Here is a 115,343-nt window from a genome sequence, read left to right on the forward strand (position 1 = left end):
CGCCGCTGCGGATAAAGCAGCAAATACTCGTCTTTTGTACTCGCGTTTGGCGGCTGAAAAATGGGTTCGAAAGAGGACATCGATCAGAGCAAAGATGGTGAGCGTGACAAAGTGAACACGTACGCCGCCGAATATGTTCGCATGTCTACCGAACATCAGAGGTATTCGACAGAAAACCAAGCCGAAGCAATCCGTCGTTATGCAAGCAAGCGCGGGCTTCAAATCGTTCGCACTTACGCCGACTCCGGACGAAGCGGTCTAAGCATCGAAGGCCGTACCGGACTCCGCCAGCTGATTTCGGATATCGAAAGCGGCAATGCAGATTTCTCGGTAATCCTTGTTTACGACATTAGCCGTTGGGGGCGGTTTCAAGACTCAGACGAGAGTGCGTTCTACGAATATCGGTGTCGTCGGGCTGGTGTTCAGGTGGAGTACTGCGCAGAGCAATTTGAAAATGACGGAAGTATCGGATCCGATGTCCAAAAAGTCGTCAAACGACGAATGGCAGCGGAGTACAGCCGAGAACTTTCCGTAAAGGTATTTGCTGGGCAATGTCGCCTAATCGAAATGGGTTATCGACAAGGTGGAATGGCTGGATTTGGTCTGCGCCGTGAGCTGAGAGACGAGCACGGCCGACCAAAAGGTCTCCTGACGCGCGGTGAAAGGAAGAGTATTCAAACCGACAGGGTCGTGCTCGTTCCAGGACCTTCTGAGGAGGTCGCAATTGTAAGGTGGATCTATCAACGGTTCGTGGAAGACGGTTTGGATGAAACAGCGATCGCACAAGAGCTAAACCAACGAGGTGTTTTCACAGACCTTGATCGCCCCTGGTCGAGGGGCACCGTGCACCAAATCCTTATCAACGAGAAATACGTCGGCAACAATGTTTGGAACCACGTTTCGTTCAAACTCAAGCAGCATCGACTGAAAAATGATGCGTCGATGCTGGTTCGCGCTGACGGTGCTTTCGAGGCAATCGTTGACCCTCGAGCCTTCGATGCTGCCCGGGCAATAATTGAAGCCCGTTCACATCATCTAACCAATGACGAGATGCTTGATCAGTTGAGGGACGTCTATGAACGCGCAGGTGTGCTGTCTGGATTGATAATCGACGAAACGCACGACTGTCCTTCGAGTAAAGCCTATAGCCATCGATTTGGCGGACTGCTGAAAGCGTACAGCCTGATCGGATACACTCCCGAAAGAGACTATCGCTACATTGAAGTAAACAGGGCTTTGCGGCGGCGGTACCCTGATACGGTCGATGAGACGATCTCAGGTATCGAGAAGGCAGGAGGGGCTGTCACCAGAGATGAGATTACTGATCTTCTGACGATAAATCAGGAATTTACGGCTTCGCTTACGATAAGTCGTTGCTTTCAAACGAATGCAGGTTCTTTGCGTTGGAAAGTGCGGCTTGATCGGAGCCTGCATCCGGACCTTACAATCGCGGTGCGGATGAATGCGGAAAACACCAGTGCAAAGGATTATCTCATCCTCCCAACGTACGATGTTGAAGCCGAGACTCTGAAGCTCTCCGAAGAAAACGGAATTTGGATCGACGCCTTTCGATTTGAAACGCTGAGGCCACTATTTGCTTTGGCGGAGCGCCTCTCAATTCAAGAGGCCGCATGATGCCAGATGCAGAAACTCTGCAAATTGAGCTCGTTCCCATTCACAAGATTTCCGTCCTGAACCCTCGGGTGCGTAGCAAAAAAGTATTCAGGGAAATCGTCTCGAGCATTCGAGATGTGGGTTTAAAGCGCCCCATCACCGTTTCTAAGACGGAAGAGGAAATAGAAGCGCGTTACCAACTGGTGTGCGGGCAGGGCAGGCTTGAGGCCTTCAAACAGTTAGGGCAGATGGAAATACCCGCGATCGTCATTCAGGCAGATACTCAAACAAGCTTGGTGAAGAGCTTGGTTGAAAACTGCGCGCGTAGGCAGCACCAAGCCATCGATTTGGTTCGCGACATAGAAGGCATGAAAGAAAGGGGCTACAGCGAGCCAGAAATCGCAAGAAAGACAGGGCTTTCAACTGAGTACGTGAAGGGTATCGGCAAGCTCATTCGTCAGGGTGAACAACGTTTGCTTCGTTCCGTTGAAGCCGGACACATTCCAATCAGCGTTGCAGTTGAGATTGTAGATGCCGATGATGACGGAGTTCAGGACGCGCTTCAAAATGCTTATGAAAACAACATTCTGAGAGGACGAAAACTCCTTATCGCTAAAAAGGTCGTCGAGAGCCGAAACCGCCGGGGCAAGGCTCTCCTAAGCGGCGCGAAGCGGAAGAGAAGAATTTCGTCCGAAGCGTTGGTCCGTGCCTATAGGGAAGATACGGATCGCAAAAAACTCCTCATACGAAAAGCAGATGCGACGCGGAATCGGCTGATTTTCATCGCGCACGCATTGAAGGAACTTCTGACGAATGAAGCGTTCCTCGATCTGTTGAAATCAGAAAATCTCGACACCATTCCCAGAAAACTTGTCGATCGCATGGAGCGTCAGGAGCTGACGCGATGAATCAAAGACAAGCTCCATTGATCAAACTCGCGTTTCACCGTGAACCGATCAGGCTGTCCATCTCCAGCATCACGCCTCTGAGGATCGTGTCGGACAGGATAAAGAAGTCCAAGAAGTACGGTCAGATACGCTCCTCGATCTTCTATTCCGGTTTAGCTGAGCCTCCAGTTGTCGTCCCCAATCGCGATGAAAAAGGGAAATATCTTCTGTTGGACGGACACATGAGAGTGTCGGTCTTGACGGAACTTGGACATAAGGAAGTCGACTGTTTGATCGCAACAGATGATGAAGCTTACACGTACAATAAGCGAGTCAATCGGCTTGCGACCATCCAGGAACATCAAATGATCCTGAAAGCAATTGAAAAAGGTGTCTCTGAAGAGGTTCTAGCACGAGTCCTGAACGTCAATATTCAGAACATCAAACGGAAACGCCGATTACTTGAGGGGATTTGCACGGAAGTGGCGGAACTCTTGAAAGATAAGCATGTCCCAATAAATACCTTCAAGGAGTTGCGGAAAATGAAGCCGCTGAGGCAAATCGAAGCTGCTCAGCTAATGATCGCGATGAACAAGTATTCTTATCCATACGCGCAGTCGCTCGTTGGAGCGACACCTGCCTCTCAGTTAATTGAGACTGCAAAACCGAAGAAAATAAACGGGCTCACCGACGAACAAATTGCGCGTATGGAGCAGGAGTCTGCCCAATTAGACCGTGAGTTTCATCTGCTTGAGGAAACCTATGGTCAGGATCATCTCGATTTGGTGATTGCAACTGGATACGTGAAGCGTTTGATCGAGAATGCGCGAGTGGTTCGCTATCTTGCCCAGAGTTTCCCGGAGTTGTTGACAGAGTTTCAAAAAATCTCCGAAATCGACGAAACTGCAAAATTTAATTCACCAAACTAGGCAACAGCCCACCTAAACGAATCTCGCGAGGCGCGCTATTTCGAGGCTTATGCATCATCGTTTGCCGCCGAAGTGACACGCAACTAGCACATTTTTCCCGTCATTTGGAGACCTTTATGATCGATACAGCCACACTGATTGCCTATGTCACCATTGTTCTTGGGTTCGTGTTTATACCCGGCCCGGCAACGCTGCTTACTGTGACGCGAGCGACGAGTTCGGGAACAAAAGCGGGGATTGCGACAGGGGCAGGGATCGCCGCTGGGGATGTTGTTCATACCTTCATGGCCATCATTGGCGTGTCGATCATTATCGCGAAGTCGGCTTTTTTGTTTAGCATCATCAAATACGCTGGTGCCGCCTATCTCGTATTTCTCGGCATTGTCGCCATCCTTGACAAGACATCTCTGGACCTTGCTCGCGGTAGCACACCTATAACGGCAAAAAAGGCGTTCAACCAGGCCATCATCGCAGAGGTTCTGAATCCAAAAGCGGCGTTGTTCTTCCTGGCTTTCCTGCCACAGTTCGTGAAACCGGAAAACGGTTCGGTCATGCTTCAGCTGACTGTGCTCGGTACGATCTTCGTGCTGCTTGGCCTATTCAGTACCGTGATCTTCGCTGTCGGGGCTGGCAAGCTCGGTAGTTTCCTTAAGAAGCACCCGGCCGTGGTGAAATGGCAAGGCAAAGTCGTTGGTGGAATTTATTGCGCGCTCGGTGCCCGCTTGGCATTGCAGGAGCGGTGACGGGTCAGATTGTTTGAATGACCACCGGTCGTGCGAAAGTCATCCTGTTCCGTCTCCCTCAGAGGGTATCCGTTGCTGTATCGAGAAGGATGTAGATCCCGGCGGCGATCATCACGAAAGGTGAGAGGTTTTCGAAAAACCGTTGGACTTTTCGGTTGCTCCCAAGGCTTTTGGTTAGCAGGGTGCCAGCGATGATAAGACCCGTTACTGCGATAAGAGCACCTATAAGGACGTGCCGGTCGAGCACCGCTGCTGTATCGGCGAAAAAAGCGGCGATTAAGATGAATGTGTCGGCGCTTAGCGCAAGGAAGATCACTGCGGCGCTGAAGATTGAGTGTGCTGGTTTTAATGTGTCCGAGTCGTCTCCGGAACGAGACATATTTCGCCAAACTTCCCAAACACCGAGGGCGAGCGGCACAATGCCGAGATAACCTAGAGCGTGCGGGGTTAAGAACGTCACGCCAGCGCCGGCGGCATATGCCCCCGTAACGACCAGCAGTTGCGCAAACAGGAAACCGATCAGCGCCTGTCTGTACCTTCCTGACGTCGCGATTGCGAAGAAAGCAAAGAGGCCGTCGATATTGGTTAGTGCGTAGGCGAGCGCGATAGAAAGAGCAAACAACATTGATGTCTGCTTTAGGACGAGACAAGACCAAAGACAATCTGAAACCCACAGGTTAATCGAGCAGGACGAGCACTTCCGGCATCATGCTCCAACGGGGTAAAAATCTCGGGCTGATGCAGGAGCTTTAGGTCGTTGGTTTCCAGTCTCTACCTTCGTTCGCATCACAGCGAATGTCCGCTTCCCGCGCATCCCGTAAATCTGCTGAGTCTCAAATGATTTTCTGCTTTCCGGCTCAGGCTTCAACGCGGCGGATAACCGAAATGGGGGTGCAAATCGGGAGTTCGTCAGCGGAAGGTTAAATGGCAGCATTGGACCGTTTTCGACTAAGTGCAATTTGGGCGGAGAGCGGTAGTCCGCTGCGCGTGCGCCCCGGTGAGCGGAATTTGAGTGAAGCCGGCATTCCACAACCTTACCGCTCGGCCTGAGGCCACTTCTGCGCTGCCACCTGCATCAACGGCAGCGATGCGCAGGGAGCGGTCTTTGCAAAGTCGCGCCCAAGCCGCCGACTGACCATGCACGCCGCATCTAAAGTGCTGCGGCGCATCCCACAGACCCGGACCTTCGAGGCAGGCGCATCCTATCGCCGCTCGCGACACCTCTTCATCTCATCTCAGCACTGCCAGGGTCTGCGCCTCAGCCTCAGTCAGGCTCTACCCCCTATCCTCGCAATGCGCTTCGTGCGCGCCACATTCTAGGCACATCATTCCACCTGCAGTCTCGACCTCTGTCCAACCGCATGCCCAACCACAGCACGGGCAGAATTCGTCCACTTCGAACTCGCCCCAATGCCAGGGCCTGGCGTAGATCGGGATGGCATCGCTATCGAGACGAATGACTTCGAACGGATCACCCTCGGTCGCAAGGAATGCTTTGCTGGAATAGCTATGCAGTGCGTCGAAGATTTGCTCTGGAGCCACACTGAACCATTCGCCACGCACCACATCGTCTATGAGGCGCTTATGCAGATCAGACTCAACCCGTCGATCCTCCGCAAGGTCGTGGGTACGAATGAATCCCATTACAGCGATCTCCCGAGAGTTAGCTGTCTGAAGAGTTCGTAGTCTTTTTGGGATATCATTCGAAAAACCAACCTTGACCCGATAACGCCAATGGCCGTCAGGGTCGAGCTCAGCGAAAAAATATACTGCCATCCTAGTTATCCGATAATGCGAAGAATTATTGGTTTCAAACAGTGGATGAAAGTGTGCGGCGATCAAGAGGGCTCAAGCATCTGCGTCCGCAATGGGCTGCTGCTGTCATCCGCCGAACCGCCTGCGATCGAATCAGGCGCTCCAGGGCAACGCTCCTGGCGCCGCGCGCTTCAAGGCAACTCGCAACCCTTAACTGCCGTTCGTGGATGGCGCAGCATCGATCGAGAGCTGCGCACTTTCAGGCGCAATCAACCGACCAGCAGCCGAAAGCATTTCCATTACCGCCTGAGCAATCTCGTCTGAGTTATTAGACGTCAGCATGAGGGCGTCGGGACGATTCCGCGCGATCACATCGCACACGGCTTCCGCTGCCGCAAGCCTAAACAGCTCGTCGTGATCACGACCAGGACCCACCGGTATAGTCGGATCAAGCGAGGTCACAACCATCACATCATAGTCGGACGAATGAACCTCAGCAATCCGCTCAAGCGCATCAAGCCTGCGGTGATCGATGCTGCGGCCGGACATGGAAAGCGCCGCTTTCAAGTAGCCGAGCGCGTCCGGCACCGGTCGATCCACCAGGACAACCTCAGCCGACAGCGACAATTCGGCTTCCTGCCGCATGCATTCCGCCATGATCCAGAGAGTGCTCTCGTAAGTGTGGTTGCGAAGGATCGGGAAGCCCAGCTCCAAGGCTCGGGTTGCGAGGTCATTGATCCTTGCGACGCGTAATCCGGTATCCTCAATCGCATTCCACATCTTCGCGACGAAGGTTGTTTTGCCGGTTGAATGGGAGCCAGCGACGCCGATTTTGAATGGATGGTTCACAGCAGAAATTTCCCTTGGGCGGAATTCATGATGTCACTGTCCTCAAGCGCCGATTGGTGACGGTCGACGGGAAGGCGGGGGATCAAATGGCAGAAGAGAAGTCCGGTCAGGACTGAGTCGAACAGAGCCGAGTGATGTGCTTTTCCGCTCTCGCGCGCAGCAATACTGTTCAATCTGAGATCGGTTCCCAGGTTTTTAAGACTGTATGACTCCCGGCCCGGTATCGCGAAACGCGCCAGTTTGAGCGTGTCGATTGCCATAGCCGGTCGCCAATCCGGGATAGCCCGTGAAATGGCGTCAAGCTCGACCTTCACGTTATGGCCGATGATCCGGCCCTCGTTAGTCCAGGTCATGATATCGTCTGCTATGTCCTCAATGTCAGGAGACTGCGCCACGTCTTCGTCGGTGATGCCGTGGATACGGGTAACCTGTGGCGTGATTGGTGCTTTTGGTTTTACAAGCCATTCCATGCGGCGGGACTGCAATGCGAGATCTCGCACTTCGACCATTGCGATTTCGACAATTTCCGGCGGGTTTGCGCCGTTGCCTTCGACATCGACCACCCAGAACGTCTTCCTGCTCAGCTCCATCCGATGTCAGCCTTCCCGTGTCGACCAAAATGGTGAGGCTGCTTGCAGTCGTGAACCTGGAAGTTCAAGGAGTGCTGCATGAAGTATCGTTGTTGCTCTTGGCTTCCGCTGACCTCGATCCGCCGATCGTCGCGGCTGATCCCCTCGGCATCAACTCCCGCCCGCCGGGCGAGTGCGTGGATATCGGCCATGTCCGGCACGTGATGTGCTTTTTGGCAGATGTCGAGTTGCGTGGCGGGGCAAATGTCGCAGATTTCACGGATTCCGTAATGGCCGTTGTAATCCGGGATGCCGTGTGCATACGCGATACCGCATGAGGTTTTCCGGAAGATTGGGGTATCGCCGAACGCAGCGATGATCCGAGCTTCGACATCCTGAGGGAGGATCTTGCGACGTGCGACGCCCGCATATAGATCCGGCGCACCTACGCTCTGAAAATAGGCACGGATCTCATTGCGATAGAAGAGGCCAGTGAAGACGGTCGCGTCAGCAAGCTTCGAAAGGTTTCTGGCCCTGAATATATGGGCATCACTGTCGTTCAGGCCTGCGACGATCGGCCTCCAATAAAGTAGGGAACGCAAACTTCCCTTCTCTCCGGCAAGAACTCGAAGGCTTTCTTCCGCAATATCGCAGGAAACAGGTTCGATTTTCTGATCCTCGATTCCGGACCAGGTAATCAGCACCGTAATTCGCAAGTTTTGCAGCCTGGCAAGGCGTTCGACGTCTTCCGGCAAGACGTGCCATCTTGTGATGATGAGAACCGGATTCTTCAACCCGCGACGGTCGAGGTCTTCGATGCAGCGGAACAGATGCTCCTTGACGATCGGCAAGAACGCGTCGGTTGCGCGATTGAAGATCTGGATTGGGGTGAGGTTCGGCTGAAATGCCCAGTGCCCAACCAGCTGCTCGACCGCTTCGTCATCGGGCATCACGAGATGCGGCTTCTTCATGTGAAAGTTGCCGAAAAAGTGGCGCACGCAATAGCCGCAATCCAGCGGGCATCCCACCACATGGTTCAGGCTCAGCCCCGACTTCCTGTAATCGACCACCTGCCTGAGTGGATCCGGAAGCTTCTCTCCGGTGACCTTAAGCTGTTTCATGCTTTTAATTCCAGTCGGGTAAGCTAAAAGTCAGTAGTTAACTTTCAATCTAAGATTGTCATTCATTGTTGGTGACATCAAGCAATAGTACTCGATCCGAAATCAGACCGAGGCGCGAGTTGCAGTTTTAATCGGCTCTCATCGCGAGGTTGGCGGCCTTCGTTGCAACATGTCACGTCCGCCCCGACCAAGGCTGGTGGCGACAGTCTGCTTCCTGCGCTCTGCCGTCAATCGCGCTTCGCGAATGTTGCACAATGCACGAATGACCGGCGTGCTGAAGCCGCGGCGCGGGGGCGGTCCGGGAACGGCAGGAGTGGGCCAGAATCGACAAAGGTCATTTGGGCGGAAAGAGTGAATTCACTGCGGTGTGGGTGGATTTAGTTAAAGGGCCGTTTTGCGATCAACGTTCATTTCGTTGTCCCAGCCGACACATGCTTTCAATAATGAGCGCATGCCGAAATCCGAAGCGCCTTCACCTGTCAACATCTCCGATTTACACTTGGCTGGTATGAGTCTCTCGATCGACTGCCTGATTTGCGGCCAGTCGGCAGCACGCGACAAGTAACCGGCATGAATTAGCATCGCCGTGACCAAAGCTCGCGCCCAAATTGAAGCCGATACACGATCATGGAGTATGATTGATAAGCGTGATGGCCGGTGGCCAACACTCAGCACCTGAAGCCGTGATCGGCGATAACCGCGGTGCGCGCCGGTGCCTGTAGATTGTTACTTCGGATCCGGCAAGAAACGGGATCTTGGCCGCATTGATACGGCTCCTTCGGCCGCGGCAGCCCCTTATCAAGCGAGACGGAATGACGTCAGCCTCGAACAAAACCATCCAAAGAAGCAGCCTCTCGGGGCTAGTTTTGGTACCGTTTGGATATGGCTTCCAGCGCGCCACGCTATCGGAAAGCGAAATAACCTTTTCGGGCAGAACCTCACGGCGTGTCGCCATCTCAGAAGTCGCCGCTTCGCCATTCTTGCGCAGGACGCTAGGTTTCGCGGTGCTGGTCCTGCCACTTGCGGGCGGAGACGAGATTAAGCTTGCCGGCGTAAGAGCCACCGAAGCAGCAGCCATGGTTTCGGCCATAAAGTCATCCTGGCGCCTTCACTTCGAGGAACTGGTCCTTAAGGTGCAGGATGAATTGAAGGTGCTGGCCGATGTTGTCCAGCGCCTGAAACAACCGAGGCGCTACCCGTCGGCCTGTCTTCTAGATCCATATCTTGAGCAGGCATTCCGCGTTCTAAAAACCCTGCCCGAGCATATTCCTGAAGGCACCCTGGACGCTGACCAACAAGCGCTTGTCGATGTGATCCGAGAGTTTCAGAGCGCGCCAGACGCGCTGCGTAAACGCGCGATCGATACGTTCATCGATACGGAATTGGCCGTGGCGAGCGTATTTCTGGATACGATTGAATCCAATCCCCTGACTCCCGAGCAACGACTTGCGGTGCTTTCCGACGAAGACGCAACGCTGATTCTGGCTGGCGCCGGATCGGGCAAGACAAGCGTAATCGTCGCTAAAGCGGCTAATCTTATTCGTCAGAAGATCCGGAAACCGGAGGAAATCCTTTTGTTGGCTTTCGGAAAGGCAGCCGCTGCTGAGATGGCAGAGAGAATTGAAGAACGCTCTGGCGCTTCCGTCATAGCGTCGACCTTTCATGCCCTCGGCTATGACATCATCAGGGAAGTCGAAAAAGGTGCGCCCGCCCTGGCACCGCACGCCAGCGACGATGCGCAATTCCGGGCACTATTGCGAGATATTCTGGTCAACGAGCTGGCCACGCAGCCGAAAATGGCTCTGCTCATTCTGAAGTGGTTTTCCGAGCTCTACACGCCCTTCAAAAGCGAATGGGATTTCAAGACAAAAGCGACTTACTACGAATATATCGAAGCCCACGAACTCCGAACCCTGCAGGGCGAATTGGTCAAAAGTTTTGAAGAACTTGAGATCGCAAATTGGCTGTATCTGAACGGTGTGGCCTATGAATATGAACCGGATTACGAGCATGAGCTTCCAGAGAACACGCGCAAGGCCTATACGCCGGACTTCCGCCTCACCGAAAGTGGTCTCTACATTGAACATTTCGGTGTTCGCAAAGCCCGCGGCCCAGACGGAGAAACGAGGCTGATGACCGCGCCTCATGTCGATCGGCAAAGCTATCTTGACGGGATGACGTGGAAACGACGTGTACATGAAGAAAACGGCACTCAGCTCATAGAAACCTACAGCTATGAACGGGTGGAAAACAGGCTTCTGGACGCGCTCGAAGAGAAATTGAAGCCGCATGTCACCTTCAACCCGGTTCCGTCAGAGCGGGTGTTCAACCGGCTGGCCGAAATGGGGCAGATAGATGCCTTCACCCAGACCCTCGGGACGTTTTTGCGGCACTTCAAGAGTTCCGGTTCATCAATCAAAACATGCGAGGCGCGGGCCAAAATATCCAAGGACAAAGCCCGATCGCTGTCCTTTTTGAAGATCTTCGATGCTGTCTATCAGTCCTATCAGAAGCAGCTCGGCAACCGGATCGATTTCGAAGACATGATCGTGCGGGCAACCAAGTATGTTCGGACTGGAAATTATCAAAGCCCGTTCCGGCACCTTCTGGTCGATGAATTCCAGGATATTTCCGAAGGTCGGGCGCAACTTCTCTTGGCGCTAAAAGACCAACACAAGGATGCCCGCCTCTTTGCCGTCGGTGACGACTGGCAATCAATCTACCGGTTTACAGGATCGGACCTTCACCTGATGCGCAGCTTCGGGAAGGTTTTCGGCGGTAGGTTCGCCGGGGCCAGCGGAATCCACCGGGTCGTCGATCTGGGGCGGACCTTCCGAAGCGTCGACAGGATTGCATTGCCGGCGCGGGCGTTTGTTCTCAAGAACCCGTTGCAGATCAGAAAACAAGTAATTCCTGCCAAATCGGCGGACAAGCCGCGCATTTATGTTTCCTATTACCAGAAACGTAAGGAGGATCATGCTTTACGCTCGGCGCTTGATGACATTTCAAACCATTCAGAAGGTACCGAGATTTCCGTTCTCCTGCTGGGCCGGTATAATTTCCTGAGGCCCAAAAACTTCAGTCAGATTAATTCCGCTTACCCCAAGCTATTGCTCCGATACATGACCGTCCACGGGTCCAAGGGGCTGGAAGCAGACCATGTGGTAATCCTTCGCGCTGATACCGGTCGCATGGGATTTCCATCTGAGATCGTTGATGACCCGTTGTTGGATCTCGTCCTGCCTGAACCGGAGGCCTACGATCACGCAGAAGAGCGGAGGCTCTTTTATGTCGCCCTAACGCGTGCAAAGAAGACAGTCACAATCCTTGCAAGCCTTGAGGAACCCTCGGTTTTCGTGCGTGAAATGGTGGAGAGTACAGATGTTGAGGTGATTTCAAAGGAGGAAAAAGTTACCGCCCAGGCCAGATGCAGCGAATGCGGTGGGCGGATGCTACCGGGGACTTCGAAGAAGGGGAATGTTTATTTCTACTGCGAGCACCGACGGCTATGTGGCTATACAAGCCAGGCCTGTTCCAAGTGCGGTACAGACATACCCGTTAACAGCCTAACCAAACTGCACGTGTTCGAATGCAGTTGCGGTGCAGAGTTTCCGGCATGCCCCGAATGTAAAGATGGCTGGCTGGTTGAAAGGTCTGGCCGCTACGGCGCATTTCTGGGCTGTGTCAATTTCCCGAAGTGCAGCGGCAAAAAGAAGATAGGCAAGAACGGGAGCATCGACCCAACCCAATAATTTGTTGCGTCGTGTCAAACTTCTGGGTTCGTCTTCCAGACATTCAATACGGATTGAACGAGTGTCCGCAGAGCGGACAGGGTGTTCTTATCTGTGCCTCATGTCCGGTTAACCTGACGCAAGACAACTTCCTTGTCCCAGACCAAGCGCATACTCAGACCGAATCAGGTTTAAACAGCATTTAACTATTTTGTGGGTCTCCAATATCAGCAAAATTTTGCAGCTTTCCGATTCCCTTCAAACGCGAATCGTAGCTCATCTCTGTCATAGCTAGCTAAAATCATTGCATTTTTCATGAATTCGCATTCAAGCATTAGTCGGGCTCTCCAAATAAGCGGCGTCTTTTAGCACTTAACCCCCAATAGATTGCGCGAGAATCCGTGGGTGTCCGGGAGTGGTTCTGATTCGCTCCCATTGGTCGAAACGTCGCAAAAAAGAGGACAAGATGACTGACATTGACTGGATGAAGCGGAAGTATGCAATCGATCACCTCTGCAAACTGTTTGGTATCGTGCAGCCGGAATGCGAGGAGGTTCTGCGTAACGGGCTCGATTGGCAGAAAACCAGGATCTGGGTGCGCAACAAGCTTGGTGAGGAAGGGCCAGCGCATGAGCTTTTAATTGATGAACCTTCAGTTTGTCGCCTGGTTTTCGAAGAAGTTGAAGGCAAAGAGCCAATCATCCTTGAGGGCTTCGGGCGGCTTTCGGAAGATCTCAGTCAACTAGATGAATATGATCTGGAACTCAACGTGCGCCAGGCCGAAACCCATTTCGAAAAACACGGATATTCTCGCAGGTCGGGGCTGGCTTGTAGCGTGGTATCTTCCGCTGATCCTTTGCGCAAAACGGGTCGGCCCAGAAAAACTGACTATATCGCTCTTGAGGACGATGCGTTGAACGAACAAATCTCCGGCGACGGGTTCTTCAATCAAAAGGACTTCGACGACTGGGTGACCCAGCGCGCGATGGACAATGACATGTGTGTCCCAGGAAGAACGAGCCTTCAGGATATGTTTAAGAGCGTCCTGAAAAGAGCACGAGACTGGCAGCATCGGGAAGCAATAAGCCGCGAAGCCCAGGATCAATAGGGAGCCGGAAATGATTTCCGGCTCTTCCCGGCTGACACTCGGGGTAGAACAAGGTGAGCATGCCTCGTCGTAAAAACGCGAGGTATGCCATGAAATCGAGACTCTATGAAACGTCACCCAAGCTCACAACACGCGACGTCGCCGACTATTTGGGACTTGCTGTCTCCACTCTCAATAAAATGCGCCTTAGCGGGAATGGACCAACGTTCATAAAGCTTGGTCCGCGGCGTGTCGTGTACGACCTCCAGGATGTTGAGGCTTGGGTCGCGGCGCGCAGGCGTAAATCAACGTCCCACACCACTCCCGACAGCGCTTGAATTCGGTCATGCCCGACAAATCTGTTTCTGCAGCGCAACTCGCAAGACTGTCACTGCGTATCACGCTGTTGGTCTTTAATCGTGGCCTCACCCAACTTCCCAATGACACGTTGCCGCTTGAGCTGGTTGAGGAGCTAAAATCCGGAATTCGAGACGCACATGACTTTCTGATATCGGGGGCTCGAACAGACGTGGTTTCGACAGTCGTTGCGAGCAGGCTTTCCAGCCTCCTCGCATACGATTTCCATCCACTCGTGCTCTATTCCCATGCTTTTTCAGCCGACCGGCGGAGCAATCGACGGGGAAGCGATCGCATTCCAATCGAACAAGATGGCACTGTTATTGAGTTCCCGACGCCTGCCGGTGCTTTTATTCAAACTGAAAACCTTCTGCGAGCCGCGGCAGAAAGCCGGCGCCTCATATACCTCTCAGCAGTGGCCGAAGTAGAACGGCTTGCGTTCAACGCTCATCGGTTCGCAGGCAAGCCTCAAAGGCTCTTTCACCCTGCAATAGACTTTGCCCACAATGGTGAAATCTTTCTCAACAACGCGACTCTCGACAGCGGCGAGTTGCGGTGGACGAAAGGATTGCGGCCAAGGGAAGAAGAGACGCGCATCACCACCGAAGGCGAATTTGTCAGGCGGCTAGGCGAAGCCCTAGATCTGCTCGGAAACTACGGCATTCACCCGGGCTGCTTTATCCCTCCCTGTTCGGCTCCATCGAATTCGGCAGCATCCGGCCGCCACCCCAAAACACGCTCCAAACGAAAGTCATGAGACCATGGCTGGCGACAATCTGGTTGAGCTTAAGATACGAGTGCGCCTGTCGGACCACATCAGGCTGACGGTAAAACTCACCAGGCAGGGGTCGGAATGGATTGGCTGCTGTCCCTTTCATCAGGAAAAGACACCGAGTTTCACTGTCAATGACGCCAAGGGGTTCTTCCATTGCTTCGGCTGTCATGCACATGGGGACATTCTTGATTGGTGGCAAAAATCAGAGGGGCTGAATTTCAACGATGCCCGCGACCGCCTCCGCAGAGAAGCTGGGGACCTGACAACAAACGTGGTACGCCGCTCCAAGCCCTCATCACCATCCGTCGACAAAGACGCCCTTCGAAAGCAGATGGAAGCGCGATCCATATGGCGGGAGAGTGGACCATTGCGCGGCACAGTTGGCGAAGCGTATTTGCGGCGCGCTCGTTGCATTGGCATAGAAGCGCTTCCAGATTGCCTTCGCTTTCATCCCGGCCTGTTGCTGGGCCCGCGACAGTCCGAGCGGTGTCCTGCACTGATTACAGCCGTGACCGATTCAACTGTGAAGCTCGTTGCGATACAGCGCACTTTTCTAAAGAGCGACGGCAGCGGTAAAGCAGCGCTTTCGGCCCCGAAACGAAGTCTTGGTCCTGTTGGCCAGGGAGTCGTTCGCCTGGCGTCAGCACAAACAATCCTAGGCATAGCAGAAGGGGTCGAAACCGGCCTTTCCGCTATGGAACTTTTCAGCGTACCGGTCTGGTGCGTGCTTGGCTCCAATCTTTCCCGTGTCGAGCTACCCAACTCGGTGGGGCGTGTTGTTGTCTTTGCTGACAAGGGAAGAGCCGGCGAGGATGCGGCCGTCAAGGCAAGAAATGCGTTCCGGTCCCAGGGCAGGAAAGTGGTCGTCCGGTTTCCTGATGCCGGTGAGGACTTCAACGACGCATTAAAGGCGATGCGAAATGCATCATGACCCGCCGAACCAGGCGGGTGATGATTTTGCATTCGCCGCCCTGCGCATCGTCAATCCAGTTTCATTGCATGGCAAAGACGTTCCGGAACGGGAATGGTTGTGGCCGGACTGGATCCCAATGAACTCGACCACCGCGTTTTATGGCGATGGGGGTACAGGCAAGTCTCTCATGTCCCAGCAGCTGATGACGGCCTGCGCAACCGGCCTGCCGTTTTTGGGATATGATGTGCTTGAGTGTCCGGTGCTTGGAGTGTTCTGCGAGGATGATGAAACCGAGCTTCACCGACGGCAGGACCGGATTAATTCCAAGCTCAAACTGGAATTTCGAAGCCTCGGAAACATGCAGTGGGTTTCCCGCGTTGGCGATGAAAACCTTTTGATGACATTCAGCGGTGAAGGAAGAGGCGAACCTACCCCTTTCTTTCAGCAGATCGTGACGGCTGCGAAACGTGCCAGCGCCCGGCTTGTCGTTATCGACACAGCGGCCGATACGTTTGGTGGAAATGAAAATATCCGGTCTCAAGTCCGTCAATTTATCTCACTGCTCAACCGCCTGGCCATCGAGATCAACGGTGCGGTGGTGCTTCTGGCTCATCCTTCGCAGACTGGCAAAAGCAGCGGCTCCGGTGATGGTGGATCTACGGCGTGGAGCAACTCAGTCAGATCCCGCCTGTATCTTTCGCGGCCCGAGGAAAAGAATGGCGATCCGGAAGACCCGGACAAACGAATTCTTAGTCGGTTAAAAGCCAATTATGCGCGAACGGGAGATCGCCTCGATCTAAGCTGGGAAAGGGGTGCTTTCGAAAGTAACGGCACAAGCGCGGCGCAGACACTCGACAGTCCGGCGGATCGGATCGACGCCGCAAACCGCGCATTCTTGGCTGGCTTGGCGGAACTGACTGAAAAAGGTCAGCGTTGCAATGTTTATAAGGGTCAACCGAATTACGCTCCCAAGACAATCAGAGATTTGACTAACTTCGGCCAAGGATTTGAAGTCTCAGAACTTGACGCGGCAATGAAAAGGTTAATTCGCGAAGGCCGTCTTGAGAGTGTTGAAGACGGGCCACCGTCGCGTCGTCGTTCATGCCTGCGGGAAGTTGCCCCTGATATACCCGGTATTTGACTCTGTGCGCACCGTGGAGCGCGATGCCGCGTCCGTGCCTACCCAACTCCTCATCGTGCCATCAAGACGCTCTCCAGCGGCCATTTATGGACGAACTGGAAAGTCGTGCGCGGGCCGCAAAACCGGCTGCGGTCGTTCGGGTGGTTCCAAAGCATGTCGTGCGCGCTCGTACGGTGGACTTCCACCCCCTCCCCCTAAAGGGGGAGGGGGTGGAATCCTTCCGCACCTGGCCAACGTGGAAGGTCGAGAGGGAATTTGAAGCGCAGAAGTAAAAAATACAATGCTCTCAATACTTTAATTTCATTTCTAGGTGGGAGCGTGAGGCGAAGTGGACTACAATAAAGGGGATCTAATAAGCACACACACCGCGTCTTTCTATAATGATTTCATAGGCTTGCGCTTTTTGCATAGCTCTCTTCAATCTTCTGCGATCGTCTTAATCAGTTGTGATTGAGTATATTTTTCTACGCCCCTGGCGATTTGTATCGGAGATTGCGTGTTCTGCGCAGATTGGCTTCCGCAAGCGTTTTTGTCCTCAAAGCGTTGAACCTTTCCTACACTTACCTTGTAGGCCGTCGCGACCTTCCGGACACTGTCGCCGCTCACCAGAGCTGACCGGATTGCGTTTGTGGAGCTTTGTCCAGCTTCGGGCGACCGCGGGTCGCTCCTTCGGCGCGCACGTGCAAGGCCGTAATTTACTCTGTCTCGGATCATTGCTCTCTCAAACTCCGCGAACACACCCATCATCTGGAACGTCACTTTGCCCGCTGGCGTTGTGGCGTCGATACCGTACCGCCATCATTGACTTCAAGATCAGACAGTAGAAACTGAACTAGACAGGTGTCTCGAAAGCTAGATACACCTGACGGTTAAGTGGATGGGAAATCGCTTTGGCATTTGATCTGGTAAATGAAGTCTACAAGTTGTTGAGCGAGCATCCCTCAGACAAATTTGAAGCGCGTGAAATCGCTGAGCACATTTACCGCTCATTTCCTGATTATCTCGAAGAACGAACAAAGAAATCCGCGCACAGAAACAAAAGCCGCGACCTGAATACAAAAGACGGTTGGCTTTCACAACTCACGGCCGAGATTGGTGCAAAAAACCCGCAGCTTGTTCGTCACCCTCACATTGAAGTCCTCGAAACCCGCCCCAAAAAATACCTTTTTGCTACTGATAAGACCGGAACGTCGATCGACCAGCTTCCTATTGAGACGAGAGAATTTTCAGATAAGCTGAGCTTCTTTCTCGAAGCGTTTAGGGAGCGTCGTGAGGAACCTTTCTCTTACGATGAACTTTTAACCGAAGCGATGAATGAATTAAAACTCTGGCTTGAAAGGTCAAAGTCCGTTTCTTTGCGGCCAAACCTTAAGGTCACCATCAGTGTCGGGAAAGGTAACTGGACAAAGACACCTTGGATTGCAATCCTGGATCGCGAGGTGACGGAAACAACGCAAAAGGGAATCTATGTTGTGTTCCTTGTCGCAGAGGATCTGTCTGTCACTTATTTAACTCTGAACCAGGGGATGACACAGCTCAGCAGGTCTTTAGGGGACGCGGCCGCTACAAAGGAGATGAGGCGGGTTTCTGCGGTGGTGCGTCCGAAGATTGAAAAGATCACTGACGAAGGGTTTACGCTCGACGAAGGTATCGATCTGAAGTCTCAGGCAAGCGCAGCGCGAAAGTATGAAGCTGGTACGATTGCCCACCTAGCCCTGCCAAGCGATGACATTCCCGATGACGGCGCGATGGAACACCACCTAAACGTGGTGTTAGGTGCATACGAGCTTTCCAAGCATGTGGAGATCTCGCAAAGTGAAGATCAGTCTGAGCAATCAGATCTGAAAGAACTAAATCAAGTCATCGACAGCTACACGGTGGATGACGCTCTCGACGAGCTCTTTCTCGAGCGCCAGGATGTCGAGCGTTACCTCGATATTTGGCGCCACAAAAAGAACCTTATTCTTCAAGGTGCCCCGGGTGTCGGTAAATCCTTCATCGCAAAAAGACTTGCCTATGCGCTGATTGGCTTCAAAGACGACGGCAAAGTTCAAGCCGTCCAGTTTCACCAGTCTTACAGCTACGAAGACTTCGTGCAGGGCTACAGGCCCAACGGTAATCAGGGTTTTGAGCGGAAAAACGGGTCCTTTTATGAATTTCGAGATCGGGCGCTGGCAGATCCGAGCAGTACGTATGTCTTCATCATCGATGAAATCAACAGAGGCAATCTCTCAAAAATTTTCGGCGAGTTGATGCTTTTGATAGAGGCGGACAAACGCGGCCCAATGTGGAAAACTCGCTTGGCCTATGCGTCGGACAATGACCAGGATTTTTACGTTCCGGACAACCTGTTCATCCTCGGCATGATGAACACCGCAGACCGGTCGTTGTCTCTTGTCGACTATGCGCTGCGTCGACGCTTTGCCTTCGTAGCGATGGAGCCCCTTTACGGAGCGGCCAAGTTTCGCGCACAACTTGAACGTTATGGCATCCCAGAGGATACCATCAATCAAATTGTCAATAAGATGGGCGAACTTAACCAAGCCATTGAGAGCGATCGCACAAATCTCGGTCCTGGGTTTCGAATTGGGCATAGTTTCTTCACCCCGACCGAGGATGTGGATGACCCGGAAGCTTGGTATCGCCGCATCGTTGAGACGGAGATTTATCCCCTCCTAGAGGAATACTGGTTTGATGCCCCGGAGACGGCCGATCAGTGGCGCAATGAGTTGTTGAGGTGACTGGGTGACCATTCCCGTCCGCAACATCTACTACCTACTACTTTACGCCTGGGGACATTTTAAAAGCAGCGGTGTCATAGACGTTGGCGCCGATCAGAGCCCAGACCTCCCAAACCTACTCTCAAAGGTTCTGAACGACGGAACACACAGGCTCCTACGACGCGGGCTTGACCGCGGCTATGTCGAGGTCACCGAAGAGACGCGATCCCCACGAGGCAAACTTCGACTCGACGTGATGACCAAGCAACAGACAATGCTGCGTGGTTTTGCGGTCTGTGATCTTGATGAGCTGACAGCAGACGTTCTGCACAATCAGGTGCTCAAAGCGAGCTTGCTGTCCCTTGGCGCCTGTGCTGATGTCGAGAAGAGTCTTCGGCACGAGCTCATGACGTCTGCACGACGGATGGCGGGTGTTTCTTCAATTCGTCTTTCCAACGATTTGTTCCATCGCGTTCAGCTTTCAAGAAACACATCGCAGTACGGCCTCTTGATGCGCGTCTGTGAGCTGGTCTTCCACACACTCTTACCGGATGCGAAGGGTGGCGGCTCAAAATTCCGGAGCATTTTGGAAGACGAAACCCGGATGTCAGCGCTTTTCGAGGATTTCTTGCGGAACTTCTATCGCTCGGAGTTATCAGGGTATTCCGCAGCCTCGGAGATCATGCCTTGGTTCGCGCACGCCGACGACGAGGCTGATCTTGCGTATCTCCCGATCATGAAAACCGACATCAGTCTCCGGTCGGGCGCTCGCACGATCGTGGCCGATGCCAAATACTACAAAGAGGTTCTGGCCGGTGGACGCTATGACCTGAAGGTGAGATCTGATCACCTTTATCAGCTTTCGACCTATCTCGCGCATGTGAGAAAGAAGGAGCCTGGCCAGGAGGTATCCGGTCTCCTCATCTACCCAACAAAGGACCAATCTTTGCGTCTAAACTATCGACTTCTTGAGATGCCTGTGAAAATTGCAACCATTGATCTAGGTGCTGAGTGGCCGGAGATCCATGCTGAGCTGATCGAGTTAATTGAACCCGTTGCTGAGCCAACATCCGTTAAGTTTGACCACATGGCGTAAAGAAGTCAGCTGCGATACTCCTCGAGCTCTTTGATTTTGCTTCCGAATGATACGCGTATCGCACAACCATTTCTGCTCTCGCGGCTTTGTGAACGGCCGCATCCCTGTTTAAGCATCGAGAGTCACCATTCAAATCGCATTCGCACAATTTAATATATGATAATGTCCTTTATCAGATAAAGATTTCCATATAACATCTGGATCATGACCAAACTCACAATTCGAAGTGCCGAAGACGCCGACAGTTTATTGGAGCGAATCCGTCTTTCGGCGACGCGAGCCCGCGATCGCCTGGTTGCACACGCAGATGATCCTCTTCTCATGTTCAAATGTATGAAATTCGATGCGATTGGGTTCCATCCGATCGACGATCGTCCACTCAATCTTGTCGAGCAGATCAATCAAACCTGGACATATGCTGTGGCAATTGTTGCGGCACGAAAGCTTTTGTCATGGCACCCAGATGCTGGAGGTTTTCACTTGGCACCGGGAGCACACGCGTCGCTGGACCTTGATATCATGAGTGAAGCAGACGGGCTCGTTGGCGCGGAGACATTTGCGGCCGTCACGCCCAAGAACAATAGCAAACTAAACAACGATCTTGCAAAGCTGGCGAAGCGAGCCGAAATCCATCGTTACGTATTTTTCCAATCGCCACAATTCCCTGGCAGCGAGCGCCGTCAACAGTTTGAACATGACGGCATTCAGGTATGGTCCGTCGATGTGTAGCCAGATCATTCCAGCGTTCCCTGAAAAATTAACTGCTATTGTCGAGGCATCCGGTGAGCGGTCCTTTGCTCGCTATCTCGAATTCTTCACAGCCAATATCCGTAATCCCAACACGCGGCGCGCCTATGCGAGAGCGGCGATGGATTTCTTGATCTGGAGTGCCGATAGAGGTGTCACCTCGCTTCCGGCGATTCAGCCAATCCACGTCGCCGCCTGGGTCGAGGAACTTGGCAAGAGTCTTTCAGTGCCGACTGTGAAACAGCGGTTGGCTGCTGTGCGGCATTTATTCGACTGGTTCGTCACAGGCCAGGTGGTGCCGGTCAATCCGGCCGCGAGCGTCCGAGGTCCGAAGCATGTGGTCAAGCGAGGAAAGACGCCGGTCCTAGAGCCTCTTGAAACCCGGCAGTTGATTGAGCGGATCGACACAACCAAGGTCGTTGGCCGTCGAGATCGAGCGCTCATTGGAATGATGGTCTATTCGTTTGCTCGGATTGGGGCGGCGCTCAGTCTCAAGGTGGAAGATGTTTACACCCAGAACCGGCGGCTATGGGTGCGGCTGCACGAAAAGGGCGGCAAGCAGCACGAAATGCCTTGCCACCATAATCTCGATGCTTGGCTGCACGAGTACTTGGATGCAGCTGAGCTGTGGGAGGATCGCAAAGGCTATGTGTTCCGGACAATCGACCGGGACACTAAGGAACTGTCAGAGCGTCCTCTTCCCCAGGCAAACGCTTATGCGATGATTCGTCGCCGTGCCAAGCAGGCGGGCATTACAAAGCCGATTGGAAACCACACCTTCCGAGCGACGGGCATCACAGCCTACTTGAAAAACGAGGGTTCGCTGGAGATTGCGGCTCGAATGGCCAATCATGCCTCCATGCGGACAACGCAGCTTTACGACAGACGTGGTGATGAAGTGAGCTTGGACGAGGTCGAGCGTATTGTGATCTGACTTGGGCCTTGCTAGCCCTAAGTTACCTGCGTGTTTTTGTCTTGGCCGATTTTCAGCCGAAAAGAACTTGGCACATTTATACCCGATGGGGGTGCCCCAATTCGAGAGCATTGAGGACCAAACCTCGAGCTTTAAAAAATCGAAACAGACACCCCCACCAGGGGTATCCCGCCTCACACACACGAGTGTTTTGTAGATCAATATCACTTTATGCAAGGGTAGGTTTGCGTCGCAAAATCTGAGAAAGAACGAAATAGGGTGGCAAGGAGATCGACAGCTTGTAACGCTCACCACAGCAATAGCTGCCATTCAGTAACTTTGGATATCTCCTGTTCCATTAAACTTGCCGAACACTGCCGACTGCGATGCATTGTGGGGAAGAACGGCCCGGAGCTGCGGTTTAACTGATCCCATAATAGTGCGTTGCGAGGGTGAGACCGGACATTCAATGTTCTACTAGACTTTGGCAACCTTACCTTGCAGAAGACACCTCCAAGTACAATATGAAGTGCGTACGAAGATTGGTCGACTGTGGGCGGGGCAATGGACGGCGTTTTGGGCTTAATTAGGGATCACTTTTTTGACGGAGCTTCTCTGCTACTCGCAGCCTGCGCGCTCATTTACGCAGCGCTCGCACTTCGTGTCGCCAAAAAAGCACTCGTAACTGCCAAAATGTCCGACCTTGCAACACTAAAGTTGAAAGCACATGAGGGGCGTGAACGGGCCGAGCAGAGTTTTCTTTCTTTGCAATCTGCCTGTCACGATACGCGCAGCCAATGGAGCCTTCATCATGATCGCCACTTTCCCATGCTTGGGAGCCTACATTCTCCCCAAGACGATACGCGTCACATCTCGGAAATCGAAAAAGAAGGACGCGCGCTGCTAAGGCCCCTTGATCTCAGTTTGTCTGAACTGGGGACTAAGGATGCTGCCGAACTGGAAGACTACATTCAACGAACGCATCGTACGGCTACGAGGATCGAACAGCTTCGATTTGAGCTGTCCCCTCCAAAACAGCTGTTTGCCTGATCGGCCCAATGCCGACATCCGTGCTAACCAGTTTGTATGTCTGCTTTACGCCCCCATTTCGGACGTCAAGGCAGTCTGAGTGGCTTCACGAAAGCGGACTGAGTTTTTCCAATTCTAGGCTAGGAGGGATGCTTGGATTTATTAACGGAGGTTGACGACGTTTCAGTTTCAGCATGAAATCACATTCATCTTAGAGTTGAGATCATCTACACCAAAAAATATCAGCATCGAACCAGTAATGTTCGGTGGCAAAAGCATCGAATAGCATTCCAATTTGATCACTCATAAGGACAAACTAGAGGTACCCGCGTGCAAAAGAAGCACCACTTGGACGCGTCGCCCATACCTACCGGATTTCGGATCTACTTTGAGAGGCTTCCTGTCGTGGAGGTGGGTATGAACGGCCGAAAAGCCAATGCGACGGAATTCTGCAAGGCATCCGGTCAGTCATTGGCACTGGTGCCCGAACCAACCAACAAGCACGATGGGAACGCGATCATAGTTCTCGGCGAGTGGAAAGGATGGTTCAGGCGAAAGCGGAAAGTTCTCGGATATGTTCCAGCTGAGACGGCTGCGACTTTGGCAAAGTCCGGAAATGTTGCCTACGTTCAACCGCGACTTCTAAAGACTTATCTGGGAACGGATGGTTTTGTCGAAATCGAATTTCAGATCATCGGGCCCAAGGATCTCTACGAGAGCGTCTTTCCCAAAAAGCACACGCGAGCTGAAGAGAGCTCGAAGGCTACTGTAGACCAGCGGAATATTGACGCCACGGAACAGGTAAGGTCTGTCATTGAACTAATGGATTCCACTCCCGTGATGGCCCCGGAGAAGTCTCAGGCGCTCTCGAAAGCCCACTTTCGCAAGGCATGGGCGCGAATGTTGGAAACGGGCGAAACATATGGCCAGGCCGCTGGTGGGTTGGCGTTCCTGAACCGATCCCAAGACAAGGTGCGTGGCCATCTGAGATCCATCGACAACGATCTGGCGGCTCAAGCGGAAATCGTGGAGGACACGTTTCGGGATTATCTGAAAACGGGCGAAGTTCCTCCACCGTACTATGCGTGGCGGATAGCGGTCATCCTAAGCAAGGCCAAGCGGAAAGATCTCGAGCGGGAATTTCTCGCGTCTTGGTGCAAACATTTTCCGAAAGGAAACGGCAGTCGATATGACGACCTTGTCGTCAGGGCCAGGAAGCTAGGTGTCGAGGTCTGAGCTTCAAAACTCTCCGATTTCCCGTTGACGTCGGAATTCGTTCTGATGCCATTCAAGTTTCCTGTGTGCGTATTGCTCAGACTGTCCGGTCAGCGCCTTCATACAGGTCGTTCGCCCGTTCAAGACTCACCCCCTAAAGCTGCCGTTTGTCGCCCGAATCTGATTAATATTCGCGCAAACTAAGGAACGAAACTTCCGGGGTTCCTTACATCCGAAGTTTTTCAATATTTCGTTTGGACAAAATGAACCCCGCAACCTAACGTTTTACGAGCTGACTTCTTGAATAAATATTGTCCTATGGGAGAGAGTTGAACTTTATGCGTCTACTCGTTTCAGCTGACATTCATCTGGGTTCGCCTATCCGCTCGGCCGCTATGCGCAACCCGGAACTCGGTGATCGATTGAAACAAGCAAGCCGCGATGCGTTTATCCGCATTGTCGATCTGGCCATCTCGGAGGACGTCGACGCGCTGGTTCTTGCTGGCGACATCTTTGACAACGACCAGCCTGACCTTAAGACCCGGGCTTTTCTTATCTCGCAACTAGCAGAGGCTGCTGACGCGGATATCCCGACTTTACTGATCCGTGGCAACCATGATGCGCTTCTGGATCACCGTGCCCACGGCGACCTGGGCCCGAATATCCATCTGCTGCACAAGGATGCACCCAGCGTGGAAATCGCTGGCGTGTGGTTCCACGGTCTGTCGTTCGACACAGCGCACGTTTTAAGAAGTTTCCTGCCCGACTACCCCGGACCTGTACCAGGGCAGAAAAACGTAGGGCTGATACACACATCCCTAGATGGCGCGCCCGGGCATGACCCTTATGCTCCCTGTTCAGAACAGGATCTGATGGCTCACGGCTACGATCTCTGGTGCCTCGGACATATCCATGCTCCTTTCGAGCGGTCGTCTGGCCCGGTTCTCGCTGTGATGCCGGGTATTCCGCAGCCTCGCCATTTCGGAGAACGCACCGGCGGCACCGTCGCGATTGTCGAGCTAGGTGACGGCACACCTGAAATCGAGAGGCATCAGGTCGGTCGGCTGAGGTTCAAGAATTGCTCGCTTGATCTAACCGATTGTTCCGATGTTCAGGAAACCCTGAGAACACTTCGGGCCAAGCTTGAAGTCATGCGCGATCCCGAACACGACACTGCGGTGCGCCTGCTGGTGACTACAGGACACCATACGGCCGACATGCTGGCGGCCCTTACGAACGAAGTGCTCGAAAACATCGATCGCGTTTTTGTCGACAAGATAAAAGTGACTGCCCCGAAGCAGCAACTCGACTCGAAGACAGATGACCTGGTGCGCCTGATGCGGGAAGAGCTCTCGGAACCGGGCTTCCAGCATGCCGGCAAACAGGTTCTCGAAGATCTCCGAGGGGTCCTGCCCCGCGCAATCAGTGACGAATTGTCTGAAGACGTATTGGATGACCTCTTGGAGGAGGCCATCAACGAAGTCACACTGTCTTTGCACGCTGGAGCCGCGGAATGAGACTGAACCGGCTTGATCTCATTCGCTATGGCCGTTTTGACGGCGCACAAATCATGCTCCCCGAACCGGCTACGGGCCAACCCGACGTCACCGTTATTTACGGACCGAATGAATCGGGAAAATCCACCGCCTTCAACGGACTTCTGGAACTTCTTTTCGGCATGAAGGCTGGAGCTCACCCTTATGCTTACAAGTTCGAGCGCAATGACCTTCTTGTGGGTGCGGAGCTAAACATACCTGGGCGTGGAGCTACAGTCTTGCGTCGCAACGGCAAACGCACCCAGTCTTTGCTAGACTATCAGGGCCGGCCGGTCGAAGACGCAATTCTGTCGAGTGCACTCCACGGACTGAGATTGGATGATTATGTCGAACGCTTCTCGCTGAACGACAAAGGCCTCCGCGAAGGTGGTGAACGGATTGCAGGTGCAAAGGGAGACCTAGGACAGCTTTTGCATGCAGGTGTTTCAGGATTGACCAATATGGCAACCACACTGGAAGCCATGACCGCACGCTCCGATCTATTTCACAAAAAAGGAGGGCGAAATACCGCCCTCAAATCTGGCAAGGAACGTCTGAAGGAAATCGGTGATGTACTGAAAACGGCACGTTTGACACCGGAGCGTGAAAGGAACCTTCGCACAGACCGTGATGCCGCTCGAAAGGTGTTCGAAGAAGCTGACGCTGAACTCTCTCGAGCCAGAAAACGACAGGCAGCGGGAGCCGCCGCTCAGACCTGGTACGACCGGTCGGAGGAAATTCGCAAAATCGACGAGACCCTTGCCGGTTTTCCTAAAGGCCCGGATCTGAAGAAGGGTACGGTTGGACATGTTGCCACTTTTGTAACAACAATTTCGGAAAAAGCTGAAAGCATCGCGGAAGCAGACGGAAGGGTCGCGCGAAGCGAAAAGGTTATCGCGGAAAACGAAGCCGATCCCGTTGCAGCAGAACTCGCAGCTGAAATCACAAAGCTGGAACAAACAAGAGTTGAAGAAGCTTCCCTGATATCACGCGCCGACACAGCCAGGTCCGATCTGGAAAAACGCACTGGTGAACGCGATGAAATAGCTCGCCAGATAAAACAGATCCAGGCCACATTGCAGGTTCCTGATGTACCTGTGACATCATTGGTTTTGACGAGCGAAGAACTGGAGACCTTCGGAAACGCGGCTCAAGCTTGCCAGACCACTGAACGCGAGTTGAAAGCGGCTTTGGACGTTGTGAAGACGGCGCGCGAGCAACTGGGCGATGCGCCAGCCAAGCCACAGGATTTGTCGCAGCTGCAGGTCGCGTTTGACGCCTGGCAGGCTGTGGCAGATGTGTCCGGTCCAGAACAGGCCCTAGAAAGGGAAAATGCGCGACTTGTGAAAGTGGTATCCGGCCTGCCTGCGTCTTGGCAGAAGCTGGTCGAAAACGGTCTTCCCGCGCGCGAAACCCTCGATGATGTACTGCGGGAATGGAACACGCTGACTTCGAACTTAGACGCTGCCACAGAGGACTTTGAGGCTCGCGATACCTCATACAAAGTCGCGCGCGCGAAGCGGGAAGCTGATGAAGGCGAGCCAACTTCGATAGATGCGGCGGCGACCGAAGAAACGCGTCGCCTACGCGACGCCGCCTGGCATTCGCATCGAGGCACACTCTCCGCCGAAACGGCAGACTTTTTCGAGGAGGCCATGCGTGCCGATGATGGCGCGCATACAAATTATCTGATGGGTACGGAGGCGCGTAAGCAGATCGCCAACTCCCGGACATTGGAAGCCACAGCGAGGGCCGCACGTGACGCCGCAAAGGACAAACTCGATAGATTGACAGAGAGCCGCGACGACTTGTCGAAGCGTATTGCCTCGATCACGACAGCGCTTGGCCAGTCGCCCGATGTGGGACCGGAAGCATTCGCCGGAAGGCGTTCTGCACTTTCGACAGCCGCGGAAATCGCTGCAGACGTTGCTGTTGCCGAGGACGCGTTGGAAAAACATTCCAGGCATCGCAAGGCCGCCTTAGAGGGTCTTTCCGCCGCCGCCCAGCTGGTTGACATCAAAGGCGACGAAGGAAACCTCCCGGCACGGGTTGGTAAGGCCCTCGCCCTTCAGGACAGTGTGCGTGACGTTTGGGAAAAATGGCGCCGTGGTGAGCAAACCATAACTGAACACGAAAAAGCCGTCTCGCAAGCTGAGGACGAAAAGAAGGTAGCCTTTGCCCGACTGGAAACGCTGACCGCGGCTTTGCCTCTTCCGGACTGTTCGGCCGCCGGCATAAAGACGGCGTTGCCGCACCTGCGCACGCTGCAACAGCTTCACCGCGAACACGAAAATCTGGCAAGACGAGTTGACGCCCTTGAACGCGCCGTCGCGACCCTTGCCAGAAGCGTGTTGCGATTGGCAGAGTTGCTTGAAGAGCCCTTCGCCCCCAAAGACGATCCCCTCCCGATTATCGACCGCGCTCGGCTACGCGTCTCCAATGCTGAAAATGCGGATCGGCTCAGAAAGAGAGAAGAAGATCTTCTCGTTGAGGAAAACCAGAGCCGGATTCGTGCAATCGGCGCACGCGATGAAACCCAGGACAAGCTAGAAAAACTGTTTGAAGGGCAAGGTGGTGAAGACCTTCCACCAACGGAGCGAGCAGCTCGCTTGGCCGAACGCGACGAGTTGCGCCAAGAGCATGACAATTCGGATAAGCGTCGCACAGAAGCGCGTAACGGCGTGGACCGTACGCTCTTCGACGAAGAACTGGCGCATTTACCCGACGCAACGCGAGAAGCTGAAACGCAACAGGAACTCGACGATGCACAAACGGCTCGTGATGCCGCTCGCGACGCGGCCGTTGAAAAAGAGCGCCTTTACCGGGAAGCCTACAATGCCGCTGACAACAGTGAACTGGTCACGGAACAGGCCACGGTCTTCGAAGAGTTGCGAGGCGGTGCGCGCCAGGCGGCTGTTGCAAGGTTGGGCGTTTTGGCAGCAAGGGGGGCGCTGAGGCGCCTGGCTACCGAACGCCGCAGCACAATGCTCAAGGATGTGGAAGAGGCTTTTGTCACAATGACCTCCAATGAATGGGAGAAAGTCGTGGTCTGGACCGAAAACCAGGGCGAGAAGCTTGTTGGCATCAAGCCCGGTGGCGATCCTGTTCCGGTCGAAAACATGTCCACCGGGACCATGGGTCAGCTGTATTTTGCGCTGCGCCTTGCCGGTTATCGCAGCTTTGCGCGTGACCCGGGCCCCTTGCCGATGATCCTCGACGACATCTTGGAAACCTTCGATGACGCCCGAGCGTCTGCCGCGTTGAATCTCTGCGCGGAAATCGGACGAAGCGGACAGGCAATCATCTTCACGCACCACGCGCATTTGGTGGAATTGGCCCGCAAGAGCATTCCGGGTGTTTCCATTGTGAAGATGCCGGATTGAAAGAAAGCAGAGTTTCATCGAAAGCCGCACACGCTGTAAACTCGTAAGAGGCTTTGCTAATCTGCTCCTGGCCGGAGCACGCCCGAAGTCTGCGAAAATGCTTCCGGCTCGCAAAGATATGCCTCAGCGATGTGAAGGGCAGAAATATGCGATCCGTGCACTTCCGAGCTTCCGCAATCGCACTCGTCAGGATGGATTTCACGAACCCACAGCCCGTCCGGATTCCGACGATAAAACCAGCCTTTGTTGAACCCTGCTCCCGTCATGTCGAGCCCCGGATGTTCGACCACTAATTCACACACCTCGAATAGGTCTGGCCCATGAGGTAGCACGCCAATGCCTTTCTGATAGAACGTCGTGTGACCTAAATTTGCGTGCTGGATCAGTTCATCGATCTCAAACGTAATGCTGCCGTTCTCCCGCATAAGCGCTTCGACTTTTGGAAAGCGCATGGGTGTGCTGCTATCGGCTGTCCCAAACAGGACGACATTAGGAACGCTGACAACGATCCCGCCAAATTGGTCGCCATCTATTGACTCGAATTTCTCTGCAACCGTGTCTCCAGAGTAGAACGCCGTTCGGGGCCAAGCGATTTTGACGTAGCTTTCTTTATATTCTGGTAGGTCAAGTGCCCTCTTGAATGCCGGAATTGAGACTTCGGAATCTCCGCCCATCTCAATCTCTCGCCAAGGCAAGCCGAGCAATGCATCCAAGATTGGATCCTCGATTGGCGAAGGGAAAATCGCACTCATTTCCGTCGCACCGCGCTCGGCCGCAAAGTCACGTAAAACTGCTCGATCGGCGATGATATGGGCGCGGAAGCAATCACTGGGCACCGGATTGTTTCGCAAAGGCCCAATTAGCCAAGCCGACTGCGCCTCGGTTCGACAACGGTACCCCTCGATACTGAGCGCTGCGAGATCAACCGACCCAATTCGTGCTGCCGTCTCCTTATCTAAGATGTAGAGATGACCGTCGCCTTCCTCGAAAGAGTATTGCGCCATGCGTTTGCGAAGCAAGACCGGCCGTTCCTCGTAGTCTTCGCTCATCTCAATCATTGAGCTTTCGGAGTATTTATGGCTCGCAAACCAAGCGCCCACTGCGGCGTCAGAGGAGCAATCAATGTAGAATGATCGCCATCCGTAGTGCTGCAAGAGGGCCTGTGTGAATTCAAGAGAATCGCCGTGCCCCTTCAAAAAAACATCCAGTACGTTTTTGACGTACCGGCTCCATTTAAGCATTTCGCTTGGGATACAGCCTTGTCGATCGAACGAACTCAAAACGGAAGGAAGGCGAGGTTCTCCATAGTGGGAAGTTTGTCCTCGGAAGAGTGCGGTTTCGCCGTGTTCAGCGACAACAGTTTCAAGATCCAACGAAGTCTCCGCTCTGATCTGCTTCATCCTAGATCCTCATAGACGACACCATACTCATATCTGTCTGGGTTAGGGCTTGGGGCACGCATTACATGGTGGCCACCTGCTATGGTTATCAAGCTCGGAACGGCGTTGCATCGACTTGTTCGAGACCGGCAATTTGTTCAGCCAGAATCACCGCGTCGCAGTTAATCTGTTCCGTGTGGGCCATTCGTCCACGCCGCAGCGAATGCAGAACGCCGACAAAGCTGACAGGCTATTTGCCTTTCATGCCAGCGGCGCTCTTGATTAGTTCGATGTGGCCCACGGCATATCGTTCGACCACCACCAAGGTTTCTTTACAAGCGAGCTTCAAATCATCGGGTGGCGGTGCTTCGTCATAATAGGTGCCATGACAGAGCGAATTGATCAGCACACTCTTGATACTCATACCATCTTCGCTGGCAAGAAAGGCTATGAAATCTTGCACGGATTGCGATTTGTCAGGCCTGCAAAAACGACCGACAGCCTCTAGGACGGATCGAATTGCATTGCCAGTACCGTGGTCTGGATCATTCCCATTCGCGACCTGATAGACATGCTCCAATTGCCGCTCGAATGGAGCAACATACTTTCGCAAGTGTGTGAGCTTGTGCGTTGCACCTTCGTTGTGCAATGAAAACGTCGCTTCTGGCTTCACAACAGCATTTGTCCGAGAGATGTTGAAAAAATAGCTGCTGTGGGTCAGTACAAGCAGATTTGGCCTCAGGTTTTTGTTGCCATCGATCTTGCCGGGATTTGTAGAAACCTCGCCCTGGTCTGAAATATTCAAGTTCTTAAGCGTTTGCGCTATCGAAAACACAAAATCATAGGACATCGAAGTAACTGGGTCATCGAAGACAAGGAATAGCTTCCGGTAGTCGGATACTGCTTCCACTTTTCGGTGCACGCACGCGACAAAGTAGCAAAACGCAATTGCGGTCTTCTCTCCATCGCTTAGTGTTCGATGCGGCCCTCGTGCCATTTCCTGATCGCCCCGCTTCAACACGAAACTAGTTCGATCAAACAGGTACTTGTCGGCGAAGAATTCTTTCAGCAGTAACTCGAAAGTGTCCGCTACGCGATCTCGGGCTTTTGTCGAAGGGCTCGACTTTTCGAGTTCGTTCAGCTCCTGTTCCCTATTATGTGCCTCAACACTGAGAGTTCTCAGTGCCTCAATATCGGCCCAGTTTTCTATAGCGAACTCACGCTCAAATACGGAGCACGCCTTGCGCTGCAGAGCTTTGCGCTCGTCATCCGCCTTTTCAACCGCCTGGGATAGCTCAGATGCTCTATCGTTATTCCTTTCTATGACTTTGTTGACTTGGGCGATGCTCTCAGCCAGATCTTCTGAAGGCAAGGCAAGTGCTGCCATAAGCGCTCCTGCCTTCCGCTCTATCGCCGTCTTTATTGATGAAATCGCAGTTCGTGCTTGGACAAATGCAACTTCACATGAGCCCATTGAGATATCCTTCTTGGATGGCACAAAACGCTTAAGGTCGTCATAATGAGACTTCTGTCTCGCAATGTGCCTCTCGGTCTCGTTCAGCTCATCCTCTTTCCTTTCGAGCTTGCGAAGGAAGTCTCGAAGCTCATCTTTGTGCTTCTCCTCTTCATCGGTGAAGTACTCAATGTAAGCATCGACAATTGCCTTGGGATCGGGAGCGGTGATGCCTTGCTCGCAAAAGGGGCATTCTGTTCGATGCTCGTCTTGAACAATCTGTGCGCCTTCTTTGTAGAAGCCGTGATGTACATCGATTTTTTTCTTAATGCCCTCTGAAACACTCGAGGGCGATGTCACCTTCTGAAGCGAACTTTCGAGCGCGCCCAAATCTATATTGTTGGGGGATACGAGTGCCACGGGCTCAGGATAGATAGGCTCCGCTGGTATTGATTTCAGGCTGTCAAGGTCCTTCAAGATATCGACGAAGCTTTGCTCTGGAGGGTCTGGTTTGTCCCTGTAGCGTTGAAGAAGCTTACCAAAACTTAGTTCAGCGTACTCTTTGAGGCGCTTGTTGATGCCAGCCTTCTCGCTGAGCTCTTCGAGTTTTTCCTTCTCAAACTTGTTATTAATAGAGGAGAATGCCGCATGCTCCTTGCTTTGCGCATCACCAAGTGCGTGTTGTGCATCTTTGAGCTTGATGTTGTCGCTATCGACAGCGATCTCATTTTCGATCTCACCGTCAATCTCATATTTCCGTTCTCTTAGTTCATCTTGGACGAAGTCTTCGGAGAAAACGTGAAATAGGGTATCAGCGATGGTCGCACCAACAATGTCGCCGGTCTTTTCAAGAGCAAGGGATCCAAGGGTTTCTGTTCCGCGCGAAAACGAGAAACGCCCTTTGCCATCCGGCGCCTCGTCGGAGACGAGGTAGAATGCTGCCTTGGTAACATCCTCTCGCTGTCCATGCAGATCAAGGTAACGAAACGCCCGCGACAGGAATGATTTTCCCGTTCCGTTTCGTGCGAAGATTAGATTCTGAGCATGTTTTGTAAGCTCGCCGTCCAACGAGAAAATGGGCCCCAGGTAACGAGCTGAGATAGAAAAACTTGGCGTTGGCGCTGTACTCATAGTGTCTCACCCAAATCGCCTCGAGCCTATCACCAACGCATCAATTGATCCAAGGGTTGAATGACTGGATGCAAATACTATCGAGGGTAGTGCCATGAAGCACCAAGCAGACGACCGCTTTCCAGCTGCTGTAGCTGAATAGTCATACGCGCAAAGAAGATGACCCAGCCCCCTGATCCGGGCCGTTCAAGCGTAGTATCCGTTCTCGTTTTTTTCTGATGTTTTGGGTCGGGTCAAGGCCTGCTGAGCGGAGCCTTTGCGGAGCGGGATCGATAGTGGCGATACCACGCATTTCCGGCTCCAGCGCCTATGCCGTTAGCTGATCGCGCCATGGTGCGGGATCGCGCGCAATCCGCAGGAGGAATGGGAGCTCTTTTCCGAGATGGTTGCGAATACCGACCCAGCACAGAGCAAGGGCATTGCCCTTAACAGCTTCGCCGGCCGGATCGAAGGTACCAGGCGCTCAGTTTGAGTACGCTGCACAGCGCGCAGGGGCGTGAGTTCGACGCAGTCATCCTCTACGGCATGAACAAGGGGCCATTCCGAGTCAGCGTGACCGGAAATCGCAAAGTGCGCTACGCGAAGCTCGGCGCCATTCCTGTCGTTCGTTCCGACCGCAGCAAATGCCCGCTTCCCGCCCGACCAAGACCTTAGAGAGTGGAGCAAAAAGTCATGGTCTTTGTGTCCAGACTGCTTTCGCGTTCTAAATCGCGAATGTCTGGTTTTGGGAGCTGGCCCTGAAACGTTGAGCGACGACTTGAGGTGCAAGGACACCATTTGCGAATTCGAGTCTGAGGTCAGGAATGAGCGAAAAACGCGCTTCCCAAAAAGGAAAGCTGGTAATCAATCGGTCGAACCAAATCCAAATAGCCTTGGACCCCTTGCCAAATTGTGGACAAAGAAAATTGTTTTGCGTGCCGACACGGTGCCGACACAGCGCAGGTTCCGGCGAGGTTGCGATTTGCATCTATTTTTTAATTGTTTAAAATCAATCAGTTAATGGCGACCCCGACAGGATTCGAACCTGTGACCCTCAGATTAGGAATCTGATGCTCTATCCTGCTGAGCTACGGGGCCTTATGCGCTCGATTAGCATGATTTGCGGGACTTTGCGAGCCCAGGCGCGTTGCAGTTGGTCACTATTAACATCCTGCCGGGTGGCTGCGACAGACATGCGTTTTGCGGCGCATCACGATAACGTTTCACGCTTTTGTCTCGGACTTGCCTTATTCGCTGCTTAGCAACGGAAGTAACATGCGCAGGCAACTTCGCATCGCTCTTGCGAATCGTGCTCGAAGACTGGTTAAGAGCTGCGCCGGGATTCTGGATCGGTATGCCGGCAGTCGGAAATTCCTGCGAGTGAATTGGAAGCAAGGGGGATTGGTGTTCGACACTTTCAGGCGAAATAAGCGGCAGAATGCCGTTTACGGCGGGTGTTTCAGCATTCGTCTGGCTGTCCTTGCGCTTTGCGGGGGTTGCGGGCTTGTTGTGTTGACGGGAACGGCTATGGCCGAAAGCCGAACGGCACCGGGCGGCGGGAACGATCCGTCAAGCGCCGCGCTGTCGTCGTGTGTTTCTGGTGAAACGACAGGTATCGATGTGACATCCACCTCTGAGGCGGGTCTTTTCGTCGACACTGACGGACACAGGTATTTCGCAACGGAGATTTCCTCCTCTCATATTGAACCGCGTTCTGCAGACGCGTCGCCCTCCTCCAGCGAAGGTGGCCAAGCGCGACTGGTCGCGGTACCGGCGGGAAAGCCAAATCGCTGGGGATTCATCCCTGCCTGGATCATAGACCACACGGACCCGCGGCCACGTCTTTATCAGGCGGAGCAGCTGTTAACAGGCAATGCGCTGTTTTCGCCCGACATAGCCGCATCCGAGTGTGCTATATCGCTCCGGAGCGCTGAGGCCGTTGCACGGCGAGCCAAATCCGGAGCTTGGGGTACAGCGGGTGGTGCGCGCGTTTTTTCAGGGGCCGCGCCAGCTTCGTTCCAGGGCAACGCCGGACGCTATGTCATTGCACGTGGGCGGATAGTTTCACTTGGAAAAACACGAAGTACCCGCTATCTCAATTTTGGCAGACACTGGAAGACGGATCTGACCGTGACACTCAAATCTTCCGACGAAACGGCGTTCAACGAGGGGCTTGGCGCCAACGGTTGGCAGATCGACGACCTGACAGGGCTCTTTGTTGAAGTCAGAGGTGTCTTGCAGGAAAAGGACGGACCGCTGATCGCGCTCCGGCATCCTGGGCAAATACGGGTATTGGAAGGCAAAAGGGCAGGACGTGGCGGCCAAAACAGCAACTGAATTGCGTCGCAATGATCGTTTGAGACTGGCGGCTGCGATTGCAAAGCAGTCCGCCGTCAGGCGGTTGCGTCTGCTTTTGGCCTGTCTTGTGTCTTTCACAGTCGCCTCATGTCAGCTGCTCGGCGATGGCACAAGTGTGGGGTCGGTTTCGCCGGGGACCCTGCGGCCGAGCCTGACCAACGACATCGGTGCCCGTGAGCACCCGCGCGTCGTTGCCACATATGGCGGCGTCTACAAGGATCCGGGTGCGGAAAGAGCCGTAGCCAGTGTTGTCGGGCGGTTGGTTGCCGCTTCGGACGACCCGTCTCAAAGCTACAAGATCACGATATTGAATTCGCCGGCAATCAACGCCTTCGCTTTGCCAGGCGGGTATCTTTACATTACGCGCGGGCTGCTGGCGCTCGCCAATGACACGTCGGAAGTTGCGGCCGTGCTCGCGCATGAAATGGCTCATGTGACCGCCAATCACGCCATCAAGCGGCAACAGCGGGCGGAAGCCAAGCAGCTTGTTAACAGGATCCTGACCGACGTGGTGCAGGATTCAGAAGAAGCACGCAAGGCCATCATTTCGTCCCAGCTGTCTTTTGCCCGCTTCAGCCAGGTTCAGGAACTTGAAGCAGATGCGATCGGCGTCAGGACGCTTGCCAAAGCGAAGTTCGACCCATATGCGGCTGCACGGTTTCTGAGGTCCATGGCGGCCTATGCGCGTTATCAGTCGGCGGACAAGACCTCGACAAGCGCGCCGGACTTTCTGTCATCGCACCCCTCGACACCGGAGCGGCTGCAAATTGCGGTGAAATCCGCCCGCCAGATCGGTGCGCCAGGCATCGGCGAACGGGACCGTGACAGGTATCTTACCCAGATTGACGGAATGCTTTATGGGGATGACCCGCTTGAAGGGTTCGTGCGCGGCCGATCCTTCCTGCACAAGGCGCTCGGTATCGGTTTCACGGTGCCTGCCGGGTACATTCTGGAGAATTCAACGGAAGCAGTTCTTGCCAGCAACGGAGACGGCACTGCGATCAGGTTCGACGGTGCGGATGTCAGCGGTTTTTCGAGCCTTGCCGACTATATGAAGTCTGGCTGGATCAACGGGCTGCTACCTGAAAGCGTGCGTGAAACCACAATCAACGGACTGCCTGGTGTGACCGGGGCCGCCATTACCCAGGGCTGGTCCTTCAGGATTGCCGTCGTCCGAATTGGACGCACCGGCTACCGGTTTATCTTCGCAAGCAGGTCGCCCAATCAACGCTTTGATGAGGATTTCCGCCAGACAGCAGACAGTTTCCGGCAACTGACGCCGACTGAACGCGCCCGTCTGCAATCGCTGCGCCTCAAGGTCGTCAAGACCAAGCCCGGCGACACGCCGCGTAAACTCGCTGTCGGGATGAGCGGCGTCGAGCCATCGAGACGATTGGAGTTTTTCTCAATCCTCAACGACCTCGACCCGAACAAGACCATTGCGACGGGAACCGCAGTCAAGCTGGTCGTTGAATAGATGAAACAAACAGTCTTGCAGGGCCACTGTCAGCGCTGACGGCACGGTTTGCGTCAAGTACTGTAAACGGCCTTGTCGGGCTGTTCGGCAAGGAGGGCGGATCGCAGCTTTTCCATTGCACGGCTTTCTATCTGGCGAACACGTTCCTTGGAAATTCCGAGCTTTGCACCAAGTGATTCAAGCGTTGCGCCTTCTTCGGAAAGCCGCCTTTCCTTTACGATCCGCAACTCCCGTTCGCTCAGAACTTTCAGTGCGGACCAGAGCCATTTGCGGCGGCGTTCAGCGTCGATGTTGACGGTCACGATTTCGTCCGGGAGTGGTGCCTCAGACACAAGGAAGTCCTGCCTGTCCGCACTCGAGCCTTCGCTGTCCGTTACAGGGGCATTGAGCGATGTGTCAGGACCCGACAGGCGCGCAGACATCAAAGCGACGTCCGATTGTTTCACGCCAATGGCATCGGCGATCTTGAGATGCAGTTCACTGTCGGTGAGCGGGGTCTGGTTGTTGGACAGCTTTGCGCGCAGTCGCCTCAGGTTGAAAAACAGGGCTTTTTGCGAGGAAGAGGTGCCGCCACGCACGATCGACCAGTTTCGCAGAATATAGTCCTGGATCGACGCCCTGATCCACCAGGTGGCGTAAGTCGAGAACCTGACTTCGCGTTCCGGTTCGAACCTTGCCGCAGCTTCAAGAAGACCAACATGTCCTTCCTGAATGAGATCGCCAAGGTTCAGTCCGAAATTCCGGAAGCGCGACGCAACCGCAATCACCAGACGCATATGCGACAAGGACAGTTTCTCCAGCGCTTTCTTGTCTCGGTGTTCGCGCCACTGGACCGCAAGCTCCCGTTCCTCCTCTCGCGTGAGGTAGGGTGCTTTCATTGCCGCCTGAACCAATTGCCGCTTTTCACTTCCGGACATGACTGACGCTCCGATGTGTTATCGGGGAACTACGTACCTAAGCGTAGGTTAGATCACTTCTAAGGTTCATTGGCGCAGATTTTTTGCACTTCTGCGTGATAGTATCGCGAGCAATAATCTTTTAGGCACACCGCAGGTTATCAGGCTCCGGCCGGGCACAACAAAAAGGCCCGGCATTCTGCCGGGCCCTGATGTTTTTCAGAACAGAGATTAAGCGCTTGAAATCAAGCGGCTTCTTCCTTGTCTTCGTCTTCTTCCAGATCGCCTTCGGCTGCAGCGGCAGCCTTTAAGCGGCTCGGTGATTTCGCAAGGTTCTGTTCGATTTCCTTGACTGCCTCGGTTTCCGAGCATTTGTTCACCGCAGCAATTTCGCGCGCCATTCTGTCGAGGGCGGCTTCATAGAGCTGGCGCTCGGAATAAGACTGTTCCGGCTGGCTGTCCGACCGGTAGAGGTCGCGCACGACTTCGGAAATGGCGATCAGATCACCGGAGTTGATCTTTGCTTCATATTCCTGCGCACGGCGGCTCCACATCGTCCGCTTCACGCGCGGACGGCCACGGACAGTTTCCAGCGCCTTCTTGACCGCTGCCGGATCGCCGAGTTTACGCATTCCGACAGAAGTGATTTTCGCAACCGGAACACGCAGGGTCATTTTGTCTTGCTCAAAGAGGATGACGAGCAACTCCAAAGAGTGACCCGCAACGTTCTGCTCTTCAATGGCGGTAATCTGACCGACACCGTGTGCCGGGTAAACGATGTACTCACCCGTTTTGAAACCTTGACGCTGCGCGGTTTTTTTGGTGTTCGTTGCCATACTTGTATTTTCTCCTGCGCAGTTTTCGATCCGTTCGGACCTGTGTTGGGCCGTGATCAGGCCACCTGTTTTTTGCGACACGAACCCCGCCGAGCGATCCGATGTGGAACGCCTGTTGATATGCGGCGTGTCAGGGCTGGTCAGTCGACGATTTCCACTATAGAACCTTGTTCAGTCATAAGAGCTGCCGGGAGCCGACGTATCCGGTTTCGCTGGGATCCGGAAAACGTTTTGAAAACTCCGTTTTGGGGGTTATTCTCGTGGTTGGCGACTGTTCATAATATGTAACATACTTTTGTGGAAAATTAAAGCGTTGCGCTTTCGTGGTGCACAATCACCACAAAACAACAGCACATTTTCCAATTTAAGCGACTGAATTTAATGTCGAAAATTTGATCGCAGGCGCAATAATTCAGCGTGCGGCAGACTGACGCACGCGTAAAGTGTTCGAATCAAGAAGGCGGATTTGCGGAGAAATACTGCTCAAGTTTCTTTTCTTTGCCGTCGAATTCTTCGGCTTCCGGAAGTGGATCCTTCTTTTCCGTAATGTTTGGCCACTTTTCCGAATATTCGGCGTTCAGCTCGATCCACTTCTCAAGGCCGGGCTCAGTGTCGGGAAGAATGGCTTCCGCCGGACACTCGGGTTCACAGACACCGCAGTCAATACACTCGTCCGGATTGATGACGAGCATGTTTTCGCCTTCGTAGAAGCAATCGACAGGGCATACTTCCACGCAGTCGGTGTATTTGCATTTGATGCAGTTGTCTGTGACGACGTAGGTCATCGTTGTCCTCGCTGTGTACCGGCGCAAGCGCTGAAAACCAGCTGGTCTCGCTCTGTCCGGCACTCGTTTTCGTGCAGCGCGTCCTTCGCCGGCGCACGGTTGGTATTTCAGATCGATGTTGCTATCGTTTTTACCTGACACGCGCAAGCGTACAACGTCGCACAATCATCGCTCACAAGAGAAAGTTATTTCCTTTTGGCGTCGCAAAGCGGAATCCGGTTCAGTTATCGCTGCGAAACGCGTCGAGTTTACGCCGGTCGCGCTTTGTCGGCCTGCCTGCGCCCGCCTCCCGCTGACCAGGTCGCGGCGGTGGCGAGGCCTGCTTAGGCGGCGGTGGCGGTGAAAGGTCCTCATAGAGCTTGCGGGCCTCTTCGTAGGGGCCCCGGCGCTTGCCGAGCGCCGCGACTTTCAGCACCAGTACCTTGCGCTCCAGTCCAATGGTCAGAACATCTCCGACCCTTACGGATTTGCTGGACGAGGAGATCTTGTCCTTGTTGACGCGGATGTGGCCAGAGGTTGCCAGTTTTTGAGCGAGCGATCTGGACTTCGTGACCCTGGCATACCAGAGCCACTTGTCAACGCGCAGGCTGGCACCGGCGGAGCCAGATGCCTCTTGTGTATCACCGGCCGGGATTACTTCTTGTCCTTGCTGTCCATGTCCGCTTTCAGTGCCATCAGCGCTGCAAAAGGCGAATTCGGATCAATCGGCTTGTCCTTGGGTGCATTGTTGCGCCGGTTTGCACCGTCGAAACCCCTGTTTCCGCCATGCTGTCCACCACGGTTCCGGTTGGGTGCGCCCTTGCCACCGCCCTTGCCCTGGCGTTTTTCGCCGAAATTGCCCTTCGGACCCTGGCCTTTGCGCTGGTCACCCCGGCGCTGATCCTGACGCCCTCTGGGACGGCGATCGTGGCGGCCCGGGCGCCAGATTTCAATCGTAACCGTTTCCATCTCGGCAGTTTGCGGCGCTTCGGCAGAGGCGTCCTGTGCGGATTCTGACGAGTCTTCAGCGGACGGAGAAGCAGATTCCGATGCGGTGTCATCGTTCTCCAGATTGTCTGCCGCAGCTGTTTCGGCGCCGGCTTCTTTGTCACCCTGCGCAGTTGCAGCAGGCGTCTCGGGCGCCGGGGACACGGCAGTTGCGTCCGCATCAGCAGGCGCGGTGCCGGCGGACTGTGCCTCCATAGGCTCAGCACCTGTAGAGGGGTCGTCTGCCGCACCTTCAACCGACTCCGGAACCGCGGGTGCGGATGGACTATCTGGTTCGGCGGCAGCCTGGGCAGTCTCTTCAACAGGTTCGGAGGTTTTGTCTCCGGCATCGCTGACGGCACTTTCTCCAACTGCCGCTTCGCCTTCTTCCGATACCGGCTTGACGGTCGCGGGCCGTTGTACTTCCTTGTTCTCGGAACGGTATCCGAGTGATTTCAAAACGGCAGAGAAATCCTCTCCGGCGCAGCCGAGCAGGGACGTCATGGCAACGGTCACCATAAAGCCGCCACCCTGTTCGATCGCGCCTTCCGGCGGGCTGACTTCGGCGTCAAGCGGTTTCCAGGCGATCAGCGGACGGATCAGATCGGCCAGACGCTCCAGGATATCGACACGAACGGCGCGCGGGCCGCAAACGCGGAACCCGACAACCTTGTACAGCGCCTTGTCTATGCTCTCGTCCACCGGGATCGACGTGCGTCCCGATGCGGACAATTGCGGCAGTTCAGCCATGCCGTTCATGTCGAGCGAACCGTGCTTCAGTGCCCAGAGCTGAGCGAGCAGCTGACTGGGAGCCGGCTTCAGCAGTGCCGGAACGAATACGGTGTAGGCGCCAAACCGGACGCCATGCTTTCGCAGGGACGCGCGCATGTCCTGGTCTAGCTGGCGGATCTCGTCAGCGGCGTCCTGGCGCTCGAGTATTCCAAGGCCTTCCACGATGCGGAAGGCGATGCCGCGGGCAAGTCCTTCAAGACCCTCGCCGGCTTTCAGGTCCACCAGAGGTTTCAAGAGTGTTTCGGTCTGCGCATTGACCCACAGATCGATCCTCCCCTGCACGGTGTCACGCGCGGGTCCCGTCAGGTGTTCGTCTGCGAGCAGCAAGACTGTCGGTGTCAGTACGTCTTCACCGGCGACAAGTTTGGCAACCGGTTCGCCGCGCCAACGGATGGCACCTTCCGATGTGAGAACGAAATCGCCATTTTCCGACTTGCCGAGTTTTTCCGCACGGGACTCGATTTCGGTCGTCAATGCCTTTTGGGCCGCCGCGCGAACTGTTTTTCCATCCGGGCCTTCGGCTGCCGCATCTGGCGCAAACCGGAAGCCAAGCAGGTTCCCGATGTGCTGACCTTCCACGAGCACATCGCCGCTCGATGTTATTTCTGCTTCCAGCATTGCGTTCTCTCTCAAACGTCGCATCAATACACTCGTCCGCCGGTCCACGAAGCGTTGTGTTAGGCGCTCGTGCAGGGCGTCCGACAATTTGTCTTCAATGCCGCGTGTCTCTTCCTGCCAGTGGGCCGGGTCGGCCAGCCAGTCAGGTCGATTGGCGACATACGTCCATGTCCGGATGTGCGCGATCCGGTTCGCGAGAGTGTCGATATCACCATCTGTGCGGTCTGCGAAGGCCAATTGACGCTTGAACCAGTCATCGGCAATCCGATTGTCCTGCATCAGATGGCTGTAGATCGTGTTTAACAACTCCGCATGGTTCGCCGGCGCGATCTTCCGATAATCGGGGATCTGGCACACATCCCATAACACTTCGATCGCTTTTTCACCCTTTGCCATGCCGGAAATTGCCGGATCGCGCAATAAATGTTCAAGCGCGTTGATATCCTCACCGGTTGGTGCCCGGGCCAGGCCCTCCTCCTGAGGGACCTTGTCCAGGCTCTGCCGCAGGCTCTGCGCCGATGAAAAATCCAGGGAACTGTTGCGCCATTGCAGCACTTTCAGGCTGTCAAAGTGATGACTCTCGATCTGTTCGATCAGATTGTCGTCGAGCGGATCCACGCGTCCGGTGACACCAAAAGTCCCGTCTTTGGTATGGCGCCCGGCGCGCCCGGCAATCTGTCCCATCTCGGCGGGGGTCAATTGGCGATACTGATAACCGTCGTATTTGCGGTTTCCGGCAAAGGCGATGTGATGGACGTCCAGATTGAGGCCCATGCCGATCGCATCCGTGGCGACCAGATGATCCACGTCGCCGTTTTGAAAAAGTTCGACCTGCGCATTGCGGGTGCGCGGGCTGAGCGACCCGAGAACAACGGCGGCACCGCCGCGCTGTCTCCGGATCAGTTCGGCGATCGAATAGACCTCGTCCGATGAAAAGGCGACAACCGCAGACCGGGCCGGAAGGCGCGACACCTTTTTTGATCCGGCATATTCCAGAACAGACATGCGCGGCCGTGTGACCACGTTGAGGCCCGGCAGAAGTTTTTCAAGGAGCGGCCTTGCGGTGGCGGCACCCAGTAGAAGCGTTTCCGACCGTCCGCGAAGGTTCAGGATCCGGTCCGTGAAGACGTGTCCCCGATCCAGATTTCCGGCCAGCTGAACTTCATCGATCGCAACAAATTCCGTGTCGAGATCGAGGGGCATGGCCTCGACCGTCGAAACCCAGAAGCGCGGTTGTTTCGGAATGATCTTTTCTTCGCCGGTGATCAGCGCGACGCTGTCCGCCCCCGACCGCTCCACTATCCGACCGTAAACCTCTCGTGCGAGCAGGCGCAGCGGCAGGCCGATAAGCCCAGACGACTGCGCAAGCATGCGTTCTATCGCCAGGTGGGTTTTTCCGGTGTTTGTGGGTCCAAGGACCGCCGTGACAGTGCGGGACCTGGCCGACGGTGGCAACGGCAAAGTTTGTGGGCGGGGCATGGGATTGGTTGTGGTCGGCTTTCGTTTGGCTCTGCGCCTATATCTAGTGCCGCGTATCTAGCACAGCCCGCCCGCGCATGTCGCCTTTTCTTTTGGCGAAATGTTCCGGATTTCAGTGGCCAAATATTTCTGTGGAGAACGACTCTAGAACAAATCGAAACCGAATCGCTGACTCTGCGTGATTCAGGATTTGTTCCCTACAAGATGTGGCGGTTCACCTGATTTGCGCTACGAAATCCTGAATCTGCCCAAAGGGTTGAGTCGCGTTTCCGATTTGCTCCCAAATTTCGGGATAAAGGTGTCAAGGGTTAATTGGAAATTTATTTTGCCACGCAGCTCAAGCAGAGTGCCGTTAACTTTCGGACACACCGGGAACGAATGCCGGACGAATCGGTGATTCCGAGAAGTTTTTGTTTTGTTCTGTCAACATATAGGGGGTTGGCATGATTTCACTGCTAGAAAGATTTGAAGATTTGCCACCGGGTCGAATCCCAAGCCGGAAAACCGGCCATGCTGTCACAAAGTGATACGTGCGGTTAACCATGGCTTCCCGACGGATTATTGAACAATTCTGGTTGGAATTGCTGCGCCGCAAATTTTTTGTAAACCTAGTTACATGCGCAACTTTCGTGAAATTTCGTTTCATTTTCCGGGAGTTACCTGTGCAAACGCAAAAAAATTTTCCAAGTTAAAAAAAGGACACCCTTTCTGCCCCTTTTCAAGTTCGTTCGACCAAAGTAGAAATCTTGCAAAAATCGGCATTGCCCTTGCGCAAAATTAGGGGAGAAGGCGTTTGGCTATAACAAAAATTCTCGTTGCGAACCGGTCGGAGATTGCAATCCGGGTTTTCCGAGCCGCCAACGAGCTCGGATTGAAGACCGTTGCAATCTATGCCGAGCAGGACAAGCTGGCGCTCCACCGGTTCAAGGCGGACGAAGCCTATCAGGTCGGCAAGGGCCTCGGCCCGATCGAGGCCTACCTGTCCATCGACGAGATCATTCGTGTAGCCAAACTCGCAGGAGCCGATGCGATCCATCCGGGCTACGGCCTGCTTTCGGAAAGTCCGGAATTCGTCGATGCCTGCGAAACCGCAGGGATCACGTTCATCGGGCCGCGGTCGGACACAATGCGCCGATTGGGCAACAAGGTCGCGGCGCGCAACCTTGCCATTGACGCAGGTGTTCCGGTTATGCCGGCGACCGACCCCCTGCCTGATGAACTCGAAGAGATCAAGAAACTGGGCCTCGAGATCGGTTATCCGGTGATGCTCAAGGCGTCCTGGGGCGGTGGTGGCCGCGGGATGCGCGTTATCCCGGATGAGGCGACGCTGGAGAAGGAGGTTCTTGCCGCCAAGCGCGAAGCCAAGGCTGCCTTCGGCAAGGACGAGATCTATCTGGAAAAACTTGTCCAACGGGCGCGCCATGTCGAGGTTCAGATCCTCGGCGACGGCGAGAACGTTGTCCATCTGTTCGAACGCGACTGTTCCATCCAGCGCCGTCACCAGAAGGTGGTGGAGCGTGCACCGGCCCCATATCTTGACGAGACCAAGCGACGGGAGCTGTGCGAATACGGCCTCAAAATCGGCCGGGCCGTAAACTATCGCGGTGCCGGCACCGTCGAATTCCTGATGGATGCCTCTACCGGCGCAATCTATTTCATCGAGGTCAATCCGCGCGTCCAGGTGGAGCATACGGTGACGGAAGAAGTCACCGGTATCGACATCGTGCAGGCGCAGATTCACATCGCTGACGGCGCAAAGATCGGGACACCGGAAAGCGGTGTTCCGGCGCAGGAGGACATCCGCCTGAACGGTCACGCCCTGCAGTGCCGCATCACGACAGAAGACCCGGAGCAGAACTTCATCCCGGACTACGGCCGCATTACCGCTTACCGCGGAGCGACAGGGTTCGGCATACGACTGGACGGCGGAACAGCCTATTCCGGCGCTGTTATCACACGGTTCTATGATCCGTTGCTCGAGAAGGTCACGGCGTGGGCTCCGAGCGCGGAGGATGCCCGCAAGCGTATGGATCGCGCTCTGCGTGAATTCCGGATACGAGGTGTCGCGACCAACCTGATTTTCCTGGAAAACATTATCGATCACGCGGATTTCAGGGCGAACAAATACACCACGCGGTTTATCGACGAGACGCCGGCTCTGTTCGAGCAGACAAAACGTCAGGACAGGGCGACCAAGCTGCTTACCTATATCGCTGACGTTTCGGTCAACGGGCATCCTGAAACGAAAAACCGGGCGCGGCCGCCGGAAGATGTAGCGGCGCCCGTCATTCCCGTTTTCGGTGACGAAAAGCCGGCAGGCACCCGGCAACTGCTTGACGAACTGGGCCCCAAGGCATTCGCGGCCTGGATGAAGGATCAAAAGCGCGCCCTGATTACCGATACGACGATGCGTGACGGTCACCAGTCGCTGCTCGCAACGCGCATGCGGACTCATGATATCGTCAACATCGCGGACGCTTATGCCACGGGCCTGCCGTCGTTGTTTTCGTTGGAGTGCTGGGGCGGTGCGACCTTCGACGTCGCGATGCGCTTTCTCACGGAAAGTCCCTGGGAACGCCTGCACCACATTCGCGAGAAGGCCCCTAACATCCTGCTGCAGATGCTGCTGCGCGGCTCCAACGGGGTCGGTTATACAAACTACCCAGACAACGTCGTCAAATACTTCGTAAAACAGGCTGCGGAAAACGGCATCGATCTTTTCCGCGTCTTCGATTGCCTTAACTGGGTCGAGAACATGCGGGTTTCCATGGACGCGGTTCAGGAAGCCAACAAGCTGTGCGAAGGCGTGCTTTGCTACACGGGCGACATGCTGGACAGCGCCCGGCCGAAATACGATCTCAAATACTACGTCGGTCTTGCCAAGGAGCTGGAGGCGGCGGGCGCGCATATTCTCGGCATCAAGGACATGGCGGGTCTTTTGAAACCCGAAGCAGCGCGCATTCTGATCAAGACGCTGAAGCAGGAAACCGACCTCCCGATCCATTTTCATACCCATGACACGTCAGGGATCGCTGCCGCCAGCATCCTTGCGGCGATCGAGGCCGGTGCCGATGCCGTCGATGCGGCCATGGACGCGCTTTCAGGTCTCACCTCGCAGCCGTGTTTGGGGTCCATCGTGGAAGCGCTGCGGGGAAGCGAGCACGACACCGGGCTGGATGCCAAGACGATCCGGCAGATTTCCTTCTATTGGGAGGCGGTGAGAACACAGTACCGCGCCTTTGAAAGCGATCTGCGCTTTGGTGCATCCGAGGTCTACCTGCATGAAATGCCGGGCGGGCAGTTCACCAACCTGAAGGAACAGGCGCGGTCGCTTGGTCTTGAGACCCGCTGGCACGAGGTTGCCCAGGCCTACGCGGACGTCAACATGATGTTCGGCGATATTGTCAAAGTGACACCGTCGTCGAAGGTCGTCGGCGATATGGCCCTAATGATGGTCAGCCAGGGCCTGACGGTTCAGGACGTTGAAGATCCATCCAAGGACGTTGCCTTTCCGGACAGCGTCGTGAAGATGCTTCACGGTGACCTTGGCCAGTCCCCCGGTGGGTGGCCGGAGGCTCTGCAGAAAAAAGTGCTGAAGGGCGAGGCACCGATCATTGTGCGGCCGGGCTCTCTTCTTGAAGCATCCGATCTTGAAGCAGAGCGCGATGCTGCCACGGCTGCAACTGGACGCGACATAAGCGATATCGATCTGGCGTCCTACCTCATGTATCCGAAGGTCTTCACCGATTTCGACAAGGCGCAACAGCAATACGGGCCAACCTCAGTGTTGCCGACACCGGTCTATTTCTACGGCTTGAACGCGGGCGAAGAGATCTTTGTCGATCTGGAGCCCGGGAAAACGCTGGTGGTCCGTTGCCAGGCTGTCGGGGAAACGGACGAAAAAGGTGAGAAGAAGGTCTTTTTCGAACTTAACGGCCAGCCAAGAAACGTCAAGGTGCCCGACAGGGCACATGGTGCAACGGGCGCGGCGGCGATGCGCAAGGCCGAAGACGGCAACGCTGCACATGTCGGCGCGCCGATGCCGGGCGTCATATCCACCGTTGCCGTTTCATCCGGTCAGGATGTGACTGCAGGCGATGTGCTTGTCTCGATCGAAGCCATGAAAATGGAAACGGCGCTGCATGCCGAGCGCGACGGCAAAGTGAAAGAAGTTCTGGTCACACCTGGTGCGCAAATTGACGCAAAAGACCTTCTTGTGGTCTTCGAAAGCTGATCGAGAAAAGGTGAGCGGTTCGCACTTTGCTGCGATCCGCTCACTAATACTATGTTTTTAGTCGTATAATTCAGCCCAATCACGCGAAATCACGCGTCATCACCGCGCAAGTGAATTGTCATCTCTCCCTGATGCCGGAAGCTGATCGAGCCAGGTCTTTTTTAAGACGTTAGCCTAGGGAGAGAACAATGAGGAAGCTACCTGTTTGGCTGGGAGGTGCAATCGCATCCCTTGTTTTCACGACATCCGCATACGCGGCCTGTGATGTGCAAAAGCCGGGTTACGAGCTCACCGGCGACGAAGCCCAAGCGGTGTATGACTGCCTGAAGGCGGATCTGCAGGCAGGATATCAAAAGGGGCAGAAACGCTGGATACCGGAAGCATTTGTCAAGGATTATCCGAATTGGACGAAGGCAAGCGCTTTTCCCGCAGCGCCCGGATTTCATGGTGGGCGTTTTCTGATGACATATGTGAATTCCATCGGTGCGGATGAATACCTGAAATACAAGCCGGAAGACGTCAATGTTCCCGCGGGAACGCAGATTGCAAAGGAATCCTTTGCGGTCAATGACGATGGCAAGGTGAGCAAGGGTCCCCTGTTCCTGATGGAAAAGGTAGCAGCGGGCAAGTCCCCTGAAACCGGTGACTGGTACTACATGATGGTTGCGCCCAACGGCTCGCCGCAGGCTGTCAACGTGATCACGGCTTGCAGCGAATGCCACCTTGAAAACTTTGGTGAACAGGGCGGTCTCGGATACCCGGTTGAGGATGCGCGGATAAAGTAGGCAGCCGGTGTGCCTTACCCTTCAGGAGCGGGATGGATGACACCCCGCTTCTTGAAATTAACGCAGCGTTTATATTGACTTCACCAGTGATTTCGCCAGTCTCGTATCATGCCGCGCAAAGACGCGGTCAGCTTAGAGGCTGGAGAACATCATGAAAAAATATCTATCGCTGCTCGCACTGCCCTTCCTTTTTCAAAGCCAATTCGGATTTGCCTCCGACAAGACCGTAACGCCGCCCGGCTACAACACGCCGATTCCGGAAGACATACTGACGCCGGATGAGGTGGAGACCCGTTTCGGTACGCTGAAATTTGTTGACGGACGCCCCACTCCGGAAACAAGCGCGCTCATGTTCGACACGCTCGACTTCGTGCGGGGCATGGAAGTTTTCCTGAACTTCATTCCGGCGACGTCGATTGAAGGCATTCGCAGAGGGATGGCCGATATCGGGGTCGATGCGGTCAACAAATTCGCGGTGTTTGAGGATCTGATGGATTCAAATCCGCTTTTCCTGACGGGCAACACCGATACGGTCTACGGTTCTTCGATCCTGGATCTTGAAAGAGACGGGCCGGTCGTGATCGAAGTGCCGAAGGGACAGGGTCCGACAACCGTCAACGATGCCTATTTCAGGTTCGTCACCGATATGGGAGTCCCGGGCCCCGACAAGGGGGAAGGTGGAAAATACCTCATTCTGCCGCCCGATTATGAAGGTGATCTCGCACCGCCTGTCGGGGGCTACAAGGCGGAAGTTGACGGTGAAACCTATTTCGTTTCGAAATCAACGAGTTATATCAACTGGTTCATCGCGCGCGGTTTTCTCGTAGACGGCAAGACGGATACAGCCGTCGAGGCCTATCGAACCGGATTGAGAATCTATCCGCTGCGCGACAAGGCGTCGCCGCCGCCGATGGAATTCATCAATGTCTCCAAAAAAGTGTTCAATACGATCCATGCAAATACCTTTGAGTTTTACAACGAGCTGAACACTGTCATCCAGAAGGAGCCTGTCTCCACGTTTGACCCCGAGCTGCGCGGCTTGGCGGCAGCGATCGGAATTGAAAAAGGCAAGGACTTCAGCCCGGACGACCGGATGAGAAAGATCCTCACGGAAGCGGTGGCGGTTGGAAATGCCACCGCCAGATCGATCTGGCTGAAGCCGCGTGACAAGGCGGCCTATCTTTACGAAGACAGCGGCTGGTACACCGCGTTCATCGGTGGCAGCTGGCAGTGGTTGCGCGACGAAGGCAAGGGTGGACGTTACCTTGATGCCAGAACGATGTTTTTCTACATGGCGACGGTCAACACGCCTGCAATGGTGCTGAAGCTTCCCGGCAAGGGTTCGCAATATGCGCTTAATGTCACCGACAATACCGGGACCTTCCTCGATGGTTCCAGGACCTATTCGCTGACAATACCGGCCGACGTTCCGGCGAAGGACTTTTGGTCAGTCGTTGTCTACGACCCGCAGACACGTTCTGAATTGCAGACCAGTCAACCGTTCCCGAGCAAGAACAACAAGCGGGACGAAATAGTGGCGAATGACGATGGTTCGGTGACGCTTCACTTCGGGCCCGAAGCGCCGCAGGGCAAGGCGCAGAACTGGGTACAGACCGTCGCAAACAAGGGCTGGTTTGCCATTCTGCGGTTATACGGCCCCGAGAAAGCATGGTTCGAAAAAACCTGGCGGCCGGGGGAAATCATCCCCACCGAGTAACGGTCTCGCCTGAAAGAATGCGGCGGTGACTCACTCCGCCGCTTTCATATGAGGATTGATCGCGGGGGCCTGTACGGTCCCGATCCAAAGATCGAGAAAATCGTCCAGCCATTTCCTGACGGCGGGATCGTGGATAAATCGGCCTGCAAAATGATCCCTGCGCTGTTGAGCCCCTGGAAGCTCCATGCGCGGCGCCGCCTTGGTGGTCCATTTGACCATCATCTGGTGGGTGAGTTCGGGGTGAAACTGAATGCCGTAGGCAGCAGGGCCGACGCGGATCGCCTGATTGGGATAGGTCGGACCGCTTGCCAGGAGTTCCGCGCCGTTCGGACAGTCAAAGCCCTCGCGATGCCACTGGTAGACCTTTTTCGGCCAGTCCATGAGAGCCAGGCCTGCTTCGGTCGGCTTCAGAGGATAGTAGCCGATCTCCACAAGACTATCGCGGTGCCCGGAAACACTGCCCCCGAGATGTTTGACCATCATCTGCGCACCAAGGCAGATCCCCAGAAACGGTTTTTCCTCCTGAAGCGGGATCTTGATCCAATCGATTTCCTTGTGAACGAAACCATCGGGGTCGTTCGCGCTCATCGGCCCACCGAATATGACCGCGCCGGCATGATCCGCCATGGTGTCCGGTAACGTGTCACCGAAGCGTGGCTTGCGGATATCCAGAGTGAAACCGCGCCGCACAAGCTCCAGACCAACGCGGCCCGGAGAGGACGTCTCCTGGTGCAGGATGATCAGGACTTTCGGACGGCTTCCTGGCGGGTCGGAAAAAAATCTCATATGACAAATATGAGGGAGAGGCGTTAAAAAATCGAGCCCGTAGCAGGCACTGTTGAAAGAAATCGTTGTTTGCGGACAACGTTACCGCGCCGTTGGCTGCTGGCAACGAGCGACAAAGGCTTCAGTCGCGGTCGATGTCTTCCGGCGCCGTCTGGGCAACCTTGTGCCGCAAAGTCATGCGGTCACGGGTCGAAACGCCAAGCAGTTCGGCAACGCGCCAGATGGTATTGTCCTCGAATTCGTGAACATGTCCGTCCGCATAGACGATTTCCCACATCATCTCGACGATCGCGAGGCGTTCGGTTTCGTCCGCGGTACGCTTGAGGACGGACGTGAAGCCATAAAGGTCGACAGCTTCTTCGTCGCGCTGCTTTGCGGCGGCGATAAGCTCCGTCGTTTCCTTGTCCGACAATTCGTAGTGTTTTTGCAGGATTTCGCGGAGCTTCTGGCTCTCGCTTTCTTCGATAATGCCGTCAATATCGATCAGGTGAAACAATAGGGCGGCTGCGGCAAGGCGCTTGTCGTCTTCCGCGAATGTCTTTTTGCCGCTGTCACCGAATGTGATTTCCCGGACAAAGCTTTTCAGCGCACTCAGCATATGGTGTTCTTCCTGTTTCGGGCATCCCTGCTTGCCTCATCTAATAGCTATACCATTCCCACTTAAGCATCAAAGAGTTGTTGATGACTTTCTTCGTCACAGGTGGGAATTAAATCCGGCATTTTTTAGTCAGCTTTTTTGAATAGTTCTAAACTATTGATTTTTCTCTATTTATAACTTGACTTTTAGGTTCATGAAATGGTTTCTGCAAAAGCTGAAAGGCGCTTTTCTCCTGGCGTCTTTATCTAAATTTCTCCCCAGGCCAATCGAGTTTGACCGCGGGTAATTCAAGATTTGGGATAAACCGATGAATTCCTTCAAAGCCGGCCTACTGGCCGCCACAGCACTGTTTGCGACGCCCGTCATGGCTGACGCTCCGGCTGAAATCCTGTCGACTTATGGTGATATCGCCCAGGCGAATTATGCGGATTCGCTTGCAACGGCAAAAACACTCAAAGCGGCAATCGACACGTTCCTGGAGACGCCGACCGAGGCAAATCTTGAAGAAGCCCGCTCCGCATGGATCGAGGCCCGCAACCCGTATCAGCAGACCGAGGCCTACCGTTTTGGCAATGCGATCGTCGACGATTGGGAAGGCAAGGTAAACGCGTGGCCGCTTGATGAGGGTCTGATCGATTACGTCGATGCGTCTTACGGCGAAGAATCCGAAGAAAACCCTTTTTATGCGGCGAACCTGATCGCTAATCCGTCCCTCAAAGCGGGCGGTGAAACGATAGACGCAAGCGAACTCACGGCGTCGCTGCTGGCTGACCAGCTGCAGGAGGCCGGCGAAGTCGAAGCGAACGTCGTCACGGGTTATCACGCTGTTGAATTCATGCTCTGGGGACAGGATCTGAACGGAACGGGTCCTGGCGCGGGTGCGCGTCCGGCGACCGATTTCGATCCGGCAAACTGCACAGGTGGCAACTGCGAGCGCCGCATTCAGTACCTGCGCGCCGTGACCGATCTGCTGATCAGCGACCTGGAAGAGATGGCGGCTGCCTGGCAACCGGGCGGAGCTGCGCGTGAAGAGCTGGCGGCAAAAGGGGAAAATGGCGGTCTTGCGACCATTCTCACCGGGATGGGCTCGCTGTCTTATGGTGAACTCGCCGGTGAGCGCATCAAGCTCGGTCTGCTGCTGCACGATCCGGAAGAAGAGCATGATTGCTTCGCCGATAACACGCATATGTCACATCTGAACGACGTGATCGGTATCCGGAACGTTTATTTCGGGTCCTACGCAAGCCCGCTCGGCAACAATGTGTCGGGAGCTTCGCTCGCCGATCTCGTCGCTGAGAAAGATCCGGCGCTCGCTGAGGAAATGAAGACGAAGCTCGATGCCACACTCGCGGCCTTCGAGGTGATGAAGGCCCGCGCAGATGGCGGTGAGGCCTACGACCAGATGATCGGTGAAGGCAACGAAGAGGGCAACGCCGTTGTTCAGGCCGCTGTCGACGCACTGGTTGATCAGACCGCTTCTATCGAGCGGGTTGTCAAAGTCCTCGGACTGGACGAGATCGCCTTCGAAGGGTCTGACAGCCTCGACAATCCGGGTACTGTTTTCGAATAAATCTCCGGTGGCGGGCGGCGGCTGAGCCGCCCGGCTCTCGAAGGCCCGCGATTTGGGGCTCGCGGGCCACAATCAGGATGCGATTCATGAAACTGGGTCCCCAGTCGCGTTCCTTTTGGAGCGCGCTTTTGTGTTTGGTTCTTGGGGGAACACCATCGCTTGCCGACGGGCCTCTTTCCCATCGGGATGATTTGAGCGCGCAAGACAAAATGAAGGCAGCCGGCGTCTTGCAACCTCCGGCAGACTTTGAAGCACCGGAAACCTTCGAACCCATGCAAGGCGGGGCCGGCACCTCCCGGCGGAGGCCCAACCGAGATGCATTTTCTCATTCGAATGCCAATCTGACTTTTGAAGAGCAGCATGATTTCAAGGTCGGCAACGGGCTCTTCAAGAAACTCTGGACATCGTCCCCCTCTTCAACGCGTGCCTCGGACGGTCTGGGTCCACTCTACAATGCGCGCTCCTGCCAAGGCTGTCACTTGAAGGATGGGCGTGGACGGCCACCGCGGCCGGGCGAAAAAGCTGTCTCGCTGTTCTTGCGTCTGTCGATCCCGCCGCAAACCGAGATGCAGCAAAATGCGCTTGCCAACCGGGATATCCAGCGCGTGCCGGAGCCGACTTATGGCGGTCAGTTTCAGGCTTTCGCGGTACAGGGTCTTTCAGGCGAAGGCCGTTTCGACATTGAGATCGAAGAAATTGAGGTCGCCCTGAATGGCGGCGAAACGGCGGTTCTTCAAAAACCCCACTACAGGATCCGGGACCTTGGATTTGGTCCAATGCACCCTGAGACCCTGATCTCGCCACGAGTCGCTCCGCCAATGATCGGGCTCGGACTGCTTCAGGCTATCCATCCGGGTGACATTGAAGCGCTGGCGGATCCGGATGACCTCGATGAAGACGGCATTTCCGGAAAGGTCAGCCGCGTCAAGGACACTGAAACGGGAGAGCTGACTATTGGCCGGTTCGGATGGAAGGCGACGAACCCGACCATCAGAACACAGACGGCTGGCGCGTTTTCAGGCGATATCGGTATCAGCACGCCGGACAGGCCGGACAACTATGGCGACTGTACGCAAGCGCAGACCGAGTGCCGCGTGATGCCGCATGGAGAACAAAGCAACCTCGGTATTTCAGAGGCACCGGACCCGGTCATGGAACTGGTGACATTCTATTCAGAAAACCTTGCCGTGCCGCTGCGGCGTGATGCAGATGACGCTGACGTTCTGAGGGGCAAGGAAATATTTCATAAAACCGGGTGTACCGCCTGTCATCAGCCCAAGTTCGTCACGAGCCGGGATGCGGACAATCCGGCGCACCGATTCCAGCTCATCTGGCCTTACACTGATCTTCTGTTGCATGATATGGGCGAAGGCCTGGCCGATCACCGTCCTGTCGGCGACGCCAACGGCCGGGAATGGCGCACGCCGCCGCTTTGGGGCATAGGGCTGACGGAGACCGTGAACAACCACACGCGGTTTTTGCATGACGGCCGGGCCCGCAATCTTCTGGAAGCTGTGCTTTGGCATGGCGGTGAAGCACAAGAAGCGCGTGACAAGGTCGTTCAAATGCAGCCTGACGAACTCAGAGCATTGATCACATTCCTGGAGAGCCTGTGATGAGAAAACTTGTCCTTGGAATTGCCGCACTTGTCGCAATTGTGCCGCCAGCGTTTGCGGCGGATTTCAACGATGCGCTTGATGGTGTTATCACCGGCTTTATCCGCCCCGCCACAACAGAATTTGCCGAGATTTCCGCGCGGTTGCCGAGCGCCGTCTCCACCGTGTGCAAGGAGACGAACGAAGCAAATTTGCGTGCATTTGAGAATGCCTATTCCGAGACAATAGAAAGTTTCTCGCGTATTCAGTTTTTGCGTTTCGGGCCGCTGCTTGAGGATGACAGGCTCAGCAGACTGGCATTTCTTCCCGATCCGCGGGGCACCGCGCAACGGCAGATCCGCAAGATCTATGCGGCGAAGGACGACAGCGTGCTTTCAGCAGAGACCCTTCGCGACAAGAGTGTTGCCGTCCAAAGCCTGACCGCCTTTGATCTGATTGCCTTTGACAAAGATACGAACATTGTTTTGGGCGCAGACGGCGAAAACCGCGCGTTTACTTGTGGCTATGCGCTGGCAATTGCCCAAAATGTGGCTGCGATATCTCAGTCTGTTGCTTCGGAGTGGCGGGATCCGGAGGGATACAGCAGACTGTTATTGAGCGGGGGCGGGGAAAACGCGCGTTTCCGGACGTCTCAGGAGGCGCTTGAAAGCGTCTTCAACGCGCTGACAACAGGCGTCACCATCGCCAAAGATCAGGATATCCTTCCGGCACTCGGGACATCGGCAGATAAAGCCAAGCCAAGGCGGTTTCCCTTTTCGCGTTCTGCAAACAGTGTTGTCTATCTGTCCGGGGAACTCGGTGGTCTCAGAGATGCCCTTACCTCGATGAACCTCAAACGACTCATGCCTTCCGAGGATCAATGGACACTCGATACGATCGGCTTTGAGTTCAAGAATGCCGGGACCTATCTGAGCGCGTTGACTGTTCCTTTGCGCAATACCTTTGCTGAGGACGGGAATTACAATCGGGTTGCCGCCCTTTCGATTGTGCTCTCATCGATCCAGGAGCTTATGAGCGAAGGCGTCGCCGGATCCCTGGGCCTTGCGGGAGGGTTCAATGCACTGGACGGCGACTAAGTGCCGGCAGATATCCCGCCGAGGGTTCTTATCGGCGCTCGGCGGGCTAGCCGCATTGCCGGCGTTCACAGGGTCATCGCTTGCAGAAGCCCTTTTGGGGCGCTCCGAGGGTGAAGACGCAACGATCTTTGCGAGCGCGTTTAAGGACGGTAACGGCAATTATGGCATCGGCTTGCTCGATGACTATGGCCAGGAACTCGCCAGGATCGGTTTGCCGGGACGCGGTCACGGGATAGCGGTTGCGCCGGACAAGCGCCAGTTTGTGGCGTTTGCACGCCGTCCGGGGACGTTTACAGTCCTTGTGCGTCCCTTTGAGGAGCAGTACCCGGCGGTGATCGCATCAGAGCCGGGGAGGCATTTTTACGGGCATGGCTGTTTTTCAGCCGATGGCCGGTTGCTCTATGCGGTCGAGAACGATTTTGAAAGGGCTCGAGGCGTCATCGGCGTCTATGATCTCAGCGCGCGCCTTCCAGAGCGTGTCGGTGAGCTGGAGACCTATGGAGTCGGGCCCCATGACATTCTGCTTACCTCTGATGGCCGTGTTCTCGTTGTTGCAAATGGCGGGATCGAGACGCATCCGGACCAGGGCAGGGCAAAGCTGAATTTGGACACCATGGCACCGTCTGTCGTGTTTCTGGATGCCCAAACCGGTGATCTCGTTGCCAAGCATGTTCTGCACAAGTCGCTGCACCAATTGTCGCTACGGCATATGGCGCTGGACAGGAAGGGCCGGGTTTGGGTCGGAGGCCAGTTCGAGGGATCTTCAGTCCAGTCACCGCCCCTTGTTGCTGTCTTTGCCAGGGACGAAGAGCCGAAGACAACCGATATTCCCGCTGCGCTCGATGGGAAGCTTGAAAACTACATCGGTTCGGTTGCGGCGAACAGATCCGGGGATGTGATCGCAACGTCCGCCCCACGAGGTGGACAAACGCTGTTCTGGAGCGTTGAAGGCGGCACGTTTCTGGGAGCACAGGCGATTCCGGACGGCTGCGGTGTCGCACCGGTCGATCAGGGAAGTTTTCTGGTGTCCGACGGCAATGGCGGCCTTTCTTTTGTGAGTGATCCCGAGGCTCCTTCCGAAATCCTTGCCCGGCCACCGGGTATTTCCTGGGATAATCATATGGTTGCCATGTCCTGAAAGAAATGATCTCTCGCGAATGCAGCAACGCTGGGATTGTCCGGCTGCCGAATTTCCTGCTTTTGTCAAAATCAACGTGCAGTGTAGGTGCGAAAGAGCAATCGTTTGGTCTACATTAGGGCCGATTCGCGAAGGGAGACGCTCAATATGCGACGACTTTTGATCGGACTTGGCAGTCTGGTGATCATGCTGGTGACCATTGTTCTGGTCGTGCCGCTGTTCCTGCCCAAGGACGAGATCAAGCGTCAGGTGGTGGAACAGGTCGATAAGCGGCTTGGTTGGCGGGTCCGTCTTGACGGCCCTGTCTCCCTGTCCCTGTTTCCTGGGTTTTCGCTGGACGCGCAGGATATCGGTGTTTCCGGCGAGGCCGGTGCCGACGGTATAGAGTTCGCCAAGGCGGAGCGCGTCGTGTTCGGGCTTGCCTGGGGCGGCCTCCTGTCGGGCAACATTCAGGTGACGGGAATTACGCTCGATCAGCCCGACATATATCTCGAGGTCAGCCCAAACGGCGCAACGAGTTGGGAACCGCGCCGCGATCTCGGGCTTTCCGGTGACACGGCTTCCGGGACCAGCGAAACCTCTCCCGCTGGCGCAGACACACAGCCGGCACCCTCAGATACAGCGCGCGATTCCGGCGGTTATCTCAAGAGCATCGGTGTTGACAGTCTCACCATCAACGGTGGCACGCTCACCTACAAGGATGCAACGCAGGAAAAACCGCTCAAGGTCAGTGGCCTCGACATGACCCTGTCCGCACCGGATCTTGGCGGTGACGTTGAGCTCACATCCGGCTTTGTTCTCCAGGACATCCCGATTGCCGTCAGCGGAAGCCTGAGCAACCCGCTCGGCCTGACGTCGGGCGAGCAGGTGCCGCTCAACCTAACGGTCTCAACGGGCGAGAATTCCTTTGAGGTTTCAGGCGAAACAGGTCTCGAGCCGACCCGTGCGGAACTGTCAATCAATGCGGCCGGGCCTTCCCTCAAGGCGTTGGCGCAACTGGCCGGACAGGAGATTGAAGCCGATCCCGGTGCTTATTCGCTCGACGCCATAATTTCCGGTTCGGAGGCATCGATTTCCGTGGCCGATCTGCACCTGGTTCTTGGCCAGTTGTCCTTGGGAGGCGCGGCGGACGCGGATCTTTCTGGACTGGTGCCTGAAGTTTCCGGGCGTTTGGTGCTGAAGGACGGGTCAATCAAGGACCTCTTGCTGTTGGCCGGGCAGGATCTTCCGGCAAGCGGCAATCTGAGTGCCGATCTTGCCTTCGAAACGGTCGGCTTAACGGGTACAGAACTCGTGGCGGGCCTCGATATGAACGGATCGATCTCGATTGCCGACGGCGAAATCGGCGGGCTCGGTCTGGCATCGACCGTCGGTGATCCGGAAGCCGATCGGTTGACCGATCTGGCGGTGGATGTGGATCTCCAGGGACTGGAGCGCCCCATATCGATGAGCGGTGCGCTCGCCTGGCGTGGCGAGGCCTTCAGCATCACAGGCGAAGCCGACACGGCAAAACTTATGACCGGCAGTTCCGCACCCGTTTCCGTCGCGCTGAAAGGCAGCCGGGTCAGTGCCGGATTTACCGGCCAGGTCGCGATGACCGGAACCGTCGACGGGGCCGTCAATGTCGATACGGCTGATCTACGCGGGCTCATGGGGTGGCTGGGACAGCCGATCGGAGCAGGCGGCGGGCTCAAAACCTTCAAGGCTTCCGGGATATTCGGGCTGCAACCCGGGGCGATTTCGTTTGAGGAGACACGCTTCACGCTCGATGAAACAAGCGGTGAGGCGAATGGCAAAATTGCCTTCGGAGACAGACCAAGCGTGAACGCGCGCCTGGCGCTGCGCCAGCTTGTTCTGGACCCATACCTTGGGGACGCGCCGCAGAGCAGAGGCAATAATACCGGAGGCTCCAACAGTACCGGAAGCTCGGGTGCATCAGGTGGCAGCGGCAACGCTGCGCCGCAGACACCGAAGCAAGCGTGGAGCACGGATCCGATCGATTTTGGCGGTCTTCAGGCGGTCGATGCCGATTTCAAGGTTACCGCCGACGAAATCCGCTGGAACGAGATCAAAATCGGCGAGAGCGCGCTCTCCACCACCATCAAAAACGGCGTGTTGACAGCCAATCTGGAAAAACTGGCCCTTTACGATGGGGCGGGTATGGGCAGCGTCACGCTGAACGGCGGTGTGCAACCGCCGCAGGTTGCCGCTAAATTTTCACTCGCCGGGCTAAGTGCCTATCCGCTGCTGCGTGATGCTGCCGGTTTCGAGTGGATCGAAGGCCGGGCGGCCATCAATCTTGATGTCACATCAACGGGGGCGTCCCAACAGCAGCTTGTCCAGGGATTGAACGGAACGGCCGACTACGAATTCGTCGATGGAGCAATTCGCGGGATCAATATCCCGAAGATGGTTCGAGGTCTTTCGGTCGAGACATTGCTTGGATGGCAGGAAAACCAGTCCGAAAAAACCGACTTCAGTTCTCTCGGAGCCTCTTTCCAGATCGAAAACGGTATTGCCCGTACCGACGATCTGGCCATGGTCGGGCCTCTGTTGCGCATGTCTGGCAACGGGACGACGGATCTACCGAACCAAAGCCTGAAATGGCGTGTCGAGCCGAGCATCGTGCCGACGCTTGAGGGCCAGCCGCCGATGCCGCGCCGGAAGGGCGAGGACAAGAAGATGGCCGGTCTCGGGGTTCCGATTGTCATTGACGGACCGTGGAGCGATCCCCGGATCTATCCCGATATCGCCGGTATCCTGAAGGATCCGGAGGCCGCCTACAAGCAGTTGCAGCAGACGGGCGGCGAACTGATTTCCATTTTGAAAGGCAACAAGGACGCGCCCCAGGAGCTTGTCGAAACGGCAAATGATGTCATTCAGCGCGCGACGGGAGGACGGACGCAGATTGATGTCCAGAAGGTTATCGATGGCGATGTCGATGATGAAGAAGTCCTCAAAGCGGTGGAGGAAGGCTTCGGTCTGCCGCCGGGGCTGCTCGGAAGTGTCCTGAAAAAGAAGAAGAACGACGACAACAACTGACGACGTTGATCCGCCGCGCGAGACCAAATTTCCCTGTCAAAACAGTATCTTGACAGTTATGTATTAGTCGTGTGGGCAAGCGTGTCACGAGGCCCGAACTGGCCGTAACAAACTGGTTCGTTTCCGCAGGTATATGCTTTCGACCTGCGGGATCATCTCAAAATCAAAATGTAATTTAAGGTATGGTATTCCTGAAAATACTATCATTCGTTGTTGGCTGGAGCGTCGTCATGCGATTGCGCGATTTCATTTCAAAAAAATACCTGCACGTTTTTGCCCTGGCCTGTGCCGGCCTCATTGCCGGGCCGGCCGTCGCACAAGTTTCCTGGAGCGCCGAAGCAAGCCTTAAGGTGCACCGCCTTTCGGATCTTTCGTTTTCACCCGATGGCGCCAGGCTTCTTTACGGGGTTAACAGTGTGGACCTTGGCGAAGACACCTATCCGGTCGAATTTTTCATTTCAGATGCGGACGGAGGCAATACCCGCACATTGCTCGAGCCTTCTTCCAACCATTCCGCGGCCCAGTGGGCGCCTGACGGAAACCGGATTGCCTACCTGTCTTCCAGAACCGGGATCAACACTGTCTGGGTCATTGATCCAAGAGGCGGAAAAAGCGTTCAACTGACCCGTGTTCGGCGTGATATCTCCAGTTTCAAGTGGTCGCCCGACGGCAATGCCATAGCGTTTGTCATGCCGGATCCCGACTACATCCCCCCGGATGTGCAAGATTCGGACACGTTCGAGAAGAATCATCTTTGGCTGCAAAAGTTGAAGGACGGCAAGCCGGATGGCGAGGCGGTCAATCTGACGGTGAACGCCGACTTTTCTGTAAGCGAATGGGGCGGAAACTGGTCCTACGACTGGGCGCCGGACAATCGCAGCATTGCTTTTGCGCATCAGGAACGTCCCGGTCTGGATTACTGGACGAAAGCACAACTATCGATTGTTGAAATCGGAACCGGGAACATCCGCCGGATCTACGGTGAGGATGAAAACTGGAAGTATTTTCCCAGATATTCGCCTGATGGAAAATGGATTGCGTTCATTAACGCACCGGGAGCGTTCAAGTGGTCTTTCCTGTGGGATATCAAGCTGTTTTCCGTTGGTGGCGGTGACGTTGTCGAACTCCCTGCAAGCAAGAACAGATTGCCGTTTCCATGGGAGTGGGCACCGGACTCACAGAGCCTGTACTACATTGAAAATGATCGCGTGACCTATTCGTTTTACGAAATGCCGGTCGACGGATCCGCCTATTCCAAGATATTCGGATCTCCGGAAAACTTGAGCGTGCCGGGTCTCAACACCTACCTGACTTCTTCCTTTGTGGACGTCAGTGCAGACGGTTCAAGGCTTGCCTTCATCGGTCAGACACACGACCTGCCGCCAGAGATATATGTCAGCGATGTGAGTGAGTTCGACCCCGTCAGGGTTACTGGCGTGAACGATGAATTTGCCGGGGTGGGAGACTTAAGGACGGAACTTGTCGAGTGGACGTCGCTCGACAATACACGTGTGGAAGGGCTTCTAAGTTATCCGGAGAGTTATCGCGAAGGTGAAGTCTACCCATTGGTCGTGCAGATACATGGTGGCCCGAATGGCGTCGACTTCAATGAATACTTGCCGTTGATGAAGTTCTTTGCGACCGCAGCGTATCTGGAGAAAGGTTATTTTGTCTTGCGCGTCAACTATCGTGGCACGCTTGGTTATGGCCGGACGTTCCGAGAGGGTCTGATCGGAAGATTCGGTGGTCCGGACTATCAGGACATCATGACCGGGGTGAACAATGTCATTGCACGTGGGCTTGTGGATCCAGAGCAGCTTTTCGTCGTCGGGCAGAGCAACGGCGGCACATTGACGAGCTGGATCATTACGCAAACCGATCGTTTCAAGTCCGCCTGCCCGATTGCCGGTGAAACAGACTATATCAGCCTTGAGGGCACAAACGGCTATTTTCAGACAAGCTGGTACCTCGGTGGAAGTTTCATAGACAATCTGCAGATGTTTCTCGATCGGTCCCCGATCTTTCACGTCAAGAACGTGCGCACACCGGTTCTTATTCAGGGGGGGCTTCTGGACGACAATGTCCCGTATACGCAGTTGGAAGAGTTTTATCGTGCCATAAAACGTGCGGGTGCCGAAGCTCAACTGGTCGGATACCCTAAATCCACCCACGACTACTATCCCCCTAACCTCTACCTCAGGCTCCTGCGCTCTTGTCTCGACTGGACGGAAAAGCATCGCAAAACAAGCGAGTAATCGCGTCCGGCCCAATATCAGAAATTTTCAAAGGTTCTGCTGAAGCGCGCCAAGCAGGGGGGCCGGTGCGTCTTCATGAACGAGATGAGCAGCATCCTCGATCGGCGTGAAACTGTCTGCTTTGAGCAATTCCTGAACTTCGCGGCCTTGTTGTTCCGGGATGAATGTGTCGCGCGTGCCCCAGATCATGTGAACGTCAAAGTCTGTCGGCTTGTAGAGTTGTTGTGCCTGCGCGATGTTTCGGACGTCCGCCTGCGCGATCTGCCGGTAAAAGGCCGGTTTGCCGATCTCGCCGGACCAGGGTTTGAGGTACATCCTGATTGTGTCTTCGCGAAGCGGGTAGTGGGCAGCGGCCTGAATGTAGGCTCGAAAAAGGGCTTCATGGGCGTAGTCGGGCAATCCGGCGAATGCCGGTTCGTATTGCGAGACGTGGGCAAAGAAAGGGGAACCGGATGGCAATACCGCGACAGAATTGATGAGGTGCAGTTTGCCGTATTCGATTCCATTCACAAAATGCCCGCGCAGGGCGGCAAGACCGCCGAAGTCATGTCCGACGACTTGCGGCCGTTCCAGTTGCCAGTGGCCGATCAGGTGTTCCAGAAGATCGCTTTGTACCGACTCGGTCACGTTTTGCGCGTCGCTTTTCTCGGACAACCCGGTTCCCAGCATGTCGAAGTAATAGACCTTGCGGTTGTGTGCCAGCCACGGCGCGATCGAGCGCCAGGCTTGTGCCGACCACGGGAATCCGTGCACGAGCACGATCGGCTCACCTTCACCCATCGATCCCCAGGCCACGGATTGACCGTTGAAGGAAAACCGTTCATTCAAGTGCAGCATCGTTTCGCCTCGCATCTAGAGATATACAATTAGCAAAATAGCTATATGACTATAATATGCCACTCCGCGAAGATCAAATAAAAGCGCTCGCCAACGAAACCCGGATCGAGATCCTTCGCATTCTCGACCGGCCGATGGAGCATTTTTCCCATCAGGAGTCAGCGGATCCTGAAGAGAGCGGTGTGTGTGTGCAGTTGATCGCAGAGCATTTCGGTGTCAGCCAGCCGACCATGAGCCGGCATATCGAGCTGTTGAAGCGGGCAGATTTCATATCTGCCAAGCGGCAACAGAAATGGACCTACTGTCTGCGGAACGAAGCGGCACTGGCGGATTATGCCAGTTGGCTGAAAGAAAGCTTGAAAATCAGAGATATCTGAAGAGAACCCGCACCGGGGTCCAGAAGAGCCCCGGTGCGTTTATTCCGGCATGAGATCTTGTGCATTTTGATCGTTAGTACCAGAAACCTTCGCGGCGCCAGATCGTGAATTGCCCGCGCACGGGTGGTGAGGGCGTTCCGCCGTCAATCATGAATTCCCGGCCGCCGTTGATACCCTTGCCATTGGTCTGACGCAGGATCACATATTCGTTGCACTGCGGCCCGCCACTGGAACTCTGGCACATGTCGATGCGGGCTCGTTTTCCTTCCATCTGTTCCCAGACCCAGTCCACGATTGCGACGTGTCCGCCCCAGACCATGAAGTCCAGCGGCTTGACTTCGGTGATGTCGTCGATGTTGATCTTGGCGACATGTTGCGGGTACTTGCGCGGGGAGACGCCGTGATATTTGTCCCACTCGCCGACCCAGATCAGGAAATTCGCGACAAAGCCGATGCAGTCCATGCCGAAAAAGCGGTCCTGAACCATTTGCTGCAGGGCGGCGCGGTCCGACATCTTGTCGAAGTAAAGTCTCTTGATCTTTCCCTTCTCCTCGACGTCCTTGGTGCCGTCCTTGTTCGCGCGGCCACAGACTTCGACTTTGTATTTGTCGAGAAGGTCCTTGTGCTTCAGCATGAAGTTCCAGATCTTGACGAAAGCTTCGTCGTTGCCCTGTCCCTTCAATGCAAGGTCAATCGCCCTGCCTCCAACATGCCGGTTGAGGTTTTCGCCTACCTCGTTCTTGATCCAGCGGAAATTCTTGTAAAAACTGTGCGCGCTGTCGTTCCCGCCGTTGCCGCGGTCCTTGCAAAGATACTGGTTGAGCGCAACCGGACCAGCGTTGGTCTGTAACCCCGGTTTGGTGAGCAGATCCACATATTCGTACGGCAGGTTAAATGCTTCGGCCAAATTAGTTCTCCATCAATTGTTGTAGCGACCGGCACGGGTCCGGTCAGCGCGTACGACCCACCTTGCCTGAAATACAGGCTGTGAGACTGGCCGCAGCGCAGGGCAGAAAAATTGCCCCTGGTAAAATCAGTACGGTCAACCGATCAAGGCTAACACATTTCCAGGGCCAGCCTTAGAGGCATCGATGCACGAAGATGTTGCGCGAATGCAGATAGGCAGCTTCGCGGCTTTGGACGTGCGGAACCGCGTTCGCTGAACTGACTGAAAACCTAGACTGCGACACTTTATGGCGAACACGGCAACTGACGTCAGAAGTGTGTTGTGTTTTGATCGGAAGCGTCACCAGGAACAGGTAACCGAATGCCGGAAAAAACGAGATTGCTCATACGCGTGGACGATGCGGGCTCCTGCCGGGCGTCGAACCTTGGATGCCTGCGTGCCTGTACAGAGGGGCCGGCGCGGAGCACCGAGGTCATGATGCCGTGCGCCTGGGTCCCTCACGCCGCCGTGCTATTCAACGCACGCACCGATGTCGATATTGGCATCCACCTGACCTTGACCAGCGAATGGAACGCAGTGAAATGGCGCCCTCTGACAGACGCGGAAAGCCTCGTCGATGAGGCGGGGTACTTTCTGCCGTTGCTGACGCCGAGGGCGGGAGACCATCGGCCCAGTCTGGTCGACAGACGCTGGTCGCTCGACGAGATCGTACGTGAATTCCGGGCGCAAATCGAACTGGGCGTGAAGCTGTTTTCAAATGCCTCCCACATCAGCTCGCACATGATACGGCATTTTTCAGATTTCGACCCACGCCTTGGCGAGGCTATTTCCGAATTGTGCGAAGAGTTCGGACTGATCGACGATCCTTTCGGACACGGCCTTCCAAGGTTCGCTCCCTATCCGGCCTTTCCCCGGGACAGCCGCTTCCGGGCCAAGTCGTTTGTAGACGGCCTGACGGATCTCTCTCCTGGCACCCACATCTTCATTGACCATCCCGGGGTTGATTGTGACGAACTGGCTGACATCGGCCATCCCGGCTATGAAGACGTGGCTGCGGACAGGGTGTCTTGCCTGGACATGCTGACCTCGCCCGAAGTTGCTGAGGCAATCGATCGGTTGGGGGTTGAGCTGATCAGCTACCGCGAGCTCTAGCTGGTCGCATCTCGATGGCATGACGCCGCCGGCGCATCGTGCACAGACAATTTCAAAGATGCAGAGCGCGGACCATCTCGGTTATTCCCTCTTCCACCGTGCCTGTGTTTTCGATCCGGTGAAGGTTCGGGACATCCTGTGGTTCAAGGTCCGCCCGTCTCAGGCGCTGTTCGATATCGTCTCTGCTTTCCCGTCCCCTGGAAGCCAGACGCTCGGCAAGTACCTCGACCGGTGCCGTGATCAGCAGCACTATGGCTGTCTGGTATTTTTCGGCCGCGCGTGCCAGGACGCGGCGCGATCCGTTGGCAATCACGGTGCTTCCGGTTCGAATGTGTTCGTCATAGGTCTTCGGGATGACGTAGCCCAGGCCGTGCGCTTCCCAGGACAAAGCAGTCTCATCCCGCTCGACCAGATTGTCGAACTCTTCCCGGGTAAGCGTTTCATGATCTTCAGCCTCCGGATCGGCGCGGCGCGTGATGGCGCGGCGGGCGAAAAGGACATCGGTCCTCTCGGCCAGCTTCAACTGAAGCGCGGACATCAACGTGTCCTTTCCAGCGCCGCTCGGTCCAACCACGAGCACCATTCTGCCAGGGCCGACTTTATCCGAGGGTGATCCGCCGGCTTCAGGCAACGCGCCTGCCCTCGCGCCAGACGCCGCGCACGATCGGAACGCTGCCGACAAGTTTTACCTGTATCAGGTCGGCACGCAGACCGGGAGACAGAGTGCCGCGATCGGTCAGCCCGATTGCACGGGCCGGGCTGGATGTGACCGTGGCGACCGCTCTGGGCAGGTCGATGGTCTCGATTTCGTCTGCAAGCTGGAAAGCCGCCTGGATAAGGGAGGCCGGAACGTAGTCTGAAGACAGCACGTCGAGATGTCCCGCTTCGGCGAGTTCTTTTGCCGATACGTTTCCGGAGTGCGAGCCGCCGCGTACGACATTGGGGGCCCCCATGAGTACCGCCATGCCAGCCTCATGGGAGGCTTTCGCCGCCTCGATTGTGGTCGGGAATTCAGCGATTTTCGTGCCCAGTCCGATCGCTTCTTCGACATGGTCGATCGTCGCGTCGTCGTGGCTTGCAATGGCAATTCCGCGATCTTGTGCGAGTGCCGACAGCTTCCTGCGGTTATCGGGTGCCAGCCCGCCAGCGCGTGCCTGCCGCCGCCGGATGAACTCGTCCATCTCGGCGTCGGTAAAGCCCTTCTTGCCCTGGTAATAGATCTTGTAGGAATCGAGCGAGACGAACTGCCGTTGGCCTGGCGTGTGATCCATCAGTGAAATCAGCCGGATGCTCTTGTCGTCCTGGAACACTTCGAAAGCGCCCAGAACATCTGGCGCTGAGACCTCGCAGCGTAGGTGGATGAAGTGGTCGGCGCGAAGCCTGTGTTCGCGCTGGCCCGTTTCGATCGCATCGGCGAGCGCACGCATGTCCGCGTAGCTCAGGTCGGCATCTTCATCCATCCCGACGCGCAGCGCATCGAAAACGGTGGTGATACCGGCGCACGCAATCTGGGCGTCATGTGCCTGCACCGCCGACACGGTGTTCCAGCGCACTTTCGGGCGAGGGGCGTAGTGGGTTTCCAGATGGTCTGTGTGCAGCTCAACTAGACCGGGCAGGAGAAAGTCGCCTTCACAGTCGTGGCCCTCGATATTGCTCGGCGTTTCGATTGCTTCGATCGCGCCAGATGAGTTCACGCTCAAGGAGCCGTCGATAACCTCGTCGGCGAGTATAAGCCTTGCGTTCTTGAAGACTTTCAGATGCGTGCTCATGCATTCTCCTCGGCGGCCGGACGGTCGGCGTGGTCGCCAGCCGGACCCTCGCGTTGCGTCCCTGTTAGCTGAAAAACGGTGTGAACGTCGAACGGTGCGCCCCGCTCCGGTTCAACGTAAAGCGCGAAGGACCGGCAGATGTGCGGGCGTCCGGTGACCTCTGCGAAGTGCCGCTCGGCCGCTGCCTTCATCCGATCGGCTTCTTCTGCGTTCTCCAGCTTGTTGGAGAGCGTCATGTGGAAGCGGAACTCGTCAAATATGTAAGGGTACCCCCACTCCGTCAGATAGCCGTCCTGTCTGGCCGTCAGGCCACTCTTGCGGCGACGCTCAATATCCGCTTGAGAAAGAGGCGCGCGAAAATTCTCGAAGCGGCGAACACATGCCGAGGCAAAGGCAGCCAGCTCCGGTTCATCCGCATTAGGTGTCAGGGCAAGGAATTTGCCGAGCGGATTGACAGTGAAACTTCTGACTTCGAAGGGTGATGCAGTCTGTGCAAAGTCGCCGCATGCCTGAACAAGGTCCGTTTCGGTGACGTTGGACCGCAAGTGAAACGGCGCCTTGAGCGTGCCGTGAAAGCCGTAGCGGCGCGGGCTGTCGGTCAGCGCGTGAAGACGCTCCGGATCAACACCCGCCACGTCCGGCTGGGTGAGGGACGTTCCGGTAAAGGGGTCTCTGCCCAGCCAGGTGTTCCCGAGCTGCATCAGTAAATCGTCCGCATCGGCTGCAAAATAGAGGGCGTAGCGCATTTCGGTACCAGGGTTCAGTCAAGGGAGGCAGAAAGGCTCTAAAGGCAGGCGGTGACTGTTCTGTGACAGTTTGCTCCCGCCTGCAACCGTTTCCTTGTCAAATTCGGTCAGGCGGCCGCGTCTGCGGCAAATGCGGTCACATCGATGATGCGATCGGCGATTTCCTCCCTGACATCCTGATCGTGCAGAATACCGACCATTGCGACACCCTGTTCCTTCTTTTCCTGCACGAGGCGGACGACCACGGCCCGATTGGCAGCGTCGAGCGAAGCGGTCGGCTCATCGAGAAGCAGGATCGGATAGTGCGCGATAAATCCGCGGGCAATATTGACCCTTTGCTGCTCACCTCCGGAAAAGGTCGCGGGCGGCAGCGTCCACAGCCGTTCAGGAACGTTCAGGCGGGCAAGGAGCGAGCGTGCCTTCTTAACGGCGTTGTCCTCGCTTTCACCCTGGGCAATCAGCGGCTCCGCCACGACGTCCTCGGCCGAGACGCGCGGGATTGTCCTGAGGAACTGGCTGACATATCCGATTGTGTCCTCACGGAGCTGCAGGACTTTTCGGGGTTCGGCATCGGCGACGTTGATGATTTCGTCGTCAATGGTGACAAGGATCTGACCCTGATCGCAGCGATAATTGCCGTAGATCATTTTCAAAATGGAGCTCTTGCCGGCACCGGACGGGCCGCCCAGAACGACGCATTCCCCGGTGTTTACGGAAAATTCCACCTTGTCGACGACCGGTATGATCGTGCCACCCTGAAGATGCATGGTGAAGGACTTGCCGACATTGTTGAGATAAAGACGGACAGGCATGTTTGGTTGCTCCTCTCAGACTTGAAGGATGGAGGACACAAGAAGCTGTGAGTAGGGCTCGCGCGGATCGTCGAGCACCTGATCGGTCAGACCGGCTTCAATCACATAGCCTTGGCGCATGACCATAATCCGGTGCGAGAGCAACCGGGCGACAGCAAGGTCATGGGTCACGATCACGACCGACAATCCGAGATCGGATACAAGCCGCCGCAGAAGATCGAGCAGCCGTGCCTGCACCGACACGTCGAGGCCGCCTGTGGGTTCGTCCATGAACACCAGCCGCGGGTGGGTTACAAGATTGCGCGCGATCTGAAGCCGCTGGCGCATGCCGCCCGAAAAAGAACGCGGGTCGTCGTCAATCCGGTCGCTTTCAATTTCAACGCGGCCCAGCCAGTCGTCTGCTGTTGAACGGATATTGCCGTAGTGCCGTTGGCCGACTGCCATCAGCCGCTCGCCCACATTGGCCCCTGCGGACACATTCATGCGCAGGCCGTCTGCGGCATTCTGGTGCACAAAGCCCCAGTCGGTGCGCATCAGAAGGCGGCGTTCTGCTTCCGTCAGTTGGTAAAGATTGCGCATTGCGCCGTCGCGCATCCGGTATTCGATGGCACCGGCTGTCGGCGCGAGTCGCGTCGACAGGCAGTTGAGCAAAGTGGTCTTGCCGGAGCCGCTTTCCCCCACGATGGCGAGCACTTCGCCCGGCCACAGATCGAAGGAGACGTCGAGGCAACCGACCCGGTCGCCGTAGTAGCGGGTGACATTGTGAACCTGCAGAAGCGGTTCGTCCGATTGAATCGTGTTCATCGGGTCGTTTCCCTCTGGTTCTTTTCTGTAATCTGGGCCGCGGCCGGATTGGCTGCCATTGGCCCGGTGTGACCTTGTGCGCGGCGTTCCTCGCAGTGGTCACTGTCTGAGCAGACGAACATCCGCCCGCCTCTGTCGTCGAGAATGACCTCGTCGAGATAGACATTTTCCGCGCCGCAGAGTGCGCAAGGCTTGTCGAATTTCTGGACCTCGAAGGGATAGTCTTCAAAGTCGAGGCTTTTCACCTTCGTATAGGGAGGGATCGCATAGATGCGTTTTTCACGGCCGGCGCCGTATAGCTGCAGCGCAGCCATTTCGTCGATCTTCGGATTGTCGAATTTCGGCGTCGGCGAAGGATCCATCACATAGCGGTCATTGACCTTCACCGGATACGCATACGTGGTGGCAATGTGCCCGTTTTTCGCAATGTCCTCGTAGAGCTTCACATGCATGAGGCCGTAGTCCTCCAAAGCATGCATCTTGCGGGTCTCGGTTTCGCGCGGCTCCAGAAAACGAAGCGGTTCCGGGATGGGAACCTGGAACACCAGGATCTGGTCCTCGGTAAGCGTTTTCTCCGGGATGCGGTGCCGCGTCTGGATAACGGTCGCCTCGGAGGTTTCGTAGGTCGTCCGGACACCTGCCGTTTTTTCGAAAAAGCCGCGTAGGGACACAGCATTCGTCGTATCATCGGAGCCCTGGTCGATCATTTTCAAACAATCGTCCTTTCCGAGGACCGCGGCCGTTACCTGAACGCCGCCTGTTCCCCAGCCATAGGGCATCGGCATTTCACGAGACGCAAAGGGCACTTGATATCCGGGTATTGCGATCCCTTTCAGGATCGCCCTGCGGATCATGCGCTTTGTCTGTTCGTCCAGATAGGCGAAATTGTATTCGCCCTGATCGTAGATCTGAGCCGTGTCATTCATTCTGCAGCCTCCTGGGCAGCGGCATCTTCATCCGGGTTCTGGTCACGTTTTTCGAACCACTCAGCGCGCATCCTGCGGACAAGATCGAGTTCGGCCTGGAAGTCGACATAGTGGGGCAGTTTCAAGTGTTCGACGAAACCGGTCGCCTGGATATTGTCAGAATGCGAGAGGACGAATTCGATGTCCTGGGCCGGCGCAGACTGTTCTTCGCCAAGCTCCTGCCAGCGCATGGACCGGTCGACCATGGCCATCGACATGGCCTTGCGTTCGACCTGGCCGAAAACGAGGCCGTAGCCGCGTGTAAAGGTCGGTGCGGCTTTTGAAGACCCCTTGAACTGGTTGACCATCTGGCACTCGGTGACCTTGATTGTCCCGAGCGTTACGGCAAATCCCAGTTCTTCCGCGAAGAACTCGACTTCCACCTCGCCATAGCGGATTTCACCGGCAAACGGGTGGGTCCGCCCGTAACCGCGCTGGGTGGAGTAGGCAAGTGCGAGCAGGAAGCCCTCGTCGCCACGCGCAAGGTTCTGGAGGCGTAGGTCGCGATCCGCTGGAAAAGCAAGCGGTTCGCGCGTGAGATCGCCGACAGGGGCGTCAACGTCGGTGATCGGGTCCGGTTCCATAAGGCCTTCGTCACCGAGCAGGTCGGTCACGCGTGGCATGGCTTCGTCGCGCATCTCTGCCGTTTCAACAGGCAATTCAGCGCCATCCGATTCCGCGGCGAGTGTGAAGTCGAGCAGCCGGTAGCTGTAGTCGAATGTCGGGCCGAGCACCTGGCCGCCCGGCAGGTCCTTGTAGGTGGCTGAAATCCGGCGCTCCACCAGCATCCTGGCGGTGTCCACCGGTTGGCTGTATCCGAATCGAGGCAAGGTGGTCCGGTAAGCCCGCATCAGGAATGCGGCCTCGATCAGGTCACCGCGCGCCTGCTTGATGGCAAGTGCCGCGAGAGTTTCGTCGTATAGCGACCCTTCGCCCATCACGCGGGCGACGGAATGGGACAGCTGTTCAGCGATCTGCTCCAGCGTCAGCGCGGGCACCGACGTGTCGCCCCGGCGGCGTTTGGCAAGCAGCTTGTGAGCGTTTCGGATGGCTGTTTCGCCACCTTTGACGGCAACATACATGGCTCAGGCCTCCGTGAGCGTAATGCGGGTGGAGCGGGGCAGCGCCGCGACCTCTGCCGTGCCTGCAAAAATCAGGTCGACACCACGCGGAAACTGCCGGTTGTTTGAAACGACCTGATCCCAGAAAACGGGAGGAGTGGGACCAGTGCTGAAGGATGCGGTGTCCTTTATTCCCGGACCGGCCAGCGTGACAGCCTGAGCCTTGCCGAAGGTTTGTCCGGTGAGGATCACCGTCGTCGACTGATCGGGATACTCGGCGGAGCCCTGGTTGAAGCTCGCTAGCGGGATCATCGATTGTGGTTCGCTCACAAGCGCAAAGGCGGCTTCTACGGGCTCCGACAGGATCGGCGCGCCCGTGTGAAAGCGTAAAAAGGCCTTCACGGCTTCGGATTGCATGAGCGGTCGGTCAAGCCAGACAGGGGTGTCGTAGTCGAAGAGTGTCAACGCTATGGCAGCCGCCGCCGGCGTCAGCGGCTCAGGTGGAACTTCTGAGCACATCACGAGTTTTTGGCGTGTGCCCGGGCGTGCCATGACGCTCATGATCGCTCGAAAACAGGCCTGTGCGTCGTGAACGGGGTCGAGGAAGCCGGCAGAAAGCGGCGTGCTTCGCCCATTTTGAACGGGTGTTGAAACTGTCGTTTCCATCAGTTGTCTCCCCGCACCATCGTGAAGAAGTTGACTTTCGTCGCTTCGGTTTCCTGTTTCACCGTTTCACCTGCGGCTGCATGAGCCTCGGCAAGCGGTGTGATGATGTCCTGCTCGATCTGCGCGCGCTCTTCGTCTCGCTGCCAGCGGGCGTCGATCAGAGCGGTGTGAAGGGCTTTTTCCTTGTTGCGTCCGAGGCTGTAGGAGCTCCCGGTTTCGCCAGTTGCAAGACGAACAACGCAGCGGGTCACCGTAACTTCGCCGAGATTGAAGGGATTGCCCGTGCCGCCCATGCGACCGCGCACCATGACCAGTCCTGTCTCGGGCTGGCGCACAAGTTCGTAGTCTGCAGCCTGTAGGGCGTGGAATTTTTCCGCGATGGCATCGGGTGCCGCGGCTGCGAGCGTTGCCATGATTTTTTGGCGTTCAAGTTGGGCACCTGCGGTGTGACTGGAGGTGCCGTCGGGAGTGCTGGCTTCGGTCATAAGTCGCGCCTTCGGTTTGGCGGTAACTGGAGAGAATGTCGAAAACGCATTTTCTCTACCGCTGAATTGTCTATTTGTCTATACAAATAATCCAGTTGACTCTTTGGTACTGAAAATTGATGACGAGCGCATGACGAAAAACACCATTCTCGACCGCAGCGCAGGCATTGCCGTCTGGCGCCAGATCATGGAAACGCTGAAGGCGGAAATTGTCAGCGGCAGATTTGAGGAAGGAAGCCGTCTGCCACCGGAATCGGAGCTTGCCACCCGCTTTGGTGTGAACCGCCACACGGTGCGGCGGGCCATCGCAGCGCTGACGGCGGAAGGTGTCCTCAGAGCAGATCAGGGCCGCGGCACTTTTGTTGCTTCAGCGCCCCTCAGTTATCCGATTGGGCCGCGAACACGGTTTTCGGAAATCGTTTCCGGGCAGGACAGATCGCCGAGCGGGCGGCTGATCGGTTCAGCGCTGGAAGAGGCCGATGCACTGCTTGCGCAACAGCTTGAACTTCCGCTTGGAACCATGCTCATCCGGCTTGAAACGCTGCGCGTTGCGGACGGTATTCCGATGATCGTCGGTACCGGCTGGTTCGAACAGTCGCGGGTACCGAATTTCGTTGCCGACTATGCTGAAAGCGGGTCGATCACCAAGGCCCTGCAAAAGGCCGGGATTGATGACTACCGGCGCAAGGAGTCACGCATAACCGCGGAGCTGGTGGATGCCAGGGATGCGCAGCAGCTTGGTATCCCGCTGGGCCAGCCGGTCATGGTGGTGGAAAGCGTCAATCTCGACATGTCCGGCAGGCCGATACAGTACACACGAGCAAGGGCCGCTGCAGACCGGATCCAGCTTGTGGTGAACGGGGAAATCTGACGGCAGTCATCCTTTAGTGCATATGCGGGTCAGCGAGCATCGCCCGCTCCAGCTTACCGGCTTGCAGAAAAATTCGCGTCCGAAGCCGAACGTCAAGGCTCCGCTAGACAGGCTCGACCCTGGCACTGGAGACAAGTTGCTGGCGTGCCGCCTCAAGATATGTGGCGCTGACCGGAAGGTCCCGACCGTCTTCGAGCACAGCGCGGTATCCCCTGTCGCGTCTCTCAATCGCTTTCAGAAACTGTTGCGCCACCCAATGAGAGCGATGCACACGCACGCCGGGATATCCTTCAAGAAGGTCGATGGCATCACTCAAGCGCATGAGGATCAATGCCTTTCCCGTCGTTAGCGTGACCTCTGCATAGTGATCCTGCATTGAAATCGACACGACAGACCCATGACGCACATTGTGAGGCAGACGTGACATCAGGGGCACAGAAGCTGCCTCCAACTGTTCAGGCGCTGGCGCAGCTGGCGCGGCATCGGTGGCTTCCGAAACTAAATCATCAGTTGCTTTGCGTTTTTCCAGCCGGTTGCCGAACAGAGCAGGCCAGAGAACGAATTCGGTCAAAAGAAGCAAGATCGAGAAAATCGTGACCTGCACATAAAGAAGCGGATAGGGCGTCGTAATCTCGAGCTTGTCGCCAACCATTCCATAGAGAACGGATATGTAGCCCGCCGCCGGCAGCGCGGCCAGCGCGATCCCTAGGACAAATCGCGGGAAGGAAGGAATTCTGCCTGCCAGACGGCTGAAATAGAAAACATGCAGGATCGGCACGACGATCAGCGCACAACCTAGAATATCCAGGCTCCAGAAAACCGCACGCTGCCACAAGGTCATGGTCTCGTACGTTCCGAACGGGCCCACGCCTATGGCGATAAAGGTTATGCCAAAATAGAGAAAAAGCTTCCTTTCGGGATCAAAAACTACGTCAATTTCACGCATCGCGAATTGGTCTCTGCGAATTAAATCAAAATTTCTCAACGGTTTCACGCAGCCGCCGTTCCGTAAGCACGAACTTTCTGGATTAGTCGTCTGCGCTTGTTCCAATCGGAGAAGATTGATGCGCGCCGGACCAAAAATCAAGCGCCGGGGCAAATCGATTTCGATCGGGCAGGAGCCTGGGTGGTCATGTCAAGGGGTGTCGAAATTGAAGTTCCAGCAACTTTTGCGTTTGCAGGGGTTCCCCGCGCATGAAACCCCTTTCGAACACGTGACATGGAAACGGGATCACCTTGGACAGCGAGCGAGAGGATCGGTCTCGGCACACTCCTCAAATTCAAAATGACAGCTGGTTTCTTTAGCTGATTTCCAAAACAGAATGTGAGAATCGCATCATGAAAAAACACATATTTCTAGCACTGGCAGCGCTGATATTTCCGACATCTCTGTTCGCGGCAACAATGACGCTGAACACAGTCGATGATGGCTGGGTACGGACATTTGGAGGCGACACCGTGAACACCGGCGACACCACGATTTCGGTGTCGCAATCGGGTGCAAACATCTTCAATGGCATATTCGAATTCAATCTCGCGGGAATTGACGATAACGCGACAATCAATTCGGTCGCGTTTGAATGGACCAATACCCGGTTCATTTCCAACCTCGGAGCCAACGCAGAAGTAGACCTGTTTGCCTATTTGGGGGACGGCTCCGTCACGATTTCGGACTTCAATGCTGCCGGTGATCAGGTTGCGGATACCAGCGTTTCAACGGGTGGATCGCCGGGCGACGTCAACACGATCGCCTTCACAGATCTGACCATGTTCACATCGGCTCTGCTGGGCGATCTGTTGAGTGTCAGGTTCGAAACCGACAGCTTTGCCTCGTTCCAGATCGCGTCCCTGGAGAACCAGGACTGGGCTGCCGGTAGGCTGATTGTCGACTACACACCAGGCCAGGTTTCGGCAGTACCGCTTCCGGCCAGCGGACTGCTTCTATTGGGTGCACTTGGCGGCGTCGCTGGTCTTCGCCGCCGCAATAAGACCTGATCCCGATCCTGGTCGATGCACTCAGCGCCCGTTCTTCCCACAGAGCGGGCGCATTTGTCTGGAATGTTGATTTTCCAGGTAGGGCAGAGTCGGCGCTGTGGTGTCTCGGATCTAGAAGGACAGCGGCGCGTTGTCGGTGACTTCCTTCATCACGAAAAAGGTACGCGTCTGACGGACGCCTGGTAGTGCAATCAGTTTTTCGCCGTGCAGCTTGTTGAAATCCGCCATGTCCTTCACCCTGATTTTCAGAAGGTAGTCGAAGTCGCCGGCTACCAGGTGGCAATCCAGCACGAAATTCAAGGCCTGAACGGCGTCTTCGAATTCGGCAAAGCTTTGCGGCGTAGAGCGATCCAGAACGACGCCGACAATGACAAGCGCTGCCCGATCCACCCTTTCCGGATTGACCATGGCACGCACTGATCCGATGACATCTTCATCGAACAGGCGCTGTGTACGCCGGTGACATGTTGCCGGACTGACGTTCACGCGTTCTGCAAGCTCGGCATTTGATAGCCTTCCGTCTTCCTGCAGGAGCTTCACGATTTTCCGGTCTGTTCTGTCCAGACTTTGAGGCATGAGAGATTCTCTCAATAATTTGAAATTTTTCGGATGAATATCATAATTTCTCCGGAAATTGTTGAATGTTTCATAGTTTCATTCGGCAGAATAGAAAGCACCTTCGGCAAATTTTCTGTCAGTCTTGGCCCGTCTCAAACAACAAGGCATGCACTCATGAATCTCGACCGTTTTGAACGCTATCCGTTGACCTTTGGGCCGACACCGATTGAACACCTGCCGCGCCTGACGGATGCTCTTGGTGGAGAGGTTCAGATTTATGCCAAACGAGAGGACTGCAACTCCGGTCTGGCCTTTGGCGGCAACAAGCTTCGCAAACTGGAATACATCATTCCCGACGCCATTGCCTCCGGTGCCGACACTCTTGTTTCAATCGGTGGCGTGCAGTCGAACCACACACGAATGGTCGCCGCGGCCGCGGCGAAAATCGGCATGAAATGTGTTGTGGTGCAGGAGAAATGGGTGCCGCACTTTGATGCTGTTTATGACCGTGTCGGCAATATCCTCCTGACACGGCTGATGGGGGCCGATTCCCGGCTTGTCGACGACGGCTTCGATATCGGCATCCGCAAGAGCTGGGAAGATGCCATGCAATCGGTCCGCGACGCTGGCGGAACGCCCTACGGTATTCCGGCCGGGGCTTCCGTTCACAAGTTTGGCGGGCTTGGGTATGTGCGGTTTGCCGAAGAGGTGAAAGCCCAGGAAGCTGAGCTTGGGTTCCAGTTCGATTACATCATCGTGTGTGTCGTCACCGGCTCCACCCAGGCCGGTATGATCGTCGGCTTTGCCGCACAGGACAGGGCTGAGCGGGTAATCGGGATCGATGCGTCAGGAACGCTCGATCAGACGCGTGAGCAGGTAAGGGAGATCGTCGACAACACCGCTGATCTTGTCGGATTGGGCCGCCCGGTTTCAGATGCGGAAATCGTCATCAACCCCGACTACGCCTATCCGGCTTATGGTGTTCCTTCGGATGAAACCAATGATGCGATCCGGCTTGCTGCAAGGACGGAAGCGATGATCACGGATCCCGTCTATGAGGGCAAATCGATGCAAGGGATGATCGATCTTGTCAGGAAAGGCGAGATACCGGCGGGCTCAAAGGTTCTTTATGCCCATCTGGGCGGTGCGCCTGCGCTGAATGGCTACAGCTACTACTACAAGGATGGGTGATTGCTCGATCAAGAGCCTGAGGACATTGCTGTCTGAACCGCGCTTCCTTGCGGGGAAGAGAATTTGGCAGCGGACGGGTAACCGTCCGCTGCCTTTGGCAATTTACATCTTGGCGCGTTCAGCTCTGAGCGCGAGCCACAGGCAATAGCACATCACCAGCACGACAATCGTGAACGGTATGCCGGTCGAGACTGCCGCCCCTTGGAGGGCCGAAAGCCCACCGCCGAGCAGCAGCGCGATGGCAACCAGTCCTTCCAGCGTGCACCAGAAGATGCGCTGGATGACAGGCGCATCCATCTTGCCACCTGCCGTGATCGTGTCGATCACCAGCGAACCGGAGTCCGACGACGTCACGAAGAAGATGATGATCAGCAGCAGCGAGATCGGTGCGACGATCTGGTAGAACGGCAGTTCCTTCAGGAAGCCGAAGAGGGCTCCTTCGGGCTTGTACGCGTCGATGACCGTCGCGCGGACGCCTTCTGCGCCACCTGCATTCAGCATGTCGATTGCTGCGCCGCCGAAGGTCGACATCCAGAGGGCGCAGACTGCCGTTGGCGCGATCAATGCGCAGAGCACGAACTCGCGCACTGTCCGGCCTTTGGAGATACGAGCGATAAACATGCCGACGAAGGGCGACCAGGCGATCCACCATGCCCAGTAGAATGTCGTCCATCCGTGGAAGAAACTCGTATCTTCTCGCCCGAAGGGATTAGACAGCGCGGGTAACATCAAAATGTAGTCTGTCATGACGGAGAAGTAGCGCGAGATTGCGACGCCGACCCCGGTCACAAGGATTACGAAGATGAACAGCCCGACGGCCATGATCATGTTGATTTCCGACAGTCTCTTGACGCCCGCATCCATGCCGAGAAGAACCGAACCCAGAGCGATTGCGGTAATGAAGATGATGAGCAGAACTGTCACCGTCGGAGTTGGCTCGATGCCGAAGACTTCGTAAAGACCAGCGGCTACCTGTTGTGCGCCAAGACCCAGTGAGGTGGTCAGACCGAACAAGGTCGCGAAAACGGCAAGTGTATCGATGGCGTGGCCCCACCATCCCCAGACACGTTCGCCGAGCAGGGGATAGAATGCGGACCGCAGGGTCAGCGGCAGACCGAGATTGTAGGCGAATATCGCAAGCGACAGTCCGACCGCAGCGTAAATCGCCCAGCCCTCAAGACCCCAGTGGTGAATGGTTCCCACCACGCCAACATACTCGTTTCCGGGCTGCGTGATGTCGACGCCAAGCGGACTTGCACCACCGCTTTCGGCGAAGTTGTAGTAGACCGGCTCAAGCACGCCGAAGAACAGCAGCCCGATGCCGATGCCGGCGGCGAACATCATCGCGATCCAGCCGGCATAGGAATAGTCAGGCTTGGCATCCTTTCCGCCGATCCGCACGGATCCGACCGGCAGAACGATCAGCGCCAGGCAGAAAAGCGTGATTGCATTGACCGACAGGACAAGGAACCAGTCGAACGTGCTGGTCAGCCAAGGCCGGAGCCAGCCGAAGAACGCGGCGGCGGCTTCCTGATTGGCGAGCGAGATTAGTACGAATGCCGCGATCAAGATACTCGAGATCAGAAAGACGGGATTGTGCAGATCCAGACCAAATGGGCGAATATTGTCCTGTCCGAGTTCATACTCGGTTTCGAAATCCCAGACCCGGGGATCCGGATCCAGCATTTTCTTGGTTTCCGACGAGTCAGACATATCCCCTCCTGTCCGTTGCTGTTCCCCGTCCATTAGCGTTGCATAGGAAAGGGACGAGTGTCCAATGATTGTGCGAATAAATGTCGCATTGAATCGGTCGAATACGTCACAGGGTATCGCAGGCCCGACTCTTGCCACTTGCCTGACGTGACAAAGCGGAACCGATCAACAACTACTGATGCGCCACATTGCGAGGGGTCTACAAGTCGGATCTCTTCTTTTCGAAATTCCTTGAATTTATCACGGCTGGAAGGGGTCGATCGGATGAAAAGACGAGTTTTTGTGTCAGGCGGTGCTGCCGGTATCGGTCGCGCCATGGCAGAGCGGTTTTTAACTGACGGTGCTGAAATCGCGATCTGCGACGCTGATGCGTCTGCCGTATCAGACTTCCAGAAAACCCACCCAAAGGCGCTGTGCGGCGTCGCGGACGTGACCAGCGAAGCGGAGATGCAGGCGTTCCTTGGCCAAGTGGAAAGCCAATGGGGCGGAGTGGATGTCGTTTGCGCGAATGCAGGCACGGGAGGGCCGGCCGGTGCGATCGAAACGCTGGACTATGGTGAATGGCAGCGGTGTGTCGCGACGAATGTCCATGGCACCTTCCTGACCTGCCGCTGGGCTGCCCGGGTGATGAAAGCCGAGGGGGCGGGCCTGATTGCAATGACGTCCTCGACTGCAGGCATCATGGGATACCCGATGCGTTCGCCCTATGCGGCGGCAAAATGGGCCATCGTCGGTCTGATGAAGACGCTTGCCATGGAACTCGGGCCGCATGGCATTCGTGTCAACGCAATCTGTCCCGGCGCGGTAGAAGGTCCCCGGATGGATCGCATCGTCGCAAAGGAAGCCGTCGCGCGCGGGCTCAGCGAGGAAGACGTCCGTGCCCTCTATGTCGAGGGTGTCTCCATGAAAACCTGGGTCAGCGCAGAGGACGTTGCAAACATGGTTCATTTCCTTGCATCCGACGCGGGACGAAGGATTTCCGGACAAGTCCTTGCGGTTGACGGTCATACCGAAACGCTTGCTCCGTGAACTGGAAGCATCATGATGCTCTGCGAAAGCTTTTCCGCGGCCTGCACCCGCCTAGATATCCGTTGCAGGTCCCAGCAAAGCTCTTCTCGCCATGATTTGACGGAGGCGAACACATGATTACACTGCCGCCACTTCCCTATGATGAATGGTCCGACACCAAGGACACGCTCCATCTTTTCCTGCAGATTATCGGGAAGATCCGCCTCAAGTCGCACCCGAAGCTGAACCACTGGTGGCATGTTACGCTGTACCCGCATGTCTGCGGGCTGACGACAGGCCGTATACCCTTTCGGGACGGCGGGTTCGAAATCCTGTTCGACATGATTGATCACCGGGTCAGCGTCTGTCGCAATGACGGTCGTCAAGAGGGGTTTTCCGTTGCAGGGCTGAGTGTTGCAGAATTCTACACGGCGCTGTTTTCCCTGCTCGGCGACCTGGGCATCACGGTGAGCATCCTGGCTGTTCCCTATGACAACAAATCCAAGGTGCCCTTTCCGCAAGACACTGCGCCACGCCGCTACGATGAGGTCGCCGTCTTCCGGTTCTGGCAGGCACTTTGTTCGATATCAGGGGTCTTCGAGACTTATCGGACGAGTTTCGCTGGCAAGCAAACACCTGTGCACCTCTACTGGCATTCTTTTGATCTGGTTGTCACCCGTTTCTCAGGCCGCGCTCACCCGTTGGAAGGAGGCACGCAATCGGACAGGGAGGCCTATTCTCACGAAGTGATTTCGATCGGTTTCTGGCCTGGAGATGACACCTTTCCGGAAGCCGCATTTTACGGTTACGCCTACCCCGAGCCGTCTGGAATGAACCAGGTACCGTTGCGGCCCGGATCCGCGCTCTGGGCGGAAAAGAACGGCGGCGCCCTTGCAATCCTCAAGTATGAGGACGCCCGGACTGCAATGGATCCGGCCGATGCAATCCGTTCGTTTCTCGACAGTCTTTATGACGGCGCATCGGAAAAGGCGAACTGGCCTGTCAGCGACCTGAGGCATGCGCATGCATGAGCGGCGGTAAGGCATGTGCTTTGCCGGTTTCGAAGCTGGTTTGACCAAAGCGTGGTAGCCAGTTCGGAGTTTAGCCGCCGGGGTTGTTGTCCTGTGTTGTCTCTCTTTCATTCATCATCGCAGCAATGATGTCCGACGAAGTTTGACGTGCGCCGGTCTGAAGGTATTCCATGGCGCGCAGCGCTGCCGTGTGGGCCTCCAGACTGGATCCTGCGACGCAATCCTCTATCACCCGGCAGAAGTAATCCGACTGGTGTCCGTCTACGAACGTGTAGTGGACGCAGACATCCGTGAGACCGCCGCACAAAAGGAGCGTCTCGACCTTCAAGCCACGAAGCAGAATTTCAAGATCAGTCCCGAAAAAGGCCGAGTAGCGGCGCTTCGGAACGAGGTAATCCCCTTTGCGAAATCCCATTTCTTCCTTGGCCACATCGGTTCGCGGATCGCCTTCCAGACAATGAATGTCCTCGTCGCCATCAAGCTCCCGGCCAAAGTCGATTCCATCCGCCCTGTGGATTTCCTGAATGAATATCACCGGCGTCCCGGCCTCGTGCGCTGCCTCCACAAGACCGGCGCATGCCAGCATCCGCTCTCTGTAGCCGGGCATGTTGTCGATCGAGCGAACGGTGCTGTCATCGATGAAGGTGCTTTTTTGAACGTCTATCACCAGGAGAGCGGGTCTGCCTTCGATGAGCTTTCTTGCAGGTTTTTCTGAATTAGCCATATCGACCTCGTTCACGGGTCGTCCCGGCCAGCCATTTCGCGTTGGGCCGTCCCAACAAGCAGATCCCGGCGTTTTATCTGAAGTTGCCGGTTCTTGCAAAAATCCTCCGCGGTGGCGTCGGCATTCAGGCATAGCCCGGAAACGAGCCCCTACCGCTTCTCGAGAGACTTGGAGATCCGGTGCGTCACGACACTCTTTCAAAAGGTCGGGCACGCGCTTGTAATGCCCTAAACGTCTGACAAAAAGGGATTTTCTTGGACAAGTTGGCAATCGCGGCACATTTTGATTGACGTATGTCAGAAAGAAGCGCCAATTTGGCGATCCGCGGGAGGTAATGAGTGAAGCCAACTGTCCATGACATAGCGCGCGAAGCCGGTGTCAGCCTTTCGACCGTCGATCGCGTCTTGAACGGGCGGGCGGACGTGCGGCCGAAAAACGCTGAACGGGTCAAGGACGCGGTGAGGCGGCTCGGCTATGTGCGTGACACGAATGCGGCGAACCTGGCAAAGAAAAGGCGTTACAAGTTTACTTTTGTCCTGCCGGAAGGGCCGAACCATTTTGTCGACACCGTTGCGAGTGCCGTTCGCGAGGCTACTGATGCGCAGGTGACTGACCGGGCTGATGTCGACATAATATATGTGAACGCGGCTGATCCGCATGCGGTTGTCAAGCGCCTGAAGTCCCTGGATCTCGGGCGGCTTGACGGCGTTGCGATCATGGCGCCGGAAACACCGCAGGTGCGAGATGCGATTGCGCACATCAAAAGCGCCGGTGCCTATGTGGTCGCCCTTGTGTCCGATCTGCCTAATTCCCGATGCGATCACTTTGTTGGAATTGACAATTTCTCGGCTGGCCAAACGGCGGGAGCTCTTCTTGGACGCTTCCTGCGCAAAGAAACGGGCTGCATTCTGGTGGCGACGAACTCGATGGTGTCCCGCGACAGTATCGAGCGGCGCTTTGGACTTGATGAAGTCCTGTCGAGAGACTTTCCAAGGCTCAAGGCTTTGCCGACTATCGAGTTTCACGACGATCCGGATCGAATAAGGGAAACGCTTCAAAGGAGCATTGCCGCCCATGGCGATCTGAAGGCTGTTTATTCCATGGGCTCGGGGAATGCCATCATGCTGGATGCTCTAAGGCAATCAGCGCCCGATCGCGATCTTGTTGTTGTTGCACATGACCTTACTTCCGTCACGCGCCAGGCTTTGCTGGATGGCGAAGTGGACGCCATCATCGTGCAGAACGTGGGACATCTTGCCAGGAGCGCTCTTAGAATCCTTCGCGCCAAGTGCGATGACGCTGGAATCTATGAGGCGCAGGAGCAGATCCGCATTGAAATCATCATGCGCGAAAACCTTTACTAGTCAGGTTCGACTGCTACGCGTATCGCGTGCCTTTCTAAAAACATCAAAAATTCAATGTTTTAAGCACCTTTTGCCGTGACGAACAGGCCGTTTTGACGAAAAAGAAAGACGTATGTCAGTTTTTTGATTGACTTGACATACGTATGTCAAATACGGTGAGCGCGCACTTGGAGGAGTGCCTCCGCCCGGCGCTCGCCGGGAGCGACCATATCGGGAGGAAATTAGCGATGAAAACTGCGAAACTTCTCGCGGCGACCGCTTTCGTGGCGGCAAGCGGGCTCAACGTGTCTCAGGCGCAGGCAGAAGACCTGACACTGTGTTGGGCCGCATGGGATCCGGCAAACGCCCTTGTTGAACTTTCCAAGGAATTTGAAGCCCAGTCAGGGCACACAATGAAATTTGAATTCGTGCCGTGGCCGAATTTTGCGGACCGGATGCTGAACGAACTGAATTCGGGCGGCAAGCTCTGTGACCTTCTCATCGGCGACAGCCAGTGGATCGGGGGCGGAGCGGAAAACGGCCACTATGTGAAGCTGAACGATTTCTTCGACAAGGAAGGCATCAGCATGGACGATTTCGCGCCAGCGACCGTCTATGCCTATTCAACATGGCCCAAGGGAACGCCGAACTACTACGCGCTGCCTGCAATGGGCGATGCGAATGGCTGGTTCTACCGCAAGGACTGGTTTGCGAAACCGGAAATCCAGGAAGCCTTCAAGGCCGAACACGGCCGCGATCTGACACCGCCGAAAACCCAGATGGAACTGCTGCAAGTTGCGAAGTTCTTCCAGGGCCGCGAAATCGATGGCCAGAAGCGTTACGGTGCAGCCATCTTCACCGAGCGCGGATCGGAAGGCATCACCATGGGTGCGACAAGCGCCATGTATCCGTTCGGTTTCAAGTATGAGATGACGCCCGGCAAATACGACATGGAAGGCGCGGTGAACTCGCCGGACGCGGTCGCCGGGCTTGAGTTCTACAAGGAACTCTACAAAACCTCGACGCCCCCAGGCTACACCGACAGTTACATGGAACAGTCGCTCGACGCCTTCAAGTCGGGTCAGGTGGCAATGGCCATGAACTGGTTCGCCTTCTTCCCGGGTCTTTATGCGGATCCGGATACCGGCGGGGACAAGATCGGGTTCTTCGTCAATCCGGGGCAGTTGAAGGAAGCTTCCACGCTCGGCGGACAAGGCATTTCCGTTGTTGCCTATTCCGACAAGCAGGACGCGGCGCTCGAATACATCAAGTGGTTCGCGCAGCCTTCCGTTCAGAAGAAGTGGTGGGATCTCGGCGGCTATTCCTGTCACGTCAGCGTTCTGAACGATCCGAACTTTGCGGACAGTGCTCCGTTTGCAGCCGACTTCCTGCTCGCCATGGACGGCGTCATGGATTTCTGGCAGGAGCCGGCCTATGCCGAGCTGCTTCTGGCGATGCAAAAACGGCTGCATGACTATGTCGTGGCCGATCAGGGAACGGCAAAAGAAGCTCTCGACAAGCTCATCGAAGACTGGACCGAGACCTTCGAGGACGAGGGCAAGCTGTAACGTACTCGGACTGCCGGGCAAGCGGGTTCAAACCAGCTTGTCCGGCCCGAAACCGGGCGGGTGCGAATGCGCAGTGAATGCCCAAACGTACCCCGCCTGGTTCTCCGGACTATTCTTCGAACAGGCAACAGATGTCAGACACTTCTATCGACCGCGTGGCGAAAGCGACGCCGCCCTCCGTTGCGGCCAAAATTCGCGGCTTGAGCGACCGGGCCATCGCCTGGATTTTCGTTCTGCCGACGATTTTCCTGCTGCTGGCGGTGAATATCTTTCCGCTCATCTGGACCATAAATCTGAGCTTCACGAACTTTCGTGCCAACCGTCCCAACCGGGAGGTCGATTATATCGGACTGCGCAACTACGAGCGCATTCTGACGGATGAAGATATCTGGCTGACAATGCAGGCGACGGCGCATTTTCTGTTCTGGACGATCCTGTTGCAGGTGCTGATCGGGTTCACGCTGGCCTGGCTGATCAACCGGAAATTCAAGGGCAATGATCTCTGGACGACGCTGATCGTCCTGCCGATGATGTTGTCACCGGCGGTGGTCGGCAATTTCTGGACGTTTCTCTATCAGCCTCAGATCGGTCTCTTCAACTACGGCATTTCGTTCCTGACCGGCATCGACCCGTCTTCGTTCCAGATGATCGGGGATGTGAAACTGGCGCCCTGGTCGATCGTTATCGTCGACACCTGGATGTGGACGCCGTTCGTGATGCTGATCTGCCTGGCGGGGCTGAGGTCCATCCCCGACTATATCTACGAGGCGGCCGAAATCGACAGGGCGAGCCAATGGCGGCAGTTTTGGACGATCACCATACCGATGGTGCTGCCGTTCCTGATGCTGGCGGTCCTTTTCAGGGGCATTGAGAACTTCAAGATGTTCGATCTTGTCGTGCAACTGACCGGTGGCGGGCCCGGGTCGGTGACCGAACTCACGTCCATCAATCTGAAACGTGAAGCCTTCGAGAAGTGGCGCACCGGATATGCGTCCGCCTACGCGATCATCCTGTTCGTGACGGTGTTCGGCCTTGCGTCAATCTATGTGAAAGCCCTCAACAAGGTGAAGGAAAGATGAGCAGCTATTCCATTACCGAACCTTCGCCACTGCAAAAGTGGCTCGCGGGCACTCTCGTCGTCTTCTATGCGGTTATCACGCTGCTCCCGCTCGTCTGGATCCTGACGACCGGTTTCAAGTCGCCCGTTGACGCGATCGCGTATCCGCCAAAGATCCTGTTCGAGCCTTCGCTCGAAGGCTACGTGAACCTCTTCACGACGCGAACGCGCGTTTCCCCGGAGGCTCTGCAGGCCTTGCCGCCGCCGTCGAGCTGGTATGAAGAAATCGTGCGCAACCGCGACATGGTGATTGCCGGTCCCTCGCGCTACGGAGAGCGGTTCCTGAACTCCGTCATTATCGGCTTCGGGTCGACTTTCCTCTCGGTTTTTCTGGGAACGCTGGCCGCCTATGCGTTCTCGCGGTTCAAAGTGCCTTTGAAGGACGATCTCCTGTTCTTCATACTGTCGACAAGGATGATGCCGCCGATTGCCGTTGCGATCCCGATTTTCCTGATGTTCCGTACACTCGGGCTCTCCGATACGCATCTGGGCATGATCCTGCTTTATACGGCGGTCAACATTTCGCTCGCGGTTTGGTTGCTCAAGGGGTTCATGGACGAAATACCGCGCGAATATGAAGAAGCCGCGCTGATCGACGGCTACACGCGGTTTCAGGCTTTCTACAAAGTGGTCCTGCCACAGGCGGCGACCGGCATTGCATCGACGGCCATCTTCTGCCTGATCTTCTCGTGGAACGAATATGCCTTCGCAGTCCTCTTGACCTCGGGAACGGCACAAACCGCACCGCCCTTCATTCCGACGATCATCGGAGTTGGCGGCCAGGACTGGCCGGCGGTTGCAGCGGGTGCGACGCTGTTCCTCGTGCCGGTCATGGTGTTCACAATCCTGCTTCGCAAGCATCTGCTGCGCGGCATCACCTTTGGAGCAGTGCGCAAATGAGCGACTTCCTTCACGGATTGACACGGTTCCGGCGCGGCTCCTGGGAGTTGCTGGCCTCTGTTCTGATTGCCGTTGGCGTCGTCATGCTGATGCAGCCGCTGGTGCTGTGGGCATACACTTATTCCTTCATTGTCACGCTGACGGGCACGGTGATGTTCATCGTCGTCAGCCATTTTCCGGACTAGCATCATGGCCGAAATTGTCATCAAGAACCTGAGGAAGGAATTCGGCGATTTCACCGCCGTGCAGTCGTCCTCCTTCAAGATCGAGGACGGCGAATTTTTCATGCTGCTCGGGCCGTCGGGATGCGGCAAGACCACGACGCTGCGCATGATTGCCGGTCTTGAACTGCCGACATCCGGTGAGATCTACATCGACAAGGAGGAAGTAGGACAAAAGCCGGCCCGGCAGCGCGATATCGCCTTCGTGTTTCAGATGTTCGCGCTCTATCCGCACATGAATGTCCGGCGGAACATAAGCTATCCCCTGGTCAGCCAGGGAATGTCGAAAAAGCATGTCCGGGACAAAGTTGCCGAGGTCTCCCGTATTCTCGGGATCGAAGATATTCTCGACCGCCCCGTCAGTGGACTTTCCGGTGGCGACCGGCAACGCGTTGCACTTGGCCGGGCGATTGTGCGCGAACCGAAGGCCTTCATGATGGATGAACCGCTTGGAGCGCTGGACGCCGAATTCCGCGAGCATATGGCGGAGGAGCTGCGCGCGCTGCACGACCGTATGGGCGCCACCACCGTTTACGTTACGCATGATCAGCTTGAAGCGATGCAGATGGGTGACAAGATCGTCGTTATGAACCACGGGGTGATCGAACAGTTCGGAACGCCGCAGGATATCTACGACAAACCGGCGACGATGTTCGTCGCCGACTTTATCGGGTCGCCTTCCATGAATTTCCTCCGGTTCCATGGTGAAGTCCATGCGGGGGCTTCCAGCGTGAGCATGCATCACGTCGATCTTGCGGTGCCGACCGTTCGAGAGCCATTCCAGGGTGACTTGGTCTACGGCATCCGGCCGGAGCACATCCGGCTTCGGGATGATGGGGGTAATCGGGGCGAAGTGGTCGCCGCCGAGTATCTTGGAACCACGCAGATCGTCACTGTGAAGACGGCCGGGGGTGACCTCAAGGCCAGGATCGCGTCGGATCAGCCGGCAACACCAGGCGAAACCGTCAGCCTCGACTTCAATGGGGCGACCGCGACGCTGTTCGACAATCAGACCGGGCGCGCTTTGCGGTCCGACCTTAACGAGGGAGTGCTCTCCCATGTCTGAAGTGCGTTTGTCCAACTTGTCGAAGGCGTTTGGCGACACGGTCGCGGTCGATGATGTGAGCATGACCATTCCCAACGGGGCTTTCGTGACGCTTCTCGGACCGACGGGTGCCGGCAAGACGACAATCCTGCGTCTCATTTCCGGCCTCGAGCAGCCCGACGGAGGCGACGTCTTCATCGGTGGCCGCTCTGTTGCCGATGAAACGCCAGCGCAACGCAACGTTGCGATGGTGTTCCAGCAATATTCGCTCTATCCACATATGAGCGTGCGCGAAAACCTCGCATTTCCCCTGCGCTCACCGTTGTTGAAGACGCCTGCGGAGGAGATCGAACACAAGGTTTCGGAAGTCGCGAAAGTCCTGCGCATTTCGCACAAGCTGAACAACAAGGCGACCGAGTTGTCGGGTGGTGAGATGCAGCGCGTCTCGATCGGCCGCGCGCTTGTGCGCGATCCAACCATCTACCTGATGGACGAACCCTTGAGTTCGCTTGACGCCAAGCTGCGTTCCGACCTGCGTGTCGAACTCAAGCGCATTCAGGAAAATCTGGGGGCGACGCTGCTCTATGTGACCCATGACCAGATCGAGGCCATGACCATGTCGACCCATGTCGGCGTTCTGGATAACGGCAAGCTGGTGCAATTCGGTACGCCGCGTGAGATCTATGAAAATCCAGTCAACCTCTATGTAGCCGGCCGGCTCGGCCAGCCCCGGATCAATGTGCTGCCTGCGGAAATGTTTGCCGGTGCACCCGCGGGCGCTACCAAGATCGGTTTGCGGCCGGAACATATCCAGCAGGGCGAGGGCAAGGGATCGACCGTCAAACGGATCGAACATCTTGGAGATCAGATTCGCCTCCATCTGACACTGGAAGGCCACAACGTGGTCACGCTATCGGACCCGCATGCCGGTCTGGAACCGGGCGACACCGTCGCCATTCAACCCCGCAATCCGCTGTTCTTTGATGCAAGCGGCATTCGTATCACCTGAGGAGAGGGAACATGAAGCAGTTCATCAACTCAAAGGAAACGCTGGTCACGGAAGCCATCGACGGGGAATTGCGAACGGCCGGCGGCCGTCTCGCCCGGCTGGATGGATATCCGCACATCAAGGTCGTGGTGCGCACCGACTGGGACAAGTCGAAAGTGGCATTGGTTTCCGGTGGCGGGTCCGGTCATGAACCGAGCCACGCGGGTTTTGTGGGGCAGGGAATGCTGACAGCCGCCGTCTGCGGGGAGGTCTTCGCATCGCCCTCGGTCGATGCTGTTCTGGCCGGCATCCTGGCTGTGACGGGAAAAGCCGGTTGCCTGGTCATCGTGAAGAACTATACCGGTGACCGGTTGAATTTCGGACTTGCTGTGGAACGCGCGCGCGCCTTCGGCCTCAAGGTCAACATGGTCATTGTCGACGATGATGTCGCGTTGCCCGATCTGCCTCAGGCGCGCGGCGTTGCGGGCACGCTTTTCGTGCACAAGATTGCAGGCGCGCTCGCGGACCAGGGCGCCGACCTTGAAACAGTCTCCGAGGCGGCGGGCCGCGTCATCGCAGGCGCGGTCTCGATTGGCATGTCGTTGGACACATGCACGATCCCCGGGTCTCCCAAGGAAGACAGGATCAGGCCCGGCATGGCGGAACTCGGGCTTGGGATTCATGGTGAAGCGGGTGTCGAGCAGGTCACGTTCTCCAATGCAAAAACGGCGATGGCAATGGTTGTCGACCGGCTCGAACCGACCCTTGCTCCCGGACCCCATGTGGCGCTGTTGAACAATCTTGGCGGCACCACGCCGCTGGAAATGTCGGTTCTGGCAGAGGAGCTTACGCATTCACGCATCGGAGGGCAGATCCGTTGGTTGGTCGGTCCGGCGGCGATGATGACTTCACTCGACATGCACGGGTTTTCAGTGTCGCTGCTTCCCGTCAGCAAGACGGAGGAAGCGCTGTTGCAGGCGCCCGTCGCGCCCTGGGTCTGGCCAGGCTGTCTCGCACTCGGGCCGGTGTCGATATTGCCGCTCCCGGATGGCCTGTCGCCGATTCAACCCCTGCCCTCTAAGAACGACGCGACGCGCGAATTCATCGAGCGATGCTGCAACATCCTGATTTCCGCGGAAGTTGATCTCAATGCGCTGGACGCGAAGTCGGGCGATGGCGACACCGGAAGCACTCTGGCAACGGCCGCGCGGGCCCTCATCAAAGCCCTCGACCGCATGCCGCTCGCGGATCTAACGCAGCTATATCGGGCAATCGGACTGGAATTGAGCCAGACCATGGGTGGATCTTCCGGCGTGCTCCTTGCGATTTTCTTTGCAGCAGCCGGGGATGCCTCCTCCAGCGGGCGAGACTCTATCGGGGCGCTCAAGGCGGGTCTTGATCGGGTGATGCAGGTTGGCGGCGCCCAGCCTGGGGACCGGACCATGATCGACGCGCTAATGCCCGCGCTAAATGCGCTGGACGGCGGTATCGGGGCGGCCGCGAGTGCAGCACGGCAGGGCGCTGACGCGACCTCCAGGATCACCCGTGCACGCGCGGGCCGGGCAAGTTATGTGTCCGAAGCGAACCTCTCGGGTCACAACGATCCCGGCGCGGAAGCCGTCGCACGGCTTCTGGAACAGCTTGCCCAGGAGCCTGCACTATCGTGACAATGGAACCCGCTACAACGGCCTTTTCGTTTGCGGAATGATCGGTACTTAGTTGCGCGGGTTGCCCGAAGTCAGCTTATCCGGGCCTTTAAGTAAGCAGCGAGACGTTGAGCGGGGGTACCTTCCCCGCTCAGGATCGTTGATTTCCAGGTGTCTGTTTCAAAGCTGACAATGTCCATTTCCCAGAGGCAGCCGATGACCTCTTCTGCACCGTTTCCGAACTCGGTCGGCGTATGCAAGGGCGCGCGCATCTGATCGATTTTCGAAAGAACGCTGCCCCATTGCCAGTAGAAGACAGGCGCAACGACGGCGACCTGAGCGAAGTGCACGATCTGAAAGCCGATGCCGTGCGCGCGAATTGGATCTTCCAACCCGCCGGGCGGGGGAAGCCTTTTTAACGCTTCTGCGCCCGCCGCGGCCGCAACCGCCGGATCAAATGACTTTCCCTCCGACAGGATTGCGTATTGCTTCAGGTGCCAGCCGTCCGTTTCCAGAACCGGCAATGAACGGATATCTCTGGGCTGGAACCGGCTAAGGTGCTCCATCTGCTCGTCTCTTCAGCTCTTCGCAGTCATTTGACAGAATGAACTCTTCTTCCAGCCGCCGGACAAGTCAAATATTTCCCAGTGGTGTGTTTTCCTCTCCGCCACGTCTTTTTTGTTGTCTGAAGATTGTACTGCTGGCATCCGGTTATCTGCTGGATCACGGAGCCTTAAGACATCCGCATTAGTATCAGGCAACGTTTGCAATCCGATTTTTGTTGCTGACCTGAAAAGCTGGGAGCAGACAATGCGTAAGATAGGACTGATTGCGGGTTTCGCAGGGGTTTGCGGTATCGCGCTGGTGGTGTTTTGGCCGCGTGGACAGGAAGAGCAGGCCTATTTACCGGCGCCAGTCGAAGGCGCTTATGTGCAGCTGGCTTTCGAAGGCTCGCTCGATACGCTCGGTGCTTTAAACGTGTCCGCACAGTCGCGCGATGGTGATGCCGTCTTTTCGCCAGGTCCGACAGGCAGTGCCTACTTTGCGCAAGGCGATGGCCGCTATCTGGAGCTTGCGACACCGGACCTGGACATTCTTTCTAAGCGGATTGACATATCATTCGACGTCAAGGCCGAGAAGTGGACGAACCCATACGAAAAAAGCGCTCCTGTGAAGACCATTGCGGTCGTTAGTGGCAAAAGCGGTGATCGTATCCGTCACGTCATTTTTAATCTTTCCGGAGATGACCGGCCGGCCCTGAGCGTTTCGGTGGAGGACGAAACCGGTTCAAAGGACCGGCTTGTCTCCGAACGCGGCGCTCTCACGACGGACTGGCACCGTATCAGGCTGGTCGTCGACCAGGCCGAGGACAGTACCCAGCTCTATCTGGACGGCGAACTGGTTGCCAAATCCGCCGTCATCCCGTCGATTGTTTCTCACGGCGTCGATCGTGTGAAGATCGGCACCTGGTATCGCCAGAACCAGGCGTTTCGCGGTCACGTGGACAATTTCGTCATCCGCGATGCGACGCGCGAAACGGGTTGAGCGTTACGCAGACGCGACGGTCTGACAGGGAGCGCTTGCGGTAACACCTGGACATGCTGGAGTTTCGTGCGGCAGCGCTCCCGACTGTCAGAAGCCGATAAAGCGGCCCGTCGCTCACGTCACTTGCGACGCTGAAAACCTGCAGCTCTCCTCGCGCAGAAATTGACACCTCCGTCTGGCGGTCCCAGACTGCAAGGCAGGAGGAAAATGCATGCCCGAGGTTCTCAGCCAAAGCCAGATCGCGTTCTACCGCGACAACGGATACCTGGTGCTTGAACGCCGCCTGCCGGACACTGTCATTGACGATATTCGCGCTGAAATCAGCCGGTTTGAGGATGAAGCGCGTGGCATGACGGCGTCAAACGACCGGCTCGACCTGGAGGACAGTCATTCACCCGACCAGCCGCGTCTGCGGCGCATCAAGCTGCCGCACAAGATCAGCGATGTCATGCGCGCGCTGATGTATTCCGATCATATTCTTGCGCCGGCGCGGGACCTGATCGGTCCCGATCTCAGGCTGCACACGACAAAACTCAATATGAAATCGGCTGGCTATGGCGCTGCGGTTGAGTGGCATCAGGACTACGCCTTTTATCCGCACACCAACGACGACATCCTTGCCATCGGTGTCATCATCGATGACATGGAAAGCAAAAACGGGCCGCTGATGGTCTATCCGGGCAGCCATAAGGGGCCTGTTCACGACCATCACGTGAATGGTGTGTTTGCGGGCGCATTCAATCCGCAGGAAGTCGGGTTAAACCCTTCCGACGCTGTTGAACTGAAGGGGCCGGCGGGGTCGATATCCATTCATCACGGGCGTATCATTCACGGGTCGGCCCTGAACACATCTGACCGCTCGCGCCGTATTCTCTTTTACGAAATGATGGCTGCCGATGCTTTTCCCATCATGGGTTCGATGACGAAGTGGGACGGTCTTGAAGACTACAACACGCGCATGCTGTGCGGAGAGCCGACGCTCACGCCGCGGCTCAAGGACATCCCGATCAGGATCCCGCAACCGCAGCCCGACACGCCGATATCGATCTACGAAATCCAGAAAGGCCTGAAAAAGCGTGCCTTTGAAACCTCCACCTGACGGTCCCGATCGTCCTAGACCCAGAACCGGTGTGTTTCGCGCGTGGCGTCCCAGTAGCCTTTGGCATGCTGCCACATGGTGTGGCACTGGGCCTCGTGCCACCCGATGACAAAGCCAATCGCCTGTGTCGCCGCGAGTGCGTTCTTGCCGCTGACTTTCGCTTTTTCAGGAAGCGTTTCTGCCATGGCGACATCGTTGAGATAGCCGAAAATGTCCTGCAGCTTCTTCATCCGCTTCAGGAACGGTTTCACAGTGTCTGCGGGATAAAGGCTGCCGTAAAACTCAATGCCGTAGCGCATCTTCTTCATTGCCTTGCGCATGTCGTGGCGTTCGGGGATCGTCAGCTTTTCAAGTCGTTTGCCGTAACCGAGAACCTTCTTCCACTGTTTTGCCAGCGCCTTGCCTGAATGAATTTCGATCGGTTTCGCCAGAAGAGCGGTCTGGTCGAAATTTTCGGGATCAAGCCAGCCGCGCGTTTCCGTATAGGCGGCGAGATCGAGTAGAAAGGCATTGACCTCTGCGGACCTGAGATGGGTCAGAACCGCACCGCGTGTGTCTTCTCCGCGGGACGCGTTAAGCGTTTCCAAAAGCGCGTCGAATGACAGGCTTGCCGGGGCTTTTTCGATCAGCGGCTCCACAATCTCGTCAATAAGAACGTCGAGGTCGCGCATCGAGCCGACTTCGCTGGCGATGGTCCTCGCCATGCGGTCGAGCGGTGCCACCGTTGCCGGGTTCAAAACAGGTTTGAAAAGACGGAAGGCGCTGCGCAATCGCCGCAACCCAACGCGCAGCTGATGAGGACCTTCCGGGTCTTCCGAACCAAGGACGACGACACGGTTTTCCGAAATCTGCTTCAAGCAAGACCGGAGCACGTCGCGAAACGCCAGTTCGACGCTCGTGCCGGGTGTGAACCTGATCGCTTCTGCAAAACAGGGCTTTGGCGTTTCTGCAGTTTGTCCTTCGGCAAACAGGTAACCCCGCTCCGCCTTGCTGTAAGGCGAAAATCGGAACGGAACATCGTTCAGAAGGGTTATTGCCGCGTCGTAAATCGCCGCGCTTGGCCCGGATTTGAGTTCCATCTCAAGTTCGACCAGAGGCTGGCCGCCTTCACCGGCGAGAATGTTGCCGGTGTCGAATGCCAGTTCGATCTCGGCGCCGTCGCTTTCGCGCGTCAGGACGCGGGTCGTGCGTTTCATGATTGTTTCAAAGCACTCCGAAAGCGGGGCATCCGCAATAACCTCGGAGAGGGTCTTGCTGACCTTCGGATCTTCGATGACCGAAAAATCGAGCGCTCTGCCTTTGACCGGGTGTTCGGCTTCCACCGGAGACGACAGGCCGCCGACAACACCGGTGCCGATCTTGACCGTCTGCACCCAGCTGCGCCCGGATTTTCGCACCCTGAGCGAAATCCTGGCTTTTCGAAGCGCCTGATCCGGCGTGTCGAAATAGATCGATTGCAGGGTTTTGGTCACGGCGCGACCGGCGGAAAATCCGCGTATGGCACCGACCCGTTTCATGGCGTCCTGCGCTGACTGATCCAGCTCGAGCTTAAGCTCGATTTCACGTCCTGATTTGCTCATGAATCCGTTTCTAACCAAGCCAAAATAGCTTGTCTAGAAAAAGCGCACAATTTGCGCTTTTGTTCGCTGGCTAACCATTTTTCAACGGTTTGTGCGTGCGGATACTCTCTCCAGTCTTTGTCTGAAAGAGGGTGAATTCCGGTGTATCTCCCCGAGCATATTGCTTGCATCGACCCAAGGGCCATGATAGGCACCCTCTCCGGTGTCAGTTGCCCCTCTGGCGGAACTGGTAGACGCGCGGGATTCAAAATCCCGTTCCTTCGGGAGTGCCGGTTCGATTCCGGCGGGGGGCACCAGAAAACACCTTTCGCATCCGATCACTTTCTAGAATCTCATTTCTTCTTGCAATCCGGCTTTCGGCGGCATTCCCAAAGCCTGTTTTTGGCCCCCGGATACGATACATCCCGATAGCGCTAAATTGTGGCTTAGGTGCCTCGGCAGGACCGCGATACTTCTGCGATACACTGATCAAAGGCAACAGAAGACGTCATCCCGTTGGATTGGTTTCTTCAATGCACCAAAATCAGATGGTTCCAATCAGGTGGATTAGGTCTGACAGGTCCACTTGCAATTATTGTCAAAAACTACGAAGTTTTCGCTGACTTGAATCAACTTAGGTGCTGTTTTCGGCGCAAATGCTGGGTTAAGATCTTCCCGGGGTATATCCGGAATTGAAAATACCTTTGTTGCTGAGTCTTGCGTAATGTGACAGTAGCCGTGTTTGGGGCGGGCGGTAATGAGATTTAGTGCAAAAGCTTTTATACTTCCGTTTTTCTATTTAATGATGGTGATTTCTTCGAATTCACAAGAATTCGTTGTAAAAGACAAAATCACAGGGTTCAATTCGGCAGCATCAAATTCCCTGAACAATCAGACGGCTGGCGCTGGTGGCCGCCAGATCCTTTTGACGCAGTATACTTTTACGCAGCAAACGCAAGTTACACGTTTTGTTCAGCTGTCAAATTCAACGATCACAGGAGCAAACGGCTTTTCGTACTCTGTCAGGGCCCTGGCCTCCCCTTATGCGGAGCTTGCCACCGGGAGCGCGACGCGCACCGGCAGAACCGTCTATAGCAACGTTACCTTGAGCGGGAACAACACCAACCTGGATGAATTTTCCATTTCAGGGTTGACCCTAGAACCCGGCACCTACTGGATCGCTGTCCATGCAAGTGATGGAAATACCTATCAGGTTGCTGCCAACACAGGCGACGATCCGGAGCCGTTGCTGGCCGAAAATGGCGGGGCGCCTTTTCTGGCTGGCACAAACTTTCACATGTATACGATCCTTTATGGCATCAATCCCTTCAGTGCCACTTTTGACGAGCAGAAGACTATTGCGTTCAACACGATCCCGGTAAACGTATCGCAGGTCAATTCCATCAGTTCCTTGACTCTCGCCCTCATCAACAGGCGTCTGTCCAGACTGCAGAACAATAGATTTATGGCCGCCCGGGCTGGTACAGTCACAGGTTTGAATGGATATCTTGACGATACTTACCTGAGTCAATATGAGGCGGACCCCTCAGGTAGTTCTTCATTTCCAGACTCAGCGGTCGGAACCAACGGTTCCTTGGATTCAGACAAAATGCCGGGCCGCATCAGAGTTTGGTCGGAAGGCAGCTTTGTTTCCCTCGAGCATGGCACGACGGGCAGCTTCAGCGGCTATGACGGCAATCTCGTTGGGGGTCAATTGGGAGCCGATATCGACATTACAGAGTCTGTCGCGGTCGGGCTTGCATATGGCCGAAACTATACTGACACGGATTATGTAGACGACTTAGGAAATACGCAGTCAAACAGCGATCACTTCACCGCGTTTGCGCAGTACGTCCACGAGAATGGTTTTTATTCCAGCCTGATCTACAGCTATGGCCATTTCGACCTCGACCTGGACAGAAATGCAGGATCGTCAGGAACGGCAAAAGCATCGACACATGCGGGCGCTCACAGTGTTCAAGGGACCATCGGATATCGGTTTCCACCCGTCAAAGCGTTCACCACAAGTGTCGAATCAAGACTTTGGTACACGAACATCAACGTCGACGGTTACAGCGAGAGCAATGCGGGAAGCGGCTCTCTTTCAGTTAACGATCAAAATGCGGACAATGTCTCTGTCGCCGTCGGCTTTAACGCCCGCTACAACCACGGCAATTTCAGTCCTTATCTCAGCGTGTTTTATCAGTACAACAATCTGAATCCGGGCGATGCTGCGATCAGCTTGATTCAGGATCCGAGCCTGACGGCAACGCAGCAATATATCGGGAATGACGGCGGCAGCGTAAATTTCGATATTGGTCTCGATTATGCATTTGGTGGCGGCCTCACCTTAGGTGCCAACTATGCAACGTCTCTGAGTGATGGAGACCTGGAGTATCACGGTCTGAACTTAGCGTTGAATTATGTGTTTTGACGGATGCCTCAGGCATCCAGAGCATCCCGAACGCCTTTCCAACCGCAAATCGTCTTGTTGTGCCCGCCATACGTTTCTTGCCAGAATTGACGAGCTGACTGGGGCTTACCAGCGGTCCAGCATGCAGGTCACGTAAAACCTTCCTGTAGTGCTGTGAGCATTTCGGCCGTATTGAAGGGCAAAACCAGACGAGCCCGGTTTTGTGGCAGCCGCTTGTTTCCAAACCCACATTTTTCCAGCACAGTGCAGCCAACCGCCGAGCGCGGCCTATCGACATTCGATTTGGAGAGACACATGTCGGGACACGGTTATCAATCGGGCCGCCTGAATTTACCCTTTGTCGGTATCCCGACTTTCGGCAAGAAAGAATACGTGTCCGACTGGGATGCGATTGACGCGGATGTGGCGGTCCTCGGGGCGCCGTTCGACTTCGGTTGCCAGTTCCGCTCCGGCGCCCGGTTTGGACCAAGATCGGTGCGCGAAGCGTCAACCCTTTTCAGTTTCGGTCACGCTGGGGCATATGATCACGAAGACGATGCGACCTATCTCGGCGCGGATGTCCGTATTGTCGATATTGGGGACGCCGACATCATTCACACCAAGACTGATGAAAGCCACGCAAACATCGAATACGGCGTCCGGAAGATCCTGAATGCGGGAGCGCTTCCTGTCGTGATCGGTGGTGACCACTCGGTGAACATTCCCTGCGTCAACGCCTTTGACCAGGATTGCGCGAAAAACGGGCCGATCCATGTGGTACAGATCGATGCGCATCTCGACTTTGTCGACGAGCGCCACGGGGTCACGGCCGGTCACGGCAATCCGATGCGCAGGGCAATCGAGAAAGACTACGTCTCAGGCATGACCCAGCTGGGCATCCGCAATGTGTCTTCAACCGCCAGGGAAGGCTACGAGGACGCGAGGGCTCGGGGCTGCGACATTCTATCCGTGCGACAGGTGCGCAAGCTCGGGACTGATGCCGTTTTGGAGCGCATTCCTGCCGACGTCCGCTACTACGTTACCATCGACATCGACGCCTTCTGCCCATCCATTGCGCCGGGGACGGGAACACCGAGCCATGGCGGCTTCCTTTACTACGATGTCCTGGAAATCCTGCAGGGCCTTTCAAAGCGTGGGGACGTTGCGGGGATCGATCTGGTCGAAGTCGCGCCGGATTACGATCCGAGCCAGAGCACGCAAATCCTGGCGGCCCAGATCCTGCTCAACTTCATCGGGTTCATCTTCCACAAAAGGTGATGACGATCGATGCAGAATGGCTATTTGCGCCGGCCGAAACGGGCAAGACCTTCATTCCAGGGATACCCATAGCACCTTGGCGTCTTCCTCGCCGGTGGAGATACAGCCGTGCCCCATGCCGCTGTCGTAATAGACGCTGTCACCGGCCTTCATGGGCAGTGGCTTGTAGTGCTCGGTCAGAAAGGTCAGTTCGCCGCTGATCACATACATGAATTCCTCTCCCCGATGCCTGATCCAGGAGTCGAATTCAGAGACGTCCCGCGCCTTGATGGTGCTGACATAGGGAAACATGCGCTTGCTGGTCAGCTCGGTGCACAGGAGTTCGTGTGAATAGGTAGGCGTTTCCTGAGGTTCGCCCCGGCCTGCAAACGTCACATCGCGGCGACCGGAAATATCGCTTGGTCCCGACTGCACGAAGAGTTGTGGCGTTTTCAGTTCCAGCGCCTTGGTCAGGCGGCGCACGATGTCAAAGCTCGGGCGCGTCTGGCTGTTTTCAATCTTTGACAGGGTCGAGCGGCCGATGCCTGCGGCTTTGCCGGCTTCTTCCAGCGTCCAGCCTTTTTTGAGGCGCGCTTCACGGATCATCTTTCCCAGGTGATCGGGATCGTTGGCCTCGGCAATGTCGTCCTCAGGAGCCTGGGAAACGGGATCCATGTGCAGCCTTTCCAATGTTTCCCAGAGTCCTCGCACAATCTCCAAAAATCGTCAAACTCTTCTCACGAAAACATTCGTTGCCAATTATAGAAAAGTTTCCTATAAGAAACAAATGATGAAAAAGGGGAGCGTTGTGGCGTTTCCGGCAGAGAAAGACGGTGTTACTCTTTCCCAAGAACCGGATGTCACGGAGCCCAGTCCGATCTCAGTTGCTGCCGGCAAACCCGTCAGCGTTCAAATCGGATCGAGCCGCTCCAACTGGACAGGAAAGGACCGGTAAATTGGCTGACGCGCCCAAACGAACGCCCCTTTATGATCTCCATGTTGAACTCGGCGGGAAGATGGTTGATTTCGCCGGCTGGGAAATGCCGGTTCAATATCCCCTCGGCATCATGGGTGAGCACAAGCAGTGCCGTGAAAAAGCGGCGCTATTCGATGTCAGCCATATGGGGCAGGTGATTCTCAAGGGTGAGAACGTGGGTGAAAAGCTGGAAGCGCTGTGCCCGCAAGCTTTCTCGACACTGAAAGAAGGCAAGGCGCGCTACGGCTTTTTCACCAACGAGACCGGCGGCATTATGGACGACCTGATCGTCTCCAATGCAGGCGACCATTTCTTCGTGGTGGTCAATGCGTCGATGCGGCATCAGGACATCCCGCACATGGCCGCGCACCTGGAGGGTGTCGAAGTGATCGAGATCTTCGATCGCGCCCTCGTTGCTGTGCAGGGTCCCAAGGCGGAGGACGTTGTGGGGGCTCTGTGTCCGGCGGCGCGCGGACTGAAATTCATGGAAACCATGCTAGGCGACATCAACGGCGTCGAATGCCGGATTTCGCGCCTCGGTTATACCGGCGAGGATGGCTACGAGATTTCCATTCCCGAGGACAAGGCCGTCGAAGTTGCACGCGCCTTTCTTGCGAATGAAGACTGCGAACCCGCAGGTCTCGGTGCGCGCGATTCCCTGAGGCTGGAAGCGGGTCTATGTCTTTACGGAAACGACATCGATAACGACACCTCGCCGATCGAGGCATCGCTCATCTGGGCAATCCAGAAGCGGCGGCGCGAAGAAGGCGGGTTTCCCGGTGCCGACCGCATTCTGCGCGAAATTGCCGAGGGACCATCACGCAAGCTGGTCGGTCTCAAGCCTGAGGGACGCGCACCTGCGCGCCACGGTGTCGAGGTACAAAGCGCGGACGGTCAGAACATCGGTGTCGTGACCTCCGGTGGGTTCGGACCAACCGCCGGCGGGCCTGTCGCCATGGGCTATGTGAGTGCGGCATCCGCCGAACCGGGCACAAAGGTCAATTTGATGATCAGAGGCAAGGCACAACCAGCCGAGATCGTGCGGCTGCCGTTCGTGCAGCAGAATTACAAGCGTTAATCGGGAGAGACCGACATGAGCACTTATTTTTCCGAAGACCACGAATGGATCAAGGTCGAAGGCGACACTGCGACCCTGGGGATCACTGCCCACGCTGCAGAGCAACTGGGTGAGATCGTCTACGTGGAGCAGAAGGAAACTGGTGAAAGCTTTGAAAAATCGGATGAAATTGGCGTGGTTGAATCCGTCAAGGCTGCGTCCGAGATCTACGCCCCTGTGGACGGTGAGATCGTTGAGGTGAACGGATCACTTGCAGACAGCCCGGCAACCTTGAGTGAACATCCAGAAGGCGACGGCTGGCTTTACAAGATCAAGCTGGCAAACGCAGAGCAGTTGAACGATCTGATGGATCTTGATGCCTACAAGGCCTTTATCGCCTAGGGAACGCAGCAGATGGCTTTTGAACTCACCACATACCAGGCTTACGACTTCGCCAACCGCCGTCACATCGGCCCGTCTCCGTCCGAAATGGAAGAGATGCTGAGCCTGATCGGATTTGACAGTCTCGACGACCTTATCGACGCGACCGTTCCTCCCGCAATCCGGCAGAAAGAAGCGCTCGACTGGGGTGGGCCCGGACTTTCAGAGCGCGACGCGTTGTTTCACATGAAGGAAGTCGCCTCCAGGAACCAGGTGCTGACGTCGCTGATTGGACAAGGCTACCACGGCACCACGACACCGGCTCCGATCCTGCGCAACATCCTGGAAAATCCGGCCTGGTACACGGCCTATACGCCCTATCAGCCTGAAATCTCGCAGGGCCGTCTGGAAGCCTTGTTGAACTTCCAGACCATGGTGTCCGATCTGACCGGTCTCGACATCGCAAACGCGTCGCTGCTGGATGAATCCACTGCCGCGGCCGAAGCCATGACCATGGCGAAGCGGTCCGCGAAGTCGAAGGCGAACGTCTTTTTTGTCGACGAAAACTGCCATCCGCAGAACATCGCCGTAATTCAGACCCGTGCCGAGCCGCTCGGGATCGAAGTCGTGGTGGGCAACCCGGACGATCTCGACCCGACCGGCGTTTTCGGGGCGATTTTCCAGTATCCGGGCACATATGGCCACGTGCGCGACTTCACCGGCATCATTGGCAGGCTGCATGAAAACAAAGCTCTTGCCATTGTCGCTGCCGATCCCCTGGCTCTGGCACTTTTGAAGTCTCCGGGCGAAATGGGAGCTGACATTGCCGTCGGCTCAACGCAGCGTTTCGGCGTGCCGATGGGATATGGCGGACCGCATGCCGCCTACATGTCCTGCAAGGATGCGTTCAAGCGCAGTATGCCGGGCAGGATCATCGGGGTCTCGATCGACAGCCGCGGCAAGAAAGCCTATCGCCTGTCGCTTCAGACGCGCGAACAGCATATCCGCCGTGAGAAGGCCAATTCGAACGTGTGCACGGCGCAGGCGCTGCTTGCCGTGATCGCATCGATGTATGCAGTTTATCACGGCCCGGACGGCATCAAGGCGATTGCCCAGTCGGTTCACCGGAAGACATCACGTCTGGCGACAGGTCTTGAAAAACTCGGCTTCAAGGTCGAGCCCGACGTATTCTTCGACACGATCACCGTCGATGTCGGTGCCCTGCAGGGTGTTGTCATGAATGCGGCGGTCGCAAACGGTATCAACTTGCGCAAGGTCGGCGAAACCCGTGTCGGTATCTCGCTCGACGAGCAGACGCGGCCGGAAACCATCGAAGCGGTCTGGCGCGCATTTGGCGGTGACATGGTCGACGACAGTGACCTCAACCGGGATTACCGGCTGCCGGAACATGCCTTGCGCGAAAGCGCCTACCTGACGCATCCGATCTTCCACATGAACCGTGCGGAAGCGGAAATGACGCGCTACATGCGCCGGCTGGCGGACCGTGACCTTGCTCTGGACAGGGCCATGATCCCGCTCGGCTCGTGCACGATGAAGCTCAATGCGACAATCGAGATGATCCCGGTGACCTGGCCGGAATTCTCCAACCTTCATCCGTTTGTTCCGGCTGATCAGGCGGCCGGCTATCACGAGATGATCGCGGATCTGAATGACAAGCTTTGCCTGATCACAGGCTACGACGCGATCAGCCAGCAACCCAATTCCGGTGCGCAAGGCGAATATGCGGGCCTTCTGACGATCCGTAACTACCATGCGGCGCGGGGCGAAGGTCATCGGGACATCTGTCTGATTCCGACCTCTGCACACGGCACCAATCCGGCCTCCGCGCAGATGGTCGGCTACAAGGTGGTGCCGGTGAAATCCGACGAGAAGGGCGATATCGACCTCGCCGACTTCCGGGAAAAAGCCGAGCAGCACTCGGAAAATCTTGCCGCCTGCATGATCACCTATCCGTCGACCCACGGCGTTTTCGAGGAAACTGTTCAGGAAGTCTGCCAGATTACCCACGATCATGGCGGACAGGTCTACATTGACGGCGCGAACATGAACGCGATGGTCGGTCTGTCGCAGCCGGGAGCTATTGGCGGGGACGTCAGCCACCTGAATTTGCACAAGACCTTCTGCATCCCGCATGGCGGCGGAGGCCCGGGTATGGGACCGATCGGCGTCAAGGCGCATCTGGAGCCTTACCTGCCCGGTCATCCGGAATACGGCACTGCCGTTGGTCCGGTTTCCGCTGCGCCTTTTGGCTCACCGTCAATCCTGCCGGTGAGCTGGGCCTATGTTCTGCTCATGGGCGGTCCAGGCCTGACGCAGGCAACCAAGGTCGCGATCCTGAACGCAAACTATATCGCGGCGCGGCTGAAAGATGCCTACGAGATCCTCTACACGTCCGAAACCGGACGCGTTGCGCATGAATGCATTCTCGATACGCGTCCGCTTGCCGAAAGCGCAGGCGTCACGGTGGAAGATGTTGCCAAGCGCTTGATGGACAGCGGTTTCCACGCGCCGACCATGTCCTGGCCCGTTGCTGGGACGCTGATGGTGGAGCCGACCGAATCCGAGCCCAAGGCCGAGCTCGACCGGTTCTGTGAGGCAATGCTCTCGATCAGGGCTGAGGCGCAGGACATTATCGACGGCAGGATCGACCCGGAAAACAACCCGTTGAAAAACGCGCCGCATACGGTGGCGGATCTCGTCGGCGAGTGGACCCGGCCTTATTCGCGCGAACAGGCGTGTTATCCGGCAGGGTCGCTGGATGTCGACAAATACTGGGCACCCGTCAACCGGGTCGACAATGCCTATGGCGACCGGAACCTTGTGTGCACCTGCCCGCCGATGTCCGACTACGCGGAAGCTGCGGAGTAACTCCCGCGCGCGGCGCTGCGGCGCCGCGCACTGAAGGGCAAACGGGTATGTTTCTCAGCGTCTTCGATATCTTCAAAATCGGTATCGGCCCGTCTTCGTCTCATACGATGGGACCGATGACGGCGTCGGTGAATTTTCTGGATCGCCTTTCGTCCGGCGAAGAAGGCGCGTTCGAACCCAATTCTGTAAATCACATCAGCGTTTCTCTGCATGGATCGCTTGCCTTTACTGGCAAAGGCCATGCGTCCGACCGGGCGGTGATGCTCGGGCTCCTGGGATTTCGTCCCGACAATGTGGACGCGGACCTGGCTGAACAGAAGCTGACGGAATTGAAATCCTGTTGCCGGCTTGAAACGGCCGCATGCGGGAGCGTCCGGTTTGACCCGGATTGTGATCTCGCCTTCGACTACGGACCGGCGCTCCCGCACCATGCCAATGGCATGAAGCTCTTCGCCCATGACGGTCAAGGCGAACTTCTTCTGAGCGAGACCTATTACTCCATCGGAGGTGGGTTCGTAGTCACGGAAGCGGAGCTGATTGCGGCCGAGAAGGCGCCTGACGCGGATCTTCATGATGAGAAGGAAGCTATCGGTTATCCCTATCCGTTCGGGTCTGCCGCCGAAATGCTTCAGATGGGCAAGGCGTCCGGCCTGACCATTGCCGAGATGAAACGGGCCAACGAGGAATCGGTTTTGGGTCGTGAGGCCCTGAATCAGAGGCTCGACGCTGTCTGGTCCGTAATGGACACCTGCATTTCAAGGGGTTTGTCGCAGGACGGTGTCCTGCCGGGAGGTCTCAGCGTCAAGCGCCGGGCGAGGGCCATTCATAAGCGTCTCGTCGATCAGAGCGGGTCAAACAGCCAGCAACCGCATGCCATTAACGACTGGCTGTCCGTCTACGCCATGGCGGTGAATGAAGAAAACGCTGCCGGGGGGCAAGTGGTGACGTCGCCGACCAATGGTGCGGCAGGGGTCGTTCCGGCCGTTATCCGCTATTACCGGGACCATTGTATCGATACGTCTTCCAAAGGCATTGGCGACTTTCTTCTGACCGCAGCGGCCATCGGCGGTCTCATCAAGCACAATGCGTCAATTTCCGGCGCTGAATGCGGTTGCCAGGCGGAAGTCGGCTCCGCCTCTGCGATGGCTGCCGCCGGGCTGTGCGCAGCCTTGGGTGGAAACAACGAGCAGATTGAAAACGCTGCCGAGATTGCCCTGGAACATCATCTCGGCATGACCTGCGATCCTGTCAGAGGCCTGGTTCAGGTGCCTTGTATCGAGCGCAACGGGATGGGTGCGATCAAGGCGGTTTCCGCCGCATCGCTCGCGCTGCATGGCGATGGCGCGCACTTCATGCCGCTCGACAACTGCATCGAAACGATGCGCCAGACCGGGCAGGACATGCGCGACAAATACAAGGAAACTTCGCTCGGCGGCCTTGCAGTCAATCTACCGGAATGCTGAGCGGGAAACCTCGGCGCCTGAGAGAGCGAGACGACCCGCACTCGTCTGTCTGATGCCGCGTACCGTCTAGAACAGAAACTGGGCGTCGTCGTTCAGTTGTACAACGTCGAAGCTGCCCGACGTTGTATTGAAACCCACTGTCACAGACTCGCCCGCACCGATATTGGCATTCCAGCCTGCGTCATCGATCGTGAACCGGTTTCCGGACTGATCCTCTATGACTGCGTTCCAGATGTGCTGGATGTCCGATCCGAGCGTGAATTCCAGATCCCAGTCCGTGACGTCATCCGTGCCGTTGTTGGTCACAACGATGTTTAGGGTTGCTCCGTGGCCCCAGTCGTTGGCGACCAGGAACTCGGCTGAAAGTCCGCTCGCCGGGTCTACCGGTGCCGGATCAACCGGATCAGGCTCGACAGGATCGGGATCAACCGGGTCTGGCGTTGGATCGACAGGCGTCGGGTCGACAGGATCCGGCGTGGCTCCCGATGGCAATGCATCGCCGAGTGGGTCACCCAGCACAACCATGGACTGGAAATAGTCGATGACATCCTGATGCGGCACGTCGAGCGCGCTCCATTGCGGCCAGTCGAACGTATCGTTCATGAAGGGCTGAGTCTGGTCGTGACTGAGCACGGTCAGATGATTGACGTCATGGGCTCTTGCTCCCTGTCCGTCCGGAAAGGTGAGGCCGCCATGGACACGACCATGCATCCAGCCGCCATAGTGCGGCTCCATCTTGAGCGTGTTGATGAAGGTGTCGACAAGGTCGTTCCGGGTCAGATAATCGGCAAAACCGTCATGGCTGTTGGCTTCCACCATGGCCATCACATCTGCCGGGTCGCCTAGCCGGACGGTGCGTTGGATGTCAGCGATCAGTTGTGGGTCGAAGGCATCGTCGCGGATCCAGCCGACTTTCGCACCCTGCATGGCGTAGTAGAGGCCAACGCCCTCTAGATCCTGGCCCCAGGCCTGATCGTTGTTGGTCAGGTCATTGTCAAATGCCCACTGGCCGATGGTGACAATGTCGAGATCTTCGAAACCGAGAAAGCCGCGCAGCCCGTTGTAGGCCACCAGAGCTTCTGTCGTGATGGCGGTTCGGCCGCCATGCAGATCGTCGTGCCCTGTATGGCTGCTGGTGCCATGGAAATTGCCGAAAGTGGTGATGTCGACGTAGCTGCCGGACGTGTCTTTTTGATTTTCATGGCCATGATCTGTCGCCATCGCACTGGCTCCTTGGAATAGTGTCGTTTGCGGGCTGGTCACTTGTGTTACGCCAACTTGCATGAATTCATCTTCACTTGCTTCGTATTCTAGATTTTCGCGTGTGTCTTTTTCTTGAGAGGAATTGGCTTATATTGTGTTTTAATGCGAGAATTGCTTTGCAAATATCTGATAATTTTAAGACAAAATATCCAATACTTAGATTGCTAAATGAAGCCAAATTGTATCTGAAATCTGTGTAATTCGCCGGCAGGGTGAAACCGGATCCATGGTGATGTCGGCTGCCAGTATCGACGAGAAAGACCGACCTTTTACAGAAGCTGCAGCATCTGTTGGTGACTTTTTAAGTCACTGCCGCTATGGGAGACGCCATGATCAGACGTCTCTACGATTGGACTTTGTCCCTTGCCGCCGGACCGCGCGCGCCTGCCGCGCTCGGGTCTGTTTCGTTTGTTGAAAGTTCCGTCTTTCCGATCCCGCCGGATATTCTGCTCATCCCGATGGTGATTGCGCGCAGGGAGAAAGCCTGGTGGTATGCATTGCTGTGCACGATAACGTCCGTTGCAGGTGGTGTGCTCGGGTATTTGATTGGCATGTTCCTGTTCGAGCAGGTCGCGCAGCCGATCCTCTCGTTCTACGGAAAGATGGAAAAATTCGACGAATTCAGTGCTGTCTTCAACCACTGGGGATGGTGGTTCGTCTTCATCGCCGGGCTGACTCCCTTTCCCTACAAGGTGATTACCATCGCGTCCGGCGTCGCAGGCCTGAGCCTGCCGATCTTCATTGTGGCGAGCATCGTCTCAAGAGGGCTGCGCTTCTTCATTGTTGCGGGCCTTCTCTACTTCTTCGGCCCGCCCATCAAGGAGTTCATTGAAAAACGCCTTGGTCTCATGTTCACCCTATTTGTGGTGTTGCTGGTCGGCGGGTTTATTCTATTGCGATTTATCTGATTGAAGAGGAAGCGATGACGCGAGAGCTATGGGCGCGGAACTTGACCGCACTGACTTTGCTTGGCGGGTTGATCGTGATCGCCACGGCCTGGGGGTTTCAGCTGGTTGGCGGATATGTTCCCTGCAAGCTCTGTCTTGAGCAGCGTATCCCCTACTATGCAGGTTTACCGCTGGTTGCCCTTGCCCTGATCCTGATTGCCCAAAAGCGGAATGGTCTCGCCGTTCTGGCCCTCCTGGGCGTAGCTGCCATTTTTGCATACGGTGCCGGGCTGGGTGTTTATCAGGCCGGTGCGGAGTGGCAGCTCTGGGACGGTCCCAATGATTGCGGCGGCGGCACGGCCGCGCCGAATTCGGCGGCAAACATGCTCCAAGCGCTGCAGTCGACCCGCGTCGTGAGCTGCACCGAGGCAAGCTGGCGCATGCTGGGCCTTTCCTTTGCCGGTTGGAACGCTGTTGCGTCCGCCGGGTTGGCCGCACTAGGCCTGATTGCCGCTTTTCTGTTGAACCGGGGCAGAAACAGGGCCACTGTGAGCGCATGAGTGGAAAGAAACATCCCAAGGAACAGCAGCGGGAAGAGGCTTTACGTTCACTCGACCGCGTGCAAGCCGAGAGCGAGACCATTGTCGGATCGACCTTTGTGCGCATGGCGGACAGGGCCAAAGGCCATCTGAGCGCAGCGGACAAGGACGAGGATGACCAGATTGAGGTCTGGGGTACGCGGATCGGCAGGACCGCGGGTCTGATATTCGCCATAGGGCTGGTGATTTACCTCGCCGTTACCTATTTGTAGGCCGAATTCCGCAAGTTTAGTGAACCAAGGCAGGCAATATGGCATCCGTCCGACCGATCAGCCGGAGCGACTGGTCTGAGCGCAAGGCGCCTGAACTGGCCGATTTCGAGCAAATGGCAAGCGAAGTTCTCGCCGGGCTGCCGGACGACGTGCTGCTGCGGTGCGGACATATCCAGGTAAGCCTCACCGACTACGCGCCGGACGATGTTCTCGATGCGCTATCCATCGAGGACCCGCATGACCTTCTGGGGCTGTTTGAAGGGCAGGGGCTTGCGCAAGGTGGTGACGCGGAACTTACCGGGCAAATGCCGAACCGTATCTGGCTTTTCCGCAGGCCAATCCTGGATTACTGGGCCGCGATGGACGAGTCTTTAGGGGACGTCGTTGCCCACGTCCTGATACATGAGATCGGGCACCATTTCGGACTGTCCGACCAGGACATGGAACGGATTGAGGCCGCTGCGGACCTTTAGGTCTGCAACGGCCTCCATTTTGAAGAGCACATCTGGGAGCGCTTATTCGGCTGCGTCCAGCTTCGCCCGTTCAATTGATTCCGTGATCAGCCTCTTGGCCGCTTCGGCGCCTTCGATACCGGTAATTTTCACCCATTTTCCGGGCTCCAGATCCTTGTAGTGTTCAAAGAAGTGCTTGACCTGATCGACGGTGATCTGCGGCAGGTCGGACACGTCGCGAACTTTGGCGTACCGCTTGGTGAGCTTGTCACTTGGAACCGCGATGATCTTTTCGTCCTGGCCGGATTCGTCTTCCATGAGAAGTACGCCGATCGGACGGCAGGACATGATCGCGCCCGGTACAACGGGGCGCTGGTTGACGACAACGACATCAATCGGATCACCGTCGCCGCACAGGGTGTGCGGTACGAAGCCGTAGTTACCCGGGTAGCGCATCGGCGTATAGAGGAAACGGTCGACGTACATCGCGCCGGCTTCCTTATCCATCTCGTATTTGATCGGTTCGCCACCCACTGGCACCTCAATGATCACATTGACGTCTTCCGGCGGGTTCTTGCCAATCGGCACGGCGTCGATACGCATTTTGAAACTCCTGTTGATTACTGCTGCGTCTATCGCAATCCTGCAGGCGAAGTTCAAGCGTTTAATTTTGCATTGCACCAAAAGTCGAAACCCTGGATCGGGCCGTGCAAGCGGCTCTGGAGGCACCTCAAATGAAGGGAAATTCTTTCCTCATCAAAGGACTAGTGACCGCGACACTGTTTTGGATTGCGGCCACGGGAACGGGTTCCGTTGCTGCGGAATTCACGAGTGCATACACAAAGATCAATCTTGAGACGTGCACTCAGTTGGAAAGCGCCGAAGAGGAAGGAACATTTGGCGGGAGCTGGATGTGCCCCGGGTATGGAGGTCTTGACGTCTTTGTCGCGGAAGGGGATCTGCGGATGTTTGTTTCATTCGGTCCGGACGCGGGGAATGAGCCAGCCGCCGGCCAGACACTTCCCCAGTTCAACACGATCAACGAAACGCTGGAATGGCGGCTGCGGGACGGCGTTCCGTTTGCAACGATCCTGCGATGGTTTCCGAGCCTTGATGATGGCGGCAGAGCCGGAAGCATTCTGATTGTCACTCAGCTTAAGCCGGGGTCGACCTGCCAGATTGGGAGGATCGACGCTCAGGTCAATCCCGGTGCCAACCAGATGAGCCGGGATCTGGCGGACACCATGGCTGGAAACCATATTTGCTCTGTTCCCCCGGCGGTCCTCGGAAACAAGGGCATACTGGACTGACACGAAAGGCTGGTGTCAGGCGCTGGCGCCCGGCCAGCAATAGATCGACAACTCCATCCGTCGGCCGCCGAGCCTGTACCAGGATTTCGCCTTAAGCCTGCCGCCGAGCGCCCGGTAAAAATTCCGGGCCGGTTCATTGTCGCTGAGTACCTGAACGGCAAGTCCGTTCAAGTTTCTGGAAGCAAGTGTCTTACGCACGCTGGTGAACAGCGTACGTCCAAAGCCCAGGCCCTGATACTCCGGTTTCAGGTAAAGTTCGTAAATCTCGCCATCCATACCTGTGTCGTGCAACCTGCAACGGCCAAAAGTGGCATAGCCGGCTGGCACGTCCGCGACGCTGAGGATCTTGATTTCCACGCCGCGTTCCAGGGCGCTCCGCCACCAGCCCGTACCGCGGCGGGAGACCATTTTCTGAAGGTCGACGCCAGGCAATACTCCTCGGTAAGCACCGAGCCAGGCTTGATTGTGAATGCCTGCAAGCGCCTCGCAATCGGCGGTCCGGGCCGCACGTAGGTCAATCAGGTCGGTTGTCATCTCATGGAAAGGATACAATAACGGCACGATTGGAAAAGGGGCAAAACAGCACAAACATGCAGAAAAGTGGGGTAGGATCTTTTGGCTGCCGGAAAAGCCGCGCGGGACCAAGATGCAGCTTCAAATGAAAAGGGCCGGCATTTAGCCGGCCCTTCAGTTGCCCTGATGTTTGACTCTGTAAATCTGGTTGACTGGTAAGAACCCCGGGGGGCTGGGGGGCTAATGCATTCCGCGATCCTTACTGGTCATACCCATCAGGGTATGATCCGAATATGGGGGGTCAAAATGGCTTGCCAAGGGCTGGATTGCGGCGAAATCATGGAATTTTGATCATTCTTTTTGGGCAAACCTACGGGAGGTTCCTATTTGGCTGAAAACCGCGGATTCCCGGAGGGCAGGGTCACATGAACGTGAGCCGGAAAAATGTTTCTGAGCCCGCGGGCTTGCCATCGGACCCAAAGCCAACGCATCATAACCTTAATGGCACCGAAAACCGGGGCAAGAGCGTCCTCGGCAAGGTGCGTTCTGAAGTGCAAGGAGGCGGAATGAGCGAAGCCGATGACAGTGCGTCTCAGCGCGGCACGGGTCTGAACCCGTTGCCGCAAAGCCAACCGGCTCTTCCCTCCATACCCATTGTTGCATTCAATCGGCGTGAACTCGACACCATCCTCCGTCTCTATGGCCGAATGGTCGCGGATGGCGAGTGGCGCGACTATGCGATCGATCTGTTAAAAGACAAGGCCGTGTTTTCGGTCTTCAGACGGTCGTCCGAGATGCCCCTATACCGGATCGAGAAGGATCCGAAGCTCGCCCGTAGGCAAGGAGCCTATTCGGTGGTTGCTACGGGTGGCATGATCCTGAAGCGCGGGCATGACCTTTCTCAGGTCTTGCGCGTTCTTGAAAAGAAAAAGCACCTGAGGCTCGTCGACGCCTGAATTAAGATTGACGGCACACAAAAAAGCCCGGCATCGCCGGGCTTTTCGTTGTCTTGAAGTCTGCGCCGCTTATTCGCGGTTTCCGAACAGCTGCAACAGCATCAGGAACATGTTGATGAAGTCGAGGTAGAGGCGCAGCGCGCCCATGACGGACTTCTTTGTTGCCACTTCACTGCTGTCACCTTCGTAGTACATTTCCTTGATCTTCTGGGTGTCGTAGGCTGTCAGGCCGGCAAACACCAGGACACCGATCACGGAGATGGCGAACTGCATGGCGGACGATTGCAGGAAGATATTCACAATCATCGCAATGATGATGCCGAACAGGCCCATCATCAGGAACGAACCCCAACCGGTCAGGTCCTTCTTCGTGGTGTATCCGAACAGGCTCAGCGAGCCGAACGCGGCGGCAGTGATGAAGAACACGCGCGCAATCGATCCACCTGTATAAATCATGAAGATCGGTGCAAGCGAAACGCCCATCACGGCTGCATACACCAGGAACATTGTCCGGGCGGTCGATGCACTCATGGACTGGATGCGGAATGATAACCACATCACCATTCCCAAAGGTGCGAACAGAAGCACGAAATAGAGCGGACCGCTGAACAGGGTCTGTGCGAGGCCTGGGTTGCTCGACACCATCGCAAAGGTGCCAAGAGCAGCGAAACCGGTCAGTGCCAGGCCGATTGTCATATAGTTGTAGACGCCCAGCATATAGGCGCGCAGGCCCTGATCGATGCCGGCCTCGGCGCGCGAGCCGGCAACGGTATAGGCGCCTTGATTTTGACGGTCAAAGGTCGACATGGTTGTGTTCTTCCCCTTCTAGATCGATTTTTGCATGCACCATTACATGCAGCACAACTCCCTCAACATATGGGAAAATGCGGACACAAGCACAAGACAGGATTTCTGAAAAAATCGTAATCTGTCTGCTCCTGGCCGCATTATACGCCATTATGCTTAAGAATATGAAAGTTATTTCATCGCCTTGAGCCGCGAAGCGATCTGTCTGTCGCAGTCACCGCCAGGGTTGCGGACGATTTCCTCGGACGCAAAATCGAGTATTTCCCGCTCCTTGTTTTGCATCTGCTCCATCGTAACGCCCGGCTTGAACCATTGAAGGACCGCATAGTCGCCGCCGGCATCGGTCAGGAACGCAACCGGCTTACCACCCTCGGTGATGCCCATGCGGCCGACTCGAACTTCCTCGATCGTGATATCGCGGGCTTCTCCGTCGATCGTCATCTTGCTTTTGCCGACATTCAGTTTCTTGAGCTTGGAGCCGCTTGTTCCGACCCAATTGCCGAAAAAGCGCTTGCCTTTCTTTTCGACCGAAAGACAGGAGTTTTCGAAATTGGGAATGGAGAGACGAACCGCAGACACCTCGACCGGCTCCTCTCCCTTGGGCGCGAGCGTGTACTTCATCGCATTCTCACCGGTGCGGTAAACGCGAATACCAACCGGCGTATATCCGGAATCGCCTATGGTGCGGCTGAAAAAATCGAACTGGTTTTCGTCGTTGGTGCCCGCGCGGCGGTAAAGCCAGCGCTTTGGCAGTCCGTCCTCAAAGACCAGCCAGTCGCTAACGACCAGGCCGCGCGGCCCTTCAGCCGTGTTCAGCTGCCACACGCCAGTGTGAAAAGGGCTTTCGGCAAGCGCAGGCGCTGCAAACGGCGCTGCGGCGAGCGCCAGAACGAGTCCGGCTTTCGTAGTGATTTTCAGTGCGGATTTTTTGATACCTGCGAACATGGACCCTGCCCTTTTTCAATCTTGTCCCGACCATATTCGGATATCCAAGATCACAAGAGCATGCAAGCAGGACTGCATGGAACAGCGCAGGGAAAACTCCTGTTTTTCAGGAAGCTTTCCAAACCGGTCTCGTGAGTGCCGTCTGCCTCGCTATAGGTTCCTGAGAACAGGAGCCGGTTTTTCGCCCAAAATCCGCCAAGTTCCGATCAATCCGAAGCCGACAGTCAGGACGAGGGCGATCAGTGCCGCGCTTGCAGCGGCGACCGGCAGCAGCACAAAGCTGCCTTCCATGATCTGCGTGATGACGAACCAAGCCGCTATGCCGCCGGCAACAAGCGCAAATACCGCTGTCGTCAGGCCGAGGATCGCATATTCCAATCCGTAGGCAAGGATCAGTCTCGGTCTTGTTGCCCCGATCGTCTTGAGGATCACTGCGTCATAGATGCGGTTTCGGTGTCCGGCAGCCAATGCACCGGCAAGTACCAGAATGCTTGCGATCAGCGTGATCGAACTTGCACCGCGGATGGCCCAGGCGAGCTGCGCGACCAGGTCATTCACCTGGGCAATCGCATCTTTCACCCGGACAGATGTCACCGTCGGGTAGGCGGTGGAAACGGTCTTGAGAAGTGCCAGTTCGGTTTGCGTTGGAACGTCTTCTTCCCAGCCAAGGGTCATCAGATGAGCATGAGGCGCACCGGCAAAGGTGTTCGGAGAAAAGACCATGACGAAATTGATCGACAGCGACTGCCATTCAATGTCCCGGAAATTGGCGATTTCAGCGCTGATTTCCCGGCCAAGCACGTTGACGGTCACCTTGTCTCCGATATTGAGACCAAGATCCGTTGCCGCTTCCTCGTCGAATGAAACAAGCGGTGTTCCCGAATAGTCCGCAGGCCACCATTCGCCGGCCACGAGCTTCGAATTTTCCGGCATTACGCTTTCATAGGTGATGCCGCGGTCGCCTCTCAACACCCAGTCCGAGCCCTCCTGTGCGGGTTCGAACTCGTCTGCCGGTATGTCGTTCAGGCTTACGATCCGTCCGCGCAGCATGGGAACGCTCCGAAGCTCGCCGTCCGGCGCTTCGGTCTGCAACAGGTTTTCGAATGCGTCGCGTTCGTGGCTTTGAATATCGACAAAGAAGAAACTTGGAGCCTTGTCGGCCATCGTGGCTGTAAGTTCGCGCCGCAGATTGCCGTCGATCAGTGCGAGAGCAACGAGCAGGGACAGGCCCAGACCAAGCGACAGGACAACCGACGGGGTCAGCGCGCCGGGGCGGTGAATATTGGCAATGGCCAGTCGCAATTCCGTCGATCGCACACTCGGCAGCCTGCGCGCGACTGACATGATCACGCGGGCAACCAGGACAAGAAGAATGAACGCTCCCGCCGATGCGCCGATATAGACGGTCGCGATGAACTTGTCGTGCGACAGCAAGATGGCGATGCCTGCCAGCAAAAGCACCGTAACCGCGGTTGCGGCAAGGTAACGTTTGCGCGGCAATTTCGTGCCACCTGTGACAATGTCGCGGAAGAGGGCGGTCGGCGGCACGTCATGCGCTCTCCCGAGTGGCCACAACGCAAAGGCAAAGGCTGTCAGCAGACCATAGACCAGCCCGAGACCCAGTTCTGCCGGGTAAATACCGGTGGCCAGCTGAACGGGCAGCACGGACGAAAGCGCCGCTCCAGCGGCAAAGGGTATTGCCGCGCCGATGACCAGTCCGATCCCGATCCCGATCAGGGCGATCACCAGCATCTGGATCAGATAGATCCGGAACACGAAGTCGCCGGTTGCCCCGAGACATTTGAAGCTGGCGATGACCTCCCGTTTTGTTTCCAGATAGGCGCGGATCGCATTGGCAACGCCGACTCCGCCCACGACAAGGGCCGTCAAGCCGACGAGTGTCAGGAATTGGGCGAAGCGGCCGATACTGCGCTGAAGGCCGGGCGAGGCATTGGCGCGGGAGCGGATCCGCCATGCGGTATCGGGCTGTGCCGATTTCGCCTGTTCCACGACCCCTTCAAGATCACCGATGCCTGGGGCGGGCGACAAACGCACGCGGTAGTGCCAGCGCACAAGACTGCCAGGCTGAACGAGTTCCGTGTCGGCTACCGCCGCGTCGGAAATCATCAGGCGTGGGCCGAATTCCATACCGCCAGCGAGCTTGTCGGGCTCTGTCTCGATGACG

97 protein-coding genes and 2 tRNA genes (1 of these 99 running past the window's edge) are annotated in these 115,343 nt (G+C 56.1%); 59 read left to right on the plus strand and 40 right to left on the minus strand.

From position 1 onward, the window contains the following. Positions 1–60: 60 nt before the first annotated feature. From Q0915_RS20575 to Q0915_RS20590, 4 genes are all read left to right on the plus strand, one after another. Positions 61–1,635, plus strand: a complete 1,575-nt coding sequence (locus Q0915_RS20575; RefSeq protein WP_299478065.1) for a recombinase family protein — start codon at positions 61–63, stop codon at positions 1,633–1,635. After that, the gene (locus Q0915_RS20580; protein WP_366525306.1) at positions 1,632–2,522 is read left to right on the plus strand and encodes a plasmid partitioning protein RepB C-terminal domain-containing protein; all 891 of its coding nucleotides are present in this window, start codon (positions 1,632–1,634) and stop codon (positions 2,520–2,522) included. Before Q0915_RS20575 ends, Q0915_RS20580 begins: the two co-directional genes overlap by 4 nt. Next, positions 2,519–3,430 carry a plasmid partitioning protein RepB C-terminal domain-containing protein gene (locus Q0915_RS20585; RefSeq protein WP_299478068.1) on the plus strand — a complete coding sequence of 304 codons (912 nt, stop codon included), beginning with the start codon at positions 2,519–2,521 and terminating at the stop codon, positions 3,428–3,430. Before Q0915_RS20580 ends, Q0915_RS20585 begins: the two co-directional genes overlap by 4 nt. 116 nt (positions 3,431–3,546) lie before the next feature. Then, the gene (locus Q0915_RS20590; protein WP_299478071.1) at positions 3,547–4,173 is read left to right on the plus strand and encodes a LysE family translocator; all 627 of its coding nucleotides are present in this window, start codon (positions 3,547–3,549) and stop codon (positions 4,171–4,173) included. 58 nt (positions 4,174–4,231) lie between these two features. On the opposite strand, the gene Q0915_RS20595 is transcribed toward Q0915_RS20590, so the two are convergent. From Q0915_RS20595 to Q0915_RS20615, 5 genes are all read right to left on the minus strand, one after another. Further along, positions 4,232–4,798 (minus strand): hypothetical protein, encoded by a 567-nt coding sequence (locus Q0915_RS20595; protein ID WP_299478074.1) that lies wholly within the window; start codon positions 4,796–4,798, stop codon positions 4,232–4,234. A gap of 650 nt (positions 4,799–5,448) precedes the next feature. Next, positions 5,449–5,949 carry a GIY-YIG nuclease family protein gene (locus Q0915_RS20600; protein ID WP_299478076.1) on the minus strand — a complete coding sequence of 167 codons (501 nt, stop codon included), beginning with the start codon at positions 5,947–5,949 and terminating at the stop codon, positions 5,449–5,451. A gap of 189 nt (positions 5,950–6,138) precedes the next feature. Then, positions 6,139–6,777, minus strand: coding sequence for an AAA family ATPase (locus Q0915_RS20605; protein WP_299478079.1), 639 nt, complete (start codon positions 6,775–6,777; stop codon positions 6,139–6,141). After that, positions 6,774–7,367, minus strand: a complete 594-nt coding sequence (locus Q0915_RS20610; protein ID WP_299478082.1) for a 3'-5' exonuclease — start codon at positions 7,365–7,367, stop codon at positions 6,774–6,776. Before Q0915_RS20610 ends, Q0915_RS20605 begins: the two co-directional genes overlap by 4 nt. Then, a complete protein-coding gene (locus Q0915_RS20615) occupies positions 7,358–8,467 on the minus strand; it encodes a radical SAM protein (RefSeq protein ID WP_299478085.1) in 1,110 nt (369 codons plus the stop codon). The genes Q0915_RS20610 and Q0915_RS20615 overlap by 10 nt, the downstream gene beginning before the upstream one ends. Before the next feature lie 812 nt (positions 8,468–9,279). Here Q0915_RS20615 and Q0915_RS20620 point away from each other — a divergent pair. From Q0915_RS20620 to Q0915_RS20645, 6 genes are all read left to right on the plus strand, one after another. Beyond that, the gene (locus Q0915_RS20620; RefSeq protein WP_299478088.1) at positions 9,280–12,219 is read left to right on the plus strand and encodes a UvrD-helicase domain-containing protein; all 2,940 of its coding nucleotides are present in this window, start codon (positions 9,280–9,282) and stop codon (positions 12,217–12,219) included. Positions 12,220–12,613: 394 nt separating this feature from the next. Next, complete coding sequence (locus Q0915_RS20625; protein WP_299478090.1) at positions 12,614–13,306, plus strand: hypothetical protein; 693 nt, start codon at positions 12,614–12,616, stop codon at positions 13,304–13,306. 89 nt (positions 13,307–13,395) lie between these two features. Next, positions 13,396–13,623 (plus strand): helix-turn-helix domain-containing protein, encoded by a 228-nt coding sequence (locus Q0915_RS20630; RefSeq protein WP_299478093.1) that lies wholly within the window; start codon positions 13,396–13,398, stop codon positions 13,621–13,623. 8 nt (positions 13,624–13,631) lie between these two features. Next, positions 13,632–14,399: a hypothetical protein gene (locus Q0915_RS20635; RefSeq protein WP_299478096.1), complete on the plus strand. Its 768-nt coding sequence runs from the start codon at positions 13,632–13,634 to the stop codon at positions 14,397–14,399. A gap of 4 nt (positions 14,400–14,403) precedes the next feature. After that, on the plus strand, positions 14,404–15,348 hold the full coding sequence (locus Q0915_RS20640; protein ID WP_299478099.1) for a CHC2 zinc finger domain-containing protein: 945 nt from the start codon (positions 14,404–14,406) through the stop codon (positions 15,346–15,348). After that, positions 15,338–16,471 (plus strand): AAA family ATPase, encoded by a 1,134-nt coding sequence (locus Q0915_RS20645; protein ID WP_299478102.1) that lies wholly within the window; start codon positions 15,338–15,340, stop codon positions 16,469–16,471. The genes Q0915_RS20640 and Q0915_RS20645 overlap by 11 nt, the downstream gene beginning before the upstream one ends. A gap of 417 nt (positions 16,472–16,888) precedes the next feature. Here Q0915_RS20645 and Q0915_RS20650 read toward each other — a convergent pair whose 3' ends face one another. After that, entirely contained in the window at positions 16,889–17,257 is a 369-nt protein-coding gene (locus Q0915_RS20650; RefSeq protein WP_299479131.1) for a recombinase family protein, read from the minus strand. Positions 17,258–17,361: 104 nt separating this feature from the next. On the opposite strand from Q0915_RS20650, the gene Q0915_RS20655 reads away from it, so the two are divergent. The 8 genes from Q0915_RS20655 (at position 17,362) to Q0915_RS20690 (ending at position 29,109) form a co-directional block, all read left to right on the plus strand. Further along, entirely contained in the window at positions 17,362–19,212 is a 1,851-nt protein-coding gene (locus Q0915_RS20655) for a DUF3578 domain-containing protein (protein WP_299478105.1), read from the plus strand. Positions 19,213–19,216: 4 nt separating this feature from the next. Next, a complete protein-coding gene (locus Q0915_RS20660) occupies positions 19,217–20,287 on the plus strand; it encodes a hypothetical protein (RefSeq protein WP_299478108.1) in 1,071 nt (356 codons plus the stop codon). 204 nt (positions 20,288–20,491) lie between these two features. Beyond that, positions 20,492–21,016, plus strand: a complete 525-nt coding sequence (locus Q0915_RS20665; RefSeq protein WP_299478111.1) for a hypothetical protein — start codon at positions 20,492–20,494, stop codon at positions 21,014–21,016. Continuing rightward, positions 21,009–21,968 (plus strand): tyrosine-type recombinase/integrase, encoded by a 960-nt coding sequence (locus tag Q0915_RS20670; protein ID WP_299478114.1) that lies wholly within the window; start codon positions 21,009–21,011, stop codon positions 21,966–21,968. Before Q0915_RS20665 ends, Q0915_RS20670 begins: the two co-directional genes overlap by 8 nt. 543 nt (positions 21,969–22,511) lie before the next feature. Beyond that, positions 22,512–22,997, plus strand: a complete 486-nt coding sequence (locus Q0915_RS20675; RefSeq protein ID WP_299478117.1) for a hypothetical protein — start codon at positions 22,512–22,514, stop codon at positions 22,995–22,997. A gap of 396 nt (positions 22,998–23,393) precedes the next feature. After that, the gene (locus Q0915_RS20680; RefSeq protein ID WP_299478120.1) at positions 23,394–24,212 is read left to right on the plus strand and encodes an HIRAN domain-containing protein; all 819 of its coding nucleotides are present in this window, start codon (positions 23,394–23,396) and stop codon (positions 24,210–24,212) included. 317 nt (positions 24,213–24,529) lie between these two features. After that, entirely contained in the window at positions 24,530–25,708 is a 1,179-nt protein-coding gene (locus tag Q0915_RS20685; protein ID WP_299478123.1) for a metallophosphoesterase, read from the plus strand. Continuing rightward, entirely contained in the window at positions 25,705–29,109 is a 3,405-nt protein-coding gene (locus tag Q0915_RS20690; RefSeq protein WP_299478126.1) for an AAA family ATPase, read from the plus strand. The genes Q0915_RS20685 and Q0915_RS20690 overlap by 4 nt, the downstream gene beginning before the upstream one ends. A gap of 56 nt (positions 29,110–29,165) precedes the next feature. Here Q0915_RS20690 and Q0915_RS20695 read toward each other — a convergent pair whose 3' ends face one another. The 3 genes from Q0915_RS20695 to Q0915_RS20705 all read right to left on the minus strand — a co-directional run bounded on the left by Q0915_RS20695 (position 29,166) and on the right by Q0915_RS20705 (position 34,149). Next, positions 29,166–30,509, minus strand: a complete 1,344-nt coding sequence (locus tag Q0915_RS20695) for a hypothetical protein (RefSeq protein ID WP_299478128.1) — start codon at positions 30,507–30,509, stop codon at positions 29,166–29,168. Between the two features lie 229 nt (positions 30,510–30,738). Next, complete coding sequence (locus Q0915_RS20700) at positions 30,739–33,072, minus strand: AAA family ATPase (protein WP_299478130.1); 2,334 nt, start codon at positions 33,070–33,072, stop codon at positions 30,739–30,741. Between the two features lie 1,000 nt (positions 33,073–34,072). Then, positions 34,073–34,149, minus strand: a tRNA-Arg gene (locus Q0915_RS20705). A 429-nt stretch (positions 34,150–34,578) separates the two neighbouring features. Between Q0915_RS20705 and Q0915_RS20710 the strand changes: the two genes are divergently transcribed. Together Q0915_RS20710 and Q0915_RS20715 are read left to right on the plus strand one after the other, a co-directional pair. Beyond that, on the plus strand, positions 34,579–35,388 hold the full coding sequence (locus Q0915_RS20710) for a hypothetical protein (RefSeq protein WP_299478133.1): 810 nt from the start codon (positions 34,579–34,581) through the stop codon (positions 35,386–35,388). Positions 35,389–35,476: 88 nt separating this feature from the next. Further along, positions 35,477–36,886, plus strand: a complete 1,410-nt coding sequence (locus Q0915_RS20715) for a M48 family metalloprotease (RefSeq protein ID WP_299479134.1) — start codon at positions 35,477–35,479, stop codon at positions 36,884–36,886. Between the two features lie 53 nt (positions 36,887–36,939). Here the strand turns inward: Q0915_RS20715 and Q0915_RS20720 are convergent, their stop codons facing one another. The 5 genes from Q0915_RS20720 to Q0915_RS20740 form a co-directional block, all read right to left on the minus strand. Continuing rightward, positions 36,940–37,803: an RNA polymerase factor sigma-32 gene (locus tag Q0915_RS20720; RefSeq protein ID WP_299478136.1), complete on the minus strand. Its 864-nt coding sequence runs from the start codon at positions 37,801–37,803 to the stop codon at positions 36,940–36,942. Between the two features lie 224 nt (positions 37,804–38,027). Further along, complete coding sequence (locus Q0915_RS20725) at positions 38,028–38,618, minus strand: CarD family transcriptional regulator (protein ID WP_299478139.1); 591 nt, start codon at positions 38,616–38,618, stop codon at positions 38,028–38,030. A gap of 452 nt (positions 38,619–39,070) precedes the next feature. Next, positions 39,071–39,403 (minus strand): ferredoxin FdxA, encoded by a 333-nt coding sequence (gene fdxA / locus Q0915_RS20730; RefSeq protein WP_299478142.1) that lies wholly within the window; start codon positions 39,401–39,403, stop codon positions 39,071–39,073. A 220-nt stretch (positions 39,404–39,623) separates the two neighbouring features. Next, complete coding sequence (locus tag Q0915_RS20735; RefSeq protein ID WP_299479137.1) at positions 39,624–40,037, minus strand: RNA-binding S4 domain-containing protein; 414 nt, start codon at positions 40,035–40,037, stop codon at positions 39,624–39,626. Next, a complete protein-coding gene (locus Q0915_RS20740) occupies positions 40,037–43,258 on the minus strand; it encodes a helicase-related protein (protein WP_299478145.1) in 3,222 nt (1,073 codons plus the stop codon). The genes Q0915_RS20735 and Q0915_RS20740 overlap by 1 nt, the downstream gene beginning before the upstream one ends. A gap of 793 nt (positions 43,259–44,051) precedes the next feature. Between Q0915_RS20740 and pyc the strand changes: the two genes are divergently transcribed. From pyc to Q0915_RS20755, 3 genes are all read left to right on the plus strand, one after another. Further along, positions 44,052–47,492 (plus strand): pyruvate carboxylase, encoded by a 3,441-nt coding sequence (gene pyc / locus Q0915_RS20745; protein WP_299478148.1) that lies wholly within the window; start codon positions 44,052–44,054, stop codon positions 47,490–47,492. A gap of 188 nt (positions 47,493–47,680) precedes the next feature. Continuing rightward, positions 47,681–48,277 carry a cytochrome P460 family protein gene (locus tag Q0915_RS20750; RefSeq protein WP_299478151.1) on the plus strand — a complete coding sequence of 199 codons (597 nt, stop codon included), beginning with the start codon at positions 47,681–47,683 and terminating at the stop codon, positions 48,275–48,277. A gap of 151 nt (positions 48,278–48,428) precedes the next feature. Next, on the plus strand, positions 48,429–49,994 hold the full coding sequence (locus tag Q0915_RS20755) for a DUF1254 domain-containing protein (protein WP_299478154.1): 1,566 nt from the start codon (positions 48,429–48,431) through the stop codon (positions 49,992–49,994). A gap of 30 nt (positions 49,995–50,024) precedes the next feature. Here Q0915_RS20755 and Q0915_RS20760 read toward each other — a convergent pair whose 3' ends face one another. Both Q0915_RS20760 and Q0915_RS20765 read right to left on the minus strand, forming a co-directional pair. Beyond that, on the minus strand, positions 50,025–50,780 hold the full coding sequence (locus Q0915_RS20760; RefSeq protein WP_299478157.1) for a glutamine amidotransferase: 756 nt from the start codon (positions 50,778–50,780) through the stop codon (positions 50,025–50,027). 121 nt (positions 50,781–50,901) lie between these two features. After that, positions 50,902–51,378: a TerB family tellurite resistance protein gene (locus Q0915_RS20765; RefSeq protein WP_299478161.1), complete on the minus strand. Its 477-nt coding sequence runs from the start codon at positions 51,376–51,378 to the stop codon at positions 50,902–50,904. A gap of 307 nt (positions 51,379–51,685) precedes the next feature. Here Q0915_RS20765 and Q0915_RS20770 point away from each other — a divergent pair, with 307 nt between their 5' ends. The 6 genes from Q0915_RS20770 (at position 51,686) to Q0915_RS20795 (ending at position 62,075) form a co-directional block, all read left to right on the plus strand. Next, positions 51,686–52,948 carry an imelysin family protein gene (locus Q0915_RS20770; protein ID WP_299478164.1) on the plus strand — a complete coding sequence of 421 codons (1,263 nt, stop codon included), beginning with the start codon at positions 51,686–51,688 and terminating at the stop codon, positions 52,946–52,948. A gap of 86 nt (positions 52,949–53,034) precedes the next feature. Further along, positions 53,035–54,564 (plus strand): di-heme oxidoredictase family protein, encoded by a 1,530-nt coding sequence (locus tag Q0915_RS20775; RefSeq protein WP_299478166.1) that lies wholly within the window; start codon positions 53,035–53,037, stop codon positions 54,562–54,564. After that, on the plus strand, positions 54,564–55,640 hold the full coding sequence (locus Q0915_RS20780) for an imelysin family protein (RefSeq protein ID WP_299478169.1): 1,077 nt from the start codon (positions 54,564–54,566) through the stop codon (positions 55,638–55,640). The genes Q0915_RS20775 and Q0915_RS20780 overlap by 1 nt, the downstream gene beginning before the upstream one ends. Continuing rightward, on the plus strand, positions 55,621–56,778 hold the full coding sequence (locus tag Q0915_RS20785) for a DUF1513 domain-containing protein (protein ID WP_299478172.1): 1,158 nt from the start codon (positions 55,621–55,623) through the stop codon (positions 56,776–56,778). The genes Q0915_RS20780 and Q0915_RS20785 overlap by 20 nt, the downstream gene beginning before the upstream one ends. 147 nt (positions 56,779–56,925) lie before the next feature. After that, a complete protein-coding gene (locus tag Q0915_RS20790) occupies positions 56,926–59,820 on the plus strand; it encodes an AsmA family protein (protein ID WP_299478175.1) in 2,895 nt (964 codons plus the stop codon). A 230-nt stretch (positions 59,821–60,050) separates the two neighbouring features. Continuing rightward, positions 60,051–62,075: a S9 family peptidase gene (locus Q0915_RS20795; RefSeq protein WP_299478178.1), complete on the plus strand. Its 2,025-nt coding sequence runs from the start codon at positions 60,051–60,053 to the stop codon at positions 62,073–62,075. 27 nt (positions 62,076–62,102) lie between these two features. Here Q0915_RS20795 and Q0915_RS20800 read toward each other — a convergent pair whose 3' ends face one another. Next, positions 62,103–62,912: an alpha/beta hydrolase gene (locus tag Q0915_RS20800; RefSeq protein ID WP_299478181.1), complete on the minus strand. Its 810-nt coding sequence runs from the start codon at positions 62,910–62,912 to the stop codon at positions 62,103–62,105. Between the two features lie 56 nt (positions 62,913–62,968). On the opposite strand from Q0915_RS20800, the gene Q0915_RS20805 reads away from it, so the two are divergent. Then, positions 62,969–63,289: a winged helix-turn-helix domain-containing protein gene (locus Q0915_RS20805; protein ID WP_299478184.1), complete on the plus strand. Its 321-nt coding sequence runs from the start codon at positions 62,969–62,971 to the stop codon at positions 63,287–63,289. A gap of 73 nt (positions 63,290–63,362) precedes the next feature. Here the strand turns inward: Q0915_RS20805 and Q0915_RS20810 are convergent, their stop codons facing one another. Beyond that, positions 63,363–64,196 (minus strand): hypothetical protein, encoded by an 834-nt coding sequence (locus tag Q0915_RS20810; protein WP_299478187.1) that lies wholly within the window; start codon positions 64,194–64,196, stop codon positions 63,363–63,365. Positions 64,197–64,556: 360 nt separating this feature from the next. On the opposite strand from Q0915_RS20810, the gene Q0915_RS20815 reads away from it, so the two are divergent. Then, a complete protein-coding gene (locus Q0915_RS20815; RefSeq protein WP_299478190.1) occupies positions 64,557–65,348 on the plus strand; it encodes a ChbG/HpnK family deacetylase in 792 nt (263 codons plus the stop codon). 52 nt (positions 65,349–65,400) lie between these two features. Here the strand turns inward: Q0915_RS20815 and phnN are convergent, their stop codons facing one another. From phnN to phnG, 9 genes are all read right to left on the minus strand, one after another. Next, positions 65,401–65,931, minus strand: coding sequence for a phosphonate metabolism protein/1,5-bisphosphokinase (PRPP-forming) PhnN (gene phnN / locus Q0915_RS20820; protein WP_299478192.1), 531 nt, complete (start codon positions 65,929–65,931; stop codon positions 65,401–65,403). Positions 65,932–65,971: 40 nt separating this feature from the next. Beyond that, positions 65,972–67,117, minus strand: a complete 1,146-nt coding sequence (locus Q0915_RS20825; protein ID WP_299478195.1) for an alpha-D-ribose 1-methylphosphonate 5-triphosphate diphosphatase — start codon at positions 67,115–67,117, stop codon at positions 65,972–65,974. Next, entirely contained in the window at positions 67,114–67,863 is a 750-nt protein-coding gene (locus tag Q0915_RS20830; protein WP_299478198.1) for a DUF1045 domain-containing protein, read from the minus strand. The genes Q0915_RS20825 and Q0915_RS20830 overlap by 4 nt, the downstream gene beginning before the upstream one ends. A gap of 107 nt (positions 67,864–67,970) precedes the next feature. Then, entirely contained in the window at positions 67,971–68,675 is a 705-nt protein-coding gene (phnL, locus tag Q0915_RS20835) for a phosphonate C-P lyase system protein PhnL (RefSeq protein ID WP_299478201.1), read from the minus strand. Between the two features lie 15 nt (positions 68,676–68,690). Next, entirely contained in the window at positions 68,691–69,479 is a 789-nt protein-coding gene (phnK, locus tag Q0915_RS20840; RefSeq protein WP_299478204.1) for a phosphonate C-P lyase system protein PhnK, read from the minus strand. After that, complete coding sequence (locus tag Q0915_RS20845; protein WP_299478207.1) at positions 69,476–70,405, minus strand: alpha-D-ribose 1-methylphosphonate 5-phosphate C-P-lyase PhnJ; 930 nt, start codon at positions 70,403–70,405, stop codon at positions 69,476–69,478. The genes phnK and Q0915_RS20845 overlap by 4 nt, the downstream gene beginning before the upstream one ends. Next, entirely contained in the window at positions 70,402–71,526 is a 1,125-nt protein-coding gene (locus Q0915_RS20850) for a carbon-phosphorus lyase complex subunit PhnI (protein WP_299478210.1), read from the minus strand. The genes Q0915_RS20845 and Q0915_RS20850 overlap by 4 nt, the downstream gene beginning before the upstream one ends. A 3-nt stretch (positions 71,527–71,529) precedes the next feature. Continuing rightward, complete coding sequence (gene phnH, locus Q0915_RS20855) at positions 71,530–72,171, minus strand: phosphonate C-P lyase system protein PhnH (RefSeq protein ID WP_299478213.1); 642 nt, start codon at positions 72,169–72,171, stop codon at positions 71,530–71,532. Continuing rightward, positions 72,171–72,656, minus strand: a complete 486-nt coding sequence (gene phnG / locus Q0915_RS20860) for a phosphonate C-P lyase system protein PhnG (protein WP_299478216.1) — start codon at positions 72,654–72,656, stop codon at positions 72,171–72,173. Before phnG ends, phnH begins: the two co-directional genes overlap by 1 nt. Positions 72,657–72,786: 130 nt before the next feature. Between phnG and phnF the strand changes: the two genes are divergently transcribed. Further along, positions 72,787–73,527 (plus strand): phosphonate metabolism transcriptional regulator PhnF, encoded by a 741-nt coding sequence (phnF, locus tag Q0915_RS20865; RefSeq protein WP_299478219.1) that lies wholly within the window; start codon positions 72,787–72,789, stop codon positions 73,525–73,527. Positions 73,528–73,630: 103 nt separating this feature from the next. Here phnF and Q0915_RS20870 read toward each other — a convergent pair whose 3' ends face one another. Then, complete coding sequence (locus tag Q0915_RS20870) at positions 73,631–74,473, minus strand: LytTR family DNA-binding domain-containing protein (RefSeq protein WP_299478222.1); 843 nt, start codon at positions 74,471–74,473, stop codon at positions 73,631–73,633. A 392-nt stretch (positions 74,474–74,865) separates the two neighbouring features. Here Q0915_RS20870 and Q0915_RS20875 point away from each other — a divergent pair, with 392 nt between their 5' ends. After that, positions 74,866–75,522, plus strand: coding sequence for a VPLPA-CTERM sorting domain-containing protein (locus Q0915_RS20875; RefSeq protein ID WP_299478225.1), 657 nt, complete (start codon positions 74,866–74,868; stop codon positions 75,520–75,522). A gap of 111 nt (positions 75,523–75,633) precedes the next feature. On the opposite strand, the gene Q0915_RS20880 is transcribed toward Q0915_RS20875, so the two are convergent. Further along, positions 75,634–76,098 (minus strand): Lrp/AsnC ligand binding domain-containing protein, encoded by a 465-nt coding sequence (locus Q0915_RS20880; protein ID WP_299478227.1) that lies wholly within the window; start codon positions 76,096–76,098, stop codon positions 75,634–75,636. A gap of 156 nt (positions 76,099–76,254) precedes the next feature. Here Q0915_RS20880 and Q0915_RS20885 point away from each other — a divergent pair, with 156 nt between their 5' ends. After that, the gene (locus Q0915_RS20885) at positions 76,255–77,271 is read left to right on the plus strand and encodes a 1-aminocyclopropane-1-carboxylate deaminase (RefSeq protein WP_299478230.1); all 1,017 of its coding nucleotides are present in this window, start codon (positions 76,255–76,257) and stop codon (positions 77,269–77,271) included. A 102-nt stretch (positions 77,272–77,373) separates the two neighbouring features. Here the strand turns inward: Q0915_RS20885 and Q0915_RS20890 are convergent, their stop codons facing one another. Beyond that, positions 77,374–78,984 (minus strand): BCCT family transporter, encoded by a 1,611-nt coding sequence (locus Q0915_RS20890; protein WP_299478233.1) that lies wholly within the window; start codon positions 78,982–78,984, stop codon positions 77,374–77,376. A 264-nt stretch (positions 78,985–79,248) separates the two neighbouring features. On the opposite strand from Q0915_RS20890, the gene Q0915_RS20895 reads away from it, so the two are divergent. Beyond that, entirely contained in the window at positions 79,249–80,013 is a 765-nt protein-coding gene (locus Q0915_RS20895; RefSeq protein WP_299478236.1) for an SDR family oxidoreductase, read from the plus strand. A gap of 113 nt (positions 80,014–80,126) precedes the next feature. Further along, the gene (locus Q0915_RS20900; protein WP_299478239.1) at positions 80,127–81,023 is read left to right on the plus strand and encodes a DUF5996 family protein; all 897 of its coding nucleotides are present in this window, start codon (positions 80,127–80,129) and stop codon (positions 81,021–81,023) included. A 70-nt stretch (positions 81,024–81,093) separates the two neighbouring features. Here Q0915_RS20900 and Q0915_RS20905 read toward each other — a convergent pair whose 3' ends face one another. Beyond that, positions 81,094–81,747: a cysteine hydrolase gene (locus Q0915_RS20905; RefSeq protein WP_299478242.1), complete on the minus strand. Its 654-nt coding sequence runs from the start codon at positions 81,745–81,747 to the stop codon at positions 81,094–81,096. A gap of 338 nt (positions 81,748–82,085) precedes the next feature. On the opposite strand from Q0915_RS20905, the gene Q0915_RS20910 reads away from it, so the two are divergent. The 8 genes from Q0915_RS20910 (at position 82,086) to Q0915_RS20945 (ending at position 90,596) form a co-directional block, all read left to right on the plus strand. Beyond that, entirely contained in the window at positions 82,086–83,111 is a 1,026-nt protein-coding gene (locus tag Q0915_RS20910; RefSeq protein WP_299478245.1) for a LacI family DNA-binding transcriptional regulator, read from the plus strand. A gap of 227 nt (positions 83,112–83,338) precedes the next feature. Continuing rightward, a complete protein-coding gene (locus Q0915_RS20915) occupies positions 83,339–84,658 on the plus strand; it encodes an extracellular solute-binding protein (protein ID WP_299478248.1) in 1,320 nt (439 codons plus the stop codon). Between the two features lie 131 nt (positions 84,659–84,789). Further along, on the plus strand, positions 84,790–85,737 hold the full coding sequence (locus Q0915_RS20920; RefSeq protein WP_299478251.1) for a sugar ABC transporter permease: 948 nt from the start codon (positions 84,790–84,792) through the stop codon (positions 85,735–85,737). Further along, positions 85,734–86,675, plus strand: a complete 942-nt coding sequence (locus tag Q0915_RS20925) for a carbohydrate ABC transporter permease (RefSeq protein WP_299478254.1) — start codon at positions 85,734–85,736, stop codon at positions 86,673–86,675. The genes Q0915_RS20920 and Q0915_RS20925 overlap by 4 nt, the downstream gene beginning before the upstream one ends. Further along, the gene (locus tag Q0915_RS20930) at positions 86,672–86,860 is read left to right on the plus strand and encodes a hypothetical protein (RefSeq protein ID WP_299478257.1); all 189 of its coding nucleotides are present in this window, start codon (positions 86,672–86,674) and stop codon (positions 86,858–86,860) included. The genes Q0915_RS20925 and Q0915_RS20930 overlap by 4 nt, the downstream gene beginning before the upstream one ends. A 4-nt stretch (positions 86,861–86,864) precedes the next feature. Then, positions 86,865–87,962, plus strand: a complete 1,098-nt coding sequence (locus Q0915_RS20935; RefSeq protein ID WP_299478259.1) for an ABC transporter ATP-binding protein — start codon at positions 86,865–86,867, stop codon at positions 87,960–87,962. Beyond that, positions 87,955–88,950 carry an ABC transporter ATP-binding protein gene (locus tag Q0915_RS20940; protein WP_299478262.1) on the plus strand — a complete coding sequence of 332 codons (996 nt, stop codon included), beginning with the start codon at positions 87,955–87,957 and terminating at the stop codon, positions 88,948–88,950. The genes Q0915_RS20935 and Q0915_RS20940 overlap by 8 nt, the downstream gene beginning before the upstream one ends. A gap of 11 nt (positions 88,951–88,961) precedes the next feature. Continuing rightward, positions 88,962–90,596, plus strand: coding sequence for a dihydroxyacetone kinase subunit DhaK (locus Q0915_RS20945; protein WP_299478264.1), 1,635 nt, complete (start codon positions 88,962–88,964; stop codon positions 90,594–90,596). A gap of 71 nt (positions 90,597–90,667) precedes the next feature. Here Q0915_RS20945 and Q0915_RS20950 read toward each other — a convergent pair whose 3' ends face one another. Beyond that, complete coding sequence (locus Q0915_RS20950; RefSeq protein WP_299478267.1) at positions 90,668–91,141, minus strand: hypothetical protein; 474 nt, start codon at positions 91,139–91,141, stop codon at positions 90,668–90,670. Positions 91,142–91,385: 244 nt separating this feature from the next. On the opposite strand from Q0915_RS20950, the gene Q0915_RS20955 reads away from it, so the two are divergent. After that, positions 91,386–92,120 (plus strand): LamG-like jellyroll fold domain-containing protein, encoded by a 735-nt coding sequence (locus tag Q0915_RS20955; RefSeq protein ID WP_299478270.1) that lies wholly within the window; start codon positions 91,386–91,388, stop codon positions 92,118–92,120. A gap of 211 nt (positions 92,121–92,331) precedes the next feature. Next, positions 92,332–93,219 carry a phytanoyl-CoA dioxygenase family protein gene (locus Q0915_RS20960; protein ID WP_299478273.1) on the plus strand — a complete coding sequence of 296 codons (888 nt, stop codon included), beginning with the start codon at positions 92,332–92,334 and terminating at the stop codon, positions 93,217–93,219. Between the two features lie 14 nt (positions 93,220–93,233). Here the strand turns inward: Q0915_RS20960 and Q0915_RS20965 are convergent, their stop codons facing one another. Continuing rightward, a complete protein-coding gene (locus Q0915_RS20965; RefSeq protein ID WP_299478276.1) occupies positions 93,234–94,799 on the minus strand; it encodes a CYTH and CHAD domain-containing protein in 1,566 nt (521 codons plus the stop codon). Positions 94,800–95,010: 211 nt separating this feature from the next. On the opposite strand from Q0915_RS20965, the gene Q0915_RS20970 reads away from it, so the two are divergent. The 3 genes from Q0915_RS20970 (at position 95,011) to speB (ending at position 98,469) form a co-directional block, all read left to right on the plus strand. Next, a tRNA-Leu gene (locus tag Q0915_RS20970) sits at positions 95,011–95,095 on the plus strand. Between the two features lie 440 nt (positions 95,096–95,535). Then, a complete protein-coding gene (locus Q0915_RS20975) occupies positions 95,536–97,212 on the plus strand; it encodes an autotransporter outer membrane beta-barrel domain-containing protein (protein ID WP_299478279.1) in 1,677 nt (558 codons plus the stop codon). A gap of 294 nt (positions 97,213–97,506) precedes the next feature. Beyond that, positions 97,507–98,469, plus strand: coding sequence for an agmatinase (gene speB / locus Q0915_RS20980; RefSeq protein ID WP_299478282.1), 963 nt, complete (start codon positions 97,507–97,509; stop codon positions 98,467–98,469). 51 nt (positions 98,470–98,520) lie between these two features. Here the strand turns inward: speB and Q0915_RS20985 are convergent, their stop codons facing one another. Further along, entirely contained in the window at positions 98,521–99,123 is a 603-nt protein-coding gene (locus Q0915_RS20985; protein ID WP_299478285.1) for an XRE family transcriptional regulator, read from the minus strand. A 281-nt stretch (positions 99,124–99,404) separates the two neighbouring features. Here Q0915_RS20985 and gcvT point away from each other — a divergent pair, with 281 nt between their 5' ends. The 4 genes from gcvT to Q0915_RS21005 are packed head-to-tail and all read left to right on the plus strand — an operon-like array spanning position 99,405 to position 105,214. Beyond that, positions 99,405–100,502: a glycine cleavage system aminomethyltransferase GcvT gene (gene gcvT / locus Q0915_RS20990; RefSeq protein ID WP_299478288.1), complete on the plus strand. Its 1,098-nt coding sequence runs from the start codon at positions 99,405–99,407 to the stop codon at positions 100,500–100,502. Between the two features lie 15 nt (positions 100,503–100,517). Further along, positions 100,518–100,883 (plus strand): glycine cleavage system protein GcvH, encoded by a 366-nt coding sequence (gene gcvH / locus Q0915_RS20995; protein WP_299478291.1) that lies wholly within the window; start codon positions 100,518–100,520, stop codon positions 100,881–100,883. 12 nt (positions 100,884–100,895) lie between these two features. Then, the gene (gene gcvP, locus Q0915_RS21000; protein ID WP_299478294.1) at positions 100,896–103,751 is read left to right on the plus strand and encodes an aminomethyl-transferring glycine dehydrogenase; all 2,856 of its coding nucleotides are present in this window, start codon (positions 100,896–100,898) and stop codon (positions 103,749–103,751) included. A 47-nt stretch (positions 103,752–103,798) separates the two neighbouring features. Continuing rightward, positions 103,799–105,214 carry an L-serine ammonia-lyase gene (locus Q0915_RS21005; RefSeq protein ID WP_299478297.1) on the plus strand — a complete coding sequence of 472 codons (1,416 nt, stop codon included), beginning with the start codon at positions 103,799–103,801 and terminating at the stop codon, positions 105,212–105,214. 66 nt (positions 105,215–105,280) lie between these two features. Here Q0915_RS21005 and Q0915_RS21010 read toward each other — a convergent pair whose 3' ends face one another. Next, the gene (locus Q0915_RS21010) at positions 105,281–106,435 is read right to left on the minus strand and encodes a cellulose binding domain-containing protein (protein ID WP_299478300.1); all 1,155 of its coding nucleotides are present in this window, start codon (positions 106,433–106,435) and stop codon (positions 105,281–105,283) included. 371 nt (positions 106,436–106,806) lie between these two features. Between Q0915_RS21010 and Q0915_RS21015 the strand changes: the two genes are divergently transcribed. The 4 genes from Q0915_RS21015 to Q0915_RS21030 are packed head-to-tail and all read left to right on the plus strand — an operon-like array spanning position 106,807 to position 108,648. Then, positions 106,807–107,385, plus strand: a complete 579-nt coding sequence (locus Q0915_RS21015) for a YqaA family protein (protein ID WP_299478301.1) — start codon at positions 106,807–106,809, stop codon at positions 107,383–107,385. 14 nt (positions 107,386–107,399) lie between these two features. Continuing rightward, positions 107,400–107,924: a disulfide bond formation protein B gene (locus Q0915_RS21020; protein WP_299478303.1), complete on the plus strand. Its 525-nt coding sequence runs from the start codon at positions 107,400–107,402 to the stop codon at positions 107,922–107,924. Then, entirely contained in the window at positions 107,921–108,175 is a 255-nt protein-coding gene (locus Q0915_RS21025) for a hypothetical protein (protein ID WP_299478306.1), read from the plus strand. Before Q0915_RS21020 ends, Q0915_RS21025 begins: the two co-directional genes overlap by 4 nt. 38 nt (positions 108,176–108,213) lie before the next feature. Then, positions 108,214–108,648: a metallopeptidase family protein gene (locus Q0915_RS21030; RefSeq protein WP_299478309.1), complete on the plus strand. Its 435-nt coding sequence runs from the start codon at positions 108,214–108,216 to the stop codon at positions 108,646–108,648. Positions 108,649–108,690: 42 nt separating this feature from the next. Here Q0915_RS21030 and ppa read toward each other — a convergent pair whose 3' ends face one another. Then, complete coding sequence (gene ppa, locus Q0915_RS21035; protein ID WP_299478312.1) at positions 108,691–109,230, minus strand: inorganic diphosphatase; 540 nt, start codon at positions 109,228–109,230, stop codon at positions 108,691–108,693. A 131-nt stretch (positions 109,231–109,361) separates the two neighbouring features. On the opposite strand from ppa, the gene Q0915_RS21040 reads away from it, so the two are divergent. Further along, on the plus strand, positions 109,362–109,937 hold the full coding sequence (locus Q0915_RS21040) for a hypothetical protein (RefSeq protein ID WP_299478315.1): 576 nt from the start codon (positions 109,362–109,364) through the stop codon (positions 109,935–109,937). A 15-nt stretch (positions 109,938–109,952) separates the two neighbouring features. Here the strand turns inward: Q0915_RS21040 and Q0915_RS21045 are convergent, their stop codons facing one another. Next, positions 109,953–110,471 (minus strand): GNAT family N-acetyltransferase, encoded by a 519-nt coding sequence (locus tag Q0915_RS21045; RefSeq protein WP_299478318.1) that lies wholly within the window; start codon positions 110,469–110,471, stop codon positions 109,953–109,955. A gap of 545 nt (positions 110,472–111,016) precedes the next feature. Here Q0915_RS21045 and Q0915_RS21050 point away from each other — a divergent pair. Beyond that, on the plus strand, positions 111,017–111,406 hold the full coding sequence (locus tag Q0915_RS21050; RefSeq protein WP_299478320.1) for a DUF2794 domain-containing protein: 390 nt from the start codon (positions 111,017–111,019) through the stop codon (positions 111,404–111,406). 69 nt (positions 111,407–111,475) lie between these two features. Here the strand turns inward: Q0915_RS21050 and Q0915_RS21055 are convergent, their stop codons facing one another. The 3 genes from Q0915_RS21055 to Q0915_RS21065 form a co-directional block, all read right to left on the minus strand. Beyond that, positions 111,476–112,213 (minus strand): Bax inhibitor-1/YccA family protein, encoded by a 738-nt coding sequence (locus Q0915_RS21055; protein WP_299478323.1) that lies wholly within the window; start codon positions 112,211–112,213, stop codon positions 111,476–111,478. 171 nt (positions 112,214–112,384) lie between these two features. Continuing rightward, on the minus strand, positions 112,385–113,158 hold the full coding sequence (locus Q0915_RS21060) for a hypothetical protein (RefSeq protein WP_299478326.1): 774 nt from the start codon (positions 113,156–113,158) through the stop codon (positions 112,385–112,387). Between the two features lie 150 nt (positions 113,159–113,308). Further along, positions 113,309–115,343, minus strand: partial view of an ABC transporter permease gene (locus Q0915_RS21065; protein ID WP_299478329.1) — the 3' portion only. The gene runs 548 nt beyond the window's last position; 2,035 of the gene's 2,583 nt are visible here — the last part of the coding sequence; its start codon lies beyond the right edge, outside the window; the stop codon is at positions 113,309–113,311.

The organism is uncultured Roseibium sp. (genome assembly GCF_947494555.1).
Lineage (GTDB): Bacteria > Pseudomonadota > Alphaproteobacteria > Rhizobiales > Stappiaceae > Roseibium.

Excerpts from the sequence above, each read along its gene's own strand:
- Q0915_RS20575 (WP_299478065.1), top strand. The coding sequence starts at position 61 with ATGGGTTCGAAAGAGGACATCGATCAGAGCAAAGATGGTGAGCGTGAC.
- Q0915_RS20580 (WP_366525306.1), top strand. The coding sequence starts at position 1,632 with ATGATGCCAGATGCAGAAACTCTGCAAATTGAGCTCGTTCCCATTCAC.
- Q0915_RS20585 (WP_299478068.1), top strand. The coding sequence starts at position 2,519 with ATGAATCAAAGACAAGCTCCATTGATCAAACTCGCGTTTCACCGTGAA.
- Q0915_RS20590 (WP_299478071.1), top strand. The coding sequence starts at position 3,547 with ATGATCGATACAGCCACACTGATTGCCTATGTCACCATTGTTCTTGGG.
- Q0915_RS20595 (WP_299478074.1), bottom strand. The coding sequence starts at position 4,798 with ATGTTGTTTGCTCTTTCTATCGCGCTCGCCTACGCACTAACCAATATC.
- Q0915_RS20600 (WP_299478076.1), bottom strand. The coding sequence starts at position 5,949 with ATGGCAGTATATTTTTTCGCTGAGCTCGACCCTGACGGCCATTGGCGT.
- Q0915_RS20610 (WP_299478082.1), bottom strand. The coding sequence starts at position 7,367 with ATGGAGCTGAGCAGGAAGACGTTCTGGGTGGTCGATGTCGAAGGCAAC.
- Q0915_RS20615 (WP_299478085.1), bottom strand. The coding sequence starts at position 8,467 with ATGAAACAGCTTAAGGTCACCGGAGAGAAGCTTCCGGATCCACTCAGG.
- Q0915_RS20620 (WP_299478088.1), top strand. The coding sequence starts at position 9,280 with ATGACGTCAGCCTCGAACAAAACCATCCAAAGAAGCAGCCTCTCGGGG.
- Q0915_RS20630 (WP_299478093.1), top strand. The coding sequence starts at position 13,396 with ATGAAATCGAGACTCTATGAAACGTCACCCAAGCTCACAACACGCGAC.
- Q0915_RS20635 (WP_299478096.1), top strand. The coding sequence starts at position 13,632 with ATGCCCGACAAATCTGTTTCTGCAGCGCAACTCGCAAGACTGTCACTG.
- Q0915_RS20640 (WP_299478099.1), top strand. The coding sequence starts at position 14,404 with ATGGCTGGCGACAATCTGGTTGAGCTTAAGATACGAGTGCGCCTGTCG.
- Q0915_RS20645 (WP_299478102.1), top strand. The coding sequence starts at position 15,338 with ATGCATCATGACCCGCCGAACCAGGCGGGTGATGATTTTGCATTCGCC.
- Q0915_RS20665 (WP_299478111.1), top strand. The coding sequence starts at position 20,492 with ATGACCAAACTCACAATTCGAAGTGCCGAAGACGCCGACAGTTTATTG.
- Q0915_RS20670 (WP_299478114.1), top strand. The coding sequence starts at position 21,009 with ATGTGTAGCCAGATCATTCCAGCGTTCCCTGAAAAATTAACTGCTATT.
- Q0915_RS20675 (WP_299478117.1), top strand. The coding sequence starts at position 22,512 with ATGGACGGCGTTTTGGGCTTAATTAGGGATCACTTTTTTGACGGAGCT.
- Q0915_RS20680 (WP_299478120.1), top strand. The coding sequence starts at position 23,394 with ATGAACGGCCGAAAAGCCAATGCGACGGAATTCTGCAAGGCATCCGGT.
- Q0915_RS20685 (WP_299478123.1), top strand. The coding sequence starts at position 24,530 with ATGCGTCTACTCGTTTCAGCTGACATTCATCTGGGTTCGCCTATCCGC.
- Q0915_RS20690 (WP_299478126.1), top strand. The coding sequence starts at position 25,705 with ATGAGACTGAACCGGCTTGATCTCATTCGCTATGGCCGTTTTGACGGC.
- Q0915_RS20695 (WP_299478128.1), bottom strand. The coding sequence starts at position 30,509 with ATGAAGCAGATCAGAGCGGAGACTTCGTTGGATCTTGAAACTGTTGTC.
- Q0915_RS20700 (WP_299478130.1), bottom strand. The coding sequence starts at position 33,072 with ATGAGTACAGCGCCAACGCCAAGTTTTTCTATCTCAGCTCGTTACCTG.
- Q0915_RS20710 (WP_299478133.1), top strand. The coding sequence starts at position 34,579 with ATGGCCGAAAGCCGAACGGCACCGGGCGGCGGGAACGATCCGTCAAGC.
- Q0915_RS20720 (WP_299478136.1), bottom strand. The coding sequence starts at position 37,803 with ATGTCCGGAAGTGAAAAGCGGCAATTGGTTCAGGCGGCAATGAAAGCA.
- Q0915_RS20725 (WP_299478139.1), bottom strand. The coding sequence starts at position 38,618 with ATGGCAACGAACACCAAAAAAACCGCGCAGCGTCAAGGTTTCAAAACG.
- fdxA (WP_299478142.1), bottom strand. The coding sequence starts at position 39,403 with ATGACCTACGTCGTCACAGACAACTGCATCAAATGCAAATACACCGAC.
- Q0915_RS20740 (WP_299478145.1), bottom strand. The coding sequence starts at position 43,258 with ATGCCCCGCCCACAAACTTTGCCGTTGCCACCGTCGGCCAGGTCCCGC.
- Q0915_RS20750 (WP_299478151.1), top strand. The coding sequence starts at position 47,681 with ATGAGGAAGCTACCTGTTTGGCTGGGAGGTGCAATCGCATCCCTTGTT.
- Q0915_RS20755 (WP_299478154.1), top strand. The coding sequence starts at position 48,429 with ATGAAAAAATATCTATCGCTGCTCGCACTGCCCTTCCTTTTTCAAAGC.
- Q0915_RS20760 (WP_299478157.1), bottom strand. The coding sequence starts at position 50,780 with ATGAGATTTTTTTCCGACCCGCCAGGAAGCCGTCCGAAAGTCCTGATC.
- Q0915_RS20765 (WP_299478161.1), bottom strand. The coding sequence starts at position 51,378 with ATGCTGAGTGCGCTGAAAAGCTTTGTCCGGGAAATCACATTCGGTGAC.
- Q0915_RS20770 (WP_299478164.1), top strand. The coding sequence starts at position 51,686 with ATGAATTCCTTCAAAGCCGGCCTACTGGCCGCCACAGCACTGTTTGCG.
- Q0915_RS20775 (WP_299478166.1), top strand. The coding sequence starts at position 53,035 with ATGAAACTGGGTCCCCAGTCGCGTTCCTTTTGGAGCGCGCTTTTGTGT.
- Q0915_RS20780 (WP_299478169.1), top strand. The coding sequence starts at position 54,564 with ATGAGAAAACTTGTCCTTGGAATTGCCGCACTTGTCGCAATTGTGCCG.
- Q0915_RS20785 (WP_299478172.1), top strand. The coding sequence starts at position 55,621 with ATGCACTGGACGGCGACTAAGTGCCGGCAGATATCCCGCCGAGGGTTC.
- Q0915_RS20790 (WP_299478175.1), top strand. The coding sequence starts at position 56,926 with ATGCGACGACTTTTGATCGGACTTGGCAGTCTGGTGATCATGCTGGTG.
- Q0915_RS20795 (WP_299478178.1), top strand. The coding sequence starts at position 60,051 with ATGCGATTGCGCGATTTCATTTCAAAAAAATACCTGCACGTTTTTGCC.
- Q0915_RS20800 (WP_299478181.1), bottom strand. The coding sequence starts at position 62,912 with ATGCTGCACTTGAATGAACGGTTTTCCTTCAACGGTCAATCCGTGGCC.
- Q0915_RS20805 (WP_299478184.1), top strand. The coding sequence starts at position 62,969 with ATGCCACTCCGCGAAGATCAAATAAAAGCGCTCGCCAACGAAACCCGG.
- Q0915_RS20815 (WP_299478190.1), top strand. The coding sequence starts at position 64,557 with ATGCCGGAAAAAACGAGATTGCTCATACGCGTGGACGATGCGGGCTCC.
- phnN (WP_299478192.1), bottom strand. The coding sequence starts at position 65,931 with ATGGTGCTCGTGGTTGGACCGAGCGGCGCTGGAAAGGACACGTTGATG.
- Q0915_RS20825 (WP_299478195.1), bottom strand. The coding sequence starts at position 67,117 with ATGAGCACGCATCTGAAAGTCTTCAAGAACGCAAGGCTTATACTCGCC.
- Q0915_RS20830 (WP_299478198.1), bottom strand. The coding sequence starts at position 67,863 with ATGCGCTACGCCCTCTATTTTGCAGCCGATGCGGACGATTTACTGATG.
- phnL (WP_299478201.1), bottom strand. The coding sequence starts at position 68,675 with ATGCCTGTCCGTCTTTATCTCAACAATGTCGGCAAGTCCTTCACCATG.
- phnK (WP_299478204.1), bottom strand. The coding sequence starts at position 69,479 with ATGAACACGATTCAATCGGACGAACCGCTTCTGCAGGTTCACAATGTC.
- Q0915_RS20845 (WP_299478207.1), bottom strand. The coding sequence starts at position 70,405 with ATGAATGACACGGCTCAGATCTACGATCAGGGCGAATACAATTTCGCC.
- Q0915_RS20850 (WP_299478210.1), bottom strand. The coding sequence starts at position 71,526 with ATGTATGTTGCCGTCAAAGGTGGCGAAACAGCCATCCGAAACGCTCAC.
- phnH (WP_299478213.1), bottom strand. The coding sequence starts at position 72,171 with ATGGAAACGACAGTTTCAACACCCGTTCAAAATGGGCGAAGCACGCCG.
- phnG (WP_299478216.1), bottom strand. The coding sequence starts at position 72,656 with ATGACCGAAGCCAGCACTCCCGACGGCACCTCCAGTCACACCGCAGGT.
- phnF (WP_299478219.1), top strand. The coding sequence starts at position 72,787 with ATGACGAAAAACACCATTCTCGACCGCAGCGCAGGCATTGCCGTCTGG.
- Q0915_RS20870 (WP_299478222.1), bottom strand. The coding sequence starts at position 74,473 with ATGCGTGAAATTGACGTAGTTTTTGATCCCGAAAGGAAGCTTTTTCTC.
- Q0915_RS20875 (WP_299478225.1), top strand. The coding sequence starts at position 74,866 with ATGAAAAAACACATATTTCTAGCACTGGCAGCGCTGATATTTCCGACA.
- Q0915_RS20880 (WP_299478227.1), bottom strand. The coding sequence starts at position 76,098 with ATGCCTCAAAGTCTGGACAGAACAGACCGGAAAATCGTGAAGCTCCTG.
- Q0915_RS20885 (WP_299478230.1), top strand. The coding sequence starts at position 76,255 with ATGAATCTCGACCGTTTTGAACGCTATCCGTTGACCTTTGGGCCGACA.
- Q0915_RS20890 (WP_299478233.1), bottom strand. The coding sequence starts at position 78,984 with ATGTCTGACTCGTCGGAAACCAAGAAAATGCTGGATCCGGATCCCCGG.
- Q0915_RS20895 (WP_299478236.1), top strand. The coding sequence starts at position 79,249 with ATGAAAAGACGAGTTTTTGTGTCAGGCGGTGCTGCCGGTATCGGTCGC.
- Q0915_RS20900 (WP_299478239.1), top strand. The coding sequence starts at position 80,127 with ATGATTACACTGCCGCCACTTCCCTATGATGAATGGTCCGACACCAAG.
- Q0915_RS20905 (WP_299478242.1), bottom strand. The coding sequence starts at position 81,747 with ATGGCTAATTCAGAAAAACCTGCAAGAAAGCTCATCGAAGGCAGACCC.
- Q0915_RS20915 (WP_299478248.1), top strand. The coding sequence starts at position 83,339 with ATGAAAACTGCGAAACTTCTCGCGGCGACCGCTTTCGTGGCGGCAAGC.
- Q0915_RS20920 (WP_299478251.1), top strand. The coding sequence starts at position 84,790 with ATGTCAGACACTTCTATCGACCGCGTGGCGAAAGCGACGCCGCCCTCC.
- Q0915_RS20925 (WP_299478254.1), top strand. The coding sequence starts at position 85,734 with ATGAGCAGCTATTCCATTACCGAACCTTCGCCACTGCAAAAGTGGCTC.
- Q0915_RS20930 (WP_299478257.1), top strand. The coding sequence starts at position 86,672 with ATGAGCGACTTCCTTCACGGATTGACACGGTTCCGGCGCGGCTCCTGG.
- Q0915_RS20935 (WP_299478259.1), top strand. The coding sequence starts at position 86,865 with ATGGCCGAAATTGTCATCAAGAACCTGAGGAAGGAATTCGGCGATTTC.
- Q0915_RS20940 (WP_299478262.1), top strand. The coding sequence starts at position 87,955 with ATGTCTGAAGTGCGTTTGTCCAACTTGTCGAAGGCGTTTGGCGACACG.
- Q0915_RS20945 (WP_299478264.1), top strand. The coding sequence starts at position 88,962 with ATGAAGCAGTTCATCAACTCAAAGGAAACGCTGGTCACGGAAGCCATC.
- Q0915_RS20950 (WP_299478267.1), bottom strand. The coding sequence starts at position 91,141 with ATGGAGCACCTTAGCCGGTTCCAGCCCAGAGATATCCGTTCATTGCCG.
- Q0915_RS20955 (WP_299478270.1), top strand. The coding sequence starts at position 91,386 with ATGCGTAAGATAGGACTGATTGCGGGTTTCGCAGGGGTTTGCGGTATC.
- Q0915_RS20960 (WP_299478273.1), top strand. The coding sequence starts at position 92,332 with ATGCCCGAGGTTCTCAGCCAAAGCCAGATCGCGTTCTACCGCGACAAC.
- Q0915_RS20965 (WP_299478276.1), bottom strand. The coding sequence starts at position 94,799 with ATGAGCAAATCAGGACGTGAAATCGAGCTTAAGCTCGAGCTGGATCAG.
- Q0915_RS20975 (WP_299478279.1), top strand. The coding sequence starts at position 95,536 with ATGAGATTTAGTGCAAAAGCTTTTATACTTCCGTTTTTCTATTTAATG.
- speB (WP_299478282.1), top strand. The coding sequence starts at position 97,507 with ATGTCGGGACACGGTTATCAATCGGGCCGCCTGAATTTACCCTTTGTC.
- Q0915_RS20985 (WP_299478285.1), bottom strand. The coding sequence starts at position 99,123 with ATGGATCCCGTTTCCCAGGCTCCTGAGGACGACATTGCCGAGGCCAAC.
- gcvH (WP_299478291.1), top strand. The coding sequence starts at position 100,518 with ATGAGCACTTATTTTTCCGAAGACCACGAATGGATCAAGGTCGAAGGC.
- gcvP (WP_299478294.1), top strand. The coding sequence starts at position 100,896 with ATGGCTTTTGAACTCACCACATACCAGGCTTACGACTTCGCCAACCGC.
- Q0915_RS21005 (WP_299478297.1), top strand. The coding sequence starts at position 103,799 with ATGTTTCTCAGCGTCTTCGATATCTTCAAAATCGGTATCGGCCCGTCT.
- Q0915_RS21010 (WP_299478300.1), bottom strand. The coding sequence starts at position 106,435 with ATGGCGACAGATCATGGCCATGAAAATCAAAAAGACACGTCCGGCAGC.
- Q0915_RS21015 (WP_299478301.1), top strand. The coding sequence starts at position 106,807 with ATGATCAGACGTCTCTACGATTGGACTTTGTCCCTTGCCGCCGGACCG.
- Q0915_RS21020 (WP_299478303.1), top strand. The coding sequence starts at position 107,400 with ATGACGCGAGAGCTATGGGCGCGGAACTTGACCGCACTGACTTTGCTT.
- Q0915_RS21025 (WP_299478306.1), top strand. The coding sequence starts at position 107,921 with ATGAGTGGAAAGAAACATCCCAAGGAACAGCAGCGGGAAGAGGCTTTA.
- Q0915_RS21030 (WP_299478309.1), top strand. The coding sequence starts at position 108,214 with ATGGCATCCGTCCGACCGATCAGCCGGAGCGACTGGTCTGAGCGCAAG.
- ppa (WP_299478312.1), bottom strand. The coding sequence starts at position 109,230 with ATGCGTATCGACGCCGTGCCGATTGGCAAGAACCCGCCGGAAGACGTC.
- Q0915_RS21040 (WP_299478315.1), top strand. The coding sequence starts at position 109,362 with ATGAAGGGAAATTCTTTCCTCATCAAAGGACTAGTGACCGCGACACTG.
- Q0915_RS21045 (WP_299478318.1), bottom strand. The coding sequence starts at position 110,471 with ATGACAACCGACCTGATTGACCTACGTGCGGCCCGGACCGCCGATTGC.
- Q0915_RS21050 (WP_299478320.1), top strand. The coding sequence starts at position 111,017 with ATGAGCGAAGCCGATGACAGTGCGTCTCAGCGCGGCACGGGTCTGAAC.
- Q0915_RS21055 (WP_299478323.1), bottom strand. The coding sequence starts at position 112,213 with ATGTCGACCTTTGACCGTCAAAATCAAGGCGCCTATACCGTTGCCGGC.
- Q0915_RS21060 (WP_299478326.1), bottom strand. The coding sequence starts at position 113,158 with ATGTTCGCAGGTATCAAAAAATCCGCACTGAAAATCACTACGAAAGCC.